This window comes from Streptomyces sp. MS19, assembly GCF_047200595.1.
In the GTDB taxonomy this organism is placed as follows: domain Bacteria; phylum Actinomycetota; class Actinomycetes; order Streptomycetales; family Streptomycetaceae; genus Streptomyces.
Genome location: NZ_JBJZOH010000003.1, coordinates 1 through 110,603, shown reverse-complemented (window position 1 = coordinate 110,603; position 110,603 = coordinate 1). Strand labels below are relative to the sequence as shown.

114 protein-coding genes and 1 pseudogene (1 of these 115 running past the window's edge) are annotated in these 110,603 nt (G+C 73.4%); 49 read left to right on the top strand and 66 right to left on the bottom strand.

All coding sequences use genetic code 11. The annotated features are described in order from the left end of the window. On the top strand, nt 1–143 hold the 3' portion of the coding sequence (locus ACL02R_RS04545) for a hypothetical protein (protein WP_412795531.1). 112 nt of this gene lie to the left of the window's left edge; 143 of the gene's 255 nt are visible here — the last part of the coding sequence; its start codon lies beyond the left edge, outside the window; the stop codon is at nt 141–143. 33 nt (nt 144–176) lie between these two features. After that, the gene (locus ACL02R_RS04540) at nt 177–929 is read left to right on the top strand and encodes a Fic family protein (RefSeq protein WP_412795705.1); all 753 of its coding nucleotides are present in this window, start codon (nt 177–179) and stop codon (nt 927–929) included. 54 nt (nt 930–983) lie between these two features. Here the strand turns inward: ACL02R_RS04540 and ACL02R_RS04535 are convergent, their stop codons facing one another. Genes ACL02R_RS04535 through mshA form a run of 3 tightly spaced genes read right to left on the bottom strand, consistent with a single transcriptional unit; the run spans nt 984 to nt 3,627 of the window. After that, on the bottom strand, nt 984–1,748 hold the full coding sequence (locus tag ACL02R_RS04535; protein ID WP_398848181.1) for a phosphoglyceromutase: 765 nt from the start codon (nt 1,746–1,748) through the stop codon (nt 984–986). 47 nt (nt 1,749–1,795) lie between these two features. Then, nucleotides 1,796–2,296: a YbjN domain-containing protein gene (locus ACL02R_RS04530; RefSeq protein WP_412795530.1), complete on the bottom strand. Its 501-nt coding sequence runs from the start codon at nt 2,294–2,296 to the stop codon at nt 1,796–1,798. A 14-nt stretch (nt 2,297–2,310) separates the two neighbouring features. Beyond that, entirely contained in the window at nt 2,311–3,627 is a 1,317-nt protein-coding gene (gene mshA / locus ACL02R_RS04525; RefSeq protein ID WP_412795529.1) for a D-inositol-3-phosphate glycosyltransferase, read from the bottom strand. 87 nt (nt 3,628–3,714) lie between these two features. On the opposite strand from mshA, the gene ACL02R_RS04520 reads away from it, so the two are divergent. Continuing rightward, a complete protein-coding gene (locus ACL02R_RS04520; protein WP_412795528.1) occupies nt 3,715–4,512 on the top strand; it encodes a class I SAM-dependent methyltransferase in 798 nt (265 codons plus the stop codon). Here ACL02R_RS04520 and ACL02R_RS04515 read toward each other — a convergent pair. From ACL02R_RS04515 to mshD, 3 genes are read right to left on the bottom strand one after another with little or no spacing between them, the layout of a single operon-like run. Further along, nucleotides 4,490–4,936 (bottom strand): NUDIX hydrolase, encoded by a 447-nt coding sequence (locus ACL02R_RS04515; RefSeq protein ID WP_412795527.1) that lies wholly within the window; start codon nt 4,934–4,936, stop codon nt 4,490–4,492. The two genes, ACL02R_RS04520 and ACL02R_RS04515, sit on opposite strands and share 23 nt — an antisense overlap. Further along, nucleotides 4,920–7,220: an RNA degradosome polyphosphate kinase gene (locus ACL02R_RS04510; RefSeq protein ID WP_412795704.1), complete on the bottom strand. Its 2,301-nt coding sequence runs from the start codon at nt 7,218–7,220 to the stop codon at nt 4,920–4,922. Before ACL02R_RS04510 ends, ACL02R_RS04515 begins: the two co-directional genes overlap by 17 nt. Next, entirely contained in the window at nt 7,217–8,125 is a 909-nt protein-coding gene (mshD, locus tag ACL02R_RS04505) for a mycothiol synthase (protein WP_412795526.1), read from the bottom strand. Before mshD ends, ACL02R_RS04510 begins: the two co-directional genes overlap by 4 nt. A gap of 165 nt (nt 8,126–8,290) precedes the next feature. Between mshD and ACL02R_RS04500 the strand changes: the two genes are divergently transcribed. After that, complete coding sequence (locus tag ACL02R_RS04500; RefSeq protein ID WP_412795525.1) at nt 8,291–10,099, top strand: bifunctional metallophosphatase/5'-nucleotidase; 1,809 nt, start codon at nt 8,291–8,293, stop codon at nt 10,097–10,099. 81 nt (nt 10,100–10,180) lie between these two features. Here ACL02R_RS04500 and ACL02R_RS04495 read toward each other — a convergent pair whose 3' ends face one another. Next, nucleotides 10,181–10,858, bottom strand: coding sequence for a 4'-phosphopantetheinyl transferase family protein (locus ACL02R_RS04495; RefSeq protein WP_412795524.1), 678 nt, complete (start codon nt 10,856–10,858; stop codon nt 10,181–10,183). After that, nucleotides 10,855–11,694: a metallophosphoesterase family protein gene (locus ACL02R_RS04490; RefSeq protein ID WP_412795523.1), complete on the bottom strand. Its 840-nt coding sequence runs from the start codon at nt 11,692–11,694 to the stop codon at nt 10,855–10,857. Before ACL02R_RS04490 ends, ACL02R_RS04495 begins: the two co-directional genes overlap by 4 nt. A 94-nt stretch (nt 11,695–11,788) precedes the next feature. Between ACL02R_RS04490 and soxR the strand changes: the two genes are divergently transcribed. Beyond that, on the top strand, nt 11,789–12,388 hold the full coding sequence (soxR, locus tag ACL02R_RS04485) for a redox-sensitive transcriptional activator SoxR (protein WP_412795522.1): 600 nt from the start codon (nt 11,789–11,791) through the stop codon (nt 12,386–12,388). Here soxR and ACL02R_RS04480 read toward each other — a convergent pair. Continuing rightward, the gene (locus ACL02R_RS04480) at nt 12,342–14,303 is read right to left on the bottom strand and encodes a glycosyltransferase (protein ID WP_412795521.1); all 1,962 of its coding nucleotides are present in this window, start codon (nt 14,301–14,303) and stop codon (nt 12,342–12,344) included. The genes soxR and ACL02R_RS04480 overlap by 47 nt on opposite strands. A 394-nt stretch (nt 14,304–14,697) precedes the next feature. Here ACL02R_RS04480 and ACL02R_RS04475 point away from each other — a divergent pair, with 394 nt between their 5' ends. Next, entirely contained in the window at nt 14,698–15,783 is a 1,086-nt protein-coding gene (locus ACL02R_RS04475) for a hypothetical protein (protein WP_412795520.1), read from the top strand. Nucleotides 15,784–15,831: 48 nt separating this feature from the next. Here the strand turns inward: ACL02R_RS04475 and ACL02R_RS04470 are convergent, their stop codons facing one another. The 6 genes from ACL02R_RS04470 to ACL02R_RS04445 form a co-directional block, all read right to left on the bottom strand. Next, the gene (locus ACL02R_RS04470; protein ID WP_412795519.1) at nt 15,832–17,316 is read right to left on the bottom strand and encodes an ATP-binding protein; all 1,485 of its coding nucleotides are present in this window, start codon (nt 17,314–17,316) and stop codon (nt 15,832–15,834) included. After that, on the bottom strand, nt 17,313–18,026 hold the full coding sequence (locus tag ACL02R_RS04465; protein ID WP_412795518.1) for a response regulator transcription factor: 714 nt from the start codon (nt 18,024–18,026) through the stop codon (nt 17,313–17,315). The genes ACL02R_RS04470 and ACL02R_RS04465 overlap by 4 nt, the downstream gene beginning before the upstream one ends. Before the next feature lie 40 nt (nt 18,027–18,066). After that, complete coding sequence (locus ACL02R_RS04460) at nt 18,067–19,065, bottom strand: S1C family serine protease (RefSeq protein WP_412795517.1); 999 nt, start codon at nt 19,063–19,065, stop codon at nt 18,067–18,069. Between the two features lie 63 nt (nt 19,066–19,128). Then, a complete protein-coding gene (locus ACL02R_RS04455; protein WP_412795516.1) occupies nt 19,129–19,737 on the bottom strand; it encodes a Uma2 family endonuclease in 609 nt (202 codons plus the stop codon). 119 nt (nt 19,738–19,856) lie between these two features. Then, nucleotides 19,857–20,873 (bottom strand): LacI family DNA-binding transcriptional regulator, encoded by a 1,017-nt coding sequence (locus ACL02R_RS04450; RefSeq protein WP_412795515.1) that lies wholly within the window; start codon nt 20,871–20,873, stop codon nt 19,857–19,859. Between the two features lie 63 nt (nt 20,874–20,936). Then, entirely contained in the window at nt 20,937–21,695 is a 759-nt protein-coding gene (locus ACL02R_RS04445) for a winged-helix domain-containing protein (protein ID WP_362961222.1), read from the bottom strand. Nucleotides 21,696–22,068: 373 nt separating this feature from the next. On the opposite strand from ACL02R_RS04445, the gene ACL02R_RS04440 reads away from it, so the two are divergent. The 6 genes from ACL02R_RS04440 (at nt 22,069) to ACL02R_RS04415 (ending at nt 25,510) form a co-directional block, all read left to right on the top strand. Then, entirely contained in the window at nt 22,069–22,335 is a 267-nt protein-coding gene (locus ACL02R_RS04440; RefSeq protein WP_362961219.1) for a MoaD/ThiS family protein, read from the top strand. Next, nucleotides 22,332–23,138 carry a hypothetical protein gene (locus ACL02R_RS04435; protein ID WP_412795514.1) on the top strand — a complete coding sequence of 269 codons (807 nt, stop codon included), beginning with the start codon at nt 22,332–22,334 and terminating at the stop codon, nt 23,136–23,138. The genes ACL02R_RS04440 and ACL02R_RS04435 overlap by 4 nt, the downstream gene beginning before the upstream one ends. A gap of 137 nt (nt 23,139–23,275) precedes the next feature. After that, nucleotides 23,276–24,004 (top strand): DUF2993 domain-containing protein, encoded by a 729-nt coding sequence (locus ACL02R_RS04430; RefSeq protein ID WP_412795513.1) that lies wholly within the window; start codon nt 23,276–23,278, stop codon nt 24,002–24,004. A 97-nt stretch (nt 24,005–24,101) separates the two neighbouring features. Next, nucleotides 24,102–24,203 carry a putative leader peptide gene (locus ACL02R_RS04425; RefSeq protein ID WP_346655836.1) on the top strand — a complete coding sequence of 34 codons (102 nt, stop codon included), beginning with the start codon at nt 24,102–24,104 and terminating at the stop codon, nt 24,201–24,203. A gap of 120 nt (nt 24,204–24,323) precedes the next feature. Then, nucleotides 24,324–25,163 (top strand): sulfurtransferase, encoded by an 840-nt coding sequence (locus ACL02R_RS04420; protein ID WP_412795512.1) that lies wholly within the window; start codon nt 24,324–24,326, stop codon nt 25,161–25,163. A gap of 59 nt (nt 25,164–25,222) precedes the next feature. Continuing rightward, nucleotides 25,223–25,510 (top strand): DUF1416 domain-containing protein, encoded by a 288-nt coding sequence (locus tag ACL02R_RS04415; RefSeq protein WP_362961208.1) that lies wholly within the window; start codon nt 25,223–25,225, stop codon nt 25,508–25,510. Between the two features lie 230 nt (nt 25,511–25,740). Here ACL02R_RS04415 and ACL02R_RS04410 read toward each other — a convergent pair whose 3' ends face one another. After that, complete coding sequence (locus tag ACL02R_RS04410; RefSeq protein WP_412795511.1) at nt 25,741–26,103, bottom strand: DsrE family protein; 363 nt, start codon at nt 26,101–26,103, stop codon at nt 25,741–25,743. A 415-nt stretch (nt 26,104–26,518) separates the two neighbouring features. Between ACL02R_RS04410 and ACL02R_RS04405 the strand changes: the two genes are divergently transcribed. Beyond that, nucleotides 26,519–27,097: an FABP family protein gene (locus ACL02R_RS04405; protein ID WP_412795510.1), complete on the top strand. Its 579-nt coding sequence runs from the start codon at nt 26,519–26,521 to the stop codon at nt 27,095–27,097. Nucleotides 27,098–27,125: 28 nt separating this feature from the next. Here ACL02R_RS04405 and ACL02R_RS04400 read toward each other — a convergent pair whose 3' ends face one another. Further along, complete coding sequence (locus ACL02R_RS04400) at nt 27,126–27,881, bottom strand: SDR family oxidoreductase (RefSeq protein WP_412795509.1); 756 nt, start codon at nt 27,879–27,881, stop codon at nt 27,126–27,128. Nucleotides 27,882–28,184: 303 nt separating this feature from the next. Here ACL02R_RS04400 and ACL02R_RS04395 point away from each other — a divergent pair, with 303 nt between their 5' ends. Both ACL02R_RS04395 and ACL02R_RS04390 read left to right on the top strand, forming a co-directional pair. Next, nucleotides 28,185–28,613, top strand: coding sequence for a Fur family transcriptional regulator (locus ACL02R_RS04395; RefSeq protein WP_412795508.1), 429 nt, complete (start codon nt 28,185–28,187; stop codon nt 28,611–28,613). 38 nt (nt 28,614–28,651) lie between these two features. Then, nucleotides 28,652–29,626 carry a YgfZ/GcvT domain-containing protein gene (locus tag ACL02R_RS04390; RefSeq protein WP_412795507.1) on the top strand — a complete coding sequence of 325 codons (975 nt, stop codon included), beginning with the start codon at nt 28,652–28,654 and terminating at the stop codon, nt 29,624–29,626. Between the two features lie 14 nt (nt 29,627–29,640). On the opposite strand, the gene dtd is transcribed toward ACL02R_RS04390, so the two are convergent. Then, nucleotides 29,641–30,066 carry a D-aminoacyl-tRNA deacylase gene (dtd, locus tag ACL02R_RS04385; RefSeq protein WP_412795506.1) on the bottom strand — a complete coding sequence of 142 codons (426 nt, stop codon included), beginning with the start codon at nt 30,064–30,066 and terminating at the stop codon, nt 29,641–29,643. Between the two features lie 154 nt (nt 30,067–30,220). Between dtd and ACL02R_RS04380 the strand changes: the two genes are divergently transcribed. From ACL02R_RS04380 to ACL02R_RS04370, 3 genes are all read left to right on the top strand, one after another. Further along, nucleotides 30,221–30,736: an ABC transporter substrate-binding protein gene (locus ACL02R_RS04380; protein WP_412795505.1), complete on the top strand. Its 516-nt coding sequence runs from the start codon at nt 30,221–30,223 to the stop codon at nt 30,734–30,736. 42 nt (nt 30,737–30,778) lie between these two features. Next, nucleotides 30,779–31,696: an asparaginase gene (locus tag ACL02R_RS04375; RefSeq protein ID WP_412795504.1), complete on the top strand. Its 918-nt coding sequence runs from the start codon at nt 30,779–30,781 to the stop codon at nt 31,694–31,696. Nucleotides 31,697–31,760: 64 nt separating this feature from the next. After that, the gene (locus ACL02R_RS04370; RefSeq protein ID WP_412795503.1) at nt 31,761–33,008 is read left to right on the top strand and encodes a GNAT family N-acetyltransferase; all 1,248 of its coding nucleotides are present in this window, start codon (nt 31,761–31,763) and stop codon (nt 33,006–33,008) included. 132 nt (nt 33,009–33,140) lie between these two features. Here ACL02R_RS04370 and ACL02R_RS04365 read toward each other — a convergent pair whose 3' ends face one another. Then, nucleotides 33,141–33,326, bottom strand: a complete 186-nt coding sequence (locus tag ACL02R_RS04365) for a hypothetical protein (RefSeq protein WP_052848533.1) — start codon at nt 33,324–33,326, stop codon at nt 33,141–33,143. A gap of 157 nt (nt 33,327–33,483) precedes the next feature. Between ACL02R_RS04365 and ACL02R_RS04360 the strand changes: the two genes are divergently transcribed. From ACL02R_RS04360 to ACL02R_RS04350, 3 genes are all read left to right on the top strand, one after another. Continuing rightward, nucleotides 33,484–34,350 carry a GntR family transcriptional regulator gene (locus ACL02R_RS04360; RefSeq protein ID WP_412795502.1) on the top strand — a complete coding sequence of 289 codons (867 nt, stop codon included), beginning with the start codon at nt 33,484–33,486 and terminating at the stop codon, nt 34,348–34,350. Then, the gene (locus ACL02R_RS04355) at nt 34,351–35,043 is read left to right on the top strand and encodes an HAD family hydrolase (protein WP_412795501.1); all 693 of its coding nucleotides are present in this window, start codon (nt 34,351–34,353) and stop codon (nt 35,041–35,043) included. Between the two features lie 105 nt (nt 35,044–35,148). After that, on the top strand, nt 35,149–36,330 hold the full coding sequence (locus tag ACL02R_RS04350) for an aminoglycoside phosphotransferase family protein (protein ID WP_412795500.1): 1,182 nt from the start codon (nt 35,149–35,151) through the stop codon (nt 36,328–36,330). Here the strand turns inward: ACL02R_RS04350 and ACL02R_RS04345 are convergent. The 4 genes from ACL02R_RS04345 to ACL02R_RS04330 form a co-directional block, all read right to left on the bottom strand. Continuing rightward, nucleotides 36,218–38,389 carry an MMPL family transporter gene (locus ACL02R_RS04345; protein WP_412795499.1) on the bottom strand — a complete coding sequence of 724 codons (2,172 nt, stop codon included), beginning with the start codon at nt 38,387–38,389 and terminating at the stop codon, nt 36,218–36,220. The genes ACL02R_RS04350 and ACL02R_RS04345 overlap by 113 nt on opposite strands. A gap of 113 nt (nt 38,390–38,502) precedes the next feature. Then, nucleotides 38,503–39,204 (bottom strand): response regulator, encoded by a 702-nt coding sequence (locus ACL02R_RS04340; RefSeq protein WP_412795498.1) that lies wholly within the window; start codon nt 39,202–39,204, stop codon nt 38,503–38,505. 34 nt (nt 39,205–39,238) lie between these two features. Then, nucleotides 39,239–39,604, bottom strand: coding sequence for a hypothetical protein (locus ACL02R_RS04335; protein ID WP_412795497.1), 366 nt, complete (start codon nt 39,602–39,604; stop codon nt 39,239–39,241). Between the two features lie 37 nt (nt 39,605–39,641). Further along, nucleotides 39,642–39,833, bottom strand: a complete 192-nt coding sequence (locus tag ACL02R_RS04330) for a hypothetical protein (protein ID WP_362967011.1) — start codon at nt 39,831–39,833, stop codon at nt 39,642–39,644. A gap of 213 nt (nt 39,834–40,046) precedes the next feature. Here ACL02R_RS04330 and ACL02R_RS04325 point away from each other — a divergent pair, with 213 nt between their 5' ends. Then, complete coding sequence (locus ACL02R_RS04325; RefSeq protein ID WP_412795496.1) at nt 40,047–40,454, top strand: hypothetical protein; 408 nt, start codon at nt 40,047–40,049, stop codon at nt 40,452–40,454. 37 nt (nt 40,455–40,491) lie between these two features. Here ACL02R_RS04325 and ACL02R_RS04320 read toward each other — a convergent pair whose 3' ends face one another. Next, the gene (locus tag ACL02R_RS04320; RefSeq protein WP_412795495.1) at nt 40,492–40,998 is read right to left on the bottom strand and encodes a DinB family protein; all 507 of its coding nucleotides are present in this window, start codon (nt 40,996–40,998) and stop codon (nt 40,492–40,494) included. Between the two features lie 45 nt (nt 40,999–41,043). Between ACL02R_RS04320 and ACL02R_RS04315 the strand changes: the two genes are divergently transcribed. Next, a complete protein-coding gene (locus tag ACL02R_RS04315) occupies nt 41,044–42,438 on the top strand; it encodes a hypothetical protein (RefSeq protein WP_412795494.1) in 1,395 nt (464 codons plus the stop codon). On the opposite strand, the gene ACL02R_RS04310 is transcribed toward ACL02R_RS04315, so the two are convergent. Beyond that, nucleotides 42,396–43,640: a sensor histidine kinase gene (locus ACL02R_RS04310; RefSeq protein ID WP_412795493.1), complete on the bottom strand. Its 1,245-nt coding sequence runs from the start codon at nt 43,638–43,640 to the stop codon at nt 42,396–42,398. The genes ACL02R_RS04315 and ACL02R_RS04310 overlap by 43 nt on opposite strands. A 76-nt stretch (nt 43,641–43,716) precedes the next feature. On the opposite strand from ACL02R_RS04310, the gene ACL02R_RS04305 reads away from it, so the two are divergent. Beyond that, entirely contained in the window at nt 43,717–44,133 is a 417-nt protein-coding gene (locus tag ACL02R_RS04305) for an ankyrin repeat domain-containing protein (protein ID WP_412795492.1), read from the top strand. Nucleotides 44,134–44,166: 33 nt separating this feature from the next. Here ACL02R_RS04305 and ACL02R_RS04300 read toward each other — a convergent pair. The 3 genes and pseudogenes from ACL02R_RS04300 to ACL02R_RS04290 all read right to left on the bottom strand — a co-directional run bounded on the left by ACL02R_RS04300 (nt 44,167) and on the right by ACL02R_RS04290 (nt 46,561). Beyond that, nucleotides 44,167–44,918, bottom strand: a pseudogene (locus ACL02R_RS04300) (phosphotransferase). 21 nt (nt 44,919–44,939) lie between these two features. Next, nucleotides 44,940–45,884: an NADP-dependent oxidoreductase gene (locus ACL02R_RS04295; RefSeq protein WP_412795491.1), complete on the bottom strand. Its 945-nt coding sequence runs from the start codon at nt 45,882–45,884 to the stop codon at nt 44,940–44,942. 29 nt (nt 45,885–45,913) lie between these two features. Next, nucleotides 45,914–46,561, bottom strand: a complete 648-nt coding sequence (locus ACL02R_RS04290; protein WP_362966995.1) for a nitroreductase family protein — start codon at nt 46,559–46,561, stop codon at nt 45,914–45,916. A gap of 194 nt (nt 46,562–46,755) precedes the next feature. On the opposite strand from ACL02R_RS04290, the gene ACL02R_RS04285 reads away from it, so the two are divergent. Continuing rightward, complete coding sequence (locus ACL02R_RS04285) at nt 46,756–47,244, top strand: MarR family winged helix-turn-helix transcriptional regulator (protein ID WP_412795490.1); 489 nt, start codon at nt 46,756–46,758, stop codon at nt 47,242–47,244. A 5-nt stretch (nt 47,245–47,249) separates the two neighbouring features. Here the strand turns inward: ACL02R_RS04285 and ACL02R_RS04280 are convergent, their stop codons facing one another. Next, the gene (locus ACL02R_RS04280) at nt 47,250–48,134 is read right to left on the bottom strand and encodes an NAD(P)-dependent oxidoreductase (protein WP_412795489.1); all 885 of its coding nucleotides are present in this window, start codon (nt 48,132–48,134) and stop codon (nt 47,250–47,252) included. Between the two features lie 96 nt (nt 48,135–48,230). Here ACL02R_RS04280 and ACL02R_RS04275 point away from each other — a divergent pair, with 96 nt between their 5' ends. From ACL02R_RS04275 to ACL02R_RS04260, 4 genes are all read left to right on the top strand, one after another. Further along, nucleotides 48,231–48,602: a winged helix-turn-helix transcriptional regulator gene (locus tag ACL02R_RS04275; protein ID WP_412795488.1), complete on the top strand. Its 372-nt coding sequence runs from the start codon at nt 48,231–48,233 to the stop codon at nt 48,600–48,602. Nucleotides 48,603–48,837: 235 nt separating this feature from the next. Then, a complete protein-coding gene (locus ACL02R_RS04270; RefSeq protein ID WP_412795487.1) occupies nt 48,838–49,395 on the top strand; it encodes a TetR/AcrR family transcriptional regulator in 558 nt (185 codons plus the stop codon). A 62-nt stretch (nt 49,396–49,457) separates the two neighbouring features. Next, a complete protein-coding gene (locus ACL02R_RS04265; RefSeq protein WP_412795486.1) occupies nt 49,458–50,954 on the top strand; it encodes an MFS transporter in 1,497 nt (498 codons plus the stop codon). After that, the gene (locus ACL02R_RS04260) at nt 50,951–51,889 is read left to right on the top strand and encodes a phosphotransferase family protein (protein WP_412795485.1); all 939 of its coding nucleotides are present in this window, start codon (nt 50,951–50,953) and stop codon (nt 51,887–51,889) included. The genes ACL02R_RS04265 and ACL02R_RS04260 overlap by 4 nt, the downstream gene beginning before the upstream one ends. A gap of 447 nt (nt 51,890–52,336) precedes the next feature. Here ACL02R_RS04260 and ACL02R_RS04255 read toward each other — a convergent pair whose 3' ends face one another. Further along, the gene (locus ACL02R_RS04255; protein ID WP_412795484.1) at nt 52,337–53,293 is read right to left on the bottom strand and encodes a LolA family protein; all 957 of its coding nucleotides are present in this window, start codon (nt 53,291–53,293) and stop codon (nt 52,337–52,339) included. Between the two features lie 244 nt (nt 53,294–53,537). After that, a complete protein-coding gene (locus tag ACL02R_RS04250; protein ID WP_412795483.1) occupies nt 53,538–54,548 on the bottom strand; it encodes a polyprenyl synthetase family protein in 1,011 nt (336 codons plus the stop codon). A 217-nt stretch (nt 54,549–54,765) separates the two neighbouring features. Between ACL02R_RS04250 and ACL02R_RS04245 the strand changes: the two genes are divergently transcribed. Continuing rightward, nucleotides 54,766–55,326, top strand: a complete 561-nt coding sequence (locus tag ACL02R_RS04245; protein ID WP_412795482.1) for a hypothetical protein — start codon at nt 54,766–54,768, stop codon at nt 55,324–55,326. Nucleotides 55,327–55,523: 197 nt separating this feature from the next. Beyond that, a complete protein-coding gene (locus ACL02R_RS04240) occupies nt 55,524–56,036 on the top strand; it encodes a hypothetical protein (protein WP_412795481.1) in 513 nt (170 codons plus the stop codon). 88 nt (nt 56,037–56,124) lie between these two features. Here the strand turns inward: ACL02R_RS04240 and nuoN are convergent, their stop codons facing one another. The 14 genes from nuoN to ACL02R_RS04170 all read right to left on the bottom strand — a co-directional run bounded on the left by nuoN (nt 56,125) and on the right by ACL02R_RS04170 (nt 72,461). Continuing rightward, nucleotides 56,125–57,732, bottom strand: a complete 1,608-nt coding sequence (gene nuoN / locus ACL02R_RS04235) for an NADH-quinone oxidoreductase subunit NuoN (protein ID WP_412795480.1) — start codon at nt 57,730–57,732, stop codon at nt 56,125–56,127. Between the two features lie 82 nt (nt 57,733–57,814). Next, the gene (locus tag ACL02R_RS04230) at nt 57,815–59,452 is read right to left on the bottom strand and encodes an NADH-quinone oxidoreductase subunit M (RefSeq protein WP_412795479.1); all 1,638 of its coding nucleotides are present in this window, start codon (nt 59,450–59,452) and stop codon (nt 57,815–57,817) included. Between the two features lies 1 nt (nt 59,453). Then, the gene (gene nuoL, locus ACL02R_RS04225) at nt 59,454–61,349 is read right to left on the bottom strand and encodes an NADH-quinone oxidoreductase subunit L (protein ID WP_412795478.1); all 1,896 of its coding nucleotides are present in this window, start codon (nt 61,347–61,349) and stop codon (nt 59,454–59,456) included. Between the two features lie 39 nt (nt 61,350–61,388). After that, nucleotides 61,389–61,688, bottom strand: coding sequence for an NADH-quinone oxidoreductase subunit NuoK (nuoK, locus tag ACL02R_RS04220; protein WP_362966967.1), 300 nt, complete (start codon nt 61,686–61,688; stop codon nt 61,389–61,391). After that, the gene (locus tag ACL02R_RS04215; RefSeq protein ID WP_412795477.1) at nt 61,685–62,614 is read right to left on the bottom strand and encodes an NADH-quinone oxidoreductase subunit J; all 930 of its coding nucleotides are present in this window, start codon (nt 62,612–62,614) and stop codon (nt 61,685–61,687) included. Before ACL02R_RS04215 ends, nuoK begins: the two co-directional genes overlap by 4 nt. Next, on the bottom strand, nt 62,611–63,270 hold the full coding sequence (gene nuoI, locus ACL02R_RS04210) for an NADH-quinone oxidoreductase subunit NuoI (protein WP_412795476.1): 660 nt from the start codon (nt 63,268–63,270) through the stop codon (nt 62,611–62,613). The genes ACL02R_RS04215 and nuoI overlap by 4 nt, the downstream gene beginning before the upstream one ends. Beyond that, entirely contained in the window at nt 63,263–64,645 is a 1,383-nt protein-coding gene (gene nuoH, locus ACL02R_RS04205; RefSeq protein ID WP_412795703.1) for an NADH-quinone oxidoreductase subunit NuoH, read from the bottom strand. The genes nuoI and nuoH overlap by 8 nt, the downstream gene beginning before the upstream one ends. Beyond that, complete coding sequence (locus ACL02R_RS04200) at nt 64,645–67,185, bottom strand: NADH-quinone oxidoreductase subunit G (RefSeq protein ID WP_412795475.1); 2,541 nt, start codon at nt 67,183–67,185, stop codon at nt 64,645–64,647. Before ACL02R_RS04200 ends, nuoH begins: the two co-directional genes overlap by 1 nt. Beyond that, the gene (nuoF, locus tag ACL02R_RS04195) at nt 67,182–68,549 is read right to left on the bottom strand and encodes an NADH-quinone oxidoreductase subunit NuoF (RefSeq protein WP_412795474.1); all 1,368 of its coding nucleotides are present in this window, start codon (nt 68,547–68,549) and stop codon (nt 67,182–67,184) included. Before nuoF ends, ACL02R_RS04200 begins: the two co-directional genes overlap by 4 nt. A 2-nt stretch (nt 68,550–68,551) precedes the next feature. Continuing rightward, the gene (gene nuoE / locus ACL02R_RS04190) at nt 68,552–69,430 is read right to left on the bottom strand and encodes an NADH-quinone oxidoreductase subunit NuoE (RefSeq protein ID WP_412795473.1); all 879 of its coding nucleotides are present in this window, start codon (nt 69,428–69,430) and stop codon (nt 68,552–68,554) included. Beyond that, nucleotides 69,427–70,764, bottom strand: a complete 1,338-nt coding sequence (locus ACL02R_RS04185; protein WP_398848418.1) for an NADH-quinone oxidoreductase subunit D — start codon at nt 70,762–70,764, stop codon at nt 69,427–69,429. Before ACL02R_RS04185 ends, nuoE begins: the two co-directional genes overlap by 4 nt. Next, entirely contained in the window at nt 70,761–71,486 is a 726-nt protein-coding gene (locus ACL02R_RS04180; RefSeq protein WP_412795702.1) for an NADH-quinone oxidoreductase subunit C, read from the bottom strand. The genes ACL02R_RS04185 and ACL02R_RS04180 overlap by 4 nt, the downstream gene beginning before the upstream one ends. Nucleotides 71,487–71,530: 44 nt before the next feature. Then, the gene (locus ACL02R_RS04175) at nt 71,531–72,085 is read right to left on the bottom strand and encodes a NuoB/complex I 20 kDa subunit family protein (RefSeq protein ID WP_052848501.1); all 555 of its coding nucleotides are present in this window, start codon (nt 72,083–72,085) and stop codon (nt 71,531–71,533) included. A gap of 16 nt (nt 72,086–72,101) precedes the next feature. Continuing rightward, the gene (locus tag ACL02R_RS04170) at nt 72,102–72,461 is read right to left on the bottom strand and encodes an NADH-quinone oxidoreductase subunit A (protein ID WP_362966953.1); all 360 of its coding nucleotides are present in this window, start codon (nt 72,459–72,461) and stop codon (nt 72,102–72,104) included. Nucleotides 72,462–72,815: 354 nt separating this feature from the next. On the opposite strand from ACL02R_RS04170, the gene ACL02R_RS04165 reads away from it, so the two are divergent. Together ACL02R_RS04165 and ACL02R_RS04160 are read left to right on the top strand one after the other, a co-directional pair. Then, nucleotides 72,816–73,598, top strand: coding sequence for a sulfite exporter TauE/SafE family protein (locus ACL02R_RS04165; protein WP_412795472.1), 783 nt, complete (start codon nt 72,816–72,818; stop codon nt 73,596–73,598). 271 nt (nt 73,599–73,869) lie between these two features. Continuing rightward, on the top strand, nt 73,870–74,730 hold the full coding sequence (locus ACL02R_RS04160) for a C40 family peptidase (protein ID WP_412795471.1): 861 nt from the start codon (nt 73,870–73,872) through the stop codon (nt 74,728–74,730). Nucleotides 74,731–74,825: 95 nt separating this feature from the next. Here the strand turns inward: ACL02R_RS04160 and ACL02R_RS04155 are convergent, their stop codons facing one another. Both ACL02R_RS04155 and ACL02R_RS04150 read right to left on the bottom strand, forming a co-directional pair. Beyond that, entirely contained in the window at nt 74,826–76,121 is a 1,296-nt protein-coding gene (locus ACL02R_RS04155; protein ID WP_412795470.1) for a geranylgeranyl reductase family protein, read from the bottom strand. A 97-nt stretch (nt 76,122–76,218) separates the two neighbouring features. After that, the gene (locus ACL02R_RS04150; protein ID WP_412795469.1) at nt 76,219–76,920 is read right to left on the bottom strand and encodes a demethylmenaquinone methyltransferase; all 702 of its coding nucleotides are present in this window, start codon (nt 76,918–76,920) and stop codon (nt 76,219–76,221) included. Nucleotides 76,921–77,016: 96 nt separating this feature from the next. On the opposite strand from ACL02R_RS04150, the gene ACL02R_RS04145 reads away from it, so the two are divergent. Next, complete coding sequence (locus ACL02R_RS04145) at nt 77,017–77,394, top strand: hypothetical protein (protein WP_362966945.1); 378 nt, start codon at nt 77,017–77,019, stop codon at nt 77,392–77,394. 71 nt (nt 77,395–77,465) lie between these two features. Here the strand turns inward: ACL02R_RS04145 and ACL02R_RS04140 are convergent, their stop codons facing one another. Next, on the bottom strand, nt 77,466–77,720 hold the full coding sequence (locus ACL02R_RS04140; RefSeq protein ID WP_412795468.1) for a hypothetical protein: 255 nt from the start codon (nt 77,718–77,720) through the stop codon (nt 77,466–77,468). 140 nt (nt 77,721–77,860) lie between these two features. Here ACL02R_RS04140 and ACL02R_RS04135 point away from each other — a divergent pair, with 140 nt between their 5' ends. Both ACL02R_RS04135 and ACL02R_RS04130 read left to right on the top strand, forming a co-directional pair. Next, complete coding sequence (locus ACL02R_RS04135; protein WP_412795467.1) at nt 77,861–78,250, top strand: DUF4180 domain-containing protein; 390 nt, start codon at nt 77,861–77,863, stop codon at nt 78,248–78,250. Between the two features lie 25 nt (nt 78,251–78,275). Next, nucleotides 78,276–78,911 (top strand): DNA-binding response regulator, encoded by a 636-nt coding sequence (locus tag ACL02R_RS04130; RefSeq protein ID WP_412795466.1) that lies wholly within the window; start codon nt 78,276–78,278, stop codon nt 78,909–78,911. Between the two features lie 86 nt (nt 78,912–78,997). On the opposite strand, the gene ACL02R_RS04125 is transcribed toward ACL02R_RS04130, so the two are convergent. Continuing rightward, complete coding sequence (locus ACL02R_RS04125) at nt 78,998–79,201, bottom strand: cold-shock protein (RefSeq protein WP_052848493.1); 204 nt, start codon at nt 79,199–79,201, stop codon at nt 78,998–79,000. 244 nt (nt 79,202–79,445) lie between these two features. Between ACL02R_RS04125 and ACL02R_RS04120 the strand changes: the two genes are divergently transcribed. Beyond that, the gene (locus ACL02R_RS04120; RefSeq protein WP_412795465.1) at nt 79,446–80,315 is read left to right on the top strand and encodes a menaquinone biosynthetic enzyme MqnA/MqnD family protein; all 870 of its coding nucleotides are present in this window, start codon (nt 79,446–79,448) and stop codon (nt 80,313–80,315) included. 36 nt (nt 80,316–80,351) lie between these two features. Further along, complete coding sequence (gene mqnC / locus ACL02R_RS04115; RefSeq protein WP_412795464.1) at nt 80,352–81,542, top strand: cyclic dehypoxanthinyl futalosine synthase; 1,191 nt, start codon at nt 80,352–80,354, stop codon at nt 81,540–81,542. Between the two features lie 62 nt (nt 81,543–81,604). Here the strand turns inward: mqnC and ACL02R_RS04110 are convergent, their stop codons facing one another. Genes ACL02R_RS04110 through ACL02R_RS04095 form a run of 4 tightly spaced genes read right to left on the bottom strand, consistent with a single transcriptional unit; the run spans nt 81,605 to nt 87,040 of the window. Further along, on the bottom strand, nt 81,605–82,957 hold the full coding sequence (locus ACL02R_RS04110; RefSeq protein WP_412795463.1) for an ABC transporter substrate-binding protein: 1,353 nt from the start codon (nt 82,955–82,957) through the stop codon (nt 81,605–81,607). An 8-nt stretch (nt 82,958–82,965) separates the two neighbouring features. Beyond that, the gene (locus tag ACL02R_RS04105) at nt 82,966–83,922 is read right to left on the bottom strand and encodes a carbohydrate ABC transporter permease (RefSeq protein WP_412795462.1); all 957 of its coding nucleotides are present in this window, start codon (nt 83,920–83,922) and stop codon (nt 82,966–82,968) included. Nucleotides 83,923–83,950: 28 nt separating this feature from the next. Continuing rightward, on the bottom strand, nt 83,951–84,865 hold the full coding sequence (locus tag ACL02R_RS04100) for a carbohydrate ABC transporter permease (protein ID WP_412795461.1): 915 nt from the start codon (nt 84,863–84,865) through the stop codon (nt 83,951–83,953). A gap of 3 nt (nt 84,866–84,868) precedes the next feature. Next, nucleotides 84,869–87,040 carry an alpha-galactosidase gene (locus ACL02R_RS04095; protein WP_412795460.1) on the bottom strand — a complete coding sequence of 724 codons (2,172 nt, stop codon included), beginning with the start codon at nt 87,038–87,040 and terminating at the stop codon, nt 84,869–84,871. A gap of 287 nt (nt 87,041–87,327) precedes the next feature. Between ACL02R_RS04095 and dacB the strand changes: the two genes are divergently transcribed. Then, nucleotides 87,328–88,905, top strand: a complete 1,578-nt coding sequence (gene dacB, locus ACL02R_RS04090) for a D-alanyl-D-alanine carboxypeptidase/D-alanyl-D-alanine-endopeptidase (RefSeq protein WP_412795459.1) — start codon at nt 87,328–87,330, stop codon at nt 88,903–88,905. Nucleotides 88,906–88,926: 21 nt separating this feature from the next. Here the strand turns inward: dacB and ACL02R_RS04085 are convergent, their stop codons facing one another. The 8 genes from ACL02R_RS04085 to ACL02R_RS04050 form a co-directional block, all read right to left on the bottom strand. After that, complete coding sequence (locus tag ACL02R_RS04085; RefSeq protein WP_412795458.1) at nt 88,927–89,151, bottom strand: hypothetical protein; 225 nt, start codon at nt 89,149–89,151, stop codon at nt 88,927–88,929. Beyond that, nucleotides 89,148–89,684, bottom strand: a complete 537-nt coding sequence (locus tag ACL02R_RS04080; RefSeq protein WP_412795457.1) for an ATP-binding protein — start codon at nt 89,682–89,684, stop codon at nt 89,148–89,150. Before ACL02R_RS04080 ends, ACL02R_RS04085 begins: the two co-directional genes overlap by 4 nt. Before the next feature lie 252 nt (nt 89,685–89,936). Next, nucleotides 89,937–91,301 (bottom strand): dicarboxylate/amino acid:cation symporter, encoded by a 1,365-nt coding sequence (locus ACL02R_RS04075; RefSeq protein WP_412795456.1) that lies wholly within the window; start codon nt 91,299–91,301, stop codon nt 89,937–89,939. A 406-nt stretch (nt 91,302–91,707) separates the two neighbouring features. Then, a complete protein-coding gene (locus ACL02R_RS04070; RefSeq protein ID WP_412795455.1) occupies nt 91,708–92,013 on the bottom strand; it encodes a DUF4229 domain-containing protein in 306 nt (101 codons plus the stop codon). A gap of 68 nt (nt 92,014–92,081) precedes the next feature. Beyond that, nucleotides 92,082–92,651, bottom strand: a complete 570-nt coding sequence (locus tag ACL02R_RS04065) for an N-acetyltransferase family protein (protein ID WP_412795701.1) — start codon at nt 92,649–92,651, stop codon at nt 92,082–92,084. A gap of 5 nt (nt 92,652–92,656) precedes the next feature. Beyond that, on the bottom strand, nt 92,657–93,823 hold the full coding sequence (mqnE, locus tag ACL02R_RS04060; protein ID WP_412795454.1) for an aminofutalosine synthase MqnE: 1,167 nt from the start codon (nt 93,821–93,823) through the stop codon (nt 92,657–92,659). A gap of 43 nt (nt 93,824–93,866) precedes the next feature. Further along, the gene (locus tag ACL02R_RS04055) at nt 93,867–94,328 is read right to left on the bottom strand and encodes an Lrp/AsnC family transcriptional regulator (protein ID WP_362966911.1); all 462 of its coding nucleotides are present in this window, start codon (nt 94,326–94,328) and stop codon (nt 93,867–93,869) included. Between the two features lie 63 nt (nt 94,329–94,391). Next, a complete protein-coding gene (locus ACL02R_RS04050; RefSeq protein ID WP_412795453.1) occupies nt 94,392–95,123 on the bottom strand; it encodes a UbiX family flavin prenyltransferase in 732 nt (243 codons plus the stop codon). 221 nt (nt 95,124–95,344) lie between these two features. Between ACL02R_RS04050 and ACL02R_RS04045 the strand changes: the two genes are divergently transcribed. The 3 genes from ACL02R_RS04045 (at nt 95,345) to ACL02R_RS04035 (ending at nt 98,347) form a co-directional block, all read left to right on the top strand. Beyond that, on the top strand, nt 95,345–96,490 hold the full coding sequence (locus ACL02R_RS04045; protein ID WP_412795452.1) for a hypothetical protein: 1,146 nt from the start codon (nt 95,345–95,347) through the stop codon (nt 96,488–96,490). 250 nt (nt 96,491–96,740) lie between these two features. Continuing rightward, nucleotides 96,741–97,388, top strand: coding sequence for an O-methyltransferase (locus ACL02R_RS04040; protein WP_412795451.1), 648 nt, complete (start codon nt 96,741–96,743; stop codon nt 97,386–97,388). 68 nt (nt 97,389–97,456) lie between these two features. Further along, complete coding sequence (locus tag ACL02R_RS04035) at nt 97,457–98,347, top strand: DNA-formamidopyrimidine glycosylase family protein (protein ID WP_412795450.1); 891 nt, start codon at nt 97,457–97,459, stop codon at nt 98,345–98,347. 18 nt (nt 98,348–98,365) lie between these two features. Here ACL02R_RS04035 and ACL02R_RS04030 read toward each other — a convergent pair whose 3' ends face one another. Beyond that, nucleotides 98,366–99,898: a protein kinase domain-containing protein gene (locus tag ACL02R_RS04030; protein ID WP_412795449.1), complete on the bottom strand. Its 1,533-nt coding sequence runs from the start codon at nt 99,896–99,898 to the stop codon at nt 98,366–98,368. A 99-nt stretch (nt 99,899–99,997) separates the two neighbouring features. Between ACL02R_RS04030 and ACL02R_RS04025 the strand changes: the two genes are divergently transcribed. Then, nucleotides 99,998–100,576: a SecDF P1 head subdomain-containing protein gene (locus tag ACL02R_RS04025; RefSeq protein ID WP_412795448.1), complete on the top strand. Its 579-nt coding sequence runs from the start codon at nt 99,998–100,000 to the stop codon at nt 100,574–100,576. 95 nt (nt 100,577–100,671) lie between these two features. Beyond that, the gene (locus ACL02R_RS04020; RefSeq protein ID WP_412795447.1) at nt 100,672–101,727 is read left to right on the top strand and encodes a sigma-70 family RNA polymerase sigma factor; all 1,056 of its coding nucleotides are present in this window, start codon (nt 100,672–100,674) and stop codon (nt 101,725–101,727) included. A gap of 368 nt (nt 101,728–102,095) precedes the next feature. Here the strand turns inward: ACL02R_RS04020 and ACL02R_RS04015 are convergent, their stop codons facing one another. The 3 genes from ACL02R_RS04015 to ACL02R_RS04005 form a co-directional block, all read right to left on the bottom strand. Beyond that, nucleotides 102,096–102,377 carry an STAS domain-containing protein gene (locus tag ACL02R_RS04015; RefSeq protein WP_412795446.1) on the bottom strand — a complete coding sequence of 94 codons (282 nt, stop codon included), beginning with the start codon at nt 102,375–102,377 and terminating at the stop codon, nt 102,096–102,098. 65 nt (nt 102,378–102,442) lie between these two features. After that, entirely contained in the window at nt 102,443–102,865 is a 423-nt protein-coding gene (locus tag ACL02R_RS04010) for a GNAT family N-acetyltransferase (protein ID WP_412795700.1), read from the bottom strand. A 42-nt stretch (nt 102,866–102,907) separates the two neighbouring features. Continuing rightward, the gene (locus tag ACL02R_RS04005) at nt 102,908–103,381 is read right to left on the bottom strand and encodes an ATP-binding protein (RefSeq protein WP_412795445.1); all 474 of its coding nucleotides are present in this window, start codon (nt 103,379–103,381) and stop codon (nt 102,908–102,910) included. A gap of 334 nt (nt 103,382–103,715) precedes the next feature. Here ACL02R_RS04005 and ACL02R_RS04000 point away from each other — a divergent pair, with 334 nt between their 5' ends. From ACL02R_RS04000 to ACL02R_RS03980, 5 genes are read left to right on the top strand one after another with little or no spacing between them, the layout of a single operon-like run. Continuing rightward, nucleotides 103,716–104,549, top strand: coding sequence for a hypothetical protein (locus ACL02R_RS04000; RefSeq protein ID WP_412795444.1), 834 nt, complete (start codon nt 103,716–103,718; stop codon nt 104,547–104,549). Next, complete coding sequence (locus tag ACL02R_RS03995) at nt 104,539–105,900, top strand: hypothetical protein (RefSeq protein ID WP_412795443.1); 1,362 nt, start codon at nt 104,539–104,541, stop codon at nt 105,898–105,900. Before ACL02R_RS04000 ends, ACL02R_RS03995 begins: the two co-directional genes overlap by 11 nt. Beyond that, nucleotides 105,897–107,450, top strand: coding sequence for an SCO6880 family protein (locus tag ACL02R_RS03990; RefSeq protein WP_412795442.1), 1,554 nt, complete (start codon nt 105,897–105,899; stop codon nt 107,448–107,450). Before ACL02R_RS03995 ends, ACL02R_RS03990 begins: the two co-directional genes overlap by 4 nt. 37 nt (nt 107,451–107,487) lie before the next feature. Continuing rightward, entirely contained in the window at nt 107,488–108,921 is a 1,434-nt protein-coding gene (locus tag ACL02R_RS03985; RefSeq protein WP_412795441.1) for an ATP-binding protein, read from the top strand. Nucleotides 108,922–108,937: 16 nt separating this feature from the next. Then, nucleotides 108,938–110,101 (top strand): hypothetical protein, encoded by a 1,164-nt coding sequence (locus ACL02R_RS03980; RefSeq protein ID WP_412795440.1) that lies wholly within the window; start codon nt 108,938–108,940, stop codon nt 110,099–110,101. On the opposite strand, the gene ACL02R_RS03975 is transcribed toward ACL02R_RS03980, so the two are convergent. Then, complete coding sequence (locus ACL02R_RS03975; RefSeq protein ID WP_412795439.1) at nt 110,079–110,570, bottom strand: GNAT family N-acetyltransferase; 492 nt, start codon at nt 110,568–110,570, stop codon at nt 110,079–110,081. The two genes, ACL02R_RS03980 and ACL02R_RS03975, sit on opposite strands and share 23 nt — an antisense overlap. Between the last annotated feature and the right edge of the window lie 33 nt (nt 110,571–110,603).

Below are 110,603 nucleotides of genomic sequence, written 5' to 3'. Positions count from 1 at the left end.
CCGACTTGTGGCACGAGGAAGCCCACAACAGCACCGCGCTTCAGGGCAACACGCTGGTGCTGCGCGAAGTGGCGAGACTCCTTGAGGACGGCAAGGCCGTGGGTGCCAAACCCCTCCGCGACTACATGGAGGTGCGGGGCTAGGGCGACGCCGCCACGTGGGTCTACGGCCAAGCCCTGGAACCGGGCGACTGGACGGACGGTTCGATCGTCACGGTCCAGGAGGTGCGGAACATCCACCACGTCCTCATGACGCCGGTCTGGACGGTGGAGCCTCACCCGGACGCCTCCGGCTCCGAAAACCCGGGCAACTTCCGCCGCCACGAGATCGCCGCCTTCGGCGGAGGCATGCGGCCTCCCCCGTGGACCGAGGTCGATCACCTCCTCCACGACTGGGTGACAAACGCGGAGAGGCTGCGCCGGCAGGACGGTGAGGTCTCCGTACCCGAGAAGCTGGCCCGCCTGCACAACCGATTCGCACAGATCCACCCGTTCCCCGACGGCAACGGCAGGACGGGACGGCTGGTGCTGAACCTGCTCCTCGGCCGCATGGGCTACCCACCGGCCATCATCTACAAGCGGGACCGGGACAAGTACCTGCGGGCGATGCAGCGCGCCGGCAAGGGGGAGGACGGCCCCCTCGCGGAACTGATCGCGCGGAGCGTGACGACGAACCTCTACCGCTTCGTCCTGCCCGCCGCCGCGGGACCGGTGAAACTCGTACCGCTGGCGGCGCTGGCGACCGAGAGGATCTCCGAGAACGCCCTCCGGGTCGCCGCGAACCGCGGCAGGCTGAGAGCCGTCAAGGCGGGAGACGGGTCGTGGCGCAGCAGCAGGAAGTGGCTGGAGCAGTACGAACAATCGAAGTACCAGCGCGGACAGGGGAGCGTCGGCGAGCGGTCACGGTCCTCCGTCGGCCACGCACCGTGACCACGCCTCTGCCGACGGAAAGCCGCCGACAGAGGGCGCAGCCCGAGAGGTGCGCTACTTCTTGCCCTTGCCCTGGTTCTTGACGGCCTCGATGGCGGCCTTGGCGGCGTCGGGGTCGAGGTAGCGGCCGCCGGGGGTCAGGGGGCGGTAGTCGGCGTCCAGCTCGTAGAGCAGGGGGATGCCGGTCGGGATGTTGAGGCCGACGATGGCGTCGTCCGAGACGTGGTCGAGGTGCTTCACGAGGGCGCGCAGGCTGTTGCCGTGGGCGGTGACCAGGACGGTGCGGCCCGCGTTCAGGTCGGGGACGATGCCGTCGTACCAGTACGGCAGCATGCGGATGACGACGTCCTTCAGGCACTCGGTGCGCGGGCGGACCTCGCTGGGGATCGCGGCGTAGCGCGGGTCGTCGCTCTGCGACCACTCGGCGCCGTCCTCCAGCACCGGCGGGGGCGTGTCGTAGGAGCGGCGCCACTGCATGAACTGCTCCTCGCCGAACTCGGCGAGCGTCGCCGCCTTGTCCTTGCCCTGGAGCGCGCCGTAGTGGCGCTCGTTCAGCCGCCACGAGCGGCGGACCGGAACCCAGGCGCGGTCGGCGGCGTCGAGGGCGATGTTGGCGGTGCGGATGGCCCGCTTGAGGAGGGATGTGTGGAGGACGTCGGGGAGCAGGCCCGCGTCCTTCAGCAGCTCACCGCCGCGGACCGCCTCCTTCTCGCCCTTGTCGTTCAGATTGACGTCCACCCAGCCGGTGAAGAGGTTCTTCGCGTTCCACTCGCTCTCGCCGTGGCGGAGGAGGATCAGCTTGTACGGTGAGTCGGCCATGGTGCCGAGGGTAGACGGCGCGGCGGGCGGGCGGCGGAGCGACCCCGTCATCCGGCAGGGCGTGTGAGGTGCGCGAACGCGTCCAGGTTGCGGGTGGACTCGCCCCGCGCGACGCGCCAGGCGTACTCCTTCCTGATCGCGGTCGCGAAGCCGAGTTCGAGCAGGGTGTTGAACGCGCCGTCCGCGTTCTCCAGCACGGTGCCCAGGACACGGTCGATCTCGGCGGGGGTGACGGCGGACAGCGGGAGGCGGCCGGCGAGGTAGACGTCGCCGTGCCGGTCGATCGCGTACGCGACGCCGTACAGCCGCGTGTTCCGTTCGAGCAGCCAGCGGTGGACGGCATCGTGGTTCTCGTCCGGGCGGCGGATGACGAAGGCGTTGACGGACAGCGTGTGGCGGCCGAGGACGAGGGAGCAGGTGGTGGACAGCTTGCGGGTGCCGGGGAGGGAGACCACGTAGTGCCCGGCGGCCGGGCTCTCCCACGGCGCACCGCACGCGTCCAGCGCCTCTTCGACGGCCCGCGCGGATTCGGCATCGGGTGCGGACATGGCCCCGATGCTAGTCAGCCGGTGGCCGGGTGGGTGAAGCGGTGTGACTCGTGGGCCGTCTGGTAGACGGTGCGGGTGTCGGCGGCCGTCGCGTCCCAGCCGAAGCCGCGGGCGTGCTCGCGCGCCGCCGCGCCGAGGCGTTCGGTCAGGTGCGGCTCGTCCACGAAGCGGCGCAGCGCCCGCGCGTACGCGGCCGGGTCGTGGCCCGCCACGAGGAAGCCCGTCGCGCGGTCCCGCACGACGACCGGCAGGCCGCCGACCGCCGCCGCGACGACCGGGGTGCCGCACGCCTGCGCCTCCGCCGCCGCCAGGCCGAACGACTCGCTGTACGACGGCATGACCAGCACGCTCGCCGCCCGGTACCAGTCGGCCAGGGCCTCCTGCGTCACCGGCGGGCGGAAGCGCACCAGGTCGGTGAGGCCGAGACGGGCGGCGAGCTTCTGAAGGCGCTCCGGCCTGGCGAGCCCCGAGCCGGACGGGCCGCCCACGACGGGGACGACCAGCCGTTCGTGCAGCGACGGGTCCTCGTCCAGCAGGTGCCGCACGGCGTACAGCAGGATGTCGGGCGCCTTCAGCGGCTGGATGCGCCCGGCGAACAACGGCACCAGCGCGTCCTGCGGCAGGCCGAGGCGTGCGCGCGCGGCGCGGCGGCCGTCCGCCGGGCGGAAGCGGTCGAGGTTGACGCCGGGGTGGACGACGAGGGTGCGCAGCGGGTCGGCGTCGTAGTGGCGGATGAGGTCGGCGGCCTCCTCGGCGGTGTTGGCGATCAGCCGGTCGGCGGCGCGGACGATCTGCGTCTCGCCGATGACCCGCGCGGCCGGTTCGGGGCTGTCGCCGGTGGCGAGGGCGGCGTTCTTCACCTTGGCCATGGTGTGCATCTGGTGCACGAGGGGCACGCCCCACCGCTCGGCCGCCAGCCAGCCGACGTGCCCGGACAGCCAGTAGTGCGAGTGGACGAGGTCGAAGTGGTCGGGCCTGCGGCCGGCCCAGATGCGCATCAGGCCGTGCGTGAACGCGCACAGCTGCGCGGGCAGCTCCTCCTTGCTGAGGCCCGCGTACGGCCCCGCGTCCACGTGCCGCACGAGCACGCCCGGCTCCAGCTCGACCGACGGCGGCAGGTCCCCGGCCGTCGCGCGCGTGAAGATCTCCACCTCGACGCCGAGCCGCGCGAGCTGCCGCGACAGCTCGACGATGTAGACGTTCATCCCCCCGGCGTCCCCCGTTCCCGGCTGGTGCAGCGGCGAGGTGTGCACGCTCAGCATCGCGACGCGGCGGACCTGTGGCACGGCTCTTCCCTTCCTCGGCGGGTGCGACCAGTCAGCCGGGGGCACCGCACTCCATTGTGCCCACCCCGCCCGGCGGGCCGCGCTCCCGTCCACCGCAGGTGCCCGCCGGGCGCGGGGGCTACGCTCACGCGCATGCCGGAGGGGAACGTGACCAGGGGGACGACGGGGCCCAACCGCCTGCGCCGCATGGACCGCTGGATCGCCGCCGCGCACGGGCCGGCGCTGCGCCGCGCCCCCGTTCCCCCGCGGGCCGTGGACCTGGGGTACGGGGCCGCGCCGTGGACTGCCGTCGAGCTGCTGGAGCGGCTGCGGCGCGTGCGGGGTGACGTGCGGGTGACGGGTGTGGAGATCGACCCGGAGCGGGTGGCGGCGGCGCTGCCGTACGCGCGGGACGGGCTCGCGTTCGTCCGCGGCGGTTTCGAGGTGCCGCTGCCGGGCGGGGAACGGCCGCTGCTGATCCGGGCGGCGAACGTCCTGCGGCAGTACCCGGAGGACGGCGTGCCCGCCGTGTGGGCGCGGCTGTGCGGGCGGCTGGCGCCTGGCGGGCTGCTGGTCGAGGGGACGTGCGACGAGATCGGGCGGCGGCACGTGTGGGTGGCGCTCGGCGCGGAGGGGCCGCGCAGTGTGACGTTCGCCGCGCGCCTCGGCTCGCTGGGCACGCCGTCCGACCTGGCCGAGCGTCTCCCCAAGGCGCTGATCCACCGGAACGTGCCGGGCGAGCCGGTGCACGCGTTCCTGCGCGCCTTCGACCGCGCCTGGGCCGCCGCCGCGCCGTACGCGCCGCTGGGGGCGCGGCAGCGGTGGCTGCGCGCCGTGGGCACGCTGGCGGGCGACTGGCCGGTGCTCGACGGCCCGGGGCGGTGGCGGCAGGGCGAGGTGACAGTGGCGTGGGCGGCCCTGGCGCCGCTCAGCGGACCGGCGGCAGCGTGACCAGGGCCTCGTCGAGGAGCGTACGGTCCGGCTCGCCGGTGAGGCGGACGCGCGCCTCGGGCGGGGCGAGCCAGACGACGGCGTCCACCTCGTCGTTCGGCTCGAAGCGGCCGCGGACGGCCTCGGCCGTCCAGTAGCGCACCACCTTGGAGCGGCCGCCCTCCGTCAGGTAGCGGGCGGCGGGCAGGGGGCGGCCGAGGACGCAGTCCATGCCCGTCTCCTCGCGGACCTCGCGGACGGCCGCGGCGGCGTGGGGCTCGCCGTCGTCCAGCTTGCCCTTGGGGTGCGACCAGTCGTCGTACTTGGGGCGGTGGACGAGCGCGACCTCTATGCCGCCGCCGGCCGCCCTGCGCCACAGGACGCAGCCCGCCGCGCGTATCGGCTGCGGCTCCCGGCCGGGGCCCGGGTCAGTCGCCGGCGGCACGGCGCTTCCTCCGCACGTCGATCAGGGCCTCCTGGACGTTGACGAGGCGGCGGCCGTCGGCGTCGTGCGCGTGGCGCGTCCAGTCGCCCTCGGCGTCGAGGTGCCAGGACTCGGAGCCGTCCGACATGCCGGTGGCCAGGAGGCGGCCGAGGGTGGCGCGGTGGCCGGGGTCGGTGACGCGGACGATGACCTCGATGCGGCGGTCCAGGTTGCGGTGCATCAGGTCGGCGCTGCCGAGCCACACCTCGTTGTCACCCCCGGCGGCGAAGGCGTAGACGCGGGAGTGTTCGAGGAAGCGGCCGAGGACGCTGCGGACGCGGATGTTCTCGGACAGGCCCGGCACCCCGGGGCGCAGCGCGCAGATGCCGCGCACCCACACGTCCACGGGGACGCCCGCCTGCGAGGCGCGGTAGAGGGCGTCGATGACCGCCTCGTCCACGATGGAGTTGACCTTGATGCGGATGGCGGCCGGGCGGCCGGCGCGCTGGTGGTCGATCTCGCGGCGGATGCGGGTGACCAGGCCGTCGCGGAGGGAGCGGGGCGCGACGAGGAGGCGGCGGTAGTTCTCGCGGCGCGAGTAGCCGGAGAGGCGGTTGAACAGGTCGGACAGGTCGGCGCCGACCTCGGGGTCGGCGGTCAGCAGGCCGAGGTCCTCGTACACGCGGGCGGTCTTGGGGTGGTAGTTGCCGGTGCCGACGTGCGCGTAGCGGCGCAGGCCGTCGCCCTCCTGGCGGACGACGAGGGACAGCTTGCAGTGCGTCTTCAGGCCGACGAGGCCGTACACGACGTGGCAGCCGGCCTCCTCCAGCTTGCGGGCCCACTTGATGTTGGCGTGTTCGTCGAAGCGCGCCTTGATCTCGACGAGGACGAGGACCTGCTTGCCGGACTCGGCCGCGTCGATCAGGGCGTCCACGATCGGCGAGTCGCCCGAGGTGCGGTAGAGCGTCTGCTTGATGGCGAGGACGTCGGGGTCGGCGGCGGCCTGTTCGAGGAACGCCTGGACGGACGTGGAGAACGAGTCGTACGGGTGGTGCAGCAGGACGTCGCGTTCGCGAAGGGCGGCGAAGATGTCGGGCGCCGACGCGGACTCGACCTCGGCCAGGTCACGGTGGGTGCGGGCGACGAACTTGGGGTACTTCAGCTCCGGCCTGTCGAGGGCGGCGATCGCGCGCAGCCCTGTCAGGTCGAGCGGGCCGGGGAGCGCGTACACCTCCTCGCGGCTGATCTTCAGCTCGCGGATCAGGACGTCCAGGACCTCCTGGTCGATGGACTCCTCGACCTCCAGGCGGACCGGCGGGCCGAAGCGGCGGCGCAGCAGCTCCTTCTCCAGGGCCTGGAGGAGGTTCTCGGCGTCGTCCTCCTCGACTTCGAGGTCCTCGTTGCGCGTCACGCGGAAGACGTGGTGCGCCAGGACCTCCATGCCGGGGAACAGCTCTTCGAGGTGCGCGGCGATGACGTCCTCGACCGGCACGTACCGCTGCGGCGACGCCTCCATGAAGCGGGTCAGCAGCGGCGGGACCTTCACGCGGGCGAAGTGCTTGTGTCCGCTCGCGGGGTTGCGGACCATCACGGCGAGGTTGAGCGAGAGCCCGGATATGTAGGGGAACGGGTGCGCCGGGTCGACGGCGAGCGGCGTGAGGACCGGGAAGATCCGCTTCCGGAAGAACGAGAAGAGGCGCGTCTGCTCCTCCTCGTCCAGGTCCGGCCAGCGCAGGAGGTGGATGCCCTCGGCCGCCAGCTGCGGCGCGACCTCCTGGCGGAAGACGGCGGCCTCCCGGGCGAGCTGGTCGCGGGCGAGGGTCCAGATCGTGCCGATGACGGCGCGGGGCGGCAGGCCGGTGAGGGAGCGCGTCGCGACGCCGGTCGCGATGCGGCGCTTGAGGCCCGCGACGCGGACCATGAAGAACTCGTCGAGGTTGCCGGCGAAGATGGACAGGAAGTTGACGCGTTCCAGGAGCGGCGTCTCCGGGTCCTCGGCGAGTTCGAGTACCCGCTCGTTGAAGGCGAGCCAGCTGCGCTCGCGGTCGAGGAAGCGGTCCGGGGGCAGCTCACCGCCGTCGCCCCCGGACGAGGCGGGCGACGCGGTGCGGCCGTCCGGCGACACCGGCTGGGGCAGTGCGGGGGTGTCCGGGCGGACGGTTGCTCCCTTGGTCATGCGTCCATTCTCGCGCCGTCCGGGCCAACGGGGCACGTCGGAGAGGTGAACAGGATGAACAGCGCCGTCCGCGGGCGGTCGCGCGCCGGGCGCGCGGGCGGCGGGACGCGCCGCCGGTGCCCGCGTCAGTGCTCGGTGCGGTACATCAGGTCGGTCTCGAACGTGCGGAAGCCGAGGCTCTCGTAGACCCGCACGGCCGCCGCGTTGTCCGCGTCCACGTACAGCATCGCCGTGGGCAGCGCGCGGTCGGCGGCCAGGTGGCGCAGGCCGGCCATGGTGAGGGCGCGGCCGAGGCCCTTGCCCTGCGCGTCGGGCGAGACGCCGACGACGTAGACCTCGCCGAGGCGCTCCGCCTCGTGCACCTTCGTCCAGTGGAAGCCGAGGACGCGGTCCTCGTCGTCGTCGGGGACGGCGAGGAAGAAGCCGCCGGCGTCGAACCACGGTTCGGCGGTCCGCGCGTCCAGGTCGGCCTGGGTGAGGGCGCCCTGCTCGGGGTGGTGGGCGAAGGCGGCGGCGTTCACCGCGAGCCAGGCGGCGTCGTCGCGGCCGGGGCGGAAGGTGCGGACGCGCACGCCGGGCGGCAGGTCCACGGGCGCCGAGCCGAGGCCGCCCAGGGGGCGGCGGAGCTGGCGCAGTTCGCGGAACGGCGTCAGCCGGAGCGACTGGGCCAGGTGACGGGCCGCCGCGTGGCCGCCGTGCGCCCAGACGCGCAGCCGGTTGCCCGACTCGGCGAGGAGGGCGGCGCCGAGCGCGCGCCCGTACCGCCTGCCCCGGTGGGCGGGGTGGACGACCAGCTCGCCGGTCGGCGGCTCGACCACGTCCCGGCCGTCGAGCTGCGCGTAGCCCACCAGGGTGCCGTCGTCCGCGCGCAGGAGGAGGTGGAGCACGCCCGCGCGCGGGCCGCCGCGCAGGAGCAGCCTGCCCTGCTCGGAGACGGCGCTCTGCCCGTCCCGTCCGGCGGCCGCCTCGATGAGCGCCAGCGCCTCGTCCCGTTCCGCGTCCGTCACCCGGTCCTGCACCACGACGTCACTCATGGGGACGACTGTAATCGGGGCGCGGCGCGTCCCCCGGCTTCGCCGACCCGTTACGCCGCCGTCATCCCGGGGGGTCTGTGGGGCTACGCGCGTAGCCACTAGGGTGCCGGGCGGATGGGTATGTCAGACGCTCAGCTTGCCCGACCCGAAAGGGACTCACCCCACATGCAGGCAACACGTACTTTCCGGCGGACGGCGGGGGCGGCGGTGCTCGCGGTCGCCGGGGCGCTCGCCGTCGCCCTGCCGGCCGCGCAGGCGGCGCCGGGCCGCGGCCACGGCGGTCACGGCGGCGGTCACGGCCACGGCCACGGCCGGACCGTCGATCTCCAACTGCTCGCCCTCAACGACCTGCACGGCGCCCTGGAGCCCCCCACCGGCTCCAACGGGCAGCTGACGCACGAACACCCGGACGGCACCACCGAGACGCTGACGGCGGGCGGCGTCGAGTACCTGGCGACCGGGCTGCGCACCGCGCGGCGCGGCGAGGCCAGGTCGCTGACGGTCGCGGCGGGCGACCTGGTCGGCGCGTCGCCGCTGCTGTCCGGGCTGTTCCACGACGAGCCGACGATCGAGGCGCTGAACGAGCTGGACCTCGACGTCGCGGGCGTCGGCAACCACGAGTTCGACGAGGGCTGGGCGGAGCTGACGCGGCTCCAGGACGGCGGCTGCCACCCGGTGGACGGCTGCTACGCGGAGGGCCGCGAGTTCGAGGGCTCGGACTTCCCCTACCTCGCGGCCAACGTGGTGCGTGAGGACACGGGACGGCCGATCCTCGCCCCGTACACGATCGAGCGCGTCGGCGGGATCGAGGTCGGCTTCATCGGCGTGACGCTGGAGGGCACGGCCGGCATCGTGACCCAGGCGGGCATCGAGGGCCTGGAGTTCCGCGACGAGGTCGAGACCATCAACCGGTACACGCGCGAGCTGCGGCAGCGGGGCGTGAACGCGGTGGTGGCGCTGGTCCACGAGGGCGGCTATCCGGCGACGGCGGCGTACAACCACGACTGCGACGGCGCGGACGGCGGCCTGTCGGGCCCGATCGTGGACATAGCGGAGCGCACGGACGCGGGCGTGGACGCGCTGGTCACCGGCCACACGCACCAGCCGTACGTCTGTACGATCCCGGACCCGGCGGGCCGCGACCGGCTGGTGACGTCGGCGGCGTCCAACGGGCGGCTGTTCACCGAGCTGACCATGGAGTACGACCTGCGGACGCGCGACATCGTGCGCGCCTCCGTCGAGGGCACGAACCGCGTCGTGGACCGCGAGCAGCGGCGCGACCCGCGGCTGACGCGGCTGATCGGCGAGTGGAACGCGCTGGCCGCGCCGGTCGCGAACGCGCCGATCGGCTGGATCTCCGAGGACATCGCCGGCCGGGGCGCGGGGACACCCGAGTTCCCGCTCGGCGACCTGATCGCGGACGCGCAGCTGGCGCACGCGCGGTCGATCGACCCGGGCACCGACCTGGCGCTGATGAACCCGGGCGGTGTGCGTGCCGACCTGGTGTACGCGGCGTCGGGCAGCGAGGGCGACGGCGTCGTGACGTACGGGGAGGGCTTCACCGTCCAGCCGTTCTCCAACACCGTGAACCTGCTGGACCTGACGGGCGAGCAGCTGCTGGGCGTGCTGCGCGAGCAGGTGACGGGCGGGAACGAGGCGGCGCCCAAGTACCTCCAGCCGTCGGACGGTCTGGCGTACACGCTGGACCTGTCGGCGTCCGGGGCGGACCGGATCGTGGCGGACTCGGTGACGGTCGGCGGGGAGCCGCTGGACCTCGGGGCGACGTACCGGGTGGCGGTGAACTCGTTCCTCGCCGGTGGCGGCGACGGCTTCGCGACGCTGGCCGAGGGCGGGAACCCGGTCGTGGGCGCGGACGACATGGCGGCCCTGCGGGACTACCTGACGGCCCGTTCGACGGCGGACAGCCCGCTGGCCGCGCCCGCGGCGGACCGGATCACGGTCGTCGGCGGCTGAGCCTGGAAGGCGGCGCCGCGTTCCCCCGTACGGCGTGGGGGGCGCGGCGCCTTCGCGTGTACGCGGGGGTCGCGCGCGGGGTCACAGAGGCAGCGCGATCGCGGTCACCAGCAGGCCCTTTTCGGCCACGAAACGGCCGGACAGCGTGCGGAACGGGCTGTCGGCGGGCAGCAGGCGCGCCGTGAACGTGCCGCCGTCCGGGCGGTCGGGACGCAGCGTGACCTCGGCCTCCTCGAAGCCGAGCCAGCGCCCGGTGACGGGGAACCACGTCTTGTAGACGCTCTCCTTGGCCGAGAACAGCAGCCGTTCCCAGCTCACGTGCGGCAGCTCGGCGGTGAGTGCGGCGAGCTGGGCGCGTTCGCCCGGCAGGGAGATCATGCGCAGGATGCCGGGATCGGGCAGCGGCTCGTCCGGCTCGGCGTCGATGCCCAGGGAGGCCAGCGCGTCGGCGCGGGCGACGGCGGCGGCGCGGTAGCCCGTGCAGTGGGTCATGCTGCCGAGGAAGCCGGGCGGCCAGCCGGGGGCCCCGCGGTCACCGGGCAGCAGGGGCACGCGGGGGGCGCCGAGGCGGGCCAGGGCCGTACGGGCGCAATGCCGCACGGTCGCGAACTCGGCGCGCCGGACGGGTACCGCGCGGGCGATGTGCGCGGCCTCCTCGGGGAAGAGGCCGCCGGGGCCTGGCAGGTCGGTGAACGCCTCCTCCGTCTCGACGGGCGCGCCGAGCAGCCGGGCGAGCGGCCCGCCGCCGGCGCCCGTCACGGCGCGACCGCCGCCGGGAGGACGGGGACCAGCAGGCGCGGCGGGGTGGGCCGCGGCTGCCACTCGCGGGGATAGCCGAGGGAGACCTCCTGGTGGGGGACGCCGTCGTGGTGGAGGAGGCGGGGGATGTGCAGGTGCCCGTAGACGACGGTCGCGGCGTGGAAGCGGCGGGGCCAGTCGGCGGTGGCGTCGGTGCCGCACCAGAGGGCGAATTCGGGGTAGCGCAGGATGCGGGTGGGTTCGCGGACCAGGGGCCAGTGGCCCATGAGGACGGTCGGGACGCCGTCGGGCAGTTCGGCGGCGAGCCGTGCGGCGGTGGCGGCGACGCGGGCGCTGGACCACGCGTCGCGGCTGGGGTACGGGTCGTGGTGCAGGTGGTACTCGTCGGTGCAGACGACGCCCGCGGCCTCCGCGGCGGCGAGCGCGGTCGCCTTGTCGTACGTCCCGGCGGGGCGGAACGTGTAGTCGTACAGCGTGAACAGCGGCACGACCACGGCGGGCCCGCCCTCGCCCTCCCACAGCGGGTACGGGTCCTCGGGCGTGACGACGCCGAGCCGCCGGCACAGCGCGACCAGCGCCTCGTAGCGCGCCACGCCGGTGAGCCGCACGGGGTCGTCGGGAAGGGTCCACAGCTCGTGGTTGCCGGGCGCCCAGACGACCTTCGCGAAGCGGTCCGCGAAGGTGGTGAGCGCCCACTCGACGTCGTCCCACAGCTCGCCGACGTCGCCCGCGACGAGCAGCCAGTCGTCGTCGGCCGAGGGCCGCAGGCGGTCGGTGACGGCGCGGTTCTCGCCGTAGCGCACATGCAGGTCGCTGATGGCCAGCAGCCGGCCCATCGTTCTCCCCCTCCGCCGCACCCCGCCCCCGTCGGGGTCACCGTACCCAGCGCGACCTTGAAGCACGCTTGAGGTCGGTCGTTACGATGACCGGGTGACCGGCACCATCGTGAAAGAGCTGACCATCGGCCAACTGGCGCAGCGCAGCGGCGTCGCGCCGTCCGCGCTGCGGTTCTACGAGGAGCAGGGCCTCATCTCCAGCCGCCGCACCTCGGGCAACCAGCGCCGCTACCCGCGCGACATGCTGCGCCGCGTGGCGTTCATCCGCGTCTCGCAGAACGTCGGCATGCCGCTGAGCGCCATCCGCTACGCCCTCGACCGCCTCCCCGAGGGCCGCACGCCCAACAACGAGGACTGGGCGCGCGTGTCCGCGTACTGGCGCGAGGACCTGGACGCGCGGATCGCCCAGATGACGCGGCTGCGCGACAGCCTGACCGACTGCATCGGCTGCGGCTGCCTGTCGCTGGAGAGCTGCATGCTGGCCAACCCGTACGACGTGCTCGGCGCGCAGGGCGCGTGCGGCCCCGTGCGGCTGCTCGGCGGCATGGATGACGGGGACGGCGCGGGCAGTGAGAGCTGCATGGCGGATCTGGGCAGCGCGGACGAAGGGGAGGGCGACCCCTGCGCGCTGCCGCAGCAGGAGACCCTCAGCGCACGGCGTCCGCTGCGATCGCGAGGCCGTGCTGCGCGGTGAAGAACGGGCGCAGCCGCGTGTCCCCCAGCGCGACGGCGGGGAACGCGTCGGTGCGCGCCAGGTCGATCGTGTCGCCGCCGATCCGGCCCACGGGGACCAGGCCGCGCCCTGAGGTGGCGAAGCGCAGTTTCAGGTCCCAGACGTCCTGGCGGGCGGCGGCGGTCCGGCGGGCCAGCGCGTCGGCGTAGGGGAACGTGAACGCGACGCGCCCGTCGGGCAGCGCGCGCAGCGGCATGCGCAGGTCGCCGCCGTCGCCGGAGCGGGCGATGGCGACGGCCTCGGCCTCCCGTACGGGGCAGCGCCGGGCGCCGGGGCCGAGGAGCACGGCGGTGACGGTCGCGGCGCCGTCGGCGACGGTGACCCGTTCCACCTCGGCGTGCGCGCGGCGCAGCCAGGTGCGCAGCGTCAGGTCGCCGTCGGCGGTGGTGTAGGGCAGCCAGCAGGAGACGCCGTGCTCGTTCTCGGTGGGGGCGAGGGTGACGAGGGCGGCGGCGTCGATGGTGTCGGCGGCGATACGGCGGCGCAGTCCCTCGTCGCGGGGCTCGACGTAGCAGTCCCAGCGGCCTTCGGGCAGGACGCGGGCGGCGCGGTCGAGCGTGATCCCCACGCCGGTGCCGCCGGGGAGGCGGCGGATGGGCACGCGGATGCGGTGTCCCTCCGGGTCCTCGCGGCGCTGGGCGACGAAGTCGGCCTGCCCGGTGGGCGGCAGGGTGTCCGGCGCGAGCGTGACGGTGAGCGAGCCGTCGGGCGTCACGGTGCAGCGGGCGCTGGCACGGGGGCGGCCGTCGGGGGCGGCGGGGGCGGGCGGCGCGGGGCGCAGGTGCAGCAGCTCGACGAGGAGGCGCGGGCGGCGGGGACGGCGGGAGCGGGAGCGGCGCAGGGTGGCGGCCAGGTCGGCCAGGCGTTCCGCGGCGTGCGCGGGGCCGTGCGCGGCGGCGGTACGCAGGGCGGCGGCGCCCATGCGGCGGCGGTCGGCCGGGGAGTCGATCAGGCGCAGGAGGGCGTCGGCGTACCCCTCGCTGCCACCGTCCCGGGGCACCAGCAGGCCGTCCGTGCCGTGGGTGACGAACCCGGCGGAGCCGAACGGGCAGTCGGTGGAGACGACGGGGAGGCCGCAGCTCATGGCTTCGAGGAGGGTGCGGTCGAACGGTTCGCCGCTCGCCGTGACGGCGGCGATCGCGCCCTTGATCCACTCGGTCTCCATGCGCTCCATCGGCGGCAGGGCCCCCATGAGGCGGACGCGGTTGTACAGGCCGAGGTCGTCGATGCGGCGGCGGAGGCGGTCGGCGAGGCGGCCCTGGCCGTAGATGCGCAGGTTCCAGTCGGGGCGCCGGGGCGCGAGGGCGGCGAAGGCGTCGATGAGCAGCTCGTGGCGGCCGACGGGGATGAGGCGGCCCGCGGCGACGATCGTGCGGGAGTCGCCCGCCGCCGGGCCCACGGTGACGGCGGGCGCGGGTCCTGGGATGGCGACGACGCGGGTGGCCGCGCCCGGGGGGAGCGCGGCGCGGTGGCGGGCGGCGTCCGCGTCCGAGCCGGCGGCGAACGCGTCGAGCCCGGCGAGGACCGTGCCGGGCAGCCGGGTGTGCGGCTCGGGGCTGCGCCGGCCGATGCGGACGTACCGGTCCTGGCCGTACTCGGCGAGCCAGCGCACGAGGGTGGGGCGGGTGGCGATGACGACGTCGGCGTCCGTGCGGCGCAGGTAGGCGGCGACGCGCTGGCGTGAGTCGATGACCGGGCCGAGCGTGACGCCGGGGGTGGGGCGGGCCCGGGGGTGCCGGGCGGGGGTGGCGGCGCTGTCGCGGACGGCGGCCAGCTCGACGTCGTGCGTGGCGCCGAGCGCGGACGCGAGGTCGGCGGTGGCGCGGTCGGCGGTGCCGGGGCCGTTCAGGTCGTGGATCAGGAAGGCGATTCTCACGGGGTTTCACTCGTGCCGTACCGCTGCGGGCCGGACGCCGCGGGTACGGCGCCCAGGCAGGGCACAGCCACGGTCGGGCATGGCGCGTGGGCGGGTCAAGTCCGGTACCGGGGTCTTGACGGGATGCTGACGCGGCCGCCGGGAGCGGAGGCCGCGGGCGGTGGCCGGTGGCCGTTCCCGATGGATTGTCAGACCCCCCTGTTAGCTTTTGCGTGTCGGTGGAACGGCGCTCTCAACGGCCTTCACCTGCGGGTTCGTTGACGACCGCGCGCTATGGCGAACGGTTGCGTTCCGCGTGCCCGCACGGGGTGGTGTCCGTGCGCCCGCCCACCGCGCGCAACACCTGTCCGCTTTCCGAAACCGATCCGAGAGACCGATCCGAAGAGGAGATGGTGTGAGGAAGATGACGCCGAGGGGAACGACGACGAGGACAGCGGCACCGAGGAGAGGAGCGCCGGGGAGAGGGGCCCTGTGGGCCGCCGCGTCCGTCGCCGGGGTCCTCCTGGCAGGCCAGGGCACGCCCGCCACGGCCGACGCCGGGGCCGGGCTGCGGTCCGATGTCTGGGAGGTCGCCGACAACGTGACGTCCCAGGGGGAGTTCGGCTACGAGTACACCGAGCCGACCGTGTCGGGCGACGTGCTCTTCGCGGCCGAGGAGAAGCCGCTCCGCTGCTGGGACGGGACGGGGTTCCGCACGATCGCCACCCCGCCGATCCCGGAGACACGCGGCCGCAGCATCGCCTCCGTGGGAGGCGTGTCCTGCACGGACGTGACCGTGTTCGACCGGCAGGAAACGCCGTACCGCTGGCACTGGGACGGCACGTCCTGGTCCGGCGCCGCCGCGGGCACGCGGTACTCCGTGGACACCCTGCGGGCGTTCGCGGACGACGACATCTGGGGCTTCGTGTCGATCACCGGCGAGGCCGTGCACTTCGACGGCACGGCCTGGGAGACCGTCGCCATGCCGCCGCTGGAGACCGAGATGGTCGTCGGCACCTCGGGGAACGACTTCTGGGCGCTGGGCGACGACCCGGACAGCTTCGACACGCTCGCCTACCACTGGAACGGCAGCCGGTGGACGGCCGCCGCGATACCCGCCGGCTGGGACGGGTTCGTCCACCAGGGGGCGGCCGTCTCCCCGGACGAGCTGTACGTCTTCGGCACCTCCACATCGGACGGATACCTGCGCTGGGACGGCACGGCGTGGCGGCACGAGGACACCGGCGTCACCGGTGAGTACGTGCACGGCGTGGCGTACGCGGACGGCACGCTCTGGGTGGGTGTGTACAACGAGTTCCTGCGTCTGCGCGACGGCGTATGGCAGCGTGCCGCCCTCCCCGCGGTGGACAACCCGTACGGGATGAGCGTGTACGACCTGGCGACCGACCCCCGCACGGACACCGTGCTGGCGGGTGGCTTCATCGGATTCGCGGAAGGAGCGCGGACACCGGTCGTCATAGCCAACCACCCGGCGGGCTGACCACCGGCTCGTGACCGCCGCCCCTCGCCCGGCGCGTACGGTGCCGCGTCAGGCGGGGGGCAGCGCCGGAGGCGGCGGGGCCGGGGGCGGCGCGGGGGGCGGGGAGGCGGCGCCGGGGAGGGTGAGGACGGCCTCCGTCCCGCCGCCCTCCGCGGGCCGCAGGTCCACGGCCCCGCCGCTCTCCCGCACGGCACGCGCCACGATCGACAGCCCGAGCCCCGACCCCGGGAGCGCCCGCGCCCCGGGCGCCCGCCAGAACCGTTCGAAGACATGCGGCAGTTCGTCGGGCGGGATACCGGGCCCGTGGTCGCGGATGCGCAGCACGCCGTCGTGCAGCGTGACGCGCACCGCGCGCTCGCCGTCCTCCGTGACGGCGCCGAACTTGACCGCGTTGTCGAGCAGGTTGACCACCGCCCGTTCGAGGACCGCCGGTTCCGCCCGCACGTACCAGGGGTCGAGGTCGGCCGTCAGCGTCATGCCGTGGGCGCGCAGCCGGGCGCGGGAGACGGCCCGCCGCACGACGTCGTGCAGGCCGATCACGTCCGGCCGCGCCGCGCCCGCCGCGCGTTCGGGCCGGGACAGCTCCTGGAGGTCGCCGATCAGCACGCCGAGCTCCCCGAGCTGGGCGGTGACGGACGCGAGGAGCTGCCGCCGGTCCGGCTCGGGGATCGGCCGCCCGGTCTCCTCGCTGCGGACGAGCAGCTCGATGTTGGTCCGCAGCGAGGTGAGCGGGGTGCGCAGCTCGTGCCCCGCGTCCGCGATGAGCTGCTGCTGGAGGTCGCGGGACGCGGCGAGCGCCGCGGTCATGGAGTTGAACGAACGGGACAGCCGGGCGATCTCGTCGTCCCCGTCCGCCGGGATGCGGACGTTCAGGTCCTCGGTGCGGGCGATGTGCTCCACCGCGCCGGTCAGCCGGTCCACCGGCCGCAGCCCGGCGCGCGCCAGGACGACGCCGATGCCCGCCGCGCCCACCGCGCCCCCGGCCGCGACCAGCGCCAGGACCACGACGAGCGACCGCAGCGGGTCGTTCACCTCGCTCAGCGGCCGGGCGACGGTGGCGGCGGCGCCGCGCCCCGACGTCATGGGAGTGTCCAGCGAGTAGGTGAGCACACGGTAGGAGCGACCGTCCGAGCCCGTCGCGTCGTGCAGCGTCTCGACGCGCTGCCGGTTCGCGACGGCGACGTCCGCGTCCGAGACGTCCACGGTGGCCTGCCCGTCGAGGATGCAGCTGTCCCCGTTGGCGAAGGTGACCTGGAGGACGTTGCCGAACGACGGCAGCCGCCGGTCGTCCGGCACCTCGCCGACGCGCTTCCAGCAGTCGCCCGCGTTGACGCGGCGGATGATGTCGGCCGGGTCGGCGCGGTTGTCGCGCAGCGTGTCGTCGAGGGACGAACGCAGCTGGTCACGGACGAGGAACCACGCCACCGTCGCGCACACGGCCACCGCCAGCGCCACGGCCAGCGCCGTCAGCAGGGCGAGCCGTGACCGCAGCGGCAGGGCCCTGAGCGACGGCGCCCGCACCCGGCCCCTCACGCGCGCAGGACGTAGCCGACGCCCCGGACGGTGTGCAGGACGCGCGGCTCGCCGCCCGCCTCGGTCTTGCGGCGCAGGTACATCATGTAGACGTCGAGGGAGTTGGACGACGGCTCGTAGTCGAAGCCCCAGACCACGTGGAGGATCTGCTCGCGGGTGAGGACCTGGCGCGGATGGGCGAGGAAGAGTTCGAGCAGGGTGTACTCCGTCCTGGTCAGCTCCATCCTGCGGTCGCCGCGGGTGACCTCGCGGGTCACCGGGTCCATCCGCAGGTCCGCGAACGCGAGCTGCCCGGGGGGCGGCGCGCCGGGCGGCCCAGCGGCACCGCCGTCCGCGTAGGCGCCGCGGCGCAGCAGGGCGCGCAGCCTGGCCAGCAGCTCGTCCAGCTCGAACGGCTTGACCAGGTAGTCGTCCGCGCCCGCGTCGAGGCCGGTGACGCGGTCCCCGACCGTGTCGCGGGCGGTCAGCATCAGGACGGGGACGCGGTCGCCCGCCGCACGCAGCCGGCGTGCGGCGGTCAGCCCGTCCATGCGGGGCATCAGCACGTCGAGCACGATGGCGTCCGGGTCGAACGCCTCCCGTTTCGCCAGGGCGTCCATGCCGTCCACGGCGGTCTCGGTCGTGTAGCCCTCGAAGGCGAGGCTGCGCCGCAGCGCCTCCCGCACGGCGGGCTCGTCGTCCACGATCAGCACGCGGGAACCGTCGGTCACGGGCCAAGTCTCGCATCGGCGGACGCCCCGGTCCCGGGTCTCACGCCTGGCCGCCCGATCCGGTGCCGCCGGTGCCGCCGTGGAAACCGAGGTCGGCGAGGGCGGCCTTCGCGGTGTTGGACGGGATGGCGAAGCCGAGTCCGGCGCTGCCCGCGTCCTGGGCGGTGCTGTACATGGCCGAGTTGATGCCGATGACCTCGCCCGCGCCGTTGACGAGGGCGCCGCCGGAGTTCCCCGGGTTGAGCGAGGCGTCGGTCTGGATGGCCTGGTAGGTGGTGGTGGCCTGGCCGACGTCCCCGTTGTACTGGCCGCCGCCGAAGGCGAACGGCCACTGCTCCTGCCCGCCGCGCTGACCGCCGCCCTGGCCTGCGCCGTCCTCGCGGGGCACGGTCACGTCGCGGTGGAGCGCGGAGACGATGCCGCTGGTGACGGTGCCGGTGAGCCCTTCGGGCGATCCGATGGCGACGACCTGGTCGCCCACCGCCACGCTGTCCGAGTCGCCGAGCGTCGCGGCGGGGAGGCCGCTGACGCCCTGTGCCTTGACGAGCGCGAGGTCGTTGTCCGGATCGGTGCCGCTGACCGTGGCGGTCGCGGTGGAGCCGTCGCTGAAGGTGACCTGGACGCCGGAACCGCCGGTGGCCCCGGAGATCACATGGTTGTTGGTGAGGATCTGGCCGTCCGCGGAGAGGATCACCCCGGAGCCGGTGGCGCTGCCGGTGGAGATCTCGACCACGCTGGGGCTGACGGCGGCGGCGACGGAGGCGACGGTGCCGTCGGTCCCCCGCGCGACCGAGGTCCCGGCCACGCTGCCCGACGCCGCGCCGGAGCCGCCGGACCCGTCCAGCAGGGCGGCGGTGCCGCCGCCCACGGCGGCGGCCGCGAGGGCGACCGCCGCGACGAGCGCGACGGGCCCGCCCGCCCGCCCGCGCCGCTTCGCCCGGTGCTGCCCGCCCGCGACGGCGGGCTCGTGCCCCGGCACCGGCGGGTAGAGGGGTACCGGCTGGTGGACGTGCTGGTGAACGTGCTCCTGATCGCTCATGTCTTCGACTGTGCGCCGCGAAGATGAGAGCAATCTGAGTGCCGCCTCAGAAGTCGCTGGGGATCACGCCCCCTGGCGCCCCCCGGGCGGGACGGCGAAGTCCACGGTCTCCAGTTCCACCCCGAGCGGCTCGGGCAGGGAGACCGTCTCGCCGAACTTCACGGAGGCGAGCGTTTCGTATGTGTCCCCCACCGGCTCCCCGTAGAGCGTCACCAGCGGACCGCCGTCGCGGAAGGGGTCCACCAGCAGGTAGAGCGGCACACCAGCCGCCGCGTATCCGGCGGGCTTGGCCACCCGGTCGTGCCGCAGGCTGCTGGGCGAGGTGACCTCCACGACCAGCTCGACCACATCGGCCGGGACATGGAGCCCTGCCGTTCTCACGATGGCCTTGGGCGCCACCACGAGATCGGGGACGAACAGACCGTCGCGTGGCGGAGCTGCCACGCCGAGCGTCTGGTAGATCCCCCACTCACGAGCGAGCATCGTGAACAGCTGCCCATGCAGCTCCGAGGCGATGTGGTTATGCGGCGCCGACGGTGGTGGCGACAAAGCGATGATCCCCTCGATGATCTCCGCCTTGAAACCCTCGGGGGCGTCGAGCTCTGCCCAACCCCTGACAAGATCGTCCCAGCTGCAGTCACTGCCTTGCTGCTGGACGGTAGCTACACTCATGGCGGTCTCCTCCGACAACTTCGACACCCACTTCAGCATGCGGCAGACCGGACATCCAAGGCTAGCGGGACCTTTTCACTCGAACGAGTGTTCCCGCCCTGGGGAGGCGACCGCGGGTGTCACTCGCAGCCGCAGGAGCGCCGGAGCGTCAGTGCCACCGGGAACTGCCGCACCCGGTCACCCGGGGCCTCGTCCGCGTCGCCGATCGCCAGGTCGAGCGCCGCCCGCGCCATCGCCTCGCGGTCCGACGCAACCGTCGTCAGCGGCGGGTCGGTGAGCGCCGCCTCCTTCACATCGTCGAACCCGGCCACCGCCAGCTCCCCCGGCACGTCGATGCGCAGCTCACGCGCCGCCCGCAGGACACCGATCGCCTGGTCGTCCGTCGCGCAGAAGATCGCCGGGGGCCGGTCGGGCCCCGCCAGCAGGTCGAGCGCGACCCGGTACGCCCCGTACCGGTCGTACGGCGACAGGAAGAGCCTGCCCTCCGTGTCGAGCCCCGCCTCGGCCATCGCCTGCCGCCAGCCGGTGATGTGGTCGGTCACCGGGTCGCCCGACTCGGGCGTGGAGTCCATGCCGCCCAGGCACGCGACATACGGGCGGCCGTGGTCGGCCAGCAGGTGCCGGACAAGCCGCTGCGCGCCCCCGATGTCGTCCAGCACCACCGCGACGTCGTCGATCGCGTCCGGCCGCCGGTGCAGCAGCACGACCCGCGCGTCCCAGGCGTCGATCTCCTCGGCGGCGTGCTCGCTCAGCCCGGAGCTGATCAGCACCAGCCCGGACACCCGCATCCCGAGGAACGCCCGCAGGTAGTGGACCTCGCGTTCGTCGCGGTAGTCCGAGTTGCCGACGAGGACCATCTTCCCGCGCTCGGCCGCCGCCTGCTCCACCGCGTGCGCCATCTCGGCGAAGTACGGCTGCCTGGCGTCCGGCACGATCAGCCCTATGAGGTCCGTGCGCTGCGAGGCCATCGCCTGCGCGACACGGTCCGGGCGGTAGCCCAGTTCCTTGATGGCGGCGAGCACCCGTTCCCGGGTGGCTGCGGCCACCGGCCGCGGACCGTTGTTGATGACATAGCTCACGACAGCGGTCGAAGTCCCCGCCAGCCGCGCCACGTCGTCCCGCGTCACTTTGGCCACGGTCGGCAGTCTACGCGCGGAGCGGCCCACCCCGATACGGGGTCCGGCCACCGGACACCCGGCTCAACTGCGCCGGGCCGCCGCCTCCTTGACGAGCTGCTCCGCCTCACGCGTGACCGCGCGCGCGTGCTCGTCCTCCTGCTGCTTCTCCTTCTCGGGAACGACGAAGCGGTACCCGACGTTACGCACGGTGCCGATCAGCGCCTCGTGCTCCGGGCCGAGCTTGGCGCGCAGCCGCCGCACGTGGACGTCCACCGTGCGCGTGCCGCCGAAGTAGTCGTAGCCCCAGACCTCCTGGAGCAGCTGCGCGCGCGTGAAGACGCGGCCCGGGTGCTGCGCCAGGTACTTGAGCAGCTCGAACTCCTTGAAGGTCAGGTCGAGGACCCGGCCCTTGAGCTTCGCGCTGTACGTCGCCTCGTCCACGGACAGGTCGCCGTTGCGGATCTCCATGGGGCTGTCGTCGGCGGACAGCTGCTGGCGGCCGGTGGCCAGGCGCAGCCGCGCCTCCACCTCGGCGGGGCCGGCGGTGTCGAGCACGACGTCGTCCACGCCCCAGTCGGCGGTGACGGCGGCGAGGCCGCCCTCGGTGACGATCAGGACCAGCGGGCACCCCGGGCCGGTGGAGCGGAGCAGCTGGCAGAGGGAGCGGACCTGCGGCAGGTCCTTGCGGCCGTCGATCAGGATGACGTCCGAGCTGGGGGCGTCCACCAGGGCGGGGCCCTCGGCGGGCGCGACGCGGACGTTGTGCAGGAGCAGTTCGAGGGCGGGGAGCACTTGCGAGGACGGCTGAAGGGCATTGGTCAGGAGAAGCAGCGAACTCATGCGGGGGCGTTTCCTTCCTCAGTCCTTGCGGGGACGATCGAGCGGCTCTGCCCGGAAAAGCGCGAAAGGACCCTGGATGGCGTCTGCGCCCGGGTCCTTCCTGCCGAGCAGCATAGCCGAAACATTTCCCGGCGCGCAGGGGCGTGTATCACATCGGGACGGGCGCTCCCCCCAACCCGCCGTGCGCGCGGGACGAATCCGCGGCGCGGTGACGGCATCATGGTGCGGCGCGGGCGGGCCGCCGCCGCACGCGCCGCGTGACCGGCCGGTCACGTACGCGTTACGGCGCCGCCCCGCTTGGCACGGCGGCGGCACGGCAGCGGTACGGCGGCGGTACGAGAGCGACACGAGCCACACGAGAGGCGGAGGCCAGATGGCCAGCGGCACGATCCGGTACTGGGCTGCGGCGAAGGCCGCGGCGGGTACGGCGGAGGAGCGGTACGAGGCCCTGACGCTCGCGGGAGCGCTGGCCGCGGCCAGGGACCGGCACGCGGACCGGCCCGACTTCGAGCGCGTGCTGCTGCGCTGCTCGTTCCTCGTGGACGGCGTGCAGGTCGGCGCGCGGACGCACGAGCAGGTGCGGCTGGCCGACGGGGGCACCGTCGAGGTGCTGCCGCCGTTCGCCGGGGGTGCGGCGTGACCGCGCAGACGGGCGTCGCGCCCGCCGCGCCGTCCCGCGGGCACCGGGCGCGGTCGCCGATCATCGCGCCGGGCTTCCGGCCCGCGGCGCTGACGGCGGTCCTGGCCGGGCTGCTGGCGGCGACCGCGCCGCTGGGGCAGGGGGCGGCGGTCCCCGCGGTGGTGCTGCTCCAGCTGGTGACGGCGGCCGGGTGGTTCCGGCTGAACGGGATGTGGCCGGCCAGGCAGGGCATCGCGCTGGCCTTCGCGGGCGGCCTCGCGGCGGACGCCGCGCTGCTGCTGGCGCCGGACGACCGGCTGCCGGAGGCGCTGGCCGGGGTGCTCGGCGCGTGGTTCATGGCGGTGCTGGTGCTCCAGCTGCGGCACCGCGGCTCGGCGGACGAGCGGCTCGACTCGCTCACCGCGACCGCCGCGTCCAGCGTGCTGGCGATCGTCGCGGGCGGCCACCTGGCGGCGGCCGGGCTGACCGGGGACCGGCTGTCGGGGGACGCGGTCGCGGCGACGGCGGCCGGGGTCGGCGCGGCGGCGCTGCTGCGGGCGGTGCCGGTGCCGTTCCTCTCCTTCGTGCTCGCGCTGGGCGCGGCGGCCGGGGCGGGGGCGGGTCTCGCAGCGGCCGGGCTGACGGAGCTGGCGGACCGCGACGCGCTGGCGTTCGCCGTCGGCGGCGGCGTGGCGGCGCTGATCGGGCTGCGCGTGGCGAGTTACGACTTCCCGTCCCGCTTCGTCCACTTCACGGCGGGTGTGGCGCTGCCGCTGACGGCCGCGGCGCCCGTGGCGTACGGGCTGGCGCGCGCGCTGCTGTGACCGGCGGGCGGGAGCCGTGGGAGGGGTGCGGGAGGCGTGTAACGGCCGTGCTGCAAGTGCCGCCTCCAGCGGCGCCCGCTTCCGCCACGCATTACGCTCACCTGCATTTGCACCACTGACCCGGGGGGCCCGTCCCGATGCGCGCACTGCGAATAACCTCGATCATCCTCGGCATCCTGATCGTGCTGGCCGTCGCGGCCGACCGCGTCACCGTGGGGATCGCCGAAGGCGAGGTGGCCTCGCGCCTTCAGAGCACGTACGGGCTGGCCGAGGAGCCGGACGTGAAGATCCAGGGCTTCCCCTTCCTCACGCAGGTCGCCGGGCGGCACCTCGACCACGTGGACGCGCACCTGAACGCGTACGACGCCACCGTCGACGGCCAGGCGCTCACGGTCGCCGATCTCGCCATCGAACTGCGGGACGTGGAGATCAACGGCAGCTTCAGCGAGGTGGTCGCGGGGACGGCGACCGGCGACGGGCTGATCTCGTACGAGGAGCTGACCCGCGCGTACGGCGAGCTGCTCGGCGGGGCGGACAACGGCTTCGCCGTCGAGTTCCGGCAGGGCGAGGGCGACCAGGTGCTGCTGGCGCTCCAGGTCAGCGTGGCCGGGCAGTCGCTGACGCTGGACGAGATCCCCGGCTCGCTCGTGGTGACCGACGGGGCGATCACGCTGGACGTGGACGAGGCCGACATCCCGGAGCTGCCCGAGATCCCGGGGGTGGACGCGAGCGCCGCCGTGCGGGAGCAGCTGAACGCCTCGCACCGCATCGAGGGCCTGCCCGCGGGTCTGACCCTCGACTCCCTCACCCCGGGCGCGGACGGCGTGCGGGCCGACGTCTCGGGCGCCGACATCGTCCTGAACTGACGGTGCGCGGGCCGCGGTCCCACATGGCAGACGCGGGCGTCTCACTATGCGGGAAGACGGTGACATCAGCCGCATGCGCTCCGATACGATCGGCGGCATGACGCGACAGGCTGCGGGCACCCCGGCCGGGGGACTGACGAAGCGACGGGCGGTGGATCTGTGCCGCGTCGCCGCCATGCTCTGTCGCCGCGACGGCTGACCGCCAGCCCCCGAACCCCCCGTGCCGCGCCACGCGCCGCCGCCCTCCCGGCGGCAGGCCCCTCCGCGCGCGCCCGGCCACGCCCCTCCGCAAGAGCCAGATCGCCGAAGGAGAACCCGTATGAGCCGCAGTGACGTCCTCGTCGACGCCGACTGGGTGCAGGAGCACATCGACGACCCGAAGGTCGTGCTCGTCGAGGTCGACGAGGACACCTCGGCCTACGACAAGAACCACATCAGGAACGCCGTCCGCATCGACTGGAAGAACGAGTTGCAGGACGCCGTCCGCCGCGACTTCGTCGACCAGGCCGGTTTCGAGAAGCTGCTGTCCGCCAAGGGCATCGCGAACGACGACACCGTCGTCCTGTACGGCGGCAACAACAACTGGTTCGCCGCGTACGCCTACTGGTACTTCAAGCTGTACGGCCACGGCGATGTCCGGCTGCTCGACGGCGGCCGCAAGAAGTGGGAGCTGGACGCGCGCGAGCTGGTCGAGGACGTCCCCTCGCGGGCCGCGACCGCGTACACCGCGCAGCCGCAGGACACCTCGATCCGTGCGTTCCGCGACGAGATCGTGCCCGCCATCGGCGTGCAGAACCTGGTGGACGTCCGCTCCCCCGACGAGTTCAGCGGCAAGCTGCTGGCGCCGGCCCACCTGCCGCAGGAGCAGTCCCAGGTCGCGGGCCACATCCCGTCGGCCCGGAACATCCCGTGGTCCAAGGCGGCCAACGACGACGGCACCTTCCGCTCCGACGCGGAGCTGAAGGAGCTGTACGAGGAGGCGGGCGTGGACCTCGCCAAGGACACCATCGCCTACTGCCGCATCGGCGAGCGCTCCTCGCACACCTGGTTCGTGCTGCACGAGCTGCTCGGCGCGCCGAACGTCAAGAACTACGACGGCTCGTGGACCGAGTACGGCTCCCTGGTGGGCGTGCCGGTCGAGACCGGCCCGGCCAAGTAGCCCCGGCGCCCACGCCCCACCACCGAACAACCCCGCCAGACGAGAGGGACCACTGCGCCATGTGCGGAGCGAAGCCGGGCGGCCCCGACGCCGCCTCCATCAAGCCGGGTGAGACCACCATCCAGGGATCGGTCACCCGCGACGGCCAGCCGGTGAACGGCTACGTCCGGCTGCTGGACAGCACCGGCGAGTTCACCGCCGAGGTCCCGACCTCGGCGACCGGACAGTTCCGGTTCTACGCGGCCGAGGGCACGTGGACGCTCCGCGCGCTGGTGCCGGGCTCGACGGTGGACCGCACGGTCGTCGCCCAGGAGGGTGGTCTGACCGAGGTCGCCATCGCCGTCTGACGACGAGGGGAGGCCGTCTCCGGCAGCCGCCGGGGACGGCCTCCGCCGTCTCCCCCGCTCCGCGCGTCCGTGGCGCGGACCGTGTGCCGGCCGCCGTTGACCCGGCGTCCGGGGGCGGCGCGGACGCACCGCGCCGTGGCCTGGTACGGCGGACCGTTCCCCGGGCGGTTCCCGGCCGGCCGGGCGGTCCTGCCGTCCTGTCTCGGTGGTCGAAGTCCAAGGGCAGTTGCTCAGTAGACGAGGGCCCGCACGCCGTCGGGCATGATCTCGCTGACGAAGACCTGGGCCCCGGCGATGCGCACTCCGTCCAACACGTCCTCCTCCTTGATCCCCCTCCGCGCGGCGCACTGGGTGCACAGCGTGACCCGTCCGGCCGCCTGGATTCCGGCGATCAGGTCCGGCAGTGGTGCCGCGTGCGGCAGCGCGAACTCCGCGGCCCTGCCGGGCAGCGCGAACCACGCGGACTCCCCGGTCAGCCAGAGCGACACGTCCACTCCGGCGGCCGCGGCGACCGCCGCCACGGTGAATCCCTGCGAACACCGTTCGGGGGCGTCAGTCCCCGCCGTCACCTTGAGCACCAGTTTCTCGGCCATGACGGCACGGTAACCCGCGCTGTACGGCTAGCGCGTCGTTCCACAGATGGCGCAGACCCAGTCCCCCGCGGGGCCCTGGTGCATCATTCCGCCACAGTTCGGACAATTCATGATCACATCCTTTCCACGCGCTTAGACGCGCGTCGAGCCAAACGCGTTCAGCCGCAGTGATCACAAAACGGTCAAGGCCGCCTGTCATGTCATGACAGCCGAGCGGCCCACCCTCAGTGAGCTTCCCCGAAAGCCGCGGACTAGACTCTCCCGTGGACCGTGAATTTCCTGGCCGAGTCGCCACCGTCGCAAGGAGCAGCCGTGGAGGCATTTTTCATCACCCTCATGGCGCTGGTGGTCGTCGGCACCGCCGCGTTCACCGCGCTTGTCGTGGCCAAGCTCTACCAGGGACAGCGCTGACCGCATGATCGAGATCCCCTCCGACCTGCACCCGGGCCTCGTCCCGCTGGCCTTCCTCCTCGGCACCTGGCAGGGCGCGGGCGTGGCGGCCCTGAACGCCGAGCGCACCGGCCCCGGCGAGGAGTCCTGCAACTTCGGGCAACAGGCGACCTTCACCCACGACGGGCGCGACTTCCTGGAGTACTCCTCCAGGACGTGGCAGCTCGACGCGGAGGGCAACCGCGCCGAGCCCCTGGAGACGGAGCACGGGTACTGGCGCGTCAAGGACCGCCAGGTCGAGGTGGTCATGGTCCGCGACCAGGGCGTCGTCGAGATCTGGTACGGCGAGCTGGCCGAGGGCAAGCCGCAGATCGACCTCGTCACCGACGCCATCGCCCGCATCCCGGACGCGCCGCCCTACACCGGCGGCAAGCGGCTCTACGGCTATGTGAACGGCGACCTGCTGTGGGTCGCCGAGCGCGCCACCCCGGACACGCCGCTGCGGCCCGCCATGTCGGCGCAGCTGAAGAAGTCCGTCGATCCCCGCGAGTGGGTCGCGGACCTCAAGGACCTGCCGGACGACGGCATCGCGTTCTTCCGCTGACGCGCGCCGCCGCCCGCTCCCGCGCGCCTCACGGCGTGCGGGACGCGCCCCCGTCCACGGGCAGGACCGTACCGGTGACGTAGCTCGCCGCCGGGGAGAGCAGGAACGCGGCCGTCCGGCCGAACTCCTCCGGCTGCCCGTAGCGGCCGAGCGGGATGGTGCGCAGGGCGTTCTCCCTGGCCTCGGGACCGGCCGCCGCGTCGAGTTCGACGAGCCGGTCGGTCGCGATGCGGCCGGGCAGCAGCCCGAAGACCCGCACGCCGCGCGGCCCGAACTCGTCGGCCATGTCCTTGGCGACCATGGCCAGGCCGGGCCGCAGCCCGTTGGAGATGCCGAGGCCGGTGACGGGCGAGCGCGCCGAGCTGGACAGCACCATGCCGATCGCGCCTCCGTCCGTGAGCCGCCCGGCGACGGTGCGCGCGGCGCGCACGGTGCCGAGGAAGACGGATTCGAACGCGGCGCGCCACTGCGCGTCCGTGGCGGCGGCGGCCGTCCCCGGCGGGGGGCCGCCGACCGAGATCAGCGCGCCGTCCAGCCTGCCGAAGGTCTCCAGCGCGAGGGCCGCCAGCCGCTCGGGCGCCTCCGGGTCGGCGAGGTCGGCGGCGGTCCCGGCCGCCTTGCCCTCGCCGCCGAGCCGCGCGACGGCGGCGCGCACGTTCTCCGGATCGCGCGAGGACGTCACGACGCGGGCGCCGTCCGCGACCAGCGCGGCGGCCGTCGCGAAGCCGAGCCCCTTGCTCCCGCCGGTGACGACGTACACCCGTCCTGACAGACCCAGATCCATCCGTCTGCTCCCCTTTCTCGGTGGTTTCCGTACTCCACAGGCGCCCCGCCGCGCTCTCCCGGCGCACCCGTCCCCGGCAGCATCCTCCCGGACGGCCGTCCGGGACAACGCCCGAGGGGGGCGCGGTCCGCGGCGGGATTCGAGCGCGTCCTTACGGCGGCTTGACATGCGACGGCGCAGGATGGGTGTTGCCTCCTCGCACGGGTCCCGCCCCCTCCCCTCGGACGGGGCCCGTGCCCCCTCCCGGACGGCGCCCGCGCCGGGCTTTCCGGCGAGGCCGCGCTTCCTCCTACACTGGGTCCCGTGGTGAGCACCGACTGGCAGACCGATCTGCGCAAGCGCGGATACCGGCTGACCCCGCAGCGGCAGCTGGTGCTCGAAGCTGTCGACAAGCTGGAACACTCCACGCCCGAGGACATCCTCACCGAGGTACGCCGCACCGCGGGCGGCGTCAACATCTCGACGGTCTACCGCACGCTGGAGCTGCTGGAGGAGCTGGGCCTCGTCTCCCACGCCCACCTCGGCCACGGCGCCCCCACGTACCACCTCGCCGAGCGGCACCAGCACCTGCACCTGATGTGCCGCGACTGCGACAAGGTGCTCGAAGCCGACCTGGACGTCGCCGAGCCCTTCGCCGAGCGGCTGCGCGAGAGCTTCGGATTTGACACCGACATGCGGCACTTCGCGATCTTCGGCCGCTGCGCGGACTGCGCCGGGGGCACGGCCGGCTGACCGGCCGACCGCCCGGCCGACGACGTACGCTGGTCCGTATGCCGTCGTACGAGAGTCCGCTGCTCGCCCTGCCGGGCGCGGTCGCCGCAGAAGGCCAGGACGCCGGGGTCGCCGCCCACTACGGGGACCTCTTCCGTGAACAGCGCGCGCTGGCGCGGGGCGAGGGGTTCGTGGACCTGTCGCACCGCGCGGTGGTGACCGTCTCCGGCGCCGACCGGCTGAGCTGGCTGCACCTGCTGCTGACCCAGCACGTCGCGGAGCTGGCCCCCGGCCACGCCACCGAGGCCCTGATCCTCTCCGCCAAGGGCCACATCGAGCACGCGCTGTACCTCGTGGACGACGGCGCGACGACATGGCTGCACACCGAGCCGGGCGCCGCCGAGGCGCTGACGGGCTACCTGGAGAGCATGAAGTTCTTCTACCGCGTGGAGGTCGCCGACCGCTCCGGGGAGTTCGCGGTCGTGTACCTGCCCGCCGGGTCGATCGCCACGGCGCCCGCGGGCACGGTGGTGCGCGAGACGCCGTACGGGCGCGACCTGTTCCTGCCGCGCGGCGACCTGTCCGCGTTCGCCGGGGAGCACGGCCCGGCGGCCGGTGCGCTGGCGTACGAGGCGTTGCGCGTGGAGGCGCACCGCCCGCGCCTGGGCCGCGAGACGGACCACCGCACGATCCCGCACGAGCTGGGCTGGCTGGACAGCGCGGTGCACCTCCAGAAGGGCTGCTACCGGGGCCAGGAGACCGTGGCGCGCGTGCAGAACCTGGGGCGCCCGCCGCGCCGCCTGGTGTTCCTGCACCTGGACGGCAGCGAGGTCGCGATCCCCGAGCACGGCGACCCGGTGCGGCTGGCGGCGGACGGTCCGGAGGGGCGGGCGCTCGGGTTCGTCACGACGGCGGTGCGCCACCACGAGCTGGGGCCCGTCGCGCTGGCGCTGGTGAAGCGGAACGTGCCGGCGGACGCGGCGCTGCTGGCGGGCACGGTCCCGGCGGCGCAGGAGACGGTCGTCGAGCCCTGACCCGGGCGCGGGCGTCAGACCTCCAGCAGGACCGTGAACGGGCCGTCGTTCGTCAACCTGACGCGCATCGAGGCGCCGAAGCGGCCGGTGGCCACCTGGGCGCCGAGCGCGCGCAGTTCGGCGCACACCGCGTCCACCAGCGGTTCGGCGACCTCGCCGGGCGCGGCGGCCTGCCAGGTGGGGCGGCGCCCCTTGCGGGCGTCACCGTAGAGGGTGAACTGCGAGACGACCAGCAGCGGGGCGCCCACGTCGGAGCAGGACTTCTCGCCGTCGAGGACGCGCAGGGTCCAGAGCTTGCGGGCGAGGCGCGCTGCGGTCTCCGCCGTGTCGCCGTGTGTGGCGCCGACCAGCACACACAGGCCCTGGCCCACGATTTCACCGACCGTCTCGCCGGCGACCTCGACGGCCGCGCCGTCCACCCGCTGCACCACCGCTCGCATGTGCCCCATCATGCCGTACGCCGACCGGGGCGTCCGGTGCCAGCCGGATGGGTGCCAAGTCGCTGCGCACGATGGGTACACAGTGACACGATGCGTGTCACGGGGTACGTACCGCGCGCCACCGCACCGAATGGGGACGAGGGGACAAAAGCGCATGATCACACCGGGTCAGGATCTGTGTCGGCGTATCGACCAGCCCGAGCTGCGGACGCTGCGCCTGTCCGAGCTGCGCGACCTGCGGCGTTCGGCGCAGCGTGAGGAGGCGGACCTCAGCTTCGTACGGCGGCTGCTCCAGGGCCGGATCGACATCCTGGAGGCGGAGCGGCGGCGGCGCGTGGCCCACGATCCCGGCGTCCTCGACCAGCTGCCCGCCATCCTCGCCGACGGCCCCTCGCGGCAGCGCTCGTCGGCCCGCCACGTGACGCTGGGCATGCCGCTGGACGACCGGTACCGGCGGCTGGCCGAGGAGATGCTGGGGCAGGTGGGCCTGTCCGACCTGGCGGGTCTTGACGACGCGGAGCTGCGGGACGCGCTGGCGCGGCTGGCGCGGCACGAGGCGCAGGTCTCGCGGCGGCGGCAGCGGCTGCACCGGATGGCGGACGGGTGCAGTGCCGAGATGGCGCGCAGGTACCGTGAGGGTGAGGCGCAGGTCGAAGATCTGCTGACCTGATCCTCAGCCCGCACGCCGTGCACCACCCCGGAAGGCCCGCGCATGTCCGCACCCACCGCCGTCCCGCCCGTACTCGCCGAGGTGGTGCGCTCCGGATTCGTGGAGGGGCGGCACCGGGGCTCCCTCGTGGTGCTCGCGCCCGACGGCTCGGTGGCGCGGGCGCTCGGCGAGCCGGACGCGCCGGTCTTCCCCCGGTCCAGCAACAAGCCGATGCAGGCCGCCGGTGTGCTCCGCGCGGGGCTCGCCCTCGAAGGGGAACGGCTCGCGCTCGCCGCCGCAAGCCACGCCGGGGAGGACTTCCACCAACAGCTGGCGCTGCGCATGCTGCGGGACGCGGGGCTGACGGAGGACGCGCTGCACTGCCCGCCCGTCGAGGGGCGCCGCATCGCCATGAACTGCTCGGGCAAGCACGCCGCGATGCTCGCCGCCTGCGTGCACAACGGCTGGCCGGTCGCGACGTACACCGACCCGGACCACCCGTTGCAGGCGCTGATCCGCGAGACCGCCGAGGCCGCGACGGGCGAGCCGGTGGCCGCCACCGGCGTGGACGGCTGCGGGGCGCCGCTGTTCGCGTTCTCGCTGACGGGTCTGGCGCGCGCTTTCCGGGCGTTCGTGCTGGCGGAGCCGGGCAGCCCCGAGCGGCGCGTGGCCGACGCGATGCGGGCGCACCCGAGGTACGTGGGCGGCACGCGGCGGGCGGACTCGCTGTTGATGGAGGCGGTTCCCGGGCTGCTGTCCAAGGCGGGGGCCGAGGGCGTGCAGGCGGTGGCGCTGGCGGACGGGCGGGCGCTGGCGTTCAAGGTCGAGGACGGGGCGGCCCGCGCGCGGGGCCCGGTGCTGGCTTCGCTGCTGCGGTCGCTCGGCGTGCCGCTCCCGGAGCGCGGGGAGCTGCGCGACTCGCTGCGCTCGGACCTGGAGGGCGGCGACGGCGTGGTGGGCGAGGTGCGGTCGGCCGTCTGACGTGCGGGGCGGCGCCCGGAAACCCCCTGGCACGCGCGGCGGAGGGAAACGTAGCGTCTCGGGTATGTCTGCTCAGAGCCGCCTCGTAGCCCACGACCCCGACGACTTCGCCACCTGGATTCAGGCGGTGCGCACCGGCTTCCTCGACTCAGGCGCGGTCTCCGCCGAGGAGGTGGCGGAGCGGCGCGCGCGGCAGGACCTCTCCCGGGCGGCCGGTGTCTTCGAGGGCGACCGCTGCGTGGCGACCTACATGAGCTTCGACCAGGAGGTGACCGTGCCCGGGGGCGGCGTGGTCGCCTCCGACGCGGTGACGGCCGTCACGGTCAACGCCACCCACCGCCGCAGGGGCCTGCTGCGGGGGCTCATCACCGAGGACCTGCGGACGGCCAAGGAGCGCGGCGACGTGGTGTCCACACTGCTCCCCGCCGAGTACCTCATCTATGGCCGGTTCGGGTACGGGCCGGCGACGTCCGCCCTGGAGTGGCGGGTCGATGTCGCGCGGGCCGGACTCGACCCGCGGCGCAGCGGGCAGCCGGACGAGGGGGCCGTCGCCTTCGCCGACGCGGCGGAAGTGCGCGCGATCGGTCCTGAACTGTTCGAGCGGTTCCGGCTTTCGCAGCCCGGGGCGATCACGCGCAATCAGCTGTTCTGGGATCTGCGCACCGGAGCGGTCACGGCCGGTCCCCGGCCGTGGGAGCGGCCGTTCTGGGCCGTCCACCGCGACGCGGACGGCGTCGTCCAGGGTCTGCTGACCTATCGGGTGAAGCGCGGGACGACGGGCAACCAGGACAGCTTCACCGCGACCGTCGAGACGCTGGTCGCGGCCACTCCCGACGCCGAGCGGGCGCTGTGGCTGTTCCTGCTCTCCCACGACAGGGTGACCACCGTCGAATCGGGCAGCGCCCCGGTCGACTCGCTGCTCCCCCTCGTGCTCCCCGACCGGCGCGCCGCGTCCGTCACGGGCGACTACGACTTCCTGTGGCTGCGCCCGCTGGACCTGCCGCGCATGCTGGAGGCCCGCACGTACGGCGTCGAGGACGAGATCGTGCTCGACGTGCGCGACCCGCTCGGTCTGGCCGGGGGCCGCTACCTGCTGGCGGCCTCGGAGAAGGGCGCCTCCGTCACCCCGACGACGCGGAACGCCGACCTGGTGCTCGGCACCGGCGCCCTCGCGTCGCTGTACCTGGGCGACGAGTCCGCCGTACGCCTCCTCGCCGCCGGGCGGCTGGAGGCCGGACGCGCGGCGGCGCCGGTCCGGGCGGATCTGCTGTTCCGCACCGGCCGGCGCCCCTGGTGCCCCGACGGGTTCTGACGCCCGTCCGCTCCTTGCCTCGTCCCACACGGGGGTCATGCGGGCCATGGTGCCCGCATGCCCTCGTACGCCTCGTACGGCTGCCGCTCACGGCCGGGCAGGACCCGCCTGCCCGCCGCTCCACGCCCCGCGTCAGACTCCCGTGACCACCAGGGTCACGAGCACCGACGCGCCCACACAGGTGCAGGTGAAGTTACGCCTGCCGAGACCGGTCCGCAGTATCAGCAGCCCGATCAGCCCCGGAAATCCGAGATGGCCTTCCACCGCCCGCTCCAGCGCGATGCCGAGGGCGGCGACAGCGATCGTCGATACGAGCATTGCGTCCCTCCTTACATCACGACAACTTGATTCAAGTTCTTCGAAGTTGGTTAGGTTGTCCACCAACTATATGCTTGTTTTCCCCAGTTGGCAGCCAGTTGGAAACGTCTGGAGATCAACCTTCCGCATCTGTCCGAAAGTTGTAGGGTGTTGAGCCGTGAGTCAGGAGATCGCACCGGACGGCGATGCCATGCGGACCACCGATGAGGCGGCCTCTCCCGACCACGTGGCGGGGGTGCTGCGCGAACGGATACGGGTGGGGAAGCTGCCGGAGCACGCGCGGCTGCCCACCCAGCGGGCCCTGGTGGAGGAGTTCGGCACCAACCGGACGACCATCCGCCAGGCGCTGGCGATCCTCGAACGCGAGGGCTACCTCAGTGCCCGTGGCCGCGGCGCGCCCGCGGTCGTCACCGTGCCAGGGCAGGACACGCCCCGCCCCGCCGGGGTCGAGGTGGTGGACCGCATCGCCGTGGCGTTCCACGCGGCCGACGTGTCCATCGACGCCTTCTGCCTGACCACCGAGACCCTCAACGCCGCGCTCGCCGGGCCCGTCATGGCGATCTCCACCGGTCGGCTCACCCCGCGCTCCATCTCCATCCGGGCCCTGCTGCCCAACCCGGACGCCCCGCTGGCCTACCCCCGGCTCGTCTCGGACCCCGACGACCCGCGGCCGCTGGCCCGGCTGCGGCAGATCACCCGCACGTTCTCCACCTCGCTGCGCCACCAGCTGACGTCGCTCGCCGAGATGCAGCTCGTCCCGAAGGTCAGCGTCGAGATCCGCAGCGTCCCCATCACTCCTGTGCAGAAGCTCTATCTGCTGAACGGCGCCGAAGTGCTCAGCGCCTACTACCAAGTGGTGCCGCGCGTGGTCGAATACGAGCACGAACAGCTGGAGATCTACGACGTGCTCGGTCTCAGCTCCAAGATCTTCCGCTCCTCGTCCGACACCGCGTTTGTTGAAGAGTCACAGCTGTGGTTCGAGTCCCTCTGGTCAACGCTGGCACAACCGCTCACACTCGGTTAGATGAGGGAACTCATCAGTAACGCCCGCTGTGTTCTCTTCGACTTCGACGGACCGGTCTGCCGGCTGTTCGCCGTCCACAGCGCCGAGACCATCGCCGGGAAGCTCCGCGAGCTGACGGCCGAGCTGTCCGCGTCCGCCCTGCTGACGGACGAGCTGCGGACCACCCCCGACCCCCACGAGGTGCTCCGCCAGATAGCGCGCCGCCGCCCCGGGGGCGCACTCGTCGAACGGCTGGAGGCGGCGCTCACGCGGGAGGAGGTGTCGGCCGCCGCCAGCGCGCGGCCGACGCCGTACGCCGCCGCGCTGATCGCCGCGCTCTCCCGGCGCGGGCGGCAGGTCGCCATCGCGACGAACAACTCGGCGCTCGCCGCCGAGCACTACCTGCGCCGCCAGCACCTCTCCGGCTACCTCGGGGGCCGCGTGCACGGGCGCACGGACGACATCACGCTGCTCAAGCCGCATCCCGATTCGCTCCAACGCGCCCTGGCCTCCACACGGACCGCCGCGCGCCGCGCGCTCATGATCGGCGACAGCGTCGCGGACCTCGACGCGGCACGCGCGGCGGGCGTCCCGTTCCTCGGCTACGCACCGACCGAGGCCCTCGTGGCGGCCTTCAGGACGGCCGGCGCCGAGCACGTCGTCGGGTCGCTCGAACTGGTCCTCACCGCCCTCATCACCCCGACCTACGGATGAGTTGCACTCTTTTGAGCCATCGGCACAAGCGGTCGCGGGGCGTACGGTTCACCTACTCGCACGCACCGGTGCCGGGGGACGCACGACCGTCGGGGGACGCACGCCATGAGCCAGCCGCCGCCACGGCCTACCCTTCGCGGGAACCACCGCGTCTGGCAGGTCGTGCGGGCGGAGGGCGAACTGGCGGCACTCGGGCGGCTCAAGGCCGGGCGCCCGCGCCCCGGCGTGCACCGCTTCGACCCGCGCTGCTTCGGCAGCGAGGAGGACGTGCTGATCGAGCTGGCCCTGCTGGGGATGCAGCGCATCGCGCCCGTGTACCAGCTGGGCAGCCCGGACGACGACCTGCGTGTGCACGGCTACATCGAGGGCGAGGCGCTGTCCGTGTCGCGCCCGCCCGGCACCCCGCTGAGCGGCGGCGAACTCTCCCAGCTGGCCGAGCTGTCGGGGCGGCTGGCAACCGTGCCGCCCAGCGCCATGGCGCTCGTGCACCGCTGCCCCGTGGTGCTCCGCCCGCGCAACAGCCGGGAGTTCCTGCACGGCCTGATCCGCTTCACGCGGCGCCGCGTCTACGCCGTCCACCGCCCCGCGATGGAGGGGCTGTTCACCTCCCTGCACATCGGCCCCGGGGTGCTCGGCCCCTCGGGGCCGCTGTCGCGCGAGGCGTCGCGGCTGACGGACCGGCCGTTCTGCCTGCTCCACGGCGACCTGCACCGGGACAACCTGATCGTCGCCGAGGCGGACGGCCTGCTGTGGACGATCGACTGGGAACTGGCCCTCGTGGGCGACCCGTTGTACGACCTCGCCACGCACCTGCACCTGATGCGCTACCCCCCGGCCCAGGAGCCCGAGGTCCTGGCGCGCTGGGCGCGCGCCGTGGAGGCGTCGCTGCCCGGCGCGTCGGACGGGTTCGCGCGGGACCTGCCGCGCTACCTGGCGTACAAACGGGTGCAGTCGGTCTTCACGGACGTGATCCGGCAGGCGTTCCTCGTACGGGCCGCGCCACCGGGGCAGCTCGACGCGAGCCTGGCCCGCGCGGGCGAGGTGGTGGGCGCGGCCCTGCGGGCGGCGGCGCGGATGCTGGGTCTTGGCCGGGTGCCGGGACCCGGCGCCGTGGCGGGGGCCTACGCCGCGTGGCGTGCCGGGCTCGGCGACGGACCCGGGGAAGGGGGCGGGCTCAGTGGCGCTCCAGCTCCACCACCGGCAGCGACCGCGCCAGCGAGGCGGGCAGCCACCAGGCGCGGCGGCCCATCAGCTGCATCGCGGCGGGGACGACGAGGCAGCGGATGACGACCGCGTCCACGAAGATGGCCACCGCCATGCCGAAGCCCATCTGCTGAAGCATCCGGTCGGAACTGAGCAGGAACGACCCGAAGACGACGATCATGATCGCCCCGGCCGCCGTGACGACCGACCCGGTGTGCGCCAGGCCCTCCCGTACCGCCGCGCGGTGGTCGCCGTGCCGCCGCCACTCCTCGTGGATGCGGGAGACGAGGAAGATCTCGTAGTCCATCGACAGGCCGAAGACGACGGCGAAGATCATCACCGGCAGGAACGACTCGACAGGGCCCGGCTCGACGCCGAACAGCCCGTGCTGGAACACCGCCGTCATCGCGCCGAGCGCCGCGCCGATGCTCAGCAGGTTCAGCAGGGCGGCCTTCAGCGGGATGAGGAACGAGCGGAAGACGACCAGCAGGAGCAGCAGCGAGACGCCGACGACCAGGCCGATGAACAGCGGCATGCGCGCGGCCGTGGTGGCGGCGAAGTCCTCGTTCGCCGCCGTCGCGCCGCCCACCACGTGCTCGGCGCCGGTCCGTTCCGCCAGGGCGGGCAGGACGTCGTCGCGCAGCTCGCCGAGCAGGTCGGCCGTCTCCGCGTCCTGGGGCGCCGAATCGGGGAAGGCGACGACGGTCGCCACCGCGCCGTCGGGCGACGGGAAGGGCGGGGTCGTCGCGGCGATGCCGGGCGTGTCCGCCAGGACGGCGGCGGCCTCGGCCGCGGCGCGCTCGGCGCCCTCGTCCCCGCCCTCGGTGACGACGGCGAAGGGGCCGTTGAAGCCGGGGCCGAAGCCGTCGGACAGCAGGTCGTACGCGGCGCGGCTGGTGGTGCCCCCGGGGTCGTTGCCCGCGTCGGCGAAGCCGAGGCGCATGCCGAGGGCGGGCGCGGACAGGCCGAGCAGCGCGACGACGGCGACCAGCAGGGCGGTGAGCGGGCGGCGCTGCACGGCGGTGGCGACGGTGCGCCAGCGGTCGCCGGACGGGCGCCTGCCGCGCGCGGCGCGCTTCGCGTCCCGCTGGGCGAAGCCGCGGGCGAAGCGGGCGCCGAAGAAGCCGAGCAGGGCGGGCAGCATCGTCAGCGCGGCGGCCATGGTGACGAGGACGGTGACGGCGACGGACAGGCCGATGCCCTGGAGCGAGCCGAGGCCGAGGGCCACCAGGCCGAGCAGCGCGACGATGACGGTGCAGCCGGCGAAGAAGACGGTGCGGCCCGCGGCGTCCATGGCGTGCCCGGTGGCGCGTTCCGGGGTGGCGCCCGCGGCCAGTTCGGTGCGGAAGCGGGCGAAGATCAGCAGCGCGTAGTCGATGCCGACGCCGAGGCCGACGAGCATCATCATGTAGGGCGTGTAGTCGGCGATGGTGAAGACGTGCGAGGCGATGACGATCGCGCCGAGCGCCGAGCCGACGGCGAACAGGGCGGTGATCACGGGCAGTCCGGCCGCGACGACGCTGCCGAAGAGGAAGACGAGGATGACCAGCGCGGCGAGGATGCCGAGGCCCTCGCCGGGTCCGCCGCTCTCGGCGAGCTGCCGCGCGGCGTCGCCGCCCAGCTCGACCCGGAGCCCGTCGGTCTGCGCGGTCCTGGCGGTGTCCAGGATGTCCTGGACGGCCGCGGTCTCCAGCTGCTCGGAGGGGACGGTGAGGACGACGGTGGCGTACCCGGTCGTGCCGTCGGCGGACACGGCGGCCTCGGTGGCGTACGGATCGGCCACCTCGGCCACGCCCGGCAGGCGCCCGACCTCCGCCAGCATGGCCGTGACGCGCTCCTCGGTGCCGCCCGCGCGCAGGCCCGCGTCGTCGTGCAGGACGATGTCGAGGGTGTCGGCGCCCTGGTCGGCGCCGTGGGCGGCCAGCAGGTCGGCGGCGTGCTGGGAGTCGGTGCCGGGCAGGGAGTAGTCCTCGCGGTAGTCGTCGCCGGTGGCGCTCGCGACGGCCCAGACGCCGGCGAGCAGGACCGCCCACAGGAGCAGGACGAGCTTCCGGTGGCGGTACGAGAAGCCCGCGAGGCGGGCGAACGGAGAACGGCCGGGCGTGGCCGGTGGACGGGGCGGTGAGGGCGCGGTCGTGTTCATGCGCACCACCGTCGTCGCGGGGTTCACCCCGCCGCGTCCCACGGGGGTGGACAACCGCCGTACCACCGCGGGCGTACGGCGGCGGGCGCGCGTACCACCGGAGTTGACGCCGGTCAGCCGAGCCAGCCGGGCGTGATCAGGCCCGACTCGTAGGCGAGGACGACCAGTTGGGCGCGGTCGCGGACCGCCAGTTTGGTCATCACGCGGCTGACGTGCGTCTTCGCCGTGGCCGGGCTGAGCACGAGCCGCCCGGCTATCTCGTCGTTGGTCAGGCCCGCGCCGACCAGGCCGAGGACCTCGCGCTCGCGCGCGGTCAGCCCGTTCAGCCGCGGCCCCGGCTCCGGCCGGCGCGCGCGGCCGGCGAACTCGGCGATCAGCCGCCGCGTCACGGCGGGCGCGATCAGCGCGTCACCGCGCGCGCAGACGCGGACGCCGTGCAGCAGCTCCATCGGCTCGGTGTCCTTCACGAGGAAGCCGGACGCGCCCGCGCGCAGGGCGCCGTACACGTGGTCGTCCACGTCGAAGGTGGTGAGGATCAGCACCCGCACGTCCGCGAGCCGTTCGTCCGCGACGATCTCGCGCGTGGCGGCGAGGCCGTCGAGCACCGGCATACGGATGTCCATCAGGACGACGTCGGGCCGCAGTTCACGCGCGAGCCGCACGGCCTCCGCCCCGTCGGACGCCTCGCCGACGACGGCGATGTCGTCCTCGTCCTCCAGGATCGACCGGAACCCGGCCCGCACCAGCTTCTGGTCGTCGGCGAGGAGGACGCGTACGGGGCGTGGGTCCCGGTCCCCCGGGGACGTGGCGGTCATGGCCACAGCGTAGGCGCCGGGGCACCGGGTCCGGTCAGCCGAGCGTCAGGAGACGCGGCTCGTCGTCCTCGCCCTCCTGGAGGCAGGCCTCGGGGCAGGCCGCGACGACCGCTTCGGCCATGCCGTGGAAGTCCTCGGGGGACACGCGGTCCTGGAAGCGCACGATGGCGTCGAGTGTGCCTTCGAGGGAGCCCCCGTAAACCGGGAAGAAGGCGACCGCGCGGCCGTCGGGGGACAGCAGGTGGAGGGACAGCTCCCGCTCGTCGAACGCCCGGCCGTTGTCGTACACCAGGGCGGCCCTGCCCAGCCTGGCAGCCTCTTCCGCCAGCTCCCACCCCGCGCCGGTGAGCCGTTCCACCACGCGGCGTGACTCCCGTGTGTGCAGATCCTGGTCCGCCATCCGCGCCCGCCCCCTCGTACCCCTCGGGCCGCGCGGGTCAGACCCCGCCTGAGCTGCCCGAAGAGGAGCTTGCGTCACCCGAGTTGCCAGGTGTGGAAGTGTAACGGCCCTCCCGGCGGCCCTTTCGCGCGCGGCGGCCGAGTGTCGCGCCGAGGAGCGCCGCGAAGCCGAGGCCGACGACGATCCAGGCGAGCAGGATCGCGAGCACCACCAGCAGGACGTCCGGCATGGCGTCACCCTCTCCCCAACGTCGGCCCGGCGCGTACCCCCGTGCACTGTGCGGCAACTCCGCGCGGGCGCGCAACACCCCGAACGCATAAGGCAGCCGCACCACCGCGCTCCCGCCCCCGCACGCCGCCGCACCCGGCCCGCGCGTGTGCGGGGCCGCGGCGCCGAGCAGCCGTGATAGGCACGGCAGGCGGACGGGCGAGAGGAGCGGCAGATGGGCATTCCCGCGGAGATCCGCGACGTGCACTGGCAGGCGTGCGGACTGGACTGTCCGGTGCTCGACCGCGGCACCTGCCGGAGGACCTGGGGGCTGCGGTGCAGCGCGCCCGAGTGCGGTTCGGCCGCCGCCGAGATCCTCTCCCTGTGGACGGTGCACGCGCTCCAGGACGACGAGTGCGGGACCGTCAACCTCGGCAACGGGTGGCACGCCCTCTTCCGGCGCGAGCGCGCCGTGCTGCGCAACATCGGCGCCGTCCTGGACATCGACCTGTACGGGGACGTCGGCAGCCAGCGGTCGCTGTGCGCGTTCCGCTTCGCCTCGGAGGCCGAGCTGGACGAGGCGTGGCTGCGGTTCAGGGCCGGGGCCGCGTACCCGCCGGTGCCGCCGCGCCGGTGGTACTGAGCGACCGGAACTGAGCCGCCGAAACGGCGGCGGCGCGTCAGACGCCCGTGCGTCCGTCGACCGCCTCCCGGATGAGGTCCGCGTGCCCGTTGTGCCGCGCGTACTCGTGGATCAGGTGCAGCATCACCATCCGCAGCGACACCGTCTCCCCCGTCTTGCCGACGACGCCCGTCACGTCCAGGGACGGCGCGGCCTCTTCGACACGGCGCGCGTGGGCCACCTCCGCCTCCCAGGCCGCGAACGCCTCGGCACGCGTCGCGGTGCCGGCGTCGTAGGCCGCCTGGAAGTCGCCGGTGGCGGACCACACCAGCGGCACGTCCTCCCCGTCGATGACGCGGCGGAACCACGTGCGCTCCACCTCCGCCATGTGGCGGACCAGGCCGAGGAGCGACAGCGCGGACGTCGGCACGGCGGCGCGGCGCAGCTGCTCGTCCGTCAGGCCGTCGCACTTCCACGCCAGGGTGGCGCGGTGGTGGTCGAGGAAGCCGCGCAGCGTGGCGCGTTCGTCGCCGGTCAGGGGCGGGTCGGGGCGTTCGGTGGCCATCGTGGGTCCTTCGGTAAGCGCTGACGGTGTGATATTCGGGCGTATATGGACGTTCGTGATGTTCCGGCCGAGGAGCCGGTGGCGCGGGTCAAGTGGATCAGACGGATCGGGCGCGCCGGTACGGCGGGCGGGCCCGCGCGGGCGCTGGCGGTGGTCGCCGTGCTGTTCGGCGCGGTCGGGCTGGTGCTCGTGCCGCCCTGGCTGGCGCTCGGGTGGGACGAGATCGTGTACGTCAGCCGGTGGGACGCGTTCGGGCCCGCCACGCCGTTCAGCGCGCCGCGCTCCCGGGGGGTGCCGCTGCTGGTGGCGCCCGTGGCGCTGGTCACCGACTCGGTGGTGGTGCTGCGCTGCTACCTGACGGTCATGGCGTCGCTCGCGCTGTACCTGGGATTCCGCCCCTGGGTGGGTGAGTTCGCGAGCCGCGCGGCGGTGCCCGTGGCCGCCGCCGCGTACGGCAGCCTGTGGTTCGCGCTGTTCTACGCGGGCTCCGCCATGCCGAACCACTACGTCGCGATGGCCGCCGTCGCCGCCGTGGGCTGCGCGCGCCGGAACATGTGGCTCGGCCTCGCCGCCGCCGTCGCCGTGGCGGGCCTGATGCGCGCGAGCGACGCCGTCTTCCTGGCGCTGCCGCTGCTGCTGTCGGCCTGGCGGCGGCCCAGGACGCTCAGCGCGGTGCTGGCGGGGCTGGCCGCCGGGGTCGGCCCGTGGGTGGTGGAGGCGGAACGGCGGTTCGGCGGCGTACGGGAGCGGCTCGCCGAGGCGAGCGAGATCCAGGGCGGCACGGGCCTCACGTTCTCCCTCTTCAAGCACGCCACCGCGCTGGACGGGCCGCTGCTGTGCCGCCCCTGCGAGGGCGATCCCATGGCGTGGCAACTGCTGGTGTGGTGGCTGCTGCTCCCGCCGCTCGTGGCGCTCGGGCTCTACGCGGCGCGCCGCCAGGTGGGGCTGCTGGTGGTGACCGCGTTCTCCATGTCGTTCACCTACCTCTTCCTGATCGACTACGCGGCGGCCCGCTTCCTGCTGCCCGTCTACGCGCTGCTGGCGCTGCCCGCCATCCTCGGCCTCGAACGCTTCACGTCCCACCTGTCGGCCCCCGCCGCCGCGACGCTGCTCGTCGTCCTGGTCGCCGGGCAGCTCGCGCTCCAGCTGACCGTGCTGCGCGCGCACGCCCGCATCCAGGAGAACGCGCGCGCCGACTGGGAGCGTGTGTCCGACGTCCTGCGGGGCGAAGGGGTGGGCCCTCCGTGCGTGCTCGACGGCCCGCAGGCCATCCCCGTGGCCCACACGCTGGGCTGCACGACGGCGGGCGCGGGGGAACGGCCGCCCGACGCGGCGGTGCTGCGCGGCGACGACCCGGCGCCAGGCGAGGGCTGGCGGACCGTGGAGGTGCCCGGGACCTACAACGCGGACTGGCGCGTGGCCGTACCCGCCGCGCCCTGACCCGGCTCCCCGTCCGGCAGCGGCAGCCACGCCGTCACCCGGAATCCCCGGCCGGTCCTCCCCGCCTCGAATTCCCCGCCCAGCGCACGTGCCCGTTCCGCCATCCCGCCGATACCACTGCCACTGCCACTGCCCGCCACGGGCGGCCCGTCCGGCGTACCGCCCCCGTCGCCCCCATCGTCTTCGATTCGCAGCCGCAGTTCCCCCGGCAGCCAGGTCAGGGTGACGTCCGCCCGCGTCGCCGCCGCGTGGCGCGTCACATTGGTCAGCGACTCCTGCACGATGCGGTACGCCGCCAGGGAGATCTGCGGCGGGACGACGGGCGCCTCGCCCTCGGCGGTGACGGTGACGTCGAGACCGGTGGCGCCCGCGCGCCCGGCCAGTTCGGCGAGGCGGTCGAGCCCGGCGGGGGCGGGCGTCACCGGCGCCTCCTCGTCCACCTGGCGCAGCACGCCGAGCGTGGCCCGCAGTTCGCGCAGCGCCGCCTTGCTGGTGTCGCGCACGGACGTGAGGGCCGCGATCAGCTCGGCCGTCTCGCCGGGCCGCTTGGCGCTGCGGTGCAGGGCGGCGGCCGTCTGGACGCTGATGAGCGAGATGTTGTGCCCGAGGACGTCGTGCAGCTCGCGGGCGAGCCTGAGCCGTTCCTCGGTGGCGGACTGGCGGGCGCGCACGTCCCGTTCGCGTTCGGCGGCCAGCGCGCGCTGCTCGGCCTCGCGCAGGTACGCCTGCCGTACGCGCATGGTGTGCCCGAGGAGGACGAGGCTCGCGAACCAGCCGCTGAGCAGGACGATGGCCGTGTTGTCCACGTGCCGCTGGTCGGCCGCCCCGACGATGAACTCGCCCCACGCGATCGCGAGCATCGCCGACACCGCGATGGCGATCCCCGCCACGAGCCGCCCCGACCGCGTCACCGTGTAGAGGGCCAGGACGAACACCAGCATCGGCGTAACGCCGTCCGCCGCCGACAGCGGGTAGTGGACGGCCGACACCACCATGGCGGCCACCGCCACGCCCACCGGCCAGCGGTGCCGCACGAGCAGCGACGCCCAGGCCAGCAGCGGCGGCAGGACGCCCAGCAGCGTCACGGCGCCCGGCTGGTCCAGCTCGCGGAACGGCAGCGCGGCGGTCTCGGCGGCCAGCACCGCGCCGGCCAGCCACACCGCCCCGTCCACCCGGAACACCTGGCGCTGGGGGGCATCCATGGGGGACAGAGTACGTAGGCTGGTCATACGGCAGCACGGTCCGCTCCCGGCTGCCTCGATCGAGGAGGACGTCCCCATGACCGGCCCGGCACCCGAGAGCAACGAACCGGCGCACGACCCCGAGGTGCTCCAGCTCGCGACCAAGATCTTCGACCTCGCGCGCGACGGCGACACCGACACCGTCGCCGCCTACGTCGACGCCGGTGTCCCCCCGAACCTGAGCAACGACAAGGGCGACACGCTCCTCATGCTGGCCGCCTACCACGGGCACGCGGAGACCGTCCGCGCCCTGCTCGCGCGCGGCGCCGACGCGGGCCGGGGCAACGACAAGGGCCAGACCCCGCTGGCGGGCGCCGTGTTCAAGGGCGCGGCCGACGTCGTACGGGTCCTGCTGGACGCGGGCGCCGACCCCGCCGCCGGGCAGCCGTCGGCGGTGGACACGGCGCAGATGTTCGGCCGCACGGAACTGCTGGAACTGTTCGGCCGGGACTGACCACGCGCCACCCGGCGGTCCCCGCCCGGCGGATCAGGCGAGCAGCGCGCGGACGAACGTCCCCCGCGTCCGCGCGTACCACTCCCCGATCCGGTCCCAGCGCCTCCAGCCGCCGTACGCGGCGAACGACGCCCGGTACACCGGGTCGCCCCCGCGACCCGCCCCGCCGCGATCGCCTCCCCGACGGCCTCCACCAGCTCCTCCCGCCCCTCACGCGCCAGCCCGTACCCGTCCGCCAGCACCCGCAGGCGCCGTACGGGGCCGAGCCCGCCGCGGCCCGCCGCTCCGGCGGACTCCGGGTCGAGGACGGGCGCCCAGTAGCGCGCGGCCATCGCCAGGTCCCACAGCGGCCGTCCGGGGGCGGCGAGGTCGAAGTCGATAAGGGCGGCGGGGCGGCCGTCACGGAACACCACGTTCTCCGGGCACACGTCGTTGTGGCACAGCAGCGTGCCGCCGCGCGGGTCGGCCAGGTCGGCGGGCCAGGCGGCGGACGCGTCGTGCAGGCGGCGCAGCAGGCCGCCGACGCGGGCGAGCGCGTCCTCCGTCATCGCCCAGGCGGGGAACGGCGGCAGCGGCACGTCGCCCGGCACGAACGCCGGCCGCTCTCGGCGCGCGGCGGTGTCGGGCGCGCCGCCGAACCTGGCCGCCGCCAGGGCGCGGAGGTGCCGGTGGAGGGCGGCGGCGTGCGGCGGCGCGGGCCGTTCGACCTCGTCGCCGTGGCGTACGACCGCGCCCGCGTCGGCCATGCCGCCCGCCAGCGGCACCCCGCCGTGCTCCGCCCCCATGAACCCCCACTTGTCACACTGTCAGACCTTCAGGACCACCTTGCCACTGGTGCGGCGCTCCGCGACACGCCGGTGCGCCTGAGCCGCCTCGGCCAGCGGCAGGACGGCGGCGACCTCCGTCCGCAGCGCGCCCCGGGCGACGAGGGCGGCCAGCCCGTCGAGCCCGGCGCGGTCGGGCTCGACGAGGAAGCCGGTCGCGCGCAGCCCGCGCCGTTCCGCCTCCGATGCCGCCTCCGGATCGAGGCGGCCGGGCACGGCGATCAGCAGGCCGCCGGGCCGCAGGCAGTCGAGCGACCTGCGCTGGTGCTCCGGGTCGCCCACCAGGTCGAGCACCACGTCGGCGTCGCGCACGGCCTCCTCGAACGGCACGCGCGTGTAGTCCACGACGTCCGCCGCGCCGAGGCCGCGCACGAAGTCGTGCTTCGCCGCGCTGGCGGTCCCGGTCACGCGCGCGCCCCGCGCCACCGCGATCTGCACCGCGAGATGCCCCACGCCCCCCGCCGCCGCGTGCACCAGGACGTGCTCCTCCTCCCGCACGTCCGCCGTGTCCACGAGCGTCTGCCACGCCGTCAGCCCGGCCAGCGGCAGCGCGGCGGCCCGCTCGTGGCTCAGCCCCGGCGGCATGCGCGCGAAGTGGCGGGACGGCGCGGTGACGTACTCGGCGTACGCCCCGGCGCGGCGCGGGAACCACGGCATCCCGAACACGTCGTCCCCCACCGCCAGCGTGGTGACGCCGCGCCCGGTCGCCTCGACGGTCCCGGCGACGTCCCAGCCGACCGTGAACGGCGGGGGGCCGACGACGGAGGCCATGCCCTCCCCCTCGCGGGTCTTCAGGTCCACGGGGTTGACGCCCGCCGCGCGCACGCGGACCAGGACCTCGGTGGGCAGCGGCTCGGGGCGCGGGACGTCGTCCGCCAGGGTCAGGACGCCGGGGTCGCCGAAGCGGTCCTGAGTGATCGCTCTCATACGGCCATGCTGGCGCCCCCTGGCCGGGTTCACCACCGGTCCCAGTGCAGCACCTCCTCGCGGGGCACGCGGCGCGCGGGGCGGAAGTCGGTGCCGATCGTGAAGCCGAGCGGGAGGAACGCGGCGAGCATCACGCGCTCGTACGGGACGCCGAGCGCGGCGGCGAGTTCGCGTTCCAGCGGCGCCTGGGCGGTGGTCCAGACGGTGCCGAGGCCGCGGGCGCGGGCGGCCAGCATGAAGCTCCAGGTGGCGGGGAGGATCGACCCCCAGGTGCCCGCCTGGTCGGTGACGGAGGCGCGGTCGGTGCGGCCCTCGACGGCGGGGATGACGAACGCGGGGATGCGGTGCGCGTTGTCGTACAGGTGGCGCAGGCCGCCCGCGATGCGCTCCATGCTGCCGGGGGCGGCGTACATGCGGCGCACGTCGTCGTCGGTGAGCCGCTGGGGGAGGTTGGCGTCGAGGGCGCGGCGGAAGATCCCGGCGACGGTCCGGCGGCGCGCGGGGTCGGTGACGGCGAGGAAGTGCCAGCGCTGCCGGTTGCGGCCGGTGGGGGCCTGGGTGGCGAGGTCCACGCACTCCTCGATCAGGGCGCGCGGGACCGGTCGGGTGAGGTCGAGGCGCCTGCGGACGGCGCGGGTGGTGGACAGGAGCTGGTCGGGGGTGAGGTCGAGCGTCATGCGGGGTCCTTCGCGCGGGAACGGCGGGCGTGGGCCGGCGCCGGACCACATCGCGCATTCGTCTGCGGACTGATGATCTGCGCACCGACGATGCACGAACCTAGGTCCGCGATCGTCGGCTGTCAAACAATCTGCGCCCAGACGTTTTCTGGTACGGTCGGCGGCACCCGGCCCACGAGAGGAACCAGCCCGCCGTGCCGACCAGGACCACACCGCCCACGACCGGCACCGCCGGCTACTTCGCCCGGCTCGCCGCCGAACGCCCCGACATCGCGCTGTGCCGCGCCTCCACCGCCGTCGCCCGCGCCGCCGACACCCACGCCCAGGCCCTCGGCACCGGCGTCGGCCAGCACCTCGTGCTGCGCATGCTGGACGCCGTCGGCCCGTGCTCACAGCGGGCGCTGGGCGAGGAACTGCGCATCGACCGCACCGTCATGGTCGGCATCTGCGACAGCTTGGAGGCGGCGGGCCAGGTCCGCCGCGAGCGCGACCCCGCCGACCGCAGGGCGTACGCCGTCACGCTGACCGACGCGGGCCGCGCGCAGCTCGCGCGGGCCGAGGCGGCGGCCCCCGCGTTCCTCGACCGGACGTTCGCCGCGCTCACCCCGGCGGAGCGCGACCAGCTCGCCGTCCTGCTCGGCAAGCTGCTGCACCCGGCGGACGGGGGCGCCACCGGCGCGTGACCGGCTCAGGCGCCGCCGGTGCGCAGCAGGCCGGGGAGTCCGGCCAGGCCCTCGTCGCCGTGCCCCTGGGCGACGCGGCGCTCCATCAGGGCCATGAAGGGGGCCAGCAGTTCGTTGCCGACGCCCGCCTCCTCCGCCGTGCGGACCAGCGTGCCGTTGCCCGCCGCCATCATCGCGAGGCTGGAGGTCACGCCCTTCGTGAGGTCGCCGCCTTCGAGCTGGGCCGCCACCTCGTGCACGCTGCCGGTCATCGCGCCGAGCCAGTCCGCGAGCAGCCCGGCGAAGTCCCCCGGGGCGACGTCCGCGCCCCCGACGAGGGCGAACGCCTGGGTGACGCCCGCGAACATGCCGGTCATCGCCGTCAGCAGCGCCACGTCGTGCAGCGCCGCGAGCCCGGCGTCCTCACCGACGTACGCGGTGCGCGCCGGGACGGCGAGGACCGCCTCGTGGCGCTCGAACGCCTCGCGCGAGCCGCTGTAGAACACGTACGCGCCCGGCGTCCCGATCATCGGCGGCACGGCCATGATCCCGCCGTCCAGGAAGCGGGCGCCCCGCCCGGCGGCCCAGGCGGCGCGCTCGCGGGCCTCGCCGGGGGTGGAGGTCGTCAGGTTGACGACGTCCTTGCCGGTCAGCTCCGCGTCGGCCAGCGCGTCGCCGACCGACGCGTCGTCCAGCAGGCAGACGACCACGAGGCCGGAGGCGGCGACGGCCTCGGCGGCGGTGGGCGCGGCGGTGGCGCCCTCGGCGACGAGGGGAGCGGCGCGGGACGGGGTGCGGTTCCAGACGGTGACGCGGTGCCCGGCGGCGAGCCAGGCGCGGGCCAGCGCCGTGCCCATGGCGCCGAGTCCGAGGAGGGTCAGGGAAGCCGGCTGTCCGGCGTTGTCAGTCATGCGGATTAGGCTCGTTCACGGTGGAATGAGCATCAAGTACGCACTTCGAAGTGGGCACTCACCTCGGGGTGAGTCGGCAGGTGGGAGGCGTGTGGGATGGCGAGGACACTACGGCCCGGGGCGTACGACTGCGGGATCGACGCGGCGATGGGGCTGATCGAGGGGCGGTGGAAGGTCACGATCCTGTGGGCGCTGGACGAGGGCGCGCACCGCTTCGGCGAGTTGCGCCGGCTGCTGCCGGGGATCTCCGAGAAGGTGCTCGCGTCGAATCTGCGCGAGATGGAGGAGGCGGGCATCGTGCGCCGGGAGGTGTTCGACGAGACGGTGCCGCGCGTCGAGTACTCGCTGACGCCCGCCGGGGTGTCGCTGAACGCGGCGCTGGTCCCGCTGGGCGCGTGGGGCAAGGAGCACATGCTGGGTGTCGCGGCGTACCCGGAGCTGGCGGACCCGGCGGACGTCGCGGTCTGACGCCGCGCGCCGGGCGGGGCGGGGCGGCCCGACGGATGGAACGCTTGCGTTCCATCCGCGTCCCCGCCTACGCTTACCGATGGAACGGAACGGTTCCGTTCCATCTTCATTCCTCCGATCCGCTCCGGTCCCCTCCCCACCCGTTTCTCCGAGGAGCCACCCCATCCACCCCGCCGGTCCCCCCGCCGTCCCGCCCACCGGATCCGAGGCCGATCCTCCGTCCCGCCGCCCCCGGGTGACGGCCGAGCGCGAGACCGAAGTGCTCGCCGCCGTCCTCCAGCTGCTGCACGAGGTGGGATACGAGGGGCTGACGATGGACGCGGTCGCGACCCGCGCGCGCTGCGGCAAGGCCACGCTCTACCGCCAGTGGCGGGGCAAGCCCGGCCTGGTCGCGGCGGCGCTGAACGCGTCGCGCCCCGACGGGTTCGGCCAGGTGGACACCGGGAGCCTGCGGGGCGACCTGCTGGTGATCCTGACCGCCATGGCGAACAAGGCGGCGGACGAGACCGTGCTGATCAGCGGCCTCGCGCGCGCCATGCTCCTCGACAAGGAGCTGGCGAGCACCCTGCGGGAGACCCTCGTCGTCCCGCAGGACGCCATGCTGGCGGCCATCGTCGACCGGGCCGTGGCGCGGGGCGAGCTGCCCGCACGCCCCGCCGCGACAGCCTGGCTCGGCCAGCTGGTGTTCGGCTCGGTGCTCTGCCGCCCGCTGCTCCAGGACGAGTACGCCGACGACGTCTACCTCGTCCGGTTCCTCGACGAAGCACTCCTTCCCGCCCTGCTGCACAGCTAGCCGTGCAGCGATCCGGCCGCCCGGCCACCAGGCCGGCAGCACCATCGGAGCCCACCCGAACCATGGCACAGACCCTCACCACACCGGCCGGTCCGCCGTCCGGCACCGCCGCAGAACGCCCGGGACACCGCTGGTGGGTCCTGGCCGTCATCGCCGTCGCGCAGCTGATGGTGGTCCTCGACGCGACCATCGTGAACATCGCGCTCCCCTCCGCCCAGCACGCCCTGGACTTCTCCGACAGCGGCAGGCAGTGGATCGTCACGTCCTACGCGCTGGCCTTCGGCAGCCTGCTGCTGCTCGGCGGCCGGGTCGCCGACCTCTTCGGCCGCAAGCCCGTCTTCCTCACCGGCCTGGTCGGCTTCGCCCTCGCGTCGGCGATCGGCGGCGCGGCCCCCAACTTCGGGGTCCTGGTGACCGCGCGCGCCCTCCAGGGCGTGTTCGGCGCCCTGCTGGCGCCCGCCGCGCTGTCCCTGCTGTCCACGACCTTCACGGACACCAAGGAGCGCGCCAAGGCGTTCAGCGTCTACGGGGCCGTCGCGGGCGCGGGCGGTGCCATCGGCCTCCTCCTCGGCGGCCTGCTGACCGAGCACCTGAGCTGGCGCTGGACCCTCTACGTCAACCTCTTCTTCGCCGCGATCGCCCTCGTCGGCGGCCTGGCCCTGCTGGCCCGCACCCCGCGCGACCGGTCCATCCGGCTGGACGTGCCCGGCACGGTCCTGGTGTCGCTCGGGCTCTTCTGCGTCGTCTACGGCTTCGCCAACGTCGAGTCGCACGACTGGGCGCACCCCGGCACCTGGGGCTTCCTCATCGCCGGAACGATCCTGCTGGCCGCCTTCGTCCGCTGGCAGCTCCGCGCCCCGCAGCCGCTGCTGCCGCTGCGCGTCCTGCTGGACCGCACCCGCGGCGCGTCGTTCATCGCCGTCCTCATCAGCGGCGTCGGCATGTTCGGGATATTCCTCTTCCTCACCTACTACCTTCAGTCGATCCTCCAGTACACGCCGGTCGAGACCGGGCTCGCGTTCCTGCCGATGATCGCCGCGCTGACCGTCGCGGCCACCCTGTCCACGACGGGGCTGCTCCCCCGCTTCGGGCCCCGGCCGGTCGTGCCGCTCGGCATGGCCGTCGCCGCCGGGGGCCTCGTGTGGCTCACCGAACTGGGCCTGGACAGCTCCTACGCGGCGCACGTCCTGCCGCCGCTGATCGTGATGGGCCTCGGCATCGGCCTGATGATCGCCGCGTCGATGAACCTGGCGATCTCCGGCGTGCTGCCCGAGGACGCGGGTGTGGCCTCCGCGACCGTCAACACCATGCAGCAGATCGGTGGTTCCATCGGCACGGCGGTCCTCAGCAGCCTCGCCGCCGGGGCGTCGGACGACTACCTCGCCACCCACGACCCGCGCGACCCGGTCAACCAGGCCATGGCCGCGCTGGAAAGCTTCTCCACCGCCTACTGGTGGTCGGCGGGCTTCTTCGTCGCCGGCGCGGTGATCTGCCTGTTCGTCTACCGGCGCGGCGTCCCCACACCAGCCGCGGGCGACGCCCCCGCGGTCCACATGTGACCGGAGCACCCGCTCCCCTCGCCGCGGCGACCCGGGCCTGGCTGGCCCGGGTCCTGCGGCCGGGCGAGCGCGTCGAGTCGGCCACCGTCCTGTCCGGCGGCTGGACTTCAGCCATGCGCCTCCTGCGCACCAGCCAACGGGAGCTGGTCCTGCGCCAGTTCACCACCCCGTTCTTCCGCCGCCACGCGCCCGGCCTCCTGACGCGCGAGGCCGACGTCCTGCGCCTCCTGGACGGCAGCGGCATCCCCGCGGCCCGACTGGTCGCCGTCGATCCCACCGGCGCGCACTGCGACGCCCCCTCCCTGCTGATGACCCGCCTGCCCGGCGCGCTGCGCCTTGGCATACGGCGCGACGAACCCGACGCCGCCCCCGCCCTGGCTGCCCTCCTCGCCCGCGTCCACGGCCTGCGGGTGGACGCGGACGCCAGACCGCGCCCGTACCAGGCGTGGACGGCACCGGACCGCGTCCGCGTGCCCCCGGACACCCGCCGGCCAGGGCTGTGGCGGCGCGCCGTCACCGCCATCGACCGCGAACCCCCGCCGTACGAGGGCCGCTTCCTGCACCGCGACTTCCACCCGGGGAACGTCCTGTTCACCCCGGACGGGCGCGTCAGCGGTGTCGTGGACTGGGTGGAGACCTCCTGGGGCCCCGCCGACCTCGACGTGGCCCACTGCGCGACCGCCCTGGCGCTGCTGCACGGCCCGGCGCACGGGCTCGCGTTCGCGGGCCTGTACGAGGCGGCGGGCGGCGTCCTGACGCCCGCGCCCGGCGAGCACCTCCACTGGCGCCTGCTGGACGCCCTGGCCTTCGCCCCGGACGCGGAACGGGTCGTGTCCCCCTGGCGTTCACTGGGCCGCACCGACCTCACCCCCGAGCTGGTCACCCACCGCCTGGAGGACTACATCGACGCGCTGCTCACCCGCTACGCCCCCTGACCGCCCTCCCCTTCGGCAGAGCCGAACAGCGGGCGCGCACCGCTCACCGCGCCCGCGGGAGCACGGCACGGCGCTGGCGGCAACGGTTCGTCGTGGACGCGCCGTTCAGCGCAGGCACCGAGGGCGTCCGTACGTGTCACGGCCGAGCCCCTGGGTCCGTCGCCGAAGGGGTCGCCCTGCTCGCCGCGTCGTCGCATCGCCCGAGTACGGCCGGTGCGGGGACGATCCGGTGCCTTGCGAGCGGACGTACCCGAGGCCCAGGCCAGGGAGCCGCGAGCGGCCGGACGCTCCGGTTGGAGACGGACCCCGGCGAGCGCCAGGCGCGCTGTCCGCGCGACGACCGTGCCCGCCGGGGCGCCGGGGGCACGCCCCCACAGCGCCGCCCCGCGCCCCCGGCGGTGCCGGGGGCGCGGGGCGGCGTACGGGTGGCGGCGGGGTGACCTGGTGTCAGAAGCCGGAGTCGCCCGACGGGTCGAGCGACAGCAGGTCGTCGGGGAAGCCCTCCGGCAGGGCCTCGCCGGAGAGCAGGTCCTCGGGAAGCAGCTCCTCCAGCGCGGCCGGGTCGTCCGCCAGGTCGATCACCCGGGCGCCGCTCGGGGGCGTGAAGTCGAAGACGCTGCCCGCCGGCTGGGCGTAGTCGATCCGCGAGAACGCGACGTCGAGCGTCTGGTCCCCGGCCGTCCGCACCGTCACCGCGAGCGGCACGCCCGTCTCCGCGTCCACGGAGATCCGCGCGGAGGTCGGGCCCGCGTCCCCCGCCTCCTCCCCCAGGACGTCGTCGTGGGGCTCGACCAGCAGCCGGTACGCGTCGCGCCCGGCCACGCGCGCCGTGCCGTCCACCGTGATGTCGGCGTGCTCGCCGAGCCGGTCGAGCAGCAGGTCCGCCGCCTCCTGGGGCGACAGGGCGTCGAACGGCGCCTCGTGCCGCCCGGCACCGGCCTCCGCCTCCGCGGGCACCTCGCCGCGCAGCACGGTCGCGCTCGCGCTGTCGTAGACCCACAGCTCCTCGCCGTCGTGCACGAGTTCCAGCTCGCCGGAGTCCCCCGACCCGCCCGAGACCGTCAGGCGCTGCCGGTCGGGGCCGTCCACGGCGATGTCCACCCGGCCCTCGCCGGTGGCGAGGGCCGCGAGGCGCCCCGCCGGGCCGTCCAGCGAGTCGACCGCCCCGTCCAGGATGCCGCCGAAGTCGGGCACCCCCAGATCGGCCGAGACCCTGACCGTGCCGGACAGCTGGGCCGTCTCCGACTCGGCGATCCGCACCACGAGTTCCTGCGCCGTCACGTCGGGCAGCTCGGGTCCCCCCTCGTTCGCGAGCGCAGGCCAGACCCCGACCCCCACGGCGGCGACACCGGCCGCCACGGTGATCGGGACGGCCGCACGGCGCAGGCTCCTGTGCACAGCCATCCGATATCCCCTCCACTCCGTCTGGACACCTACCAGTGCACCAGCTCGGGACGATCCGGGCATCCACCGGAGGGAGGCATCCGCCCTACTCCCAGCGGATGACCGGCTGTCGTCCAGAGGGCCGGTACCCGTAAGGGTCCGCCGGACACCCCCCGGACCGCGCCCGGCACGACGCGAGGGGGCGCGCGGCCGATGCCGCACGCCCCCTCGTGGTGGGTCGTGGTGGGTCGTGGTGGAGAACGGGTCAGGACGTGCGGACCGCCACCGCGTCGCACAGTTCGGCGAGCGCCGCCTTCGCCGCCATGTCGGGCAGCGGCTCCAGCGTCTGCCGCGCCTGCTCGGCGAACGACAGCGCGTCCGCCCGCGCCCGCGCCAGCGCCGGGTGGGCCCGCAGCCCGGCCAGCGCCTCCGCGTGCCGCGCGTCGTCCGTCAGGTCGCCCGAGAGCAGGTCGAGCAGCGCGCGGTCCCCGGCCGAACCGCCCTTGGCGACCATCTCCCGCAGCCGCAGCACCGGCAGGGTCGCCACGCCCTCACGCAGGTCGGTGCCGGGCGTCTTGCCGGACTCCCGGCCGTCGCTCGTGATGTCGAGGACGTCGTCGGCGAGTTGGAACGCCGTGCCGATGCGCTCGCCGTACTGGGCGAGCGTGTTCACCACCGACTCGTCGGCGCCCGACATCATGGCGCCCATCCGCCCCGCCACGGCGATCAGCGAGCCCGTCTTGCCCGCGATGACGCCGAGGTGGTGCGCGATCGGGTCCTCGCCCTCCTGCGGCCCCGCCGTCTCCTGGATCTGGCCGGTCACCAGCCGCTCGAACGCCTCCGCCTGGATGCGGACGGCCTGCGTGCCGAGTTCGGCCACTATCGAGGAGGCCCGGGAGAAGAGGAAGTCGCCGGTGAGGACGGCCACCGAGTTGTTCCAGCGGGCGTTGGCGCTCGGCACGCCGCGGCGCACCTCGGCCTCGTCCATGATGTCGTCGTGGTACAGCGTCGCCAGGTGCGTCAGCTCGACGACCACGGCCGAGGGCACGACGCCCGGCGCGTGGGGATCGCCGAACTGCGCGGCCAGCAGGAGCAGCAGCGGCCTGAACCGCTTGCCGCCCGCGCGCACGAGGTGCTGCGCCGCTTCCGTTATAAAGAGGACATCACTCTTCGTCGCCTCGACCAGCCCGGCCTCGACGGCTGTCAGACCAGCCTGGACATCGGCTTCCAGGGCCGGGTCCCGCACGCTCACCCCGAAGGGCCCCACGACGGTCACGAGCGCTCTCCCCTGTCTTCCGGTGCGTTGTCCCCCGCAGCGTAGCCGGTCGGTGGTGGATCACCGCCGGGGACGTACCGTCTGTCGTCACGTCCTCGGCACCGGGTGATCAATTCGCCGCAGTCCCGCATCGTTCTCCACAGCTGGGTAACAACCGGACAGCCGTTGCAGATGTTCAGCTAATGTGCTCGGACGAGCACAACGTTGAGGGGAACCCATGCACAGGTCAATCAGGCTCGTCCTGCCCGTGACCGCGGCCGTCGCCGCTCTCGTCCTTACCGGATGCAACGACGACGAGGACGCGGCTTTCGGCCTGGGGGACGGCGGCTCGTCGGAGACTCCGGCCGAGGAGGAGTCCGACGGCGGCACGGAGGTCGAGGACCCCGCGCCGCCCGCCGAGGAGGAGGAATCCGAGGCTCCCGACGCCCCCGGCTCCGACACCGCGGGCACGGGCGACGTGCCGGGTGAGGCGCCCACCGCCGAGCAGCTGGAGGGCGACTGGCAGGTCGGCCCGGACGTCCTCGACCCGGTCTTCCGCTTCCAGGACGGCCAGGCCATCTACCAGGAGGACACCGACATCGAGGGCGCCAACGAGGGCGACGTCTGCGTCGGCCCGGTGATCAACGGCCACATATCGTTCCAGTGCGAGCAGTACGGCGACGAGGCGTGGACCGACACCGAGGCCGACGTCCGGATGGAGGCCGAGGACCACCTCGTCGTCACCTGGAGCTCCGGCCTGGTCCAGGACTACGAGCCCGGCCGTCTCGCCGACTCCTGACACACGCACGGCGACGGCCCGGCGCCCCGGCGGACGCGGGCACCGGGCCGTCGCCATGCCCGTACGCCGGGACCGCCCGACGTATCAGTCCAGCGGCGATTGCCATGGCCACGTAACGATGGATTCTCCCCCGGGCCGGGGGCGGCTAATCTGCCGGGACAGCTTGGTGTACAAGCAGAGCAAAACGAGGGGAAACCATGCACAGGTCCATACGGCTCGCCCTGCCCGCCGTCGCCGCGGCGTCGGCACTGGTACTCACCGGCTGCGGGGACGACTCCGAGCCGCCCTTCGGCGTCGGCGCCGAGGACATCCAGATGCCGGACGACAGCGATCTGCCCGATGTCCCGGACCCCGATGTGCCGGACGAGGAAGACGTGCCGGACCTGCCAGACTTCGACGAGGGCGACTTGGGGAACGGCGATGCCGAGGGCGGCTACGACGGCAGCTGGTACGTCGATCCGAACGACACAGGCGGATCCCACAACCTGGACTTCGTCGGCTCGGGTGTCACCTTCTACGAAGATCTGGGGGCGGAGGGCGATGTCTGCCATGGCACGTTGACCGCGGACACCTTCACGTTCACCGAGTGCAGCGAGTTCGGCACGGAGACATGGGCGGACATGTCGGCGACCACGGTGCTCAACGACGACGGGACGATGACCGTCGTATGGGAGTCGGGGCTTGAGGAGACCTACACCAAGCTCTTCTGAGCCACGCGCGGCGCGCCCCGGGAGGCATGACGGCGGCCCGGTCCCCCACCGAGGGGGCGACCGGGCCGCCGTCTCCGTTCCAGGGCCGTCAGCGCACGAACACGCCCGCCTGGCTCGCCAGGTCGAGGAAGTACTGCGGCGCGACGCCCAGCACCACCGTGACGGCCGCCGCCAGCGCGACCACCGACATCGTCAGCGGGCTCGGGATCACCACCGAGGGCCCCTCGGCCTTCGGCTCGCTGAAGAACATCAGCACGATCACCCGCACGTAGAAGAACGCCGCGACGGCCGACGCGATCACGCCGACCACGACCAGGCCCATCGCCCCCGCGTCCGCCGCCGCCCGGAACACCGCGAACTTCCCGGCGAACCCGGACGTCAGCGGAATCCCCGCGAACGCCAGCAGGAACAGCGCGAACACCGCCGCCAGCAGCGGCGAACGCCGCCCCAGCCCGGCCCACTTGGACAGGTGCGTCGCCTCGCCGCCCGCGTCCCGCACCAGCGTGACCACCGCGAAGGCGCCCAGCGTCACGAACGAGTACGCCGCCAGGTAGAACAGCACCGACGACACCCCGTCCTCGCTCACCGCGACCACACCGGACAGGATGAAGCCCGCGTGCGCGATCGACGAGTACGCCAGCAGCCGCTTCACGTCGGTCTGCGTCACGGCGATGACCGCGCCCGCGACCATCGACGCGATCGCGACGCCCCACAGCACCGGCTCCCAGTCCCAGCGCAGCCCCGGCAGCACCACGTACAGCAGCCGCAGGATCGCGCCGAACGCGGCCACCTTCGTCGCGGCGGCCATGAAGCCCGTCACCGGCGTCGGCGCGCCCTGGTACACGTCGGGCGTCCACATGTGGAACGGCACCGCGCCCACCTTGAACAGCAGCCCCACCAGCAGCATCGCGCCGCCGATCAGGAGCAGCGCGTCGTTCCCCATCGTCCCGGCGAGGCCCGGGTCCAGCGTCCCGATCTCGCCGCGCACGACCTCGCCGATCACCGTGTACGAGACCGAGCCCGCGTACCCGTACAGCAGCGCGATGCCGAAGAGCAGGAACGCCGAGGCGAACGCGCCCAGCAGGAAGTACTTGACCGCCGCCTCCTGCGACAGCAGCCGCCTGCGGCGCGCCAGCGCGCACAGCAGGTACAGCGGCAGCGACAGGACTTCGAGGGCGATGAACAGGACCAGCAGGTCGTTGGCCGCCGGGAAGAGCAGCATGCCGCCGACCGCGAACAGCAGCAGCGGGAAGATCTCCGTCGTCGTGTGCCCGGCCCGCACCGCCTCCTGCTCGGCCCGCCCGCCCGGCACGGCGGCCGGCTGGGCGGCGAACGAGTCGACCGCCGCGCCGTGCGCCGCCGGTTCGAGCCGCCGTTCGGCGAAGAGGAAGACCGACACGAGGCCGACCAGCACGATCACGCCCTGGAGGAACAGCGCCGGGCCGTCCACCGCCAGCGAGCCCATGCCCGCGATCTGCGCCTCGCTCGTCGCGTGCCCGCCGGACGCCAGCACCACCACGGCGGCGAACGCGCCCGCCAGCGCCAGCGCCGACATGACCACCTCGGTCACATACCGGTGCCTGCGCGGCACGAACGCCTCGACCAGCACGCCGAGCACGGCCGCCGCGAAGACGATCAGGCTGGGCGACAGCGCGCTCCACTCGATGTCAGGCGCCTGCAACTCACCCGGGATCATGCGCCACTCTCCTCGCTACCCGACATACCCGCCCTGCCCGCCCTACGCGCGGTCCGGCCCGTTCCGGCCGCGCTCGCCCCGCTCACTCGCCGGCCTCCGCTTCCGCTGTCTCTTCCGCCTCCGCGATCTCGTGCTGCGGCCGCGGATCGTGGCGGTCCACGTCGGACAGCGTGTGCTCCACCGCCGGATCGACGATCTCCGTCAGCGGCCGCGGGTAGACGCCGAGGAAGACCAGCAGCACGATCAGCGGCGCCACCACGGCGACCTCGCGCACGCGCAGGTCGGGCAGCTTCTCCAGGCCCGCCTTGACCGGCCCGGTCATCGTGCGCTGGTACAGCAGCAGCACATACAGCGCGGCCAGCACGATGCCGGTGCACGCGATGATCCCCACCGCCTGCCAGCGGCTGAACGCGCCGACCAGCACCAGGAACTCACTGACGAACGGCCCCGTCCCCGGCAGCGACAGCGTCGCCAGGCCGCCGACGAGGAACGTCCCGGCCAGCACCGGCGCCGTCTTCTGCACGCCGCCGTAGTCCGCGATGAGCCGCGACCCGCGCCGCGCGATGAGGAAGCCGGCGACCAGCATCAGCGCCGCCGTGGCGATGCCGTGGTTGATCATGTACAGCGTCGCGCCGCCCTGGCCCTGGCTGGTCATCGCGAAGACGCCGAGCACGATGAAGCCGAAGTGGCTGATGGACGCGTACGCGATCAGCCGCTTCATGTCGCGCTGCCCGATGGCGAGCAGCGCGCCGTAGACGATGCTGACGAGCGCCAGCGTCACGACGACCGGCGTCGCCCACTCGCTCGCCTCCGGGAACATGCCGAGGCAGAACCGCAGCATCGCGAACGTGCCGACCTTGTCCACCACGGCCGTGATCAGCACGGCGACCGGCGCGGTGGACTCGCCCATCGCGTTCGGCAGCCACGTGTGCAGCGGCCACAGCGGCGCCTTGACGGCGAAGGCGAAGAAGAAGCCGAGGAACAGCCAGCGTTCGGTGTCCGCCGCGAAGTCGAGTTCACCGGACTGCCGCGCCTCCAGGATGGCCTGGAGGGAGAACGTGCCCTCGGGCAGCTGGTCGGCGGTCGCCACGTACAGGCCGATCACCGCGGCCAGCATGATGAGGCCGCCCGCGAGGTTGTAGAGGAGGAACTTGACCGCCGCGTACGACCGCTGGCGCGCCTGGCCCTCCTCGCCCTGCTCCCCCGCGCGGTCCCCGAAGCCGCCGATGAGGAAGTACATCGGGATCAGCATGGCTTCGAAGAAGATGTAGAAGAGGAAGACGTCGGTCGCGGCGAACGAGACGATCACCATCGCCTCGACCATCAGGATCAGCGCGAAGAAGCCCTGGGTGGGCCGCCAGCGCCGGTTCGCGGGGGTCTCGCCGTCCACCGGGTCCGCGTCGTTCCAGCCCGCGCCGATGAGGAACGGGACGAGCACGGCCGTCAGCGCGATCATCGCGACGCCGATGCCGTCCACGCCCAGCTCGTACCTGACGCCGAAGTCGGGGATCCAGGACCGCGACTCGGTGAGCTGGAACCGGTCGGCGCCCGGCGCGGTGTCGAAGCGCAGCACGACCGCCGCCGCCAGCGCCACCGTGAGCAGCGAGAAGCCGAGCGCCAGCCACTTCGCGGCCGTCCGCCGCGCGGCGGGCACCGCGGCGGTGACGACGGCGCCGAGCGCCGGGGCCACCGCCGTGGCCGTCAGCAGGGGAAATGACATGTCAGACCGCCCTCATCAGCAGGGTCGCGGCGACGAGCAGGGCCGCGCCGCCGAACATCGAGACCGCGTAGGAGCGGGCGAAGCCGTTCTGCACGCGCCGCAGCCGCCCGGAGAGGCCGCCGAACGAGGCGGCCGTGCCGTTGACCACGCCGTCGACCAGCTTGTGGTCCACGTAGACGAGCCCCCGGGTGAGGTAGCTGCCGGTCTGGACGAACGCGGCGTGGTTGAAGTCGTCCTGGAGCAGGTCGCGGCGCGCCGCGCGGGTGAGCAGGCTCCCGGCCGGCGCCACCGCGGGCACCGGGCGGCGGCCGTACTGGAACCAGGCGCCGGCCACGCCGAGGACCATCACGGCGGTCGCGGCGATCGACACCTGGCCGTGGCTGACGGGCGAGTCGCCGTGCGCCAGGCCGGTGACGGGCTCCAGCCAGTGGACGAACGACTCGCCCGCGTCGAAGAGGAAGCCCGCCGCGACCGCGCCGACCGCCAGGACGATCATCGGGACGGTCATGGTGAGCGGGGACTCGTGCGGGTGCGGCTCGTGCCCGTGCGCGTCCGGCTGCCAGCGCTGCTCGCCGAAGAAGGTCATCAGCATGATGCGCGTCATGTAGTACGCGGTGAGCGCCGCGCCCAGGAGCATCACGCCGCCGAGGACCCAGCCCTCGGTGCCGCCCTTGGAGAAGCCGGCGTAGATGATCTCGTCCTTGGAGAAGAAGCCGGAGAGGTAGGGGAAGCCGATGATCGCGAGGTAGGCGAGGCCGAAGGTCGCGAACGTCACCGGCATGTGCCTGCGCAGCCCGCCGTAACGCCGCATGTCCACCTCGTCGTTCATGCCGTGCATGACCGAACCGGCGCCCAGGAACAGCCCGGCCTTGAAGAAGCCGTGCGTGACCAGGTGCATGATCGCGAAGACGTAGCCGAGCGGGCCGAGCCCGGCGGCCAGCATCATGTAGCCGATCTGCGACATCGTGGACCCGGCGAGGGCCTTCTTGATGTCGTCCTTCGCGCATCCGACGATCGCGCCGAACAGCAGCGTCACCGCGCCGACGACGACCACCACCGTCTGCGCGTCGGGCGCCGCGTCGAACACCGCGCCCGAGCGGACCACCAGGTAGACGCCCGCGGTGACCATCGTCGCCGCGTGGATCAGGGCCGAGACCGGGGTCGGGCCCTCCATCGCGTCGCCCAGCCACGACTGGAGCGGCACCTGCGCCGACTTGCCGCAGGCGGCCAGCAGCAGCATCAGGCCGATGCCGGTCAGCGTGGACTCCGAGGCGGTCGTCGCGTTCGGCAGGACCTCGGAGAACGCGAACGTGCCGAACGTGGTGAACATCAGCAGGATCGCGATGGACAGGCCCACGTCGCCGACGCGGTTGACGACGAACGCCTTCTTCGCCGCCGTCGCCGCGCTCGGCTTGTGCTGCCAGAAGCCGATCAGCAGGAACGAGGCGAGGCCCACGCCCTCCCAGCCGACGTACAGCAGCAGGTAGTTGTCGGCGAGGACCAGCAGCAGCATCGCGCCGAGGAAGAGGTTCAGGTAGCCGAAGAAGCGGCGGCGCCGCTCGTCGTGCTCCATGTACCCCACCGAGTAGAGGTGGATCAGCGTGCCCACGCCCGTGATCAGCAGCACGAACGTCATCGACAGCTGGTCCAGCTGGAACGCGACGTCGGCCCGGAAGTCCGCCACCGGCACCCAGCTGAACAGGTGCTGGTGCAGCGTCCGCTCCTCCCCCGTCCGGTCCAGCAGGTCGAGGAAGAGCGCCACGGCGAGGACGAACGAGACGGCCGCCATGGCCAGGCCGAACCAGTGGCCCGCGCGGTCCAGGCGCCTGCCGCCGAGCAGCAGCACGGCGGCGCCCAGCAGCGGTGCCGCGACGAGCAGTCCGATCAATGACTCCACGAGAACGCTCCCACAATTTCCCTCGGGATTCCTTTGGCCCTACAGCTTCATCAGGCTGGCGTCATCGACCGAGGCCGAGTGCCGGGAGCGGTAGACCATGACGATGATGGCCAGCCCCACGACGACCTCCGCGGCGGCCACGACCATCACGAAGAACGCCATGATCTGGCCGTCGAGATTGCCGTGCATGCGGGAGAAGGTGACGAGCGCGAGGTTGGCGGCGTTGAGCATCAGCTCGATGCACATGAACACGACGATGGCGTTGCGCCGCAGCAGCACCCCGGCGGCGCCCAGCGTGAAGAGCAGGGCGGCGAGGTAGAGGTAGTTCTGCGGGTTCACTTCCTGGCCTCCTCGGCCTCGGACGCGTCGGCGGCGTCGGCGGCGCCGGCGTCGGCGTCGGTGGTGTCGCCGCCGCCGAGCGCCGTGCCCTGCGGCACGGAGACGGGCGGCGTGGGACGGCCCTGGTACGCGGCGGTGCGCTGTTCGAGGGCGGCGAGGTCGGCGAGCGCCTGGCCGTGGACCTCCCGCACCTGACCGCGCCCGCGCAGCGTCGCGTTGACGGTCAGCTCGGACGGGGTGCCGTCGGGCAGCAGGCCGGGGATGTCCACGCCGTTGTGGCGGGCGTAGACGCCGGGGGCGGGCAGGGGCGGCAGCTGCGTGCCCTTGCGCACGCGCTCCTCGGCCTGCTCGCGCTGCGTCTTGTTCCGCTCGACGCGCTCGCGGTGGGTGAGCAGCGTGGCGCCGAGGGCGGCGATGGTCAGCAGCAGGCCCGTCACCTCGAAGGCGACGACGTACCGGGTGAACAGCAGGGACGCGAGGCCCTGCACGTTGCCCTGCGCGTTGGCCTCGCCCAGGCCGGTGAACGAGCCGGTGGACGCCTGGCCGATGCCCGCGACCAGCAGCAGCCCGAGGCCCAGGGCGCAGCCGGCCGCGAGCCAGCGCTGCCCGGACAGCGTCTCCTTGAGCGAGTCGGCCGCGCTGACGCCGACCAGCATCAGGACGAAGAGGAAGAGCATCATGACCGCGCCGGTGTAGACGACGATCTGGACGACGCCCAGGAAGTACGCGCCGTTGGCGAGGTAGAAGAGCGCCAGCAGCACCATCGTGCCGGCGAGGCACAGCGCGGAGTGCACCGCGCGGCGCAGCAGGAGCGTGCCGAGTCCGCCGAGGACGGCCAGCGGGGCGAGGAGCCAGAACTGCACGGCCTCGCCGGTGGAGGTGGAGGTCTCGGCGGCGAGCGTGCCGAGCGTGGTCACGGTGCTCATGCGTGGCCCCCCGGTACGCGGGCGGCCGGGTCGGTCAGCCTGGACGCGGCGGTCACCGGGTCCTCGTCGCCGTCCTGGGCACCGCCGGGGACCTCACCCTTGGACCCCTCGCCCTTCGACCGGGCCACCTGCCGCTCGGTGCCCGGCGCCGCGCCGGTGACCTCGCCCCGGTAGTACGACTGGTCGTCGGTGCCGGGGTACATCGCGTGCGGCGCCTCGACCATGCCGTCCGTGAGTCCGGCGAGCAGCTCCTCCTTGGTGTAGATCAGGGAGGCGCGGGTGCGGTCGGCCAGCTCGTACTCGTTCGTCATGGTGAGCGCCCGGGTGGGGCACGCCTCGACGCACAGGCCGCACAGGATGCAGCGCAGGTAGTTGATCTGGTAGACGCGGCCGTAGCGCTCGCCCGGGGAGTAGCGCTCCTCCTCGGTGTTGTCCGCGCCCTCCACGTAGATGGCGTCGGCGGGACAGGCCCAGGCGCACAGCTCGCAGCCGATGCACTTCTCCAGGCCGTCCGGGTGCCGGTTGAGCTGGTGGCGGCCGTGGAAGCGCGGGGCGGTCGGTTTCTTGACCTCCGGGTACTGCTCGGTGAGGCGCTTCTTGAACATGGCCTTGAAGGTCACGCCGAAGCCGCCCACCGGGTTGTGGAACTCAGGCATCGTCGGCCTCCTTTCGGGGAGTCTCGGGGTCGGCGTCCTCGGGGGCCGTGGTCACACCGGCGACGGTCGCCGGGACCCGCGCCCGCGACGGGCGGCGCGGCACGGCGGGCAGGGTCTGCCCCGGCAGCGGCGGCACGGGGTAGCCGCCCGCCATCGGATCGAAGACGGGTTCGGGACGCGCGGCCTCGGCGTTCTCCCGCTCCTGGTCGGCGCGGTCGCGGAAGATGTCCACGACGAACGAGATCAGCAGCAGCGCCAGGACGCCGCCGCCCACCCACAGGAGGATGTCGCGGAAGGCGTAGTCCTCGTTCTGCATCGCGCGGACGGTGGCGACGAGCATCAGCCACACCAGCGCGATGGGGATGAGGACCTTCCAGCCCAGGACCATGAACTGGTCGTAGCGCACGCGCGGCAGAGAGCCGCGCACCCAGACGAAGAAGAAGATGACGGCCGCGGTCTTCGCGAGGAACCACAGCATCGGCCACCAGCCGGAGTTCGCGCCCTCCCAGAAGCTCAGCGGCGCCGGTGCGCGCCAGCCGCCCAGGAAGAACGTCGTCATGAGCATCGAGACCGTGACCATGTGCACGTACTCGGACATCATGAAGAACGCGAACTTGATCGAGGAGTACTCGGTCAGGTAGCCGCCGACCAGGTCGCCCTCGGACTCCGGCATGTCGAACGGCGCGCGGTGCGCCTCGCCGACCATCGCGACCATGTACATCAGGAACGAGACGGGCAGCAGGATCACGAACCAGCGGTCCTCCTGCGCGTCCACGATGGCCGAGGTGGACATCGACCCGGAGTAGAGGAAGACCGCCGCGAAGCTCAGCCCCATCGCGACCTCGTACGAGATCACCTGCGCCGTGGCGCGCACGCCGCCGAGCAGCGGGTACGTCGAGCCGGACGACCAGCCCGCGAGCACCGTGCCGTACACGGCGATGGCGGACGTGGCCAGGATGTACAGCAGGGCCACCGGCAGGTCGGTGAGCTGGAGGACGGTCTCGGTGCCGAAGATGCTCACCGGGTCGTCCGCCGGGCCGAACGGGATGACCGCGACGGCCATGAACGCCGGGATCGCGGCCAGCAGCGGCGCGAGGAGGAAGACGACCTTGTCGGCCGCCTTGACGTTGATGTCCTCCTTGAGCATCAGCTTCACGCCGTCGGCGAGCGACTGGAGCATGCCCCAGGGGCCGTGCCTGTTGGGGCCGATGCGCAGCTGCATCCAGCCGACGACCTTGCGCTCCATCACGATGCAGACCAGCACGAGCAGCATCAGGATCGCGAAGCAGCCCACCGCCTTGACCAGGACCAGCCAGAACGGGTCCTGGCCGAACATGGACAGGTCGGCCTCCTGCGCGAGCGCTGTCAGCGGCATCATGCGTTCACCTCCTCGGCGACCGGTGCGGCGTCCGGGGTCCCGGTCGCGGGGGACACGCGGACGACCTGGCCCGGGACGGTGCCCAGGTCCGCGAGGGCGCCTTCGCCGGTGGAGTTCAGCGGCAGCCAGACGACGCGGTCGGGGATCTCGGGGGTGACGCGCAGCGGCAGCGTCACCGTTCCGGCGGGTCCGGTGACGGTGAGCGGCTCGCCGTCGGCGACCCCGGCCTCGCGCGCGGTGGCGGGCGAGAGGCGGGCCAGGGCGGCGTGCCGGGTGGCGGCGAGCGCGGTGTCGCCGTACTGGAGCCTGCCCTGGTCGAGCAGCAGGCGGTGGCCCGCGAGAACGGCCTCGCCCTCCTCGGGGCTGGGCAGTTCGGCGGGCGTCGCGGTCGGGCCGAGCGGCAGGTCGCCGGTCCACAGGGGCAGGCCGTCGAGTTCGCGGCGCGCGCTGTGCACGTCGGGCAGGCCGAGCGGCGCGCTCCCCGAGCCGTCCACGGCGGCCAGGGCGTCGGCCAGCATGTGCAGGGCACGCCCGTCGGCGACGACGTGGCGGCGCGTCATCTGGTCGGGCTTGATGGCGGCGGCGAACGAGCGGGCGCGTCCCTCCCAGTTGAGGAACGTGCCGTCCTTCTCCGCGACGGCGGCCACGGGCAGGACCACGTGCGCGGCCTCGGTGACCTCGGAGGGCCGCTGCTCCAGGCTGACGAGGAACCCGCCGGCGGCGACGGCGGCGAGCGCCGCGCGGGCGCGCGCCGGGTCGGGCAGGTCGGTGACCTCGACGCCGCCGACGACCAGCGCGCCGAGACGGCCGGACGCGGCGGCCTCGACGATGGCGGCGGTGTCGCGGCCCGCGCCCTCCGGCAGCGTCCCGACGCCCCAGGCGGTGGCGATCTCGCGGCGGGCGCGTTCCGACCGCTCGGGACGGCCGCCGGGCAGCAGCCCCGGCAGGGCGCCCGCCTCGATGGCGCCGCGCTCACCGGCGCGGCGGGGAATCCACGCGAGCCGGGCGCCGGTCGCGGCGGCGGTGGCGACGGCGGCGGTGTACCCGCCGGTGACCTGCGCGAGCCGTTCGCCGACGACCAGGACCGCGCCCTCGGTGCGCAGCGCCTCGGCGGCCTGCCTGCCGTGGTCGTCCAGGCTGTCTGAGCCGGTGGCCAGGGCGTCCAGCCAGTCGGGCTCGGTGCCGGGCGCGGCGGGCAGCAGCGTGCCGCCCGCCTTGGCGATGCCGGGGGTGAGGTGCGTGGCGACCGACCAGACCTTCAGGCCGCGCTTGCGGTACGCCTTGCGCAGCCGCAGGAAGACGCCGGGCGCCTCCTCCTCCGACTCGAAGCCGACGAGGACGACGGCCTTCGCGTGCTCCAGCGTGGTGTGGGTGACGCCGGTGCCGTCGAGGTCCACGCCGCGGCCCGCGACCTGCGCGGCGAGGAACGCGGCCTCCTCGGCGCTGTGCGGGCGGGCGCGGAAGTCGATGTCGTTGGTGCCGAGCGCGACGCGCGCGAACTTGGCGTACGCGTAGGCGTCCTCGACGGTGACCCGGCCGCCGGTGAGGACGGCGGCGCCGCGTTCCCGTGCCGCCGCGAGCCCTTCGGCGGCGACGCGCAGTGCCTCGGGCCAGCTGGCCGGCTCAAGACGGCCGGTCTCCGCGTTCCGCACGAGCGGTCCCGTGAGGCGGTCGGCGGTCTGCGCGTACCGGAAGCCGAAGCGTCCCTTGTCGCACATCCACTCCTCGTTGACCTCGGGGTCGTTGACCGCGAGGCGGCGCATGACCTTGCCGCGCCGGTGGTCGGTGCGCGTGGCGCAGCCGCCGGAGCAGTGCTCGCAGACGCTCGGCGAGGAGACGAGGTCGAACGGGCGGGCCCGGAAGCGGTAGGCGGCCGAGGTGAGCGCGCCGACCGGGCAGATCTGGATCGTGTTGCCGGAGAAGTACGACTCGAACGGGTCGCCCTCGCCGGTGCCGACCTGCTGGAGCGCGCCGCGCTCGATCAGCTCGATCATCGGGTCGCCCGCGACCTGGTTGGAGAAGCGGGTGCAGCGGGCGCACAGGACGCAGCGCTCGCGGTCGAGGAGGACCTGCGCCGAGATCGGCACGGGCTTCTCGAACGTGCGCTTCACGCCGTCGAAGCGCGTCTCCGGGTCGCCGGTGGACATGGCCTGGTTCTGGAGGGGGCACTCGCCGCCCTTGTCGCAGACCGGGCAGTCCAGCGGGTGGTTGATGAGCAGGAGCTCCATCACGCCGCGCTGCGCCTTGGTGGCGACGGGCGAGGTGAGCTGGGTGCGGACGACCATGCCCTCGGTGCACGTGATGGTGCAGGAGGCCATCGGCTTGCGCTGCCCCTCGACCTCCACGATGCACTGGCGGCAGGCGCCCGCCGGGTCGAGCAGCGGGTGGTCGCAGAACCGGGGGATCTCGATGCCGAGTTCCTCGGCGGCACGGATGACCAGGGTGCCCTTGGGCACGGAGATCTCGATGCCGTCGATGGTCAGCGTCACCAGGTCCTCGGCGGTGGCCTTCGCCGTCCCGTCGGTGGTGACCGTCACGCGTTCACCTCCTGGTGAGCCGATGCCGTGGTGCCGTCGTCCGCCCAGACGGTGGACTTGGCGGGGTCGAAGGGGCAGGCCCGTTCGGTGATGTGCCGCTCGTACTCGTCGCGGAAGTACTTCAGCGACGAGAAGATGGGGCTCGCGGCGCCGTCGCCGAGGGCGCAGAACGACTTGCCGTTGATGTTGTCGGCGATGTCGGCGAGCTTGTCGAGGTCGCCGCGCAGGCCCTTGCCCGCCTCGATGTCGCGCAGCAGCTGGACGAGCCAGTAGGTGCCCTCGCGGCAGGGGGTGCACTTGCCGCAGGACTCGTGCGCGTAGAACTCGGTCCAGCGGGTGACGGCGCGGACGACGCAGGTCGTCTCGTCGAAGACCTGGAGGGCCTTGGTGCCGAGCATGGACCCGGCGGCGCCGACGCCCTCGTAGTCGAGCGCGACGTCGAGGTGCTCCTCGGTGAACATCGGGGTGGAGGAGCCGCCCGGGGTCCAGAACTTGAGGCGGTGCCCGGGGCGGATGCCGCCGCCGAGGTCGAGGAGCTGGCGCAGCGTGACGCCGAGCGGCGCCTCGTACTGTCCCGGGCGCGCGACGTGTCCGGAGAGCGAGTAGAGCGTGAAGCCGGGCGACTTCTCGCTGCCCATCTCCCGGAACCACTCCTTGCCCCGGTCCATGATCGCGGGAACCGAGGCGATGGACTCCACGTTGTTCACGACGGTGGGGCACGCGTACAGGCCCGCGACCGCGGGGAAGGGGGGGCGCAGCCTGGGCTGGCCGCGGCGGCCTTCGAGCGAGTCGAGGAGCGCGGTCTCCTCACCGCAGATGTACGCGCCCGCGCCCGCGTGGACGGTGATGTCGAGATCGCCGCCCGCGCCGAGCACGCCTTCTCCCAGAAACCCCGCCGCGTACGCCTCGGCGACGGCCGCCTGGAGCCTGCGCAGGACGGGGACGACCTCGCCGCGCAGGTAGATGAACGCGTGGTTCGAGCGGATCGCGTGGCAGGCGATGATCATGCCCTCGATGAGGGAGTGCGGGTTCGCGTAGAGGAGCGGGATGTCCTTGCAGGTCCCGGGCTCCGACTCGTCCGCGTTCACCACGAGGTAGTGCGGCTTGCCGTCGCCCTGCGGGATGAACTGCCACTTCATCCCGGTCGGGAAGCCCGCGCCGCCGCGGCCGCGCAGCCCGGCGTCCTTGACGTACGCGATGACGTCGTCAGGCGCCATCGCCAGGGCCTTGGCGCTGCCCCGGTAGCCGCCGTGGTCGCGGTAGACCTCGATCGACCAGGACTTGTCCACGTCCCAGAAGGAGGACAGGACGGGCGTCAGCAGCTCCTGCGCGCCCCCGTCGCCGCGTTCGGTCGCGGTGGTCATGGTCACTTCCCCTCCTCGGTGACAGGACCGGTCGGGTTGCTCGGGTCGGAGGCGGCGCTCTTCTGCGGCGCGTCGTGCGAGCTGGGGTGGGTGGCGGGCGGGCGGCCACTGCCCGTGCCGGTCTGCGCGTCGCCCTGCGCGTCGGCGTTCCGGCCGCCCGGGTGCTCACCGGCGCGGGGCGCGGTGACGCGGGCGGGGGCGTCCTGGCCCTTGGCGAGCCGCAGTCCGGCGAGGGAGGCGGGGCCCGCGCTGCCCCCGGCGGCGACGGCGCCCGGCCGTTCGTCGGGGAAGCCCGCGAGGATGCGGGCGGTCTTGCGGAAGTCGCACAGCGGCGCGCCGCGCGTGGGCGTGACCTGCTCACCGGCGCGCAGCTGGTCCACGAGCTGCCGGGCGGACTCGACGGTCTGGTTGTCGAAGAACTCCCAGTTGACCATCACGACGGGCGCGAAGTCGCAGGCCGCGTTGCACTCGATGTGCTCCAGCGTGACCTTGCCGTCCTCGGTGGTCTCGCCGTTGCCGACGCCGAGGTGCTGCTGGAGGTCGGCGAAGATCGCGTCGCCGCCGAGGACGGCGCACAGCGTGTTGGTGCACACGCCGACCTGGTAGTCCCCGGACGGCTTGCGCCGGTACATGGAGTAGAACGTCGCGACGGCCGTCACCTCGGCGGTCGTCAGGCCGAGCACGTCCGCGCAGAACTGCATGCCGGTGCGCGTCACGTACCCCTCCTCCGACTGCACGAGGTGGAGCAGCGGCAGCAGCGCGGAGCGGCTGTCGGGGTAGCGGGCGATCACCTCGGCCGCGTCGGCCTCCAGCCGGGCGCGGACGTCGTCCGGGTACGGCGGGGCCGGCGTCTGCGGCATGCCCAGGCTGACCTCGGTCATCGGTCGACGCCTCCCATCACGGGGTCGATGGACGCCACGGCGACGATGACGTCGGCGACCATGCCGCCCTCGCACATCGCGGCCATGGACTGGAGGTTGGTGAAGGACGGGTCGCGGAAGTGCACCCGGTACGGGCGGGTACCGCCGTCGCTGACGATGTGGACGCCCAGCTCGCCCTTGGGCGACTCCACGGCCGTGTAGACCTGTCCCGGCGGGACGCGGAAGCCCTCGGTGACGAGCTTGAAGTGGTGGATCAGGGCCTCCATGGAGGTGCCCATGATGTTCTTGATGTGGTCGAGCGAGTTGCCGAGGCCGTCGGGCCCGAGGGCGAGCTGCGCGGGCCAGGCGATCTTCTTGTCGCCGACCATGACGGGTCCTGGCGCGAGCCGTTCGACGCACTGCTCGATGATCCGCAGGGACTGCTCGATCTCCTCAAGGCGCAGCAGGAAACGGCCGAAGGAGTCGCAGGTGTCGGTGGTGGGGACCTCGAAGTCGTATGTCTCGTAGCCGCAGTACGGGTCGGACTTGCGCAGGTCGTGCGGCAGTCCGGCGGAGCGGAGGATCGGCCCGGTCGCGCCGAGCGCGAGGCAGCCGGCGAGGTCGAGGTAGCCGATGTCCTTGAGGCGGGCGCGGAAGACCGGGCTGCCGCTGCACAGGGCGTCGTACTCGGGGAGGTTCTTGCGCATCTGCCGGACGAACTCGCGCAGCGCGTCGATGGCGCCGGGCGGCAGGTCCTGGGCGAGGCCGCCGGGGCGGATGAACGCGTGGTTCATGCGCAGCCCGGTGATCAGCTCGAAGATGTCGAGGCACAGCTCCCGGTCGCGGAAGCCGTAGATCATCACCGTGGTGGCGCCCAGCTCCATGCCGCCGGTGGCGATGGCGACGAAGTGGGAGGAGATCCGGTTCAGCTCCATCAGCAGGACGCGGATGACGCTGGCGCGGTCGGGCACGTCGTCGGTGATCCCGAGGAGCTTCTCGACGCCGAGGCAGTACGCCGCCTCGTTGAAGAACGGCGTCAGGTAGTCCATGCGGGTCACGAACGTCGTGCCCTGCGTCCAGGTCCGGTATTCGAGGTTCTTCTCGATGCCGGTGTGGAGGTAGCCGATGCCCGCGCGGGCCTCGGTGACCGTCTCGCCGTCGATCTCCAGGATCAGCCGCAGCACGCCGTGCGTGGACGGGTGCTGGGGACCCATGTTGACGACGATCCGCTCGTCGTCGGCGCGCTCGGCGGCGGCCTGGGTGATCTCGTCCCAGTCGCCGCCGGTGACGGTGTAGACCGGGCCTTCTGTCGTCTCGCGCGGTTCCGCGGGGCGGGTGGCGTGAGTGGTCATCAGCTGTACGACCTCCGCTGGTCGGGAGCCGGGATCTGGGCGCCCTTGTACTCGACGGGGATGCCGCCGAGCGGGTAGTCCTTGCGCTGCGGGAAGCCCTGCCAGTCGTCCGGCATCATGATCCGCGTGAGGGCCGGGTGGCCGTCGAAGACGATGCCGAAGAAGTCGTACGCCTCGCGCTCGTGCCAGTCGTTGGTCGGGTAGACCTCGACGACCGAGGGGATGTGCGGGTCGGCGTCGGGGGCGCTGACCTCCAGGCGGATGAGCCGCCCGTGGGTGAGCGACCGCAGGTGGTAGACGGCGTGCAGTTCGCGGCCCGTGTCGTGCGGGTTGTGGACGCCGCTGACGCCGAGGCACAGCTCGAAGCGCAGCGCGGGGTCGTCGCGCAGGGTGCGGGCGACCTGGAGCAGGTGTTCGCGGGCGATGTGGAACGTCAGCTCGCCGCGGTCCACGACGGTCTTCTCGACCGCGCGGTCGGGGTCGAGGCCCTGTTCCTCCAGGGCGCCCTCCAGCTCGTCGGCGACCTCGTCGAACCAGCCGCCGTACGGGCGGGCGGAGGCGCCGGGCATGCGGACGGTGCGGGTGAGTCCGCCGTACCCGGTGGTGTCGCTGCCGTTGTTGGCGCCGAACATGCCGCGGCGCCTGGCGATGGGCTCGCCGGTGCCGCCCGCGCGTTCGAGCGCGGCGTCGGTGACGCCGTCGGCGGTGGGGTGGTTGCCGTTCACGCTGGTCCCGTCGTTCCCGTCGGTGCGCTTGTCTCGCTCGCCGCTCACCGCAGGAGCCCCTTCAGCTCGATGGTCGGCAGCGCCTTGAGCGCCGCCTCCTCCGCCTCGCGGGCGGCCTGCTCGCGGTTGATGCCGAGCTTCTCCTCGCGGATCTTGGCGTGGAGCTTGAGGATCGCGTCCATCAGCATCTCGGGGCGCGGCGGGCAGCCGGGGAGGTAGATGTCCACCGGCACGACGTGGTCGACGCCCTGGACGATCGCGTAGTTGTTGAACATGCCGCCCGACGAGGCGCACACGCCCATGGAGATGACCCACTTGGGGTTGGGCATCTGGTCGTAGACCTGCCGCAGGACCGGCGCCATCTTCTGGCTGACCCGGCCCGCGACGATCATCAGGTCGGCCTGCCGGGGCGAGCCGCGGAAGACCTCCATGCCGAACCGCGCCAGGTCGTAGCGGCCCGCGCCGGTCGTCATCATCTCGATGGCGCAGCAGGCGAGGCCGAAGGTGGCGGGGAAGACGGACGACTTGCGGGCGAGCCCGGCCAGGTTCTCGACCGTGTCGAGGATGAATCCACCGGGGATTTTGTCTTCGAGACCCATCAGGGGCGCCTTTCGCTCAGTCCCATTCCAGGCCGCCACGGCGCCAGTCGTACGCGTAGGCGGCACCGATCAGACCGACGAAGATCAGCATTTGCACGAGGCCGAACATCCCCAGCGAGTCGAAGTGCACGGCCCAGGGGTAGAGGAAGACGATCTCGATGTCGAAGATGATGAAGAGCATCGCCGTCAGGTAGTACTTGACGGGGAACCGTCCGCCGCCCGCGGGCTGCGGGGTCGGCTCGACGCCGCACTCGTAGGCGTCCAGCTTGGCCCGGTTGTAGCGCTTCGGCCCGATGACCGCCGCGGCGATCACGGAGAAGACGACGAAGCCCGTTGCGAGGGCTGCCAGTACGAGGATGGGAACGTACGCGTTCACCGCACCCGCTCCTTCCAGTCATCGGCGACTGCCACCACGAAAATCATCGCTATGTGAGTCAGTTCACAAAGCTTCAGGCATCTTAAGCCCGGACCCCTGTGACCTTCGACACGGGGTCGCCCACGAAGTTTGTGATCTCTTTCACCCGACCAACCGCCGCAACTCCGGCCAGCCCCGGAGATAGGACACAAGGTGGCCGATTGGCTACGAAGTGGTGAAGAGTGGTCGTATCGTCGCCCGTTCCGGACCAGTTCCACTATCACTTTGTGTCACGTATGAGCAAATTCGCACATGGGACAGGACGGTGGTAGAGCGCGCATTGGCCCCATCCCGGACGATCTAGGCTGGTGGCCCGTGTCAGACATATCCCTGGCCGTCGCCCTCGCCCTGTGCGCCACCGCCTTCCTGGCGGGCTGGGTGGACGCGGTGGTCGGCGGCGGCGGCCTCGTCCAGCTCCCCGCCCTGCTCATCGGCCTGCCGCCGCACCTGCCGCCCACGTACGCGCTGGGCACCAACAAGGTGGTCTCGCTGTGCGGGACGGCCGTCTCGGCCGTCACCTACGCCCGGCGCGCGCCCCTCGACGTACGGGCGGCGCTGCGGCTCGGCGCGGTCGCGCTGGCGTCGGCGGCGGGCGGCGCGCTGTTCGCGTCCGCGGTGGACAAGGACGTGCTCCAGCCCGTGATCATGGTCGTACTGCTCGCCGTGGCCGCGTTCGTCGTCGCCAAACCGCGGTTCGGCGGCGCCGCGCCGGGTGCGGCGCCCTCACGCCGCAGGCGCGCGGCGGCCGTACTGGTGGCCGGCGTCGGCGTCGGCTTCTACGACGGGCTGATCGGCCCCGGCACCGGCACGTTCCTCGTGATCGCCCTGGTGTCCCTGCTGCGGATGAGCCTGCTCACCGCCTCCGCGACCGCGAAGGTCGTGAACGTCGGCACAAACGTCGGCGGCCTCCTCGTCTTCGCGTCCCACGGCGCCGTGCTGTGGGGCCTGTTCCCCTTCATGGCGGCCTGCAACATGGCGGGCGGCTGGACCGGCGCGCGGATGGCCGTGCGGCGCGGGAACGGCTTCGTGCGCGTCGTGCTGCTCGTCGTCGTGACCGCGCTGGTCGCGCGTCTCGCGTACGACCAGTGGTGGGCCTGACGGCGCGCCACGCGCGTGAGGTGTGCCACGGGCGCGGTGGTTGACATGCACGGCTCGTTGTCCCGGGCGGGCCGGCCGTGCTAGGCACGCGCCGCCTCCCCGGCATTTCGGACAACACGCAGGACATGGCGCTACAACCGCCCCAAAGACGATCATCGACCTGAAACGGCACTTCGGACAAAAAGGCCGCCAACTCGTCGCGTACACGCCGACTGTGGCGCATCCCACGTGAATTGAGATCAACCGCCCGGTGCTGGTAGCCAGGTTGACCATGTCCCCGATTCGTCATCGAGGCCGGCACCGCAGACCCCGTCGGCCGCGCACCACCCGTCTGCTCCGAGGCGGCGTCCTGTCCGGCGTCGTGGGCACCGTCGCCGTCACCGGCGCGACGTCCCCCGCGTCCGCCGCCGAGCAGCCCGCCGAGTCCACGGCCGAACTGCCCGTCTTCAGCGGCGTGCTCAGCACCAGCGCCGCCACGGCCGCCGAGGCCACCCAGACCTGGGCCGGCGACACCGAACTCGCCGCCGAACGCGAGGCCGCCCTGGAGCGCGCCTTCGAGGAGGCCCAGCGCACCGCCGCGCGGCAGCGCACCGAGCAGGAGGAGGCGGCGCGCCAGGCCGCCGCCGAACGCGCCCAGGAGGCCGCCGACGCCCGCGCCGAGGAAGCGGCGCGCGAGGAGGCCGCGGCCCAGGAGGCAGCACAGCGGGCCGACGAGCCGCAGGCGGCCCAGGAGTCGGACGGCGCCGCCGTCGAGACCATGGCCGCCCCGGCGGCGGGCGGCAGCGCGGCGGCCGTGGTGGCGTTCGCCCAGTCCCACGTGGGCGACGGCTACACGATGGGCGGCACGGGCCCCGGCGCCTGGGACTGCTCGGGCCTGGTCCAGGCCGCGTACGCCTCCGTCGGCGTCTCGCTCCCCCGCGTCTCCGGCGCGCAGTCCACGGCGGGCACCCAGGTGTCCCTGGACGCGGTCCAGCCCGGCGACATCCTCTACTGGGGCGGCGCGGGCAGCGCGTACCACGTGGCGATCTACGTCGGCGGCGGGCAGTTCGTCGGCGCGCAGAACGCGAGCACCGGCGTCGTGCAGCGCGACCTGAGCTACGACATGCCGTCGGGCGCGGTCCGCGTGCTCTGACACCCACCGCTCAGACACACGAAGGGGCCGGCCACCCACGGAAATTCCCCGAGGACGGCCGGCCCGCGTGCGTCCGCGGTGTGAGGCGCGCGGCCTCAGGCGCGCGGCGTCACCTTCGTCAGCCCGTTGATGACGCGGTCCATCGCGTCGCCGCCCGCCGGGTCCGTCAGGTTGGCCAGCAGCTTCAGGCAGAAGCGCATCAGCACCGGGTGGCTCAGCCCGCGTTCGGCGGCCAGCTTCATGATCTTCGGGTTGCTGATCAGCTTCACGAACGCGCGGCCCAGCGTGTAGTAGCCGCCGTACGTCTCCCGCAGCACCTTCGGGTAGCCCAGCAGCGCCACCTCGCGCTGCGCCGGGGTCTGCCGCGCCAGCGCCTGGCTGACGACCTCAGCCGCGATCCGCCCCGACTCCATGGCGTACGCGATGCCCTCGCCGTTGAACGGGTTCACGAGCCCGCCCGCGTCGCCGACGAGCAGCAGGCCCCGCGCGTAGTGCGGCTTGCGGTTGAACGCCATCGGCAGCGCCGCGCCCCGGATCTGCCCCTGCATGTTCTCCGGCGTGAAGCCCCACTCCGGCGGCAGCGACGCGCACCACGTCTTCAGGACCTCGCGCCAGTCCAGCTCCTTGAACTCGGCGGAGCTGTTGAGCACGCCGAGCCCGACGTTGGACGTGCCGTCGCCCATGCCGAAGATCCAGCCGTAGCCGGGCAGCAGCCGCTCCTGGCCGCCGCGCCGGTCCCACAGCTCGAACCAGGACTCCAAGTAGTCGTCGTCGTGCCGCGGCGTCGTGAAGTACGTCCGCACCGCCACGCCCATCGGCCGCCTGGCGTCGCGGTGCAGGTCCATGGCGAGGGACAGGCGCGACGAGTTGCCGTCCGCCGCGATCACGACCGGCGCGCGGAACTCCGCCGGCCGCTTCTCCTCGCCCAGCTTCGCCGTCACGCCGGTGATGCGGCCGGTGCGCTCGTCGCGGATCGGCCCGGACACGTTGCACCGCTCCAGCAGCCGCGCACCGGCCTTCTCGGCGGCGCGGGCGAGCTGCTCGTCGAAGTCGTCGCGCTTGCGGACGAGTCCGTAGTCGGGGAAGGACGCCAGCTCCGGCCAGTCGAGCTGGAGGCGCCGGCCGCCGCCGATAACGCGCAGGCCCTTGTTGCGCAGCCAGCCCGCCTCCTCGGAGATGTCGATGCCCATCGCGACGAGCTGCTTCACGGCGCGCGGCGTCAGGCCGTCGCCGCAGACCTTCTCGCGCGGGAACGCGGTCTTCTCCAGCAGCAGGACGTCGAGCCCGGCCTGGGCGAGGTGGTAGGCGGTCGCCGAGCCGGCCGGCCCGGCGCCGACGACGATGGCGTCGGCGGAGTACTCGGTGGGGGGCGTCTCGGCGGTCTCGGCCACGGCGGGCTCTCCGATCGGGTCGGCGGGAGGGAAAGGGGGCTGCTGCGGGGACGGTGAGCGGCCGTCAGGCACGGTGTGCCGGGGATCGGGGCCGAGTCTATGCGGCGCGGTCCTTGGTGCCCCGGTGCAGTGCGACGATGCCGCCCGACAGGTTGCGCCAGGCCACGCGGCCCCAGCCCGCGTGCTGGAGGACGGCGGCGAGTCCCGGCTGGTCCGGCCACGCGCGGATGGTCTCGGCGAGGTAGACGTACGCGTCGGGGTTGCTGGACACGCGGGTGGCGACGGTGGGCAGCGCGCGCATCAGGTACTCGTTGTAGACCGTGCGGAACGGCGCCCACGTCGGGTGGCTGAACTCGCAGACGACGAGCCGCCCGCCCGGCTTCGTCACGCGCAGCATCTCGCGCAGGGCCAGCTCGGTGTCGCTGAGGTTCCGCAGGCCGAAGGAGATGGTCACGGCGTCGAACGCGCCGTCGCGGAACGGCAGTCGCAGCGCGTCCCCGGCGGTGAACGGCATCCACGGCACGCGCCGCTTGCCCTCCGCCAGCATCCCCCGGCTGAAGTCGCAGGGCACGGTGAACGCCCCCGCGAGCGCGAACGGCATGGCGGACGTGCCGGTGCCGGCCGCGAGATCGAGCACGCGCTCCCCGGGCCGCGCGGCGACCGCGTCGGCGACGGCGCGGCGCCAGCGGCGGTTCTGACCGAGGGCCAGCACGTCGTTGGTCAGGTCGTAGCGGGCCGCGACCGCGTCGAACATCGCGGCGACTTCGGTGGGCTGTTTGTCCAGCGTTGCGCGAGTCACGCGTCCATTCTCGCGGATGCCCGCGTCCTCCGTTCGGGCGACTTCCCCCGCCACCGGGATGAACCGGCCCCGTCCAGCGCACTAGCGTGCCGTCCCATGAGCCAGATCTCCCGCGCCCTGCGCGCTGCCTCGCTGACCGCGACCGCGGGCGGCGCGGTACTCGCCGCGGCGGGTGGCGCGTCCGCCGCCGAGGCCGTGCCGGGGCCGCTCTCCACGGTCCCCTCGACGGTCGGCGTGACGGCCGACGCGCTCCGCCACTCGGTCGAGCCCGTCCTCGTCCTGCCGCTCGACCCGCTGTCCAGCTCGTCCACCGACCCGCTGACGAACTCGGTGGGCGCCCAGGTCGCCGACTTCCAGCCGGTCAGCACCAGCGCGGTGACGGGGCCGCTCGCGGACGGCGCCGGGCTCGGCGACCTGCCGGGCGAGGTGCTCGGCGGGCTCCTCGGCGGACTGCCGGTCACCCCCGCGCTCTGACACGGCGGCACGACCGGCGCGGGCGCGCCCCGGGCGGTGCTCTCCCCGGCCGCGCCCGCGCCTCCCGCCCCTCACTCGTCGCGCTCGTCCTCCCGCTCGGCCACCTCCTCCTCGTACACGTCGACCTCCCGCAGCGACGCCGCGTCCCAGATCTCCTCGACCACGGCGCGGGCCTCGCCCTCGTCGATGTCGTCGGACAGCGCCAGGACACGCCGCGTCCACAGGTCGACCGCCCCCTCACCGGTGCCGGCGCCCCCGGCCAGGGCGTCGAAATCGTCGAGGTCGTCCGCTCCGGCGGCCCCCTCCAGGTCCTCCGCGTCGCGCATGTCCTGAATGCTCCGCATGTCCTGTGCATCCCGCATGTCGTTCATGGGCCCATTGGACCGCGCCGCCCGTCCCCGGTCCCGGCGGCACGCGGCCGGGCGAACGGGTGACGGCGGCGGCCCGGCGGGGGCATGCTCGTGCCATGACGCATCCGGCACCCACGCTCCTGGAGCTCCACGGCACGCCCGTCCTCGTCGCCGCCGGAGGCCCGCCGCTCGACGGCGCCGAGGCCGCGCTCACCCTCGTCGCGGAGGCCCTGGGCAGCGGCGCCGAGCTGGTCGTGGTCCCCGTGCGGCGGCTGCCGCCCGCGTTCTTCGACACGGCCTCCGGGCTCGCCGACGCGGTGACGCAGACCTTCCTCGACTACCGCCTGCGTGTCGCGTACGAGGGCGACGTCTCCGCCGCCCTCCGGCGCGACCCGGCGTTCGCCGCGGCCGTGCGGCGCGGGAACGCGGGCCCGTACGTCTGGTTCACCGCCGACCGCGCCGACCTGGCCGACCGCCTCCTCACCCGTCACCGCCCGCCGGACTGACGCCGCGCCGCGTGATACTTGCCGTATGGCCGATCGGGTGACGAGTGTGCGCGGGGTCAGGGAGCTGCGGGAACGGGCGGGCCACCTGCTCGCCGGGGCGCGCGAGGAGTTCCTGTGCGCGGCGGACGACCCGTCCACGTTCGCCCTGCCCGGCAGGCCGCCACGCCGGCCGGCGGGCCTGGCCGTGCGCAAGCTGCACACGGCGCGGGTCCTCGGCCTCCCGGAGAAGCTCGCGTACCTGCGGACGATCACGGCGGACGGCGGGCGCGTCCGCATCTCGGCCGCCCCGCTGGGGCACGAGGCGATCGTCCTCGACCGGCGCGTCGCGATCCTGGCCGGGCGCGTCGAGCGGGGCGAGCGGCGTTACGGCGTGGTGACGGACCCGGACGTGGTGGCCGGGATCGGCTCGCTGTTCGACGCGGCGTGGGAGTCCGGCACCGACCTGGCCGACGTCCCGGACCCTGCGGACGGGCCGCCCCCGGCGCTGGACGAGGAACTGCGGCCGGTGCTCGCCCTGCTGGGCGAGGGGTGCACGGACGAGGCGGCCGCGCGGCGGCTCGGCGTGTCCGTACGGACCTACCGGCGGCGTGTCGCGGACCTCATGGCGGCGCTGGGCGCGACGTCGCGCTTCCAGGCGGGCCTGCGCGCCCCCCGCCCCTGACCCCTCACACGGCGGAAAGGCACAAGGCAGAAGCCCCCGCCCAGGGGGACGGGGGCTCCTTCAGTGGTGCGCCGAGGCAGGCGGCCTCAGACGATCGTGACGTTCTCGGCCTGCGGGCCCTTCGGGCCCTGCGTGACGTCGAAGCTCACGGTCTGGCTCTCCTCAAGGGAGCGGAAGCCGGACGCGTTGATCGCGGAGTAGTGGACAAAGACATCGGGGCCGCCGCCATCCTGAGCGATGAAACCAAAGCCCTTTTCGGCGTTGAACCACTTGACGGTTCCGGTAGCCATGTAAGCCCTCCCTGGGCCTAAAAGGGTCGCCCTGCTCCAGAACCTTCGATGAAGCCTGAAAACGACGAAAGCCCGCGGCTACATGCTCCGCAGGCTCGTACTGCAAGGGAAACCAAACTGTAACTCGGTACGAGCGTAGCACGCGCCCCTGGAAGCGGGAAGGGTCGAAATACCCCCGGGGGGCCTCCTGACCCGCACGTCCCTGACCGCTGCTCCGCACGACCACAGGCGTACCCTGCCGAGGGTGAGTACACACCACCGGAGTCGCCCGCGTGTCGGCCACATCCAGTTCCTCAACTGCCTCCCGCTCTACTGGGGGCTCGCGAGAACCGGGACGCTCCTGGACCTCACGCTGACCAAGGACACACCGGAGCGGCTCGGCGAGCTGCTGGTCGCGGACGAGCTGGACATCGGCCCCGTCTCGCTCGTCGAGTACCTGCGGCACGCCGACGAGCTGGTGGCGCTGCCCGACATCGCGGTCGGCTGCGACGGCCCGGTGATGTCCTGCATGATCGTCTCCAAGGTGCCGCTCGAACAGCTGGACGGCGCCCGGGTGGCCCTCGGCTCGACGTCCCGCACCTCCGTGCGCCTCGCGCGGCTGCTGCTCGGCGAGCGGTACGGCGTCACCCCGGAGTACTACACGTGCCCGCCCGACCTCGGGCTGATGATGCGGGAGGCCGAGGCGGCCGTCCTGATCGGGGACGCCGCGCTGCGCGCCTCGCTGCACGACGCGCCCCGTCTCGGCCTGCGCGTGTACGACCTCGGCGCGATGTGGCACGAGTGGACGGGGCTGCCGTTCGTCTTCGCGATCTGGGGCGTGCGCCGCGACTACCTGGAGCGCGAGCCGGAGACCGTGCGCGAGGTGCACAGGGCGTTCCTCGCGTCGCGCGACCTGTCGATGGCCGAGGTGGGCAAGGTGGCCGAACAGGCCGCGCACTGGGAGGACTTCGACGCCGAGGTGCTGGAGCGGTACTTCACGACGCTGAAGTTCTCCTTCGGCGCGCCGCAGCTCGCGGCGGTGGACGAGTTCGCGCGCCGCACGGGCATCGCGGACGGCGTCGGGCGGGTGAGGCTGCTCGCCCCCGAGGCGGCCGACGGCGCTGGCGTACGCTGACAACCGCAGCACGCCCCCGTCGGAAGGACCACGCCCATGGGCCAGAGCGCCGAGCTGACGACCCTCCTCGACCGCGCCGCCGACGGCGGCCGCATCAGCCCCGAGGAGGCCCTCGACCTGTACCGCTCCGCCCCGCTGCACGCGCTGGGCAAGGCCGCCGACACCATCCGCCGCCGCCGGTACGCGGGCACCGAGCACATCGCCACGTACATCATCGAGCGGAACATCAACTACACCAACGCCTGCGTGACGGCCTGCAAGTTCTGCGCGTTCTACGCCCCGCCGAAGAGCGAGAAGGTGTGGACGCGCGATCTGGACGACATCCTGCGGCGCTGCCAGGAGACCGTCGAACTCGGCGGCACGCAGATCATGTTCCAGGGCGGCCACCACCCTGACTACGGCGTGGAGTACTACGAGCGGCACTTCTCGGCGATCAAGGCGGCGTTCCCGCAGCTGGTGATCCACTCCCTCGGCGCGTCCGAGGTGGAGCACATGGCGCGGATCTCCGGGGTGAGCGCCGAGGAGGCGATCCGGCGCATCCACGCGGCGGGGCTCGACTCGTTCGCCGGCGCGGGCGCCGAGCTGCTGCCCGCGCGGCCGCGCACGGCCATCGCGCCGCTGAAGGAGTCGGGCGAGCGCTGGCTGGAGATCATGGAGACGGCGCACCGGCTGGGCGTCGAGTCGACCACGACGATGCTGATGGGCACCGGCGAGACGAACGCCGAGCGCATCGAGCACCTGCGGATGATCCGGGACGTGCAGGACCGCACCGGCGGCTTCCGCGCGTTCATCCCCTACACCTACCAGCCGGAGAACAACCACCTGAAGGGGCAGACGCAGGCGACGCTCTTCGAGTACCTGCGGATCATCGCGATCGCGCGGATCTTCCTGGACAACGTCGCCCACATCCAGGGCTCCTGGCTGACGACGGGCAAGGAGGTCGGCCAGCTGTCGCTGCACTACGGCGCGGACGACCTCGGCTCGGTCATGCTGGAGGAGAACGTGGTGTCCTCCGCCGGGGCGAGGCACCGGTCGAACCGCCTGGAGCTGCTGCACCTGATCCGCGCGGCGGGCCGGGTGCCCGCGCAGCGCTCGACCACGTACGAGCACCTGGTCGTGCACGACGACCCGGCGCGGTACCCGGTGGACGACCGCGTCGTGTCGCACCTGTCCTCGACGGCGATCGACGGCGGGACGGCGCACCCGGAGCTGACGCTGCTCACCTGACACAGGCGCGCGCCCCGGCCCTCCCGTACGAGGGGCCGGGGCGCGGGCGTGCCGGCCGGCGCCTACTCGAACAGCCGGTTGATCTCCTCGTTGGCGCCGGTGAGGGTGCGCTCCACGTCGGCGCCGGCCATGATGCTGTCGAACGCGGGCTGGAGCACGGCCGTGACGTCGCCCGCGTGGTCGGCGATGGGGAAGAGGAACGTCGTCCCGTTCTCGACGTGGTCGGTGAACGCGGACACGTCCACGCCGTCCGCCGCGTACGCGTCGCGGGCCGTCTCCCACGCCTCGGTGATGGCGGGGAAGACGACATGCCGCTCGCCGATGACGTGCTGGCAGGCGGGCGACGCGAGGTAGCGCACCCACTGCCAGGCGCCCTCGGGGTGATCGGTGTCCTTGACGACGGAGTCGGCGAGGCCGTTGAACATGCTGGCGTTCTGTCCCGTCGGGCCCTCGGGATTGGGGGCCATGCCGACGTCCACGCCGTCGTAGCCGAGGTAGGTGCCGATCATCCAGCTGCCGTCGGCCGTCATCGCGGCGGTGCCGGCGGCGATCTGGTCGCTCGGCTTGGCGCCCTGCTGGGAGGCGAAGTCGGGCATGTAGCCCTTCTCGACGAGGCTCTGCCACCAGGTGATGGTCTCGACGAACGCGGGGTCGTCGAAGTTGAAGTGGGTGCCCCACGGGTTCCGGTCGGTGAACTCCCAGCCGTTGGCGACGGCGTACTGGGCCCACTGGGTCTGGCCGAAGTTGGGGCCGCCGCCGCCCTCCATCCACAGGCCGTAGGTGGCGATGTGGTCCTTGTCGAAGCCGGGTTCGTCGCCGCGCACGCCGTGGGTGTCCACGGTGAGGCGGGCGATGACGTCCTCGTAGGTGCCGCCGTCGTCGGGGTTCCACGTCATGTGGGCGACGTCGTCGGCGGTGAGCCCGGCGTCGGCGAGGTCCGCCTCGTCGTAGAACAGGCCGACGGCGTCCCAGTCCTTCGGGAGGCCGTAGCGCTTGCCGTCCTGGCCGATCCACAGGTCGGCGAGGCCGTCCTCGTAGATGTCGAGGGGCACGTCGTCGCGTTCGATGTACTCGTCCAGCGGGGCGAGCAGGCCGCGCGAGACGTACTCGGGGTACTTCGAGAGGTGGTCGGTGAAGACGTCGGGCGCCGACTCCGAGACGAGGCCGAGCGCGAGGGACGTCCAGTAGTCGTCGTAGCCGCGCTGCTCGATGCGGATCGCGTAGTCGTCCTGGCTCGCCTCGAAGTCGTCGGCGCACTGCTGGTAGCCCGGCTGCTGGGCGGAGTCCCACAGCCAGTACGTGATGGTCTCCCGGCCGCTGTCGTCGCCGAACGCGTCGCCGGTGCAGCCGGACAGCGCGAGGGCGGCGAACGCGGCGGCCCCGGCGAGGGCACGGCGGGTGGTCCTCGTGTCCACGTCGTACCTCACTTCATGCCTGTGAACTGGATGGAGTTGATGATCTTCTTGCCGAAGGCGAGGAAGAGCAGCATCGTCGGGATGGCCGCGACCAGCGCCGCCGCCATCAGGCCCGCCCAGTCGGGGCCGGTCTGCGGGGTGGCGGAGACGAACGCGCCGAGCGCCACCGTCAGGACGCGCACCGACTCGTCCTGGCCGACGAGCTGCGGCCAGAAGTACTCGTTCCAGGCGTTGATGAAGGTGAGGATGCACAGCGTGATGATGGGCGCGCGGCTCATCGGGACGATGATGCGGAAGAACGTCCTGAAGTAGCCCGCGCCGTCGATCATCGCGGCCTCCTCGACCTCGCGGCTGATGCCGAGGAAGAACTGCCGCAGGAAGAAGATCGCGAAGGGCGTCATGAAGAAGAACGGCGCGACGATGCCCGGGTACGTGTTGAGCAGCCCGAGGCTCTTGATCAGCGTGAAGTTCGGCAGCATCGTGAACACCGGCGGCACCATCAGCGCCGTCAGGAAGACGAAGAACACCTTGTCGCGGCCCGGCCAGCGCAGCCGGGCGAACGCGTAGGCGGCCATCGCGCTGAAGAAGACCTGGCCCGCGGTGATCAGGACGGAGACGACCACCGAGTTGCGCAGGTAGGCCCAGAAGCGGATGGACGCGCCCGAGCCGCCCTCCGCCTGCGCCTCGGCCGTCGAGGCGGTGCCGAGGACCCGTTCGAACGGGCCGAAGGTGAAGTCCACCGGCAGCGGCGACGTCGGGTCGGTGAAGAGGGACCTGTTGTTCGACAGGGCGGTGCGCAGCATCCAGACGAACGGCGCGATCGTCGCGAGGACGACGAGGAACAGGGCGATCCAGGCGACGAGCCGCCCGGGTCGGATCGTCCGCCGCCGCGCCGGGGCGGGCGAAGGGGTGCGCCGGTCGCGCGCGGGGGTGCTGCTCGCGGCCGGCTGGACCACGGCTGTCATGCGGGGCTCCTTGGTGCGGTCGCGGCGGTCAGGACTGGTCGGAGTCGCCGGCGCGCATCAGCCGCAGCTGGAGGAACGCGATGACGGCGAGGATGAGGAAGAGCGCGACGGAGATGGCCGACGCGTAACCGAAGTCGAACCGCTGGAACGCCTGGTCGTAGATGTAGTACTGGACCACCCGGGTCGCGTCGACCGGGCCGCCCTGCGTGGTGACGGCGACCGTGTCGAAGATCTGCCAGGAGCCGATCAGCGTGACGACGAGGACCAGCGCCATGACCGGCCGCAGGAGCGGGAGCGTGATGCGCGTGAACATGCGGAACTCGCCCGCGCCGTCCACGGCGGCGGCCTCGTACACGTCCCGGTTGACGGCCTGGAGCCCGGCGAAGATCAGCAGCGCCGTGTAGCCGAGGTGGCGCCAGACGTTGACCAGGGCGATCGTCGGGATGGCCCACTGCTCGTCGCCGAAGAAGCCGATGCGGTCGAAACCGGCCCAGTCGATGATGCCGTTGATGATGCCGAGGTTGTAGTCGGCCATGCAGTACCAGAGCAGGGCGACCACGACGTTCGAGATCAGGTAGGGCAGCAGGACGACGCCGCGGATGACGACGGACTTCGTCAGCCGGTGCATGAGGACCGCGAGGAAGAGGGCGACGACGGTCTGCACGGTGATGTTGATCAGGACGTACTTCAGGGTGACCCAGAGGGAGTTCCAGAAGACGTCGTCGTGCAGCAGCCGCCGGTAGTTGTCCAGGCCGCTGAAGTCGGGGGCCGTCAGCAGGTCGTAGTCGGTGAGGCTGAGGTAGAGGCCGCGGAGGGTGGGCCAGGCGAAGAAGGTGAGGAAGCCGAGGAGGGCGGGCGCGAGGAAGACGAACGCGGCGCGGCGTTCACGCTTGCGCCAGGCGGGCGGGGGGTTGCCCGCGGGGGCGGTGAGGGGCGCGGCCATCGGTCACTCCTTCGTCAGGTGCAGGACGACGAGCTGTTCGGGCTGGAGGGCCGGGATCTGGAGGCCCGTCGTGGCGAGCACGCCGCCGTGGAGGACGGAGGTCGCGCCGTCGAGCCAGCCGGGCAGGCTCCTGGCGCCGGCGAGTAGGTCGCGACCTGGCGGGAGGAGGTCGGCGCGGTAGCGGGCGTGGGGGTCGAGGCCGCGCAGCCGTACGCGGCCGTGGGGGTGTGTGACGGGGGCGGCCGTTCCGACGAGCGCGAACAGCGCCTCGGACCCGTCGCGGGCGACGACGCCGTGGGCCCACAGGGCGGGGTCCTGGTGGTCGATCCTGATGACGCGGCCGGTGTGCAGGAGCGTGCGGTGGCGCTTGTAGTGGGCGACCCAGCGGGCGGCTTCGGCGCGTTCCTCGTCGGTGGCGTGGATCAGGTCCCACTCGATGCCGAAGTGGCCGCCGAGGAAGGCCGTTCCGGCGCGGAAGGCGATGTCGTGGCGGCGGCCGGTGGTGTGGTTGCGGTCGCTGCCGACATGGGAGCCGATCAGCTCGGGCGGCAGGAGGAGCTGCGTCCAGCGGTTGATGGCCTGGCGTTCCAGGGCGTCGATGCAGTCGCTGGCCCAGACGCGGTCGGTGTGCTCCAGGATGCCGAGGTCGATCCGGCCGCCTCCGCCGCAGCACGACTCGATCTCCAGGGCGGGGTGGCGGCGGCGCAGTTCGGCGAGCAGCGCGTAGACGGCGAGGGTCTGGGCGTGGACGGCGGGCTCGCCGTGCGGGGAGTGGCCGGCGTCGTCGAGCTCGCGGTTGTGGTCCCACTTGAGGTAGGCGATGTCGTACGCGCCGAGCAGCGCGTCGAGGCGCTCCAGGACGTACGCGTAGGCTTCAGGGTGGGACAGGTCGAGGACCTGCTGCTGCCTGCGTTCGCCCGGGAGCCTGCCGCCGGTGGCGAGTATCCACTCGGGGTGGGCGCGGGCCAGGTCGGAGTCCGGGTTGACCATCTCGGGCTCGACCCACAGGCCGAACTCCATGCCGAGGCCGCGCACGTGGTCCACCAGCGGGTGCAGCCCGTCCGGCCAGACGGTCTCGTCCACGTACCAGTCGCCGAGGCCCGCGGTGTCGGCGCGGCGGTGGCGGAACCAGCCGTCGTCCAGGACGAAGCGCTCCGCGCCCGCGGCGGCGCCGAGGTCGGCGAGGCGGGTGAGGGTGGGCAGGTCGTGGTCGAAGTAGACGGCCTCCCAGGTGTTGAGGACGACCGGCCGGGGCGTGGCGGGGTGGTGGGGGCGGGCCCGCAGGTGGTCGTGGAAGCGGGCGGACAGGGCGTCGAGGCCGTGGTCGCTGTGGGCGCCGTAGAGCCAGGGCGTGGTGTACGAGGCCCCGGGGGTGAGGGTGATCTCGCCCGGCATCGGCAGTTCACCGCCGGACAGGACGGCCTGGCCGGTGGGAAGGCGTTCGGCGACGAGGCGGTGGTTGCCGCTCCAGGCGAGGTGCAGCGCCCAGACCTCGCCGTGGCCGAAGCCGAAGCCGGGGGTGCCCGCGGCGAACAGCAGCGGCGCGTCGTGCCCCGGGCGGCCCCTGCGGGTCTCGCGGACGCGCGCGCCGAGCGTGAACGGCTGGCGCTGCGGGACGCGTTCGCGCGACCAGCGGCCGGTGAGGTCGAACAGCTCGGCGGCCTCGGTGGGGACGGGCAGCGAGGGGGCGAGGGTGTCGAGCGTCCAGTCGGCGTCGGCGTGGTCGTTGGTGAGGGTCGCGCGGGTGCGGACGAGGCCGGTGGCGGTGAGGCCGATGTCGACGGCGAGAGAGAGCGCGGCGGCGGGGTCGGCGGCGGTGAACCGGAGCGTACGGCCGCCGCCGTCGCCGTCCCGCGTCGCGTCGGTGGCGGACGTGACGGCGAACAGCGGCGACCAGTCCGCGCCGCCCGCCCGGTGCCCGGCGACGCCGGGCATGCCCTGCCAGCCCGCGCCGTGCTCGGTGACGAGGCCGGGCGGCGGCGGCACGTCCAGGCTGCCGTCCAGCTGGGGCAGGGCGGCGGACGCGGCCAGGGCGGCCAGGTCGTCCTCGGACAGCTCGCCCGGATCGGCGCCCCAGTGCAGGACGCGCGGGAGCCTCGGGCCGCGCGCGTCGAGGACGAGGCTCACGCCCGCGGCGCGCAGATGCAGGATGCGATCGGACACATCCAGGGCCACGACAACGCACCTCCTTGTGCTGATGCCGGTGTACCTAACGATTTCCGTTGGCTTGTGAGCGGAAATGTTGCTGTTCCATGGCCCGCTGTCAAGGTCGGGACGGCCCCCGGGCACCGTCCTTTACCGGGGCGTTAGCCAAGGGAGAGGAGAAAGAAACCAGCACATCGCGCCATGGCCGGAAAAATCCGCCACCGGCCCGGCGGCCCGTGTTTCCGGTGCGTGACCACCGCGCGTTTCCAGCCCGTCTCTCCTTGACGGATCGTCACACCGCGCCATGCTGATGCGGCATGACACCCCCACCCTTCCGGCGCCTCGCCGCGGCCACCGCCGGGCTCGCCCTGGCCCTCACCCTCGGCTGGAGCGCCCCCGCGGGCGCCGGCCAGCCCGCCCCCGCGTTCACCGGCGCCCTCGACCGGCTGCTCGCGGACCCGCGCCTCGACGGCGCCCTCGCGGGCGTCGTCGTCCGCGACGCCGACACCGGCGCCACCCTCTACGACCACGACGGCGACACCCGCCTGATGCCCGCCTCGAACACCAAGCTCCTCACCTCCGCCGCCGCCATGGACGTCCTCGGCCCCGGCTACCGCTACCGCACCGACCTCGTGGCGGCGACCGCGCCCCGGCGCGGCGTCCTGCGCGGCGACCTCTACCTGCGCGGCTCCGGCGACCCGACGATGCTCGCCGCCGACTACGCCGCGCTGGCCGCCGGCCTGGCCGCGTCCGGCGTCGCCACCGTCCGGGGCGACCTGGTCGCCGACGACACCCGCTTCGACGCGACCCGCCTCGGCCGCGCCTGGTCCTGGGACAACGAGGCCGACTACTACAGCGCCCAGATCTCCGCGCTGACCCTCGCGCCCGACACGGACTACGACGCCGGGACCGTCCACGTCTCCGCCGCCCCCGGCGCCTCCGCCGGTGACCCGCCCACCGTCACCCTCACCCCGCCCAACGACTGGGTGACCCTCGACAACAGGGCCACCACCGCCCCGGCCGGCTCCACCGGCTCCCTGTCCATCACCCGCGAGCACGGCACCAACACCCTCGTCGTCAGCGGCCGCATCGCCCAGGGCGCCGCCCCCGCCACGTCGTGGACCGCCGTGGACGAGCCGACCGGGTACGCCGCCTCCGTCCTCGCCGACGCCCTGGCCGCCGAGGGCGTACGGGTCACCGGCGACGTCGTCCTCGGCCGCGCCACCCCGCCGGACGCCGGGCAGGTCCTCGCGTCGCACGCGTCGATGCCGCTGTCGGAGCTGCTGGTGCCCTTCATGAAGCTGTCCAACAACATGCACGCCGAGGCGCTCGTCAAGACGATGGGGTACGAGACGGCGGGGCGCGGCACCTGGCGCGACGGGCTCGCGGCGGTGCGCGCGTACGCCGACCGGATCGGCGTGGACACCGGCGCGTACAGCCAGGTGGACGGCTCGGGCCTGTCGCGGATGAACGTCGTCCCGCCCGCCGGACTGGCCGCGCTGCTCACCGGGGTGCGCGCCGAGCCGTGGTTCGGCGACTGGTACGCGGCGCTGCCGGTCGCGTGCGAGCCGGACCGCTTCGTCGGCGGCACGATGCGCAGCCGCCTGTGCGGCACCCCGGCGGCGGGGAACGCGCGGGCGAAGACCGGCTCGCTGACCGGAGCGACGGCCCTGTCCGGCTATGTGACGGCGGCGGACGGGCGGGAGCTGGCGTTCAGCGTCGTGCTGAACAACTACCTGGGCGGTTCGCCGAAGGACATCGAGGACGCGATCGTCGTGGCGCTGGCCTCGCCCGGCGACTCGTCCGGGGCGTCGTCCGGGGCGCCGCCACGGCCGGTGGCCGCGCCGGAGGACGGCGCCGAGTGCGCGTGGCTCAAGCCCGCGGTGGTGTGCTGACGCCTGTGCCGACGCCGCCGCCTACCCGCCGGGGCACCGCTTGGCGCGCAGGAACGTCGTGACGGTGAGCCGGTAGCCGGTGTGCCCGGTGGCGGTGGAGTGCCGCACGCACCAGACGTCGGGCACGTCCCGGCTCGTGTCGGCGGGCGACTCGGCGAGGCAGGTCGTGCACTCGGCGGCGTGGATCGGCGGGCCGCCCTGCGGGTCGGGCGCGAGGACCCAGTCGGCGGAGCGGGTGACCATCATGCGGCACCCGCCCGTCCGGCGTCCGTGGGGCCGCCGGTCAGGTCGAAACGGCAGCAGACGCTCTTGCCCCCCGCCTCGCGGGGCGCCCACCACGTCGCGTCGGCGAGGCTCTGCACGATGAACAGCCCGCGCCCGTGCTCGGGCAGCGGGTCGGGGTCGCCGCCGAGCGGGTCGAGCGGATCGCCCGACGGCAGCATGGGCGGCGTCGGGTCCTCGTCCGCGACCTCGACGAACAGCCAGCGCGGCCAGAACCTGAACGTGACGATGATGCGCCCGAACCCGGCGGCGTGCCGCACGGCGTTCCCGACCAGCTCGGACGCGCACAGCTCGACGTCGTCGGCGAGCCCTGGCAGTTCCCAGTCGTGGAGGGTGTCCCGCGCGGCGTGCCTGGCTATCGCCGGGGTGTCGCGGGAATCACCGGGGAGCGTGAGCGAACGGAACCGGTAGGCGCTGGAGAACGCCACGGGCAGCAGCGGCGTCGGGCGCACCGCCGGCACGGGCATCTCCTGCGCGGGCGGCCACGGCGACGTCATTGTGTACCCCCTCCATAAGCCGAGCCATGTCCTCATGCCTCTAGTCAAGGGCTCCGACGGGTCAACTCGCGACGGTCGCAAGGGGGTTCACATGCACACCGGGGGGGTTCACCCGATGCGCGGCATGAGCCCCCCATGAGCCCCCCACTCGAACCCCAACAAACCCACCCTCTTCCCCCGCCGGACAAACCAGCGGTCCCCGCGCCGGGGTGGGCGCGGGGACCGGGGGGTGTGCGGTGTGGCGGGGAGGGGTCAGGCGGGGACCTTCTCCTCGGCCGGGCGGCGGGGCTGCTCCTCGGCGGCGGGCTCGTCGAAGTCGAAGCTCGTCGCGTGGTCGTACGCCTCGCGGTTCAGGATCTTCTCGCGCGCCGCGACGATCACCGGGACCGCGGCCTGGCCCGCCACGTTGGTGGCCGTGCGCATCATGTCCAGGATCGGGTCGATCGCCAGCAGCAGGCCGACGCCCTCCAGCGGGAGGTCGAGCGTGGAGAGGGTCAGCGTGGTCATGATCGTCGCGCCGGTCAGGCCCGCCGTGGCGGCCGAGCCGATCACGGAGACGAAGACGATCAGCACGTAGTCCTGCACGCTCAGGCTCACGTCGAAGATCTCGGCGACGAAGATCGCGGCCAGCGCGGGGTAGATCGCGGCGCAGCCGTCCATCTTGGTCGTGGCGCCGAACGGGACGGCGAACGAGTTGTACTCGCGCGGGACGCCGAGGCGCTCGGTGACCTTCTGGGTGACCGGCAGCGTGCCGACCGAGGAGCGGGAGACGAACGCGAGCTGGAGCGCGGGCCAGGCGGCGCGGAAGAACTGGACCGGGTTGACACCGGCGGCGAAGCGCAGCAGCAGCGGGTAGACGCCGAACAGCACCAGCGCGCAGCCGATGTACACGTCCACGGTGAAGGTCGCGTAGTCGCCGAGCAGGTCCCAGCCGTACTCGTTGATCGAGCGGCCGATCAGGCCGATCGTGCCGATCGGCGCGAGGCGGATGATCCACCACAGGGCCTTCTGGAGCAGTTCGAGGACCGTCTCGCCGAAGGTGATCACCGGCTGGGCGCGTTCGCCCATCTTGAGGGCGGCGATGCCGACGACGGCGCCGAGGAAGACGATCTGGAGTATCTCCAGGTCGGCGAACGGGGTGACGACGTTCGCCGGGATGATGCCGGTGAGGAAGTCGAGCCACGAGCCCTTGCTCTCCGGCAGCTCACCGTCCGCCGGGGTGAGGCCGGTGCCGCTGCCCGGGTCGGTGACCAGGCCGATCACGATGCCGATGGCGACGGCGATCAGCGAGGTGGCGAGGAACCACAGGAGCGTGCGGCCGGCGAGACGCGCCGCGTTCGACACGTTCCTGAGGCTGGTGATCGACACGGCGATCGCGAAGAAGACCAGCGGACCGACCGCCACGCGCAGCAGCTGGACGAACCGTCCGCCGATCTCCTCCAGCGTGCGGCCGAGCCACTCGACGTCGCCACTGCGGGCGATCCAGCCGAGCAGGACGCCCAGCACGAGGCCGGCGAGGATCTGCACCCAGAAGGGCGGGAGGGATATCCGGGGGCGTCTCGGCTCCGCGGGCGCTGCGGGCGCGGCCGAGGCAGGGGTCGGGGAGGACACAGGCATACTCCGGTCAGGGTTATTCGGGGAGTGGAGTTTCCGGGCACGCCGATACGGGCGTGAGCGGGGGTGGGTCGCTGGTGCGGGTCAGTCGGTCAGGGGTGAGGACAGACGTTCAGCGACAGGCCGCGGTCAGACAGCGGCAGAGGTCGATGTGCAGGCGCGCCACGAGCATGATGCCCGGGTCAGAGATGCGCGCGGCTGCGGTGTTCATGCAAAGCACGGTAGCACCGCGCCGGAGCGGCGTCACGGGTCCGTCCGGCAGGTGAACGCGCCGCTGGACGCCGTGCAGGAGGTGGCGTCCGAAGTCCCGTGCGGCGGGCGGGAGATGGGCGTGGAGGGCGTACGGCGGCCGGGCCGGCGGGTGGCCCGGATCACGCCGGGCAGGGGAACGGGGGGCGGGCGCGGGCGGTCAGTCCGCGTCCTCCATGGAACGGTTCGCGTTGATCTTGTGCATGGCGCGCTCGACGTGGGGCGCGACCTGCTGGGACATCGCGTCGCGCTGCCTGCGCAGCACGACGAAGCTGATGGGCGCCGAGAACACCAGGGCCAGCAGCACGATCCACAGCGGGTTCGACGCGCCGATGGACTCCGGCAGCACACCGACGTACGCGAGGACCGCGACGACGGCGAAGCACGCGGCGAAGACGGCCAGCCGCAGCAGGCTGTAGCGCAGCGCGGCGTGCCGCGGGGCGGGGGTGTCGGGGATGGTGCTCACGTCGGTCCTCCTAGCAACAGGAACGCCTGTCCAGTCAAGCACGGCGCGGCCCCGGCCCGGCGGGCGGGTCAGCCGAGCGGGAGCCAGAGGGTGACCTCGTCGCGGTAGTCGTCGTCGGCGACCCTGAGGGCCCCGGGGACGCGCCCGACCTCCCGGTAGCCGCAGGACGCGTAGAACCGTTCCAGGCCGTGGCCGCCGCGGCAGGTCAGCCGGATGCCGGTGAAGGCGGGATCGACGCGGTGGGCGGCGGACGCGGCGGCGGCCATCAGCTCCCGGCCGACGCCGCCGCCCTGCCGGTCGGGGTGGACCATGACGGTGACGAGGCCGACCCAGTGCCGCATGAGGCGGTGCTCGTTCAGCCGGAGGAACGCGGTGGCGACCGGGCGGCCGCCCTCCGCGCAGCCGACGAGCAGCCGCGTCGTGCCCTCGGCCATGCCGACGAGGTGGCGGCGCAGGGCGGGCTCGACGTCGTCGGTCGTGACGGGCGGCACGAAGCCGACGGCGCCGCCCGCGTTCGTCACGTCGGTCCACAGCTCGGCCAGGCTCTTCCGCAGGGCGGGGGTGACGGCCGGGTCGAGCAGGTAGCGCAGCCGCTGCCGCGCGCCGGGGGCGCGCTGTGCGGAGCCGGGGCCGGGCACGGCGCTCACACCCGCATCGGCTGCGGCGACTCGCGCCGCGCCGGGTCGGGGCCGTCGTACTCGTTGACGACCTCGTAGCGCGTGTTGCGCTCGACGGGGCGGAAGCCCGCGTCCCTGATGAGGTCGAGCAGGTCGTCGCGGGTGAGCTTGTCGGGCGTGCCGTAGTTGTCGGCGTCGTGCGTGATCTTGTACTCGACGACCGAGCCGTCCATGTCGTCCGCGCCGTGCTGGAGGGCGAGCTGCGCGGTCTGCACGCCGTGCATCACCCAGAACACCTTGACGTGCTGGATGTTGTCGAAGAGCAGCCGGGAGACGGCGAACGTCTTCAGGGCCTCGGCGCCGGTGGCCATGGTGGTGCGGGCCTGGAGGCGGTTGCGGACCTTGCCGTCCTTCATGTCCACGAAGTCGTGCTGGTAGCGCAGCGGGATGAAGACCCGGAAGCCGCCGGTCTCGTCCTGGAGCTCGCGCAGCCGCAGGACGTGGTCCACGCGGTGCCTGGGCTCCTCGATGTGGCCGTAGAGCATGGTGCAGGGTGTCTTCAGGCCCTTCTCGTGCGCCAGGCGGTGGATGCGCGACCAGTCCTCCCAGTGGGTGCGGTGGTCGACGATGTGCTGGCGCACCTCCCAGTCGAAGATCTCCGCGCCGCCGCCGGTGAGCGATTCGAGACCGGCGTCGATCAGTTCGTCGAGGATCTCGGACGCGGACAGGCCCGAGATGGTCTCGAAGTGGTGGATCTCGGTCGCGGTGAAGGCCTTGAGGGACACGTCGTCCGGCAGGGCCTCCTTCAGCGCGCGCAGCGAGCGCGGGTAGTAGCGCCAGGGCAGCGTGGGGTGCAGGCCGTTGACGATGTGCAGCTCGGTGAGCCGGTCGCCCTCCATGGCCTTCGCGAGGCGCACGGCCTCCTCGATGCGCATGGTGTACGCGTCCTTCTCGCCCGGCTTGCGCTGGAACGAGCAGTAGGCGCACGAGGCCGTGCACACATTGGTCATGTTCAGGTGCCGGTTGACGTTGAAGTAGACGACGTCGCCGTTCTTCCGCGTCCGCACCTCGTGCGCGAGACCGCCGAGCCAGGCCAGGTCGTCGGACGCGTAGAGGGCGATCCCGTCCGCACGGGACAGCCGCTCACCCGCCCGGACCTTCTCCTCCAGCTCACGCTTGAGCCCAGCGTCCATACGTCACGCCTCCTGGTCGTCGCTGCCGCTCTGCCCGTCGAGCCTACGCCCGGTCCTCGTCCGGGAGGTGCCCGACCCGGTTCTCCCACTTCGTGGACAGCACGACGGTGGTGCGCGTCCGGGAGACACCGGCGGTGCCGGACAGGCGCCGCACGGTCCGCTCCAGGCCGTCCACGTCACCCGCCCTGATCTTGATCATGTACGAGTCGTCGCCCGCGATGAACCAGCAGTCCTCGATCTCCGCGAAGTCCCGCAACCGGTCCGCCACTTCCTCGTGGTCCACCGAGTCGGACAGCTGGATGCCGATCAGCGCCGTGACGCCGAGGCCGAGCGAACGGGCGTCCACCGTCGCGCGGTAGCCGGTGAGCACACCGGCGGCTTCGAGGCGGTTGATGCGATCGGTGACGCTGGGGCCCGACAGGCCCACGAGGCGGCCCAACTCCGCATAGGACGCACGGCCGTTCTCCCGCAGCGCCTGGATGAGCTGTCTGTCCACCGCGTCCATCTCGCAGAGCCTTCCTCGTCCCCTGGTCGATTGCACAGACGAATCTAAGGCATGGACACGTCGTCACCTACGAGTGGCCGCCCCGGCGCCGCCCCCCAGCTCGCCCCGCCACCGCCGGTACAGCCCGTGCCCCACCCCCACCGCGTCCAGCGCGCGGCCCGCCACGAAGTCCACCAGGTCCTGGATGTGCGCCGCCCCGGCGTAGAACGCGGGCGACGCGGGCAGCACCACCGCACCCGCCGCGTCCAGGTCGGCGAGCTGCCGCAGCGTCGGCCCGTTCAGCGGCGTCTCGCGCACCACGACGACGAGCGGGCGCTGTTCCTTCAGCGTCACGGCCGCCGTGCGCTGCAACAAATCCTTCGACAGACCGAGCGCGATCCCCGCCACCGACGCCGTGGACGCCGGGACGACCAGCATCCCCCGCGCCGGGTACGAGCCCGACGAGGGCCCGGCCGCCAGATCACCCGCCGGCCAGTACCGCACCGCGTCCAGCGCCGCGTCCCCCACCGCGAACGCGTCCGGCTCCCCGTCCGCGCCCCGCGCGAGCCACGCCCGCAGGTCCTCCCGCCAGTGCCCGTCGCGGAACGGCGCGCCCGTCTCGTCCAGCAGCGTCAGCCGCGCCGCCCGGCTGACCACCAGGTCCACGGCCTCCCCCGCCGCGAGCAGCGCCCGCAGCACCGCGGCGGCGTACGGCGTCCCGGACGCGCCGGAAACCCCCACTATCCAGGGCGTACGTGCTATCCAGGGCGTACGTGGCGCGGACGGCCCGCTCGCGGGCTCCTCGGTGGGCTGCATACGTGCGAGGCTAGCCCGTCGCCGCAGCTAACGACCCGCTTACCGGACGGTGACGCTCCGGCCACATGCGGCGGTCCGGCGACGGGCGCCCGCGCGGTGCGTGGAGACTGGAACGCACGACCGTCACCGGTCCACGTCCCGCGTTCCCCCACAGACAAGGGAGTACCGACATCAGTACCCGCCGCCCCTACCGCACGCGGCTGACCGCCCTCGGCGGCGCCGTGCTCCTCTCCGCAGCGACCGTGGCCTGCCAGGCGGTGGAGAACGTCCAGGCGGGCCGCGAGATGTCGGGGGCGGTGGACGAGCTGCTGTCCTGGGAGGCGCTGACCGTCGGCGCGGGCATCGACGCCACGCCGGAGGAGACGGCCGCCTACCTCGACGCGGTGACCGCCCGCGACGGCGGCCCGCCCACCACGCCCGTGCAGGCGCGCCTGCTGGCCGAGCTGGAGCTGACCGTGGCGGTCGGCGACCCGGACCGCGAGCGGCGCATGCGCGACCTCGGGCCGGACGACGAGCTGGACGGCGCCATGACCGTCAACTTCGGCGGACGCGATGTCGCCGGAGTCAAGAACATCGACGACCGCACCTACGTCCGCGTCGGCGCCGAGTCGATCGTGGACGACGTGTACGGCGGCGACGAGGCCGCCGTCGCGGCGGCCGCCGGGTTCGAGGAGGACGCGAAGGAGCTGCCCGCGTCCGTCGGCGCGGCGGCGGGCGCCCTGCACGGCAACTGGACGGAGATCGACCCGTACCGCCTGGACGACTACGCCGCCGCGCTCCACGAGGCGGGCGGCGTGGACGAGGAGGCGGCCGCCCGCCTGGGCAACGCGCTGGTGGACGGCTCGTCGCTGCTCGTCCCCGAGGCGCAGCTCGCGCTCGCCGGCGCCCTGGGCGACGCGCTGCGCTCCGGCGGCGAGCTGCACAGGCGCGGCGACGCCGACGGCGCGGAGCAGGTGGACGTGTCGCTGCCGGCCGCCGACGCGTGGCGCGCCCTGGACCCGCTGCTGGGCGTGATGACGGAGCAGCTGCGGCAGTTCGGCCTCCCCCCGCTCGTGACGGCGCCCGACGAGGAGGACGGCGGGCGGGTGACCGCGCGCCTCCAGATCCGCAACGGGGTGCTGACGGACGCGACGGTGGACCTGGCCCAGTTCGGCGGCGCGGCCGGTGCGGCGGCGGACGGCGCCCCGGCGCTGCCGCTGCACCTGTCGCTCGCGGGCGGCTCGGCGCTCTCCCTCAAGCCGCCGGAGTCGGACGGGCCGCTCGACCCTGCCGAGCTGACCGTCGCGCTGATGTACCTGCGGGTCCAGGCGGAGGAACGGGCCGAGGACCCGGACCGCGCCGACGTGCCCGGCCCAATGCAGCCCTGACGGACGGGGGCCGGCTGTCAGAGGCAGCCTCTAGTGCTGTGGCCGGGGAGGTTTGCCGGGTCACGGCTCCCCCAGCCTGGCGGCTGGGGGAGGTGCATCGCAAGGTGCCGGATCGCAGCTCGTACTCGGCCGTACCCGCGCGATTCGGCAACGCAGCGAGGTTCCCCCAGGCCCGGAGGCCTGGGAGGTGCCCCCACGCCGGGCGTCTTGAGCCGGTGAACCCTTCCGGCCACAGCACTAGGGTCGGCCCATGGACATCGTGAACCCCGCCCTGAACGACTACCTCATCGCCCACGCCACCCCCGCAGACGACGTGTTGCGCGATCTCGCCGAGGAGACCAGGCGGGCGCTGCCCGAGCACCGCAGCATGCAGATCACGCAGGACGAGGGCGCGTTCCTCTCCCTCCTGGTGCGCCTCACCGGCGCACGGCAGGCGGTGGAGGTGGGCACGTTCACCGGCTATTCGTCGATCTGCATCGCCCGCGCCCTCCCGGCGGGCGGGCGGCTGATCGCGTGCGACGTGAGCGAGGAGTGGACGTCGGTCGCCCGCCGCTACTGGGACCGCGCGGGCCTCACCGACCGCATCGACCTGCGCGTCGGCCCGGCCGCGGACACGCTGCGCGCCCTGCCGCCGCGGGAGACGATCGACTTCGCCTTCATCGACGCGGACAAGGTCGGCTACCCGGTCTACTACGAGGAGATCGTGACCCGGCTGCGGCCCGGCGGCCTCATCGTGCTGGACAACGTGTTGCGGTCCGGCCGCGTCGTGGACCCCGCCGCCCAGGACCCGGCCGACATCGCGATCCGGCAGATCAACGACACCGTGACCGCCGACCCGCGCGTCGAGTCCGTCCTGCTGCCGGTGCGCGACGGGGTGACGCTCGTCCGCAAGCGCTGACCGCGCCGCCAGCGGGGGATTCAGCCCGCGACGCCCGGATTGTCAGTGGGTGCGCCTACGCTGGAGGCATGCCCGAACTGCCCGAGGTGGAGGCGCTGCGCGAGTTCCTGACCGGTCACGCCGTGGGCCGGCGGGTGACCCGCGCGACGCCGGTCGCCTTCCACGTCCTCAAGACCTACGACCCGCCGCTCTCCGCCGTCGAGGGCGGGACCGTCACCGCCGTGGCGCGGCACGGCAAGTTCCTCGACCTGGCCGTCGAACCGCCGGGCGCCGCACCGGACGGGCCGCTGCACCTCGTCGTCCACCTGGCGCGCGCCGGGTGGCTGCGCTGGCAGGACGAGCTGCCGACCGCCCCGCCCAAGCCGGGCAAGGGCCCGCTCGCCCTGCGCGTCGCGCTCGGCGACCCGCCGGGACCCGGCTTCGACCTGACCGAGGCGGGCACGCAGAAGCGCCTCGCCGTCCACTGCGTCCGCGACCCCGCCGAGGTCCCCGGCGTCGCCAGGCTCGGGCCCGACCCGCTCGACCCGTCGTTCACCGCCGCCGCGTTCACCGCCCTGCTGGCGGGCGAGCACCGGCAGATCAAGGGCGTGCTGCGCGACCAGGGCGTCCTCGCGGGCGTGGGCAACGCGTACTCGGACGAGATCCTGCACGCCGCCCGCATGTCCCCGTTCAAACTGGCGGACAAGCTGACGGCCGCCGAGACCGCCGGGCTGTACGACGCGCTGACCGGCACGCTGCGGGAGGCCGTCGAGCGGTCGCGTGGCGTCGCGGCGGGGCGGCTGAAGTCCGAGAAGCGCAGCGGGCTGCGCGTGCACGGCCGGGCGGGCGAGCCGTGCCGCGTGTGCGGCGACACGATCCGCGAGGTCTCCTACCGCGACTCGGCGCTCCAGTACTGCCCCACCTGCCAGACGGGCGGCAAGCCGCTCGCCGACCGCCGCCTCTCCCGCCTCCTCAAGTGACCGGCCCGGCGGCCCGCCTCACGCGTCGGCCTCCACCGACACCCCGTACGCCATGGCGATGTCCGCGAGCCCGCCGTCATACGCCCTGCTGACCGCCGAGAACCACCACCCGTCCTCCTCCCTGACCAGCTCGCCGATCGTCAGGCCCGTCGCCCCTGGCGGACCGGCGGGGAAGCCGTAGCACAGCAGCTCCGCCTCGCTCGCCACCCCGAGCAGCCGGGTGTGGAGGAGGCTGACGAGCGACAGGTCGTTGCCCGCCCCGCTCTGCTCCTCGTCCACGGACAGGGCGAACACGACGCGCTCCACCCGTTCCGCCAGCTTGGGCAGCTCGACGGTGAACACGGCCTCGGGGTCGTCGCCGCCGAGGCGCACGCCGACCGCGTCGGGCTCCGGGTTGTTGTAGAAGACGAAGTGCTCGTCGGACAGCACCGCGCCCGCCCCGTCCACGACGAACGCACTGCCGTCCACGTCCACCGCGACCCCGTCGGGCGTCCGCCAGTCCAGACAGATCCGGAACGTGTCGGCGCCCGGCAGGACCTCCGCCAGCCGCATCCGCTGCCCGGTCGCCAGCGGCAGCCGCCCGCCCTCGGGGCGCGGGCAGTTGGCCAGCAGCACCGAGCGCGGGTCCACCCGCGTCGGCTGGTACGTGACGGCCGGCGCCGTCGCCACGGCGGCGGGCGGCGCGGGCGCGGGCGCGGCGGCGGACAGCGACGCCATGGCGCGCAGCCGCTCCGCCACCTCGGCGGCCGAAGCGGGCCGCGCGTCCGACGGCTTCGCGAGCATGGCGAGGATCAGCTCGTCCCACTCGGCGGGCAGCCCGGGGCGCAGCACGCCCGGCGGGACCGGTTCCTCCTCCATCTGCTGGCGCAGCAGCTGGTAGAGCGAGGGCCCGAGGAACGGCGGGCGGCCGGTCGCCAGCGCGTACAGCACGCAGCCCGCCGCGTACAGGTCGCTGCGCGCGTCCACCGTGCGGCCCTCGATCTGCTCGGGCGACATGTACGACGGCGTGCCCACGACGACGCCGGTGGACGTCAGGCGCGCGTGGTCGGTCGATTCGGCCAGGACGGCCGCGATGCCGAAGTCCAGGACGCGGGCGAGCCCGTCGGGGCCGACCATCACGTTGGCGGGCTTGAGGTCGCGGTGCACCACGCCCGACGCGTGCGCGACGGCCAGGGCGCGGCAGATGTGTTCGCCCCAGCGGGCCACCTCGGCGAGCGGCGGGAGTTGCCCGGTCAGCACCTGCTCCAGGGACCGGCCGCGCAGCCGCTCCATGACGAGGTAGAGGAACCGTTCGCCGGCGTCCTCGAAGTGCGACTCCCCGGCGTCGTGCACTGTGACGATGAACGGGCTCGACAGGCCGGCCAGCAGCTTGGCCTCCCGCTCGAACCGCTCCTTGGCGCGCGGATCGCGGCCCACCGCCGCGGCGCCCACGACCTTCACGGCGACCTGCCGCTCCAGCCGGAGGTCGAGCGCTTCCCAGACCGTGCCCATGGCGCCGGCGCCGAGCCGTTCCCCGATCCGGTAACGGCCTTCGAGTATCCGGTCCCGCATGCCGCGCACCCCCGTTCCCATGTCCGGCGGACGGCCTGCGCATCCGCCACCGGTACCGCTACTTTAAGCGCCAGGCGGCGACTCCGGAGGGGGCCCTGAATGAGCTCTGCCCACGCGAACGGCCCCTGGCCGGGCGGCCCCCCGCGCACGGCGCCGCCACCCCGCAGGGACGGGTCGGGGCCCGCGCTGCTCGTCGGCGTCCTCGCCCTGCTCGGCGTGGCCATGACCATTCTGGCAGTGCTGACGGCCAGAACGCCGACCGGCGGCGGCGAACTGCCCGATCCGCTGCGCTTCGTCCCCGTGACGGCGGCGGTGGACGGGCCCTGCTCGGGCGCCGAGACAGGCGCCACCGTCACGGACCGTGGCAGCTGCCTCACGCTGCGGGACTCCGGCGGTCTGGCGGTCCAGCGCCTCCAGGACGCGCGGGCCGAGCCGGGCACCACCGGCGACTGGGGCGTCCTGATCGTCCTGCGCGCCGGTGACGCCCGCGCGTTCGCCGACCTCACGGCGACGGTCGCGGGCGCGGAACCGGGCGGCAGCCGCCTGGCGATGGTCCTGGGCGACGAGCTGCTGACGGCCCCGGTCGTGTCCGGCCGGATAGACGGCGGGGAGGTCGTGATCAGCGGCGGCTTCAGCCGTCAGGAGGCCGAGGACCTGGCAGGACGCCTCCGCGCCTGAGCGGCGACCGGCCGTTGTCAGACCCCCTGGCTAGGGTGGCTCGCAGATCGACCGCCCGTCACTCCGGACAGTCAACGAGCCAAGGGGAGCCCGCCATGAGCCGAGCCGCGACACCACCCGCGCCGCCCGCCGCGGAGCCGGTGACCGCGCCCGTGACCGCGCCCGTGACCGAGGCGGACCTGGAGCGCCACCGGAAGGAGCTCACCGCGTACTGCTACCGCATGCTCGGCTCGGCCTTCGAGGCGGAGGACGCGGTGCAGGAGACGCTGGTGCGCGCCTGGCGCGGACTCGACCGCTTCGAGGGCCGCTCGTCCCTGCGCTCCTGGCTCTACCGGATCGCGACCAACGTCTGTCTCACCATGCTCTCGGGCAGCAGCCGCCGCGCCCGGCCGATGGACCTCTCGTCGCCCACCCCGACCGCCTCCGCCGTGCTCGGCCCCCCGCTGCCCGAGACGGCCTGGATCGAGCCCATGCCGGACGGCCGGACGATCTCGGCCACCGACCCGGCCGAACGGGCGGAGACCCGCGAGTCGGTGCGCCTGGCCCTGATCGCGGCGCTCCAGCACCTGGCGCCCCGCCAGCGCGCGGTGCTGATCCTGCGCGAGGTCCTCAGCTGGAAGGCGAGCGAGGTCGCCGAACTCCTCGACACGAGCGTCGCCTCCGTCAACAGCGCCCTCCAGCGCGCCCGCGCCACCATCGCCACGACGGGGCTGCCCGAGGCGGGGGACGCGGCGCGCGCGCCGGGTGACGCGGTGTCGGCCGAGGCGCTCTCCGGCGGGCAGAAGGACCTGCTGGCCCGCTACCTCGACGCGTTCGAGCGGTACGACCTCGACTCGCTGACCACGCTGCTCCACGAGGACGCCACCCTCAACATGCCGCCGTACGACCTGTGGATACGCGGCGCGGACGACGTCCGGGCCTTCATGCTCGGCCCCGGCATCGGCTGCGAGGGATCGCGTCTCATACCCACGTCGGCCAACGGGCTCCCGGCGTTCGGCCAGTACCGGGCCGACCCGGACGGCGGGCACTCGCCCTGGGCGCTCCAGGTGATCGAGACGGCGGACGGCCGGATCACCGGCATCACCGCCTTCCTGGACACGGCGCGCTTCTTCCCGCTGTTCGGCCTCCCGGACCACCTGCCGCCCGCATGACACCGGCGGGCCCCTGGCGGGGGGCGGCGGGGCGGTCACGCTCCCCGGGCCCGAACGGACGGAGGGACCGCGGGTTCTGGCCGCTCCGCCGTCGGCCCCGGGCCGTCGACGAGGCCCCGTGCAGGCCGTCGACGGGTGCGGGCCGGCGTGACCTGCCCGAACGGAACGGGCCATGCGAGCCGGTCCGCGAACGCCGCCGGAACTGGTCCGCCGACGGCACACGGCACCAGCACCAGCACCGGCGACCAGACGGCGGTCACGGGCACGCGGCGTGGTGACCGGCCCGTTCCGTGCGGGTCTGCTCGGCGCGCGCCGCAGACCCGCCCGCGGCGTCGTCGCGGTCCTCCACCGCCTCACCCGACGCGACATCAGCCGTCGTCGGCCAGCAGTTCCCCCAGCCCTATCAGCGTCAGCAACTCCCGCAGCCCATCCGACACATGACGGAACCGCGTCCGGCAGCCGGCCCGCCCCGCCGTCAGGCGCATCCGCGCCACCGCGTCCACCGCCGCAGGCCCCGGCACCCCCAGCTCCGCCAGGTCCACCGTCACCACCACGGCACCGGAACGCCGCAGTTCACCGTCCAGCCGTTCGCACAGTCCCGGCACGTCCTCGCGGACGAGCGGTCCCCACACCCTGAACTCCGTACTCACCACAGCGGCCTCCTCACCTGCCCACAAGACCACCGCACCGCGCGGAACTCATCGGAAGGCCCTTGTCAGCCCAGCGGCTTGACCCACCGCCGCCACTCCTCCTCGGCGCGGTAGCCACGGGCGCCCCACGCGTGGCGGGCCACCTCGTTGCGCCGCAGCACCATCGCGTCGGCCCGCCGCCCGCCCAGCGCGGCGAACCGCGCCTCGGCCGCGTCGAGCAGCGCCGTGGCCACACCGCGCCGCCGCACCTCGGGCGCGACCGCCAGCCGGTAGAGATGGCACCGCCAGCCGTCGAAACCCGCGATGACCGTCCCGGCCAGCACCCCGTCCGCCTCGGCGAGCAGCAGCGCCTCCGCGTCCCGCGCGATCAGCCGCCCGACGCCCGCCGGGTCGTCGCTGACGCTGGTCCCCTCGGCCGCGCGCCGCCAGAAGGCGAGCACGGCGGGCACATCCGCCGCCCCGGCCGCCCGCACCGTCACCCCGGTCATGTCCGTCATGCCCCCATCCGAGCACGACGGTCCCCGCGCCCGTCAGGCGGGTGCGGCCGGACGTCCCTCCCCGGTCTCCAGCGTGAACCAGACGACCTTCCCCCGCCCCGGCGCGTGACGGCACACCCCCCAGTCACCGGCGTACAGCGACATCAGCAGCAACCCCCGGCCGTGCTCCGCGTCGTCGTCGGGCCGCGCGCGCACCGGCGGCGGCCCGCCCGGCGCGCCGTCCCGCACCAGCACCCGTACGCCGCCAGCCCCCGTCCACTCGCCGTACAGGGCGACCGGTTCACGCGTCCGGCAGCCGCGCGCGGCGGTGACCGCGTTCGTCACGACCTCGGACGTCAGGAGGACGGCGGTGTCGACCAGTTCCGACCCCGGCCGTACGACGGGCGCCAGCGCCGTCCGCACCACTTCCCGCGCCCCCCGCACCCACCCGGGCTCCGGCGGGAACGTGAGCGAGAAACCGGCACCCGGCCGCACCGGACCGAACCCGGGCGCAGCGATCGAACACATGCGGACCTCACCCTTCCCGACGCCCTGTCCCGGAAGCCTTCCGGAGCCACGGGCGCCGCCCCCATAACCTGCGCAGCGCCACGGCTCCCAACCGTGTCCGCGCGTGATAAATCCCTCGGACCCCGGCGGCATACCCCGTGACCGTGAAGAGCCGGACGGCGGCGCACCGTTGACGGCGCAGCAGTCCTCCCACGACACACCGTCTCCCCCAGGCGTGCACACCCGCCACAGCGTCCATGGGCCAACTCCCCGCGCACAGAAGCAGAACGTCCGTCGAGAGCGCTAACGTCGGGTGGGGAGGTAATAGACTCGCCGCTGTTGAGAGGGCGCGATTATGAGTTATGGCGACGACTACGACGACACGCGCGCCCGGGGCGTCCCCGCGCAGACCCGGACGCGGCTGCCCGACCAGCCGGAGACCGGCACGCGCCGGTCCGGCTCGTCGCCGTTCCGCAGCATCGGCGCGATCGTCTGCGTGGTCGTCCTCCTCCTCGCCGCGATCGTCTTCGCGAGCCAGAACCGCGAGAGCTCCGACGACGACGCGCGGGGCGGCGGCGGGAACGGCGGCACCGACCAGTCGCGGCCCACGGCCCCCTCGGGCGAACAGCCGGTGGACGGCTCGTTCAACGGCATCCCGACCGGCTTCTCCCAGGACGCGCAGGGCGCGCAGAGCGCGGCGGCCAACTACGCGGTGGCGCTCGGCGGCACGGAGATGTTCAACGCCGACCAGCGCCGCACGGTGGTCGAGACCGTGAGCACGGCGGCGGACCGCGACGACCTGCTGGCCTCCTACGACCGCGCCTACAGCCCTGATCTCAACGAACGGATCGGCCTCGACGCGGACGGCGCCGCCCCGGCCGGCTCCACCTTCGTCAACCGCACCCTCCCGGTCGGCGCCACCGCCACGGAGGTCACCGACACCACCGCCGAGGTCTCCGTCTGGTGCGCCGGGCTCTTCGGCATCGCGGGCACCGACTCCCGGACCCCCGTGCGCACCAGCTGGTTCACGCTCCATTTCACACTCGCCTGGGAAGAGGGAGACTGGAAGGTCGTCCGCACCGAGCAGACCGAGGGACCCACCCCGGTCGGCGGGGACGACGTCGTGTCAGGAGCCGAAGAGATCGCCGAAGCGGCCGAGTCGTACGGAGGGTTCACCTATGCGCGCTAGCCCGCGGTCCGGTCCGCTACGGCTGCTCCACCGCGCCGCCGGTCTCGCACCGGCCGCCGTCACCGGCGGCCTGTCCGGCGCCCTCGGCCTCTCCGCCCTGCTGCTGGCGGCCGCGCCCCGCGCGCACGCCGCCCCGGGCGACCCCGACGATCCCGAGGCGCCCGGCGACGGGGACAACCCTGAGTGCGACTACATCTCCGGCACGGCCCGCGACTACTGCGAAGGCGACCCCGCCGAGGGCGGCGGAGGCGGCGGCAACAGCACGCTCAGCGACTCCCTCGACCCCCTCTCCTCCCTCGCCCGCGGCTGCGCCGACGCCGCCGCCTGGATCGTCAACGAGCTGTCCGACCTCGTCTCGACCGCGACCGACGTCGACTTCACCAACGCCTCGTTCCTCCGCCAGTACGCCGTCGTCTTCGCCGCCTCCACCGTCCTGACGCTGATCCTCTGGCTCCTCGCCGTCGTCAAGCGCGCCATCCGCGGCGTCCCGCTGACGACCGCCGCCTCCGAGGCCATCGGCTACCTGTGGCTGACGGTCATGGCCTCCGCGTTCACCCCCCTGATCCTCTACTCGGTCGTCTCCGCCACCGACGGCATGACCGAGGGCATCGTCGCGGGCACGGGCGACAACTCCGACGCGTTCTTCGGCGACTTCGCCGCCGCCCTCGAAGCGGGCGAGGACATCGGCGGCGGCCCGATCATGCTGATCGTCGTCTCGCTCATCTCGATCCTCGCCGCGGGCGTCCTCGCCCTCGAACTGGTCATCCGCGCCGCCATGCTGTACGTCGGCGCGCTCCTCGGCACGGCCGTGTACGCGGGCCTCGTGGACAAGAACCTCTGGGGCCACGTCCGCCGCTGGGCCGGCATCATGATCGCCGTCATCCTCATCAAACCGGTGATCGTCATCGTCCTCGGCCTCGCCGCCGCCCTCACGACCACCTCCGGCGACCAGGGCCCCACCGCCGTCTCCTCGGTCGTGTCGGGCCTCGCGATCATCCTCCTCGCCATCTTCGCCTCCGCGATGATCTACCGCTTCGTCCCCGGCTTCGGCGACGAGATCGTCAGCCAGCGCGCCATGCGCCAGGACACGTCGAGCCGCGCCGCGGGCGCCGCCCTGTCCACCCCGGCGACCATGCTCCGCCAGGGCATGACGACCCACGGCACCCGCGACGGCGCCGCGGCCGCCACCGCCGCGACCGGCGGCGCGGGCCAGGCGCGCCCCGCCAACCCCCTGGCGGGCGGCGTCGCCGCGCACGGCTCCCGTACGGCGCCCCCCGGCTCGTCCCCCACGGGCAACCCGGGACCGGCCGGTCCCTCCGGGAGCGCGGGATCACGAGGAGGTAGCGGATGACCGCCCCACCGCACACACTCACCAGGCGCCGTACCTACCTCATCGGGCGCGCCAGGCCGCAGTCGATCGTCGGCCGCAACCGCGAGACCGGCGAGATCGCCCTCATCGTGGCCGGCGCGTTCCTCGGCATGCTCAGCGGCATCCTGATCCCGGTGCTGACCGTCAGGATCGTCGGCCTGGCCGGCTTCCCGATGCTCGCCCTCGCCGCGGTCTACATGCCCTACAACGGCCGCACGTTCTACAGGTGGTACGAGATCAACCGTTTCTTCCGCCGCACCCAGCGCCGCGGCGCCACCTACCGTTCGGCCGCCCCCGAGGCCGGGGTCCGGCTCGACGGGCGCGAGGTCGAGGTCGGCTCGCCCCCGGGCGTCGGCCCGGTCCACTGGCTCGCCGCCGCGTTCGGCCCGGACGAACTGGCCGTCCTCCTGCACAGTGACCGCCGCACGGTCACCGCCGCCATCGAGATCGAGGGCCCCGGCGTCGGCCTGCGCGACAGCGAGGACCAGGAGGCCCTGGTCGAACGTTTCGGCACCCTCCTGAAGCACGTGGCGAACGGCGACGGCCACGTCTCCCGCCTCCAGATGCTCGCCCGCACCCTCCCCGCCGACCCCGACGCCCACGCCAACGACGTCAGGGAACGCGGCGACTCCGCCGCCCCCCACTGGATCCAGGAGTCCTACGACCAGCTCCAGTCCATGGTGTCCACCTCCAGCGAGCAGCACCGCGCCTACCTCGTCGCCTGCATGCACCACTCCCGCGACCTGGCCGGCGAGGCGCAGACCCTCGCCCGCGCCGCCAAGGGCCGCGGCCGCAAGCGCGGCATGTCGCAGGACGAGGCGCTCGCCGTCATCATGGCCCGCGAACTCACCGACATCTGCGCCCGCCTTGCCGAGGCCGACATCCGCGTACGGCAGCCGCTCGGCGAGGCGCGCCTGGCCTCCCTGATCCACTCGATGTACGACCCGGACCACCCCATCGACCACATCCAGGCCATGTCGAAGCGGAACGCCTGGCCCGCCGAACTCGACGCCCGCGAGCCCACCTACCTCCAGGCGAAGACCCGCGAGTCCGACACCCGCGAGCCGTGGTGCCACGCCACCGCGTGGGTCAAGGAGTGGCCGATGACCCCGGTCGGCGTCAACTTCCTCGCGCCGCTGCTGGTCCACACCCCCGACGTCATCCGCACCGTCGCGGTCTGCATGGACCTGGAGCCCACCGAGATCGCCATCGAGCGGATGCTCACCGAGAAGACGAACGACGCCGCCGAGGCCTCCCGCGCCGCCAAGATGAACCGCACCGTGGACCCGCGCGACATCGCCGCCCACGGCCGCATCGACCAGCGCGGCGACGACCTCGCCTCGGGGGCGGCCGGTGTCAACCTCGTCGGCTATCTGACGGTTTCCTCCCCCGACCCGGAGGCCCTCGCCCGCGACAAGCGCACGATCCGCGCCTCGGCGGGGAAGTCGTACCTGAAGCTGGAGTGGTGCGACCGCGAGCACCACCGCGCGTTCGTCAACACCCTGCCCTTCGCGACGGGGATCAGGCGATGACCGCACCCCGGCCCCGGGAGAACGAGGAGGCGACGACATGCCCGCACGCGATCCGCTGAGCCTGATCACCGAGGCGTTCACCAGCCTGCTCTTCGGCAGGACGGAGACCACCCGCCTGCCCGTCCGCACCTCCACGGGCCAGGCCCAGGCCGTCTATCTCCCCACCGCCGCCCCCGGCCTCGGCGACTCGGGCGTCATCATCGGCCGCGAGGTGTACAGCGGCAAGGGCTACATCTACGACCCCTTCCGCCTCTACGGCCAGCAACTTCCCGCGCCCCACTGGCTCGTCCTCGGCGAGTCGGGCAACGGGAAGTCGGCCCTGGAGAAGACGTACGTCCTGCGGCAGCTGCGGTTCCGCGACCGCCAGGTCGTCGTCCTGGACGCCCAGGGCGAGGACGGCGTCGGCGAGTGGAACCTCATCGCCCAGCAGCTCGGCATCACGCCCATCCGCCTGGACCCGATGGCCACACTCGACGGCAACGTCCGGCTCAACCCGCTCGACCCCGCCATCACCACCACCGGCCAGCTCGCGCTGCTGCGCACGATCATCGAGGTCGCCCTCGGCCGCACCCTCGACGAACGCTCCGGCTTCGCCCTCAAGGTGGCCCACGCGTACGTCAACCAGACGACGGTGGACCGCCAGCCGATACTGACCGACATCGTCGAACGCCTGCGGCACCCGCTGCCCGAGGCCGCCGACGCCATGAACGTCCACCTGGAGGACGTCCGCGCCTGGGGCCTCGACGTGGCACTGGTCCTCGACCGCCTGGTGGACGGCGACCTGCGTGGCATGTTCGACGGCCCCACGACCGTCGGCATCGACCTGGACGCGCCGCTGATCGTCTTCGACCTGTCCCATATCGACCGCAACTCCATCGCCATGCCGATCCTGATGGCGATCGTCGGCGTGTGGCTGGAGCACACGTGGATCAGGCCGGACCGCAGGAAGCGCATCTTCCTGGTCGAGGAGGCGTGGCACATCATCAACTCGCCTTCGGTCGCCCAGCTGTTCCAGCGCCTCCTGAAGTTCGGCCGCCGCCTGGGCCTGTCGTTCGTCGCCGTCGTCCACCACCTCTCGGACGTGATCGACGGCGCCGCCGCGAAGGAGGCGGCCGCGATCCTCAAGATGGCGTCCACGCGCACCGTCTACGCCCAGAAGTCCGACGAGGCCCGCGCCACCGGGCAGGTCCTCGGCCTGCCGCGCTGGGCCGTCGAGATCATCCCGACCCTGACCCCCGGCATGGCCGTCTGGGACGTCAACGGGAACGTGCAGGTCGTCAAGCACCTCATCACCGAGGCCGAACGGCCCCTCGTCTTCACCGACCGCGCCATGACCGAGTCGTCCACCGCCCTCGCCGAGGCCCGCGCGCTCACCGCCGGGGACGGCCCGGACGACGACGAGCGGGACCCGTTCGAAGCGGAGACCGAAGCCCGAGCCCTGTCGTTCGAGAAGCGCCAGGGCGTCCTCTGACCGGCCGGGACCACCCATGACCCACGACCGGCGCGCGCCGCGCCCCGCCCCCGCCGGACGCGGCGGCGTCCCGGACGGGCTCCTCGTCGGCGCCCTCGCGCTGATGCTCGCCCTCACCGCGCTCATCTGGACGGCGACCGGCCTGGCCGGGCTCGTCACCGGCGGCGCGTGGCCCCCGGGTGTCACGTTCTTCAGCACGGCCTCGGCGGTCCGCTCGTTCTTCACCGCACCGGGCAACGTGGCTTCCGCTTGGCCGGACGCCGACCCGGCCGACCTGCCGGGCGCGGCTGCGGTCTGGATCGCTTTCCTCCTCCAGCTGGCCGCCCTGTTCTTCCTCGCGCTGACGCTGTACGTACGGGCGGCCCGCTGGCGCTCCCGCCGCCGCGCTCCCGCGGCGCGCGGCACACAGCCTGTGGACGACGCGCCCCCGCCCCCACCGTCCACCCCGGAACCCGCCTTCGAGGAACAGGCCACCACCGACGCCCCCTCCGACGTGAAGACAACCGCCGTCCTCACGGCGCCCCCCGGCCTGATCGTGATCGATCCGCACGGCTCCCTCTGGACGCAGACCGCGCGCCGCCGCACCAAGCTCGGCCCGGCCCACGTCTACGACCCGGGGCATCTCACCGACGCCCCCGTACGCCTGCGCTGGACGCCGCTGCGCGGCTGCGAGCAGATGCCCACGGCCCGCAGGCGCGCGGCGGCGCTTCTGGCGCCCGTACGCCCGGCCGAGCCCGTCTTCCAGTTGGACGCGGCAACGGCTGAGACCCTGCTCCGCTGCTACCTGCACGCCGCCGCGCTGGCGGGCGCCTCGGTGCACCAGGTCCACCGCTGGGCGGCCGGCCGCTCCGGCGGCGAGCCGGTCAAGATTCTCCGCACCCATGCGCGCGCCGTAGGTGGGGCGTCGATGGAACTGGAGAGCGCGCTCGACGGGCATCCGGTACGGCGCGACGCGGCGCTCGACCTGATCGCCCGCGCGCTGGGGGGAGTTGAGCAGGTGCACATCCGCCAGTCCTGCACTCCCGGCAGGGTGGACTTCCTGGCCTTCGACAACCTGGCGGGCGAGGGCGGGACGCTCTACATCGTGGGCAACCACCGGGAGACGGCGCCGCTGCGGCATGCCCTGGTGGACGAACTGACCAGCGCCTGGCCGGCTCTCACGGTGATCGCGGGCTCCTGAGCACCAGTTCGTACGTCTCGTACACAGGGTCGGCGGGATCGACAGCCCGGTCACCGGTCGGTTCGAACCCGAGGGACCGGTAGAACTTCACGGCGCGCGGGTTGTTCTCGTGGACGCGCAGTCGGACCTCACGTCCGTCCGCCCAGTCGATCGCGGCCTGCATCAGCAGGTGGGCGAGTCCGGTGCCGCGGTGCTCGGGCCGCATATAGACGCCGACGACCTGGGCGACCCCGCCGCGGCTGAACACCCCGACCATGCCGCCCCATTCTCCGGACTCGGTCTCGCCGATGAACGTGACGGTGGTCCGCCCGACAGCCCGCCGTTCCCATTCGCCCTGGGTCAGTTCAAGCGCTTCCTCGTAGGGCTCGTAGAACGCGACGGACGCCACAGGATCGGACAGAGCCGTGAGCCGCAGTTCCCGCAACTGCCGCCAGTCGTCCCGCGACGTGCGACGAACTCTGTACGCCATGAGGCCGATGCTCGCACTCCGGGGAGAGGACCG

Coding starts and splice junctions, on each gene's coding strand:
- ACL02R_RS04535 (WP_398848181.1), bottom strand. CDS start 1,748: ATGGCCGACTCACCGTACAAGCTGATCCTCCTCCGCCACGGCGAGAGC.
- ACL02R_RS04530 (WP_412795530.1), bottom strand. CDS start 2,296: ATGTCCGCACCCGATGCCGAATCCGCGCGGGCCGTCGAAGAGGCGCTG.
- ACL02R_RS04520 (WP_412795528.1), top strand. CDS start 3,715: ATGCCGGAGGGGAACGTGACCAGGGGGACGACGGGGCCCAACCGCCTG.
- mshD (WP_412795526.1), bottom strand. CDS start 8,125: ATGAGTGACGTCGTGGTGCAGGACCGGGTGACGGACGCGGAACGGGAC.
- ACL02R_RS04500 (WP_412795525.1), top strand. CDS start 8,291: ATGCAGGCAACACGTACTTTCCGGCGGACGGCGGGGGCGGCGGTGCTC.
- ACL02R_RS04490 (WP_412795523.1), bottom strand. CDS start 11,694: ATGGGCCGGCTGCTGGCCATCAGCGACCTGCATGTGCGCTACGGCGAG.
- ACL02R_RS04460 (WP_412795517.1), bottom strand. CDS start 19,065: ATGAGCGATCAGGAGCACGTTCACCAGCACGTCCACCAGCCGGTACCC.
- ACL02R_RS04455 (WP_412795516.1), bottom strand. CDS start 19,737: ATGAGTGTAGCTACCGTCCAGCAGCAAGGCAGTGACTGCAGCTGGGAC.
- ACL02R_RS04445 (WP_362961222.1), bottom strand. CDS start 21,695: ATGAGTTCGCTGCTTCTCCTGACCAATGCCCTTCAGCCGTCCTCGCAA.
- ACL02R_RS04440 (WP_362961219.1), top strand. CDS start 22,069: ATGGCCAGCGGCACGATCCGGTACTGGGCTGCGGCGAAGGCCGCGGCG.
- ACL02R_RS04430 (WP_412795513.1), top strand. CDS start 23,276: ATGCGCGCACTGCGAATAACCTCGATCATCCTCGGCATCCTGATCGTG.
- ACL02R_RS04425 (WP_346655836.1), top strand. CDS start 24,102: ATGACGCGACAGGCTGCGGGCACCCCGGCCGGGGGACTGACGAAGCGA.
- ACL02R_RS04420 (WP_412795512.1), top strand. CDS start 24,324: ATGAGCCGCAGTGACGTCCTCGTCGACGCCGACTGGGTGCAGGAGCAC.
- ACL02R_RS04415 (WP_362961208.1), top strand. CDS start 25,223: ATGTGCGGAGCGAAGCCGGGCGGCCCCGACGCCGCCTCCATCAAGCCG.
- ACL02R_RS04410 (WP_412795511.1), bottom strand. CDS start 26,103: ATGGCCGAGAAACTGGTGCTCAAGGTGACGGCGGGGACTGACGCCCCC.
- ACL02R_RS04405 (WP_412795510.1), top strand. CDS start 26,519: ATGATCGAGATCCCCTCCGACCTGCACCCGGGCCTCGTCCCGCTGGCC.
- ACL02R_RS04400 (WP_412795509.1), bottom strand. CDS start 27,881: ATGGATCTGGGTCTGTCAGGACGGGTGTACGTCGTCACCGGCGGGAGC.
- ACL02R_RS04390 (WP_412795507.1), top strand. CDS start 28,652: ATGCCGTCGTACGAGAGTCCGCTGCTCGCCCTGCCGGGCGCGGTCGCC.
- dtd (WP_412795506.1), bottom strand. CDS start 30,066: ATGCGAGCGGTGGTGCAGCGGGTGGACGGCGCGGCCGTCGAGGTCGCC.
- ACL02R_RS04380 (WP_412795505.1), top strand. CDS start 30,221: ATGATCACACCGGGTCAGGATCTGTGTCGGCGTATCGACCAGCCCGAG.
- ACL02R_RS04375 (WP_412795504.1), top strand. CDS start 30,779: ATGTCCGCACCCACCGCCGTCCCGCCCGTACTCGCCGAGGTGGTGCGC.
- ACL02R_RS04370 (WP_412795503.1), top strand. CDS start 31,761: ATGTCTGCTCAGAGCCGCCTCGTAGCCCACGACCCCGACGACTTCGCC.
- ACL02R_RS04365 (WP_052848533.1), bottom strand. CDS start 33,326: ATGCTCGTATCGACGATCGCTGTCGCCGCCCTCGGCATCGCGCTGGAG.
- ACL02R_RS04355 (WP_412795501.1), top strand. CDS start 34,351: ATGAGGGAACTCATCAGTAACGCCCGCTGTGTTCTCTTCGACTTCGAC.
- ACL02R_RS04350 (WP_412795500.1), top strand. CDS start 35,149: ATGAGCCAGCCGCCGCCACGGCCTACCCTTCGCGGGAACCACCGCGTC.
- ACL02R_RS04345 (WP_412795499.1), bottom strand. CDS start 38,389: ATGAACACGACCGCGCCCTCACCGCCCCGTCCACCGGCCACGCCCGGC.
- ACL02R_RS04340 (WP_412795498.1), bottom strand. CDS start 39,204: ATGACCGCCACGTCCCCGGGGGACCGGGACCCACGCCCCGTACGCGTC.
- ACL02R_RS04335 (WP_412795497.1), bottom strand. CDS start 39,604: ATGGCGGACCAGGATCTGCACACACGGGAGTCACGCCGCGTGGTGGAA.
- ACL02R_RS04330 (WP_362967011.1), bottom strand. CDS start 39,833: ATGCCGGACGTCCTGCTGGTGGTGCTCGCGATCCTGCTCGCCTGGATC.
- ACL02R_RS04325 (WP_412795496.1), top strand. CDS start 40,047: ATGGGCATTCCCGCGGAGATCCGCGACGTGCACTGGCAGGCGTGCGGA.
- ACL02R_RS04320 (WP_412795495.1), bottom strand. CDS start 40,998: ATGGCCACCGAACGCCCCGACCCGCCCCTGACCGGCGACGAACGCGCC.
- ACL02R_RS04315 (WP_412795494.1), top strand. CDS start 41,044: ATGGACGTTCGTGATGTTCCGGCCGAGGAGCCGGTGGCGCGGGTCAAG.
- ACL02R_RS04310 (WP_412795493.1), bottom strand. CDS start 43,640: ATGGATGCCCCCCAGCGCCAGGTGTTCCGGGTGGACGGGGCGGTGTGG.
- ACL02R_RS04305 (WP_412795492.1), top strand. CDS start 43,717: ATGACCGGCCCGGCACCCGAGAGCAACGAACCGGCGCACGACCCCGAG.
- ACL02R_RS04295 (WP_412795491.1), bottom strand. CDS start 45,884: ATGAGAGCGATCACTCAGGACCGCTTCGGCGACCCCGGCGTCCTGACC.
- ACL02R_RS04290 (WP_362966995.1), bottom strand. CDS start 46,561: ATGACGCTCGACCTCACCCCCGACCAGCTCCTGTCCACCACCCGCGCC.
- ACL02R_RS04280 (WP_412795489.1), bottom strand. CDS start 48,134: ATGACTGACAACGCCGGACAGCCGGCTTCCCTGACCCTCCTCGGACTC.
- ACL02R_RS04275 (WP_412795488.1), top strand. CDS start 48,231: ATGGCGAGGACACTACGGCCCGGGGCGTACGACTGCGGGATCGACGCG.
- ACL02R_RS04265 (WP_412795486.1), top strand. CDS start 49,458: ATGGCACAGACCCTCACCACACCGGCCGGTCCGCCGTCCGGCACCGCC.
- ACL02R_RS04255 (WP_412795484.1), bottom strand. CDS start 53,293: ATGGCTGTGCACAGGAGCCTGCGCCGTGCGGCCGTCCCGATCACCGTG.
- ACL02R_RS04245 (WP_412795482.1), top strand. CDS start 54,766: ATGCACAGGTCAATCAGGCTCGTCCTGCCCGTGACCGCGGCCGTCGCC.
- ACL02R_RS04240 (WP_412795481.1), top strand. CDS start 55,524: ATGCACAGGTCCATACGGCTCGCCCTGCCCGCCGTCGCCGCGGCGTCG.
- nuoN (WP_412795480.1), bottom strand. CDS start 57,732: ATGATCCCGGGTGAGTTGCAGGCGCCTGACATCGAGTGGAGCGCGCTG.
- ACL02R_RS04230 (WP_412795479.1), bottom strand. CDS start 59,452: ATGTCATTTCCCCTGCTGACGGCCACGGCGGTGGCCCCGGCGCTCGGC.
- ACL02R_RS04215 (WP_412795477.1), bottom strand. CDS start 62,614: ATGAGCACCGTGACCACGCTCGGCACGCTCGCCGCCGAGACCTCCACC.
- nuoI (WP_412795476.1), bottom strand. CDS start 63,270: ATGCCTGAGTTCCACAACCCGGTGGGCGGCTTCGGCGTGACCTTCAAG.
- nuoH (WP_412795703.1), bottom strand. CDS start 64,645: ATGCCGCTGACAGCGCTCGCGCAGGAGGCCGACCTGTCCATGTTCGGC.
- nuoF (WP_412795474.1), bottom strand. CDS start 68,549: ATGACCACCGCGACCGAACGCGGCGACGGGGGCGCGCAGGAGCTGCTG.
- nuoE (WP_412795473.1), bottom strand. CDS start 69,430: ATGACCGAGGTCAGCCTGGGCATGCCGCAGACGCCGGCCCCGCCGTAC.
- ACL02R_RS04175 (WP_052848501.1), bottom strand. CDS start 72,085: ATGGGTCTCGAAGACAAAATCCCCGGTGGATTCATCCTCGACACGGTC.
- ACL02R_RS04160 (WP_412795471.1), top strand. CDS start 73,870: ATGTCCCCGATTCGTCATCGAGGCCGGCACCGCAGACCCCGTCGGCCG.
- ACL02R_RS04145 (WP_362966945.1), top strand. CDS start 77,017: ATGAGCCAGATCTCCCGCGCCCTGCGCGCTGCCTCGCTGACCGCGACC.
- ACL02R_RS04140 (WP_412795468.1), bottom strand. CDS start 77,720: ATGCGCGACGCGGAGGACCTGGAGGGGGCCGCCGGAGCGGACGACCTC.
- ACL02R_RS04135 (WP_412795467.1), top strand. CDS start 77,861: ATGACGCATCCGGCACCCACGCTCCTGGAGCTCCACGGCACGCCCGTC.
- ACL02R_RS04130 (WP_412795466.1), top strand. CDS start 78,276: ATGGCCGATCGGGTGACGAGTGTGCGCGGGGTCAGGGAGCTGCGGGAA.
- ACL02R_RS04125 (WP_052848493.1), bottom strand. CDS start 79,201: ATGGCTACCGGAACCGTCAAGTGGTTCAACGCCGAAAAGGGCTTTGGT.
- mqnC (WP_412795464.1), top strand. CDS start 80,352: ATGGGCCAGAGCGCCGAGCTGACGACCCTCCTCGACCGCGCCGCCGAC.
- ACL02R_RS04105 (WP_412795462.1), bottom strand. CDS start 83,922: ATGACAGCCGTGGTCCAGCCGGCCGCGAGCAGCACCCCCGCGCGCGAC.
- ACL02R_RS04100 (WP_412795461.1), bottom strand. CDS start 84,865: ATGGCCGCGCCCCTCACCGCCCCCGCGGGCAACCCCCCGCCCGCCTGG.
- dacB (WP_412795459.1), top strand. CDS start 87,328: ATGACACCCCCACCCTTCCGGCGCCTCGCCGCGGCCACCGCCGGGCTC.
- ACL02R_RS04085 (WP_412795458.1), bottom strand. CDS start 89,151: ATGATGGTCACCCGCTCCGCCGACTGGGTCCTCGCGCCCGACCCGCAG.
- ACL02R_RS04080 (WP_412795457.1), bottom strand. CDS start 89,684: ATGACGTCGCCGTGGCCGCCCGCGCAGGAGATGCCCGTGCCGGCGGTG.
- ACL02R_RS04075 (WP_412795456.1), bottom strand. CDS start 91,301: ATGCCTGTGTCCTCCCCGACCCCTGCCTCGGCCGCGCCCGCAGCGCCC.
- mqnE (WP_412795454.1), bottom strand. CDS start 93,823: ATGGACGCTGGGCTCAAGCGTGAGCTGGAGGAGAAGGTCCGGGCGGGT.
- ACL02R_RS04055 (WP_362966911.1), bottom strand. CDS start 94,328: ATGGACGCGGTGGACAGACAGCTCATCCAGGCGCTGCGGGAGAACGGC.
- ACL02R_RS04050 (WP_412795453.1), bottom strand. CDS start 95,123: ATGCAGCCCACCGAGGAGCCCGCGAGCGGGCCGTCCGCGCCACGTACG.
- ACL02R_RS04040 (WP_412795451.1), top strand. CDS start 96,741: ATGGACATCGTGAACCCCGCCCTGAACGACTACCTCATCGCCCACGCC.
- ACL02R_RS04035 (WP_412795450.1), top strand. CDS start 97,457: ATGCCCGAACTGCCCGAGGTGGAGGCGCTGCGCGAGTTCCTGACCGGT.
- ACL02R_RS04030 (WP_412795449.1), bottom strand. CDS start 99,898: ATGCGGGACCGGATACTCGAAGGCCGTTACCGGATCGGGGAACGGCTC.
- ACL02R_RS04025 (WP_412795448.1), top strand. CDS start 99,998: ATGAGCTCTGCCCACGCGAACGGCCCCTGGCCGGGCGGCCCCCCGCGC.
- ACL02R_RS04020 (WP_412795447.1), top strand. CDS start 100,672: ATGAGCCGAGCCGCGACACCACCCGCGCCGCCCGCCGCGGAGCCGGTG.
- ACL02R_RS04010 (WP_412795700.1), bottom strand. CDS start 102,865: ATGACCGGGGTGACGGTGCGGGCGGCCGGGGCGGCGGATGTGCCCGCC.
- ACL02R_RS04005 (WP_412795445.1), bottom strand. CDS start 103,381: ATGTGTTCGATCGCTGCGCCCGGGTTCGGTCCGGTGCGGCCGGGTGCC.
- ACL02R_RS04000 (WP_412795444.1), top strand. CDS start 103,716: ATGAGTTATGGCGACGACTACGACGACACGCGCGCCCGGGGCGTCCCC.
- ACL02R_RS03995 (WP_412795443.1), top strand. CDS start 104,539: ATGCGCGCTAGCCCGCGGTCCGGTCCGCTACGGCTGCTCCACCGCGCC.
- ACL02R_RS03990 (WP_412795442.1), top strand. CDS start 105,897: ATGACCGCCCCACCGCACACACTCACCAGGCGCCGTACCTACCTCATC.
- ACL02R_RS03985 (WP_412795441.1), top strand. CDS start 107,488: ATGCCCGCACGCGATCCGCTGAGCCTGATCACCGAGGCGTTCACCAGC.
- ACL02R_RS03980 (WP_412795440.1), top strand. CDS start 108,938: ATGACCCACGACCGGCGCGCGCCGCGCCCCGCCCCCGCCGGACGCGGC.
- ACL02R_RS03975 (WP_412795439.1), bottom strand. CDS start 110,570: ATGGCGTACAGAGTTCGTCGCACGTCGCGGGACGACTGGCGGCAGTTG.